The following is a 110,748-nucleotide window of genomic DNA, read 5'->3' as shown; positions in this document are numbered from 1 at the left end:
GCTCACAGAAGGTGCGCCAGGCGGTGCGGGACTGCTCGTCGGTCAACTCGGTACCCACCGGGACGCCCAGCGTGGACAGCTCCACCCCGTTGGCGTGCATGATCCGGTTCACGTAGTGGTCCGGCGTGATCAGCAACTCGGTCGCGTTCTTGAAGGGAATGTCGTCGGCGATCCAGGCCGGAGGCACGTGACCGTGCGGTGAGAGGATCGGGAGGTCCTTGACCTCGGCGTAGAGCCGACGTGCGATGTCGCGGACGCCGGGCTCCGCGGGGAGCAGTCGGTCGGGGTTGAGCGTCATTGCCTGTGCCATGGGTCCATGCAACTGCATGACTCTGACACTTTTCCACGGGTTGCCACCTGTTGCCGGTTGTGCGCGGCCGCACGGAATCGTTCGGCCAATCGGGCTGCCGCCTCGCGCAGTTGGGGCCCGTCGACGATCTCGAAGCCGCATGGCAGCGGTGCCAGGTATTCCGCCAGGTAGGCCTCGGGGTTGTTCGTGGAGCCGACGAGGATGCACCGCCCGGGCTCATCTGCGGCTTCCAGGGCGCCCATGGTGCCCCGCAGCCATGGCCGAGCATCGTCCAGCGACGCATCGAGCACGACGCGCACCGGGTGTCGCCAGCCTGTGGACAGGTGCTCGGTGACGGCGGCCACGGGGTCGAGGTCTGCCGGCGGCTCGAAGCGCGCCTCACACTCGACGACATCCTCCACCCGGTCGAGACGGTAGGTGCGCACGGCCTCGGCCCGGTGGGAATGACAGAGCAGGTACCACGCCCCGCGACGCACCACGACGGCCCATGGGTCCACGCGTTCCCGCCAGGCCCGGTTGCCCGTCACATAACCGATCTCGACGGTGCGCTGCTCGGCGACGGCGGCCACGACCGCGGCCGTCGTCGTGGGATCCGGGGCGATTGTGAGGGTCTTCTTCGTGGCCGCTGCGTGTTCCAGCACGAGGGAGGCCGGCCGGGCCACATTCTCCGGCAGCGCGGCGACGAGCTTGTCCAGTGCGGCGCCCGCCGTCTCCGGATGGCCGCCACTGAGCACGGCCATGACCAGGCCCAGTGCCTCCGTGGCGCTGAAGACCATCGGTGGGAGCCGAAGCCCCCGCCCCAGGCGATAGCCACCGTGAGGACCACGCGTTGACTCGACGGGTATGCCGACGTCGCGCAGCGTGGCGACGCTGCGCCTGGCCGCGCGCTCCGTGACGCCCAGCCTCTCGGCCAACTGCCCGGCGGTGATGCCGGGCCTGGCCTGGAGGGCTTCCAGGGTCAGCAGGGTTCGGGCTGTGGGGCCGGCGTCAGGGAACATGCTTGGAGACTGCCACATGAACCGCCCATTTTTCGTCCGGATTGAGCCCTAGCGTGATGGACATGACACAAGACACAGCAGCGCGAGTCATCGCCCACGAGGCCGAGCGCCTCTCCGACCTCCTGGCCTCGTGCAGCCCAGACACCCCGGTGCTCACCTGCCCGGGCTGGACCGCCAAGGACCTGCTGTGGCATGTGGCAGGTGTGCACCGCTTCTGGGCCGAGGTGCTGCGCCAGGATCCGGAGGCATCGCAGGTGCAGGCGATCGAGTCCGGCGCACCGGACGAACCCACGACGATCGACGCCATGCTCCCCGTGCGTGCGGCGTGGACTGCCGCCCTTTGTGAGCAGCTCGACGTGCTCGGTGACGCCACCCCGCGGTGGTCGTGGTACCCGAAGGAGCAGACGGTGGGGTTCACGCGTCGGATGCAGCTGGCCGAGGCGACCATGCATCGCGTCGATGCCGAACTCACCGCCGGACAAGGGATCATGTCGCTGCAGCCCGAGGTGGGCCAGGCGGTGGCGCACCACGCGATCACGGTCATGCACGACCTCGAGCCCCGGCTCCCCTGGCTTCCCCCCGGCGGCCAGCTCACGGACCACGGCACCGTCGGCATCGAGGCAACGGACTGCGATGCGCAGTGGCTGGCGGGGGTGCGTTCATATGCGTGGCAGGCGGAGGACGGGCAAGTGAACACCGTGTGGGGGTTCGCCCCGCAATCGGAAGGTGCTGCCGCGGCGACGGTACGCGGCACCCTGCCCCAGCTGGCGCTGTGGCTGTGGTCCCGCCCTGCCGAGGTGACCGTGGCCGGCGACGGAGCAGTCCTGGCTGCCATCACCGCTCTGCACGAGGCTGGCGTCCAGTAACCATGACCAGCATCGTCCCACTCGGCCCGGACACCTGGCACCTGTTCAAGGAGCTGGTCAGCCGCAACAACGGCGTGTACGGGGGTTGTTGGTGCATCGGCTACCACCCGGAGTGTGGCCGGATCCCCAGGTCTGCACACCAGCAGGTCAAGCATGACCGGGTGATGGACGACTCGGCGCACGCTGCGCTCGTGGTGGATGCCGACGGCAGGTGTCAAGCATGGGCCCAGTTCGGCTCCCCGGAGGAATTGGCCGGCATCAAGCACCGCCGCGCCTATGAGAAGGAACCACCGATGGCCCCGGACTGGCGTCTCACCTGCGTCTACGTCGACCCGAAGCACCGCGGCCGCGGCCTGGCACGGATCGCCGTGCAAGGGGCACTCGACCTCGTCGCCGAGGCGGGAGGCGGCGTGATCGAGGCCATCAGTGAGACCACCAGCGGCCGCGCAGCACAGGGACGTTTCCTGTTCACCGTCACCGCCGAAGTGCTCGAAGACCTGGGTTTCACACCGATCCGGCAGGTGGGCAAGCACGCATGGATCATGACGCGAACCGTCCACGCAAGTGATGGCAACGGCTTGCCGTCGTGTTGATCGGTCGCTTGACTGGCTCCATGACCAGCATGAGCGAGAACTTCCGTGTCGAGTCCCTCGGCGGGCCCCACCAGCACGTCACGAACCAGGACTTCGAGGCCTTCGTCGAGGCCAACCTCGCCCGGGCGGACGTCGACGGCAAGAAGGTGGTCCTCGTGGTGCCCGATGGCACCCGCTCGATGCCGCTGCCCATGGTGTTGAAGGTGGTGCACCGCTGCCTGTCCCCCCGCGTCGCCGAACTCACCGCCGTGATCGCATTGGGAACCCACTCCTACATGGAGCCCGACGAGATCGACCGCTGGTTCGGCGTCGGGGGCGAGGGCCAGCCCGCCACCCTGGACGAGGCCTACCCCGGCATGCGGGTCGTCAACCACGAGTGGCAGGACCCCGACCAGATCGTGAAGGTGGGCACCCTGAGCGCCGAGACCATCAAGGAGCTCAGCCAGGGCGCCCAGGACATGGCCGTCGACGTGGAGATCAACCGCCATGTGGTGGAGGCCGACGTGAACATCGTCATCGGCCCGGTCTTCCCCCACGAGGTGGTGGGCATCAGTGGCGGCAACAAGTACTTCATCCCCGGCTGCGCCACCCACGACGCCATCGACCTGTCCCACTGGGTCGGCGCGCTGCTGGGCGTCGAGAAGGTGATCGGCACCACCGGGATCACCCCGATGCGCGCCATCATCAATGCCGGCACCGACCTGATCCAGAACGAGAAGCTGGCCCTGTGCCTCGTGGTGGAGTCCGGCAGCGGCGAGCTGGAGGCCGCCGCCTTCGGCACCAGCGAGGACTCCTGGGCCGCGATGGCCGAGGTGGCAGCGCAGAGCCACATCACCTGGGTGGACGAACCCTTCCAGCGGGTCATTGCCTGCATGCCCACCCGCTACGACGACATCTGGACCGCCGCGAAGGGTTGCTACAAGGCGCAGCCGGCGATGGCCGACGGCGGTGAGGTGATCATCCACGCCCCGCACGTCACCGAGGTCTCCGAGGTGCACCATGAGATCTACGAGATCGGCTACCACTGCATCGAGTACTTCACCAAGCAGTGGGACCGCTTCAAGGACGTCCCCAAGGGAGTGCTCGCCCACTCCACCCACGTGCGGGGCGCCGGCAGCTACGACGCCGAGACGGGCGTCGAGACCAACCGGATCAAGGTCACCCTGGCCACGAAGATCCCGCGTGAGGTGTGCGAACAGGTCAACCTGGGCTACCTGGACCCGGACAGCCTGGACCTCGAAGCCGAGGCGAAGGCGCCCGGCACGCTGGTGGTGCCCAATGCCGGGGAGATCCTGTTCAAGCTGAAGTAGGCCTCGGCGGGGCCGTGGACTCCCGCTCGCGGAAGGCGACGGGCACGACGATGGGTTCACTGCCCCGCCACTGCTTGCCCTCGGTCATGGCGACGACATTGACCATGGCCAGCTCCCCCAGCCGGACCAGCGGGGCGGCGACCGTCGTCAACCGAGGAGTGACCAGGTCACTTCCGAAGGAGTCGTCGAAGCCGACGATGCTGATCTCGCCGGGAATGTCGACGCCACGTTCCCGCAGGCGGCGCATCATGCCCAGCGCCATCAGGTCGTTGTAGGCCACCACGGCCGTCGCCCCGCGCTCCAGCAGCACGTCGGCCGCCTTCGCGCCGCCCGCCAGCGTGGGCTGGAAGGGGCCGATCCGGTGCTCGGCGAAGACCAGTTCGTGCGCCGCCTCCCGGAAGGCCCGGTAGCGAGCCCCATCGGCCCAGGAAGCTTCGGGGCCGGCCGCGTACCAGATGGCGCGGTGCCCCAGGCTGGTCAGGTGCTCCACGGCCCGTCGCATCCCCCGGGCACTGTCCGGGATGATCGACGGCAGGCCCTGCACCACCCGGTTGAGCATCATCACCGGGATCTCCTTGGCCATCTGGCGAAGCTTGGTGTCGTCCACCCGGGAACTGGCGATCACCAGGCCGTCGATCAGCGGCAGGGTCCGGTTCAGGATCGAACGCTCCAGACTCTCCGATTCCTGCGTGTCCACCAGCATCACGCTGCGGTCCAAGGCCACCGCGCCCTTCTCGGCGCCGCGGATGATCCCGAAGTAGAAGGGATTGGTGATGTCGGAGACGGCCAGCCCAATGGTGCGGGTGCGCTGGCGACTCACCGCGGGCGTCACGACCATCGGTTCGGCCCGGTAGCCGAGCTCCTCGGCCACTTGCCGGATCCGCTGGGCGGTGGCATTGCTCACCCGTCCCGGGCGCGAGAAGGCGCGCGAGACCGTGGATGCGGAGACGCCGGCCTCTCGTGCCACGTCGTAGATGGTCACCTTCGACATGGAGCGCATCCTACCCACGCAGGGCCCCGGCATGGCAGGGCCCCGCGTGATCCCCCCGGTTCAGTAACCGATCCGCTTCAGGTATTCGCGGGACTCCCTCAGGCAGTCGAAGGGATCACGTCCGTAGGTGTCGTCCTGCTCGATGAAGAACCACTCCGCTCCCGCGTCGATGGCCGCGGGCAGCAGCTTGGGCCAGTTCATGTTGCCCTGGCCCACCTCGGCAAACTGGGCCAGGCCGGTGAAGGCCTGCATGAACTCCGCCATCCTGCCCTCCTCGAGCAGACCCATGGCCGTCTCGGGAAGCGGCACCACGCGGAAGTCCTTGACGTGGATGATGTTGCACACTCCGGCGTACTGCTCCAGCATCTCCAGCGGATTCATGCCGCCGCGCTGCACCCAGTGCAGGTCGACCTCGAAGTTCACGCTCGGGGCGACGCGCCGCACGATGTCGAAGATGCGCTCGCCATCGAACTGCGCCAGGTCCACGTGGTGGTTGTGGTAGCACAGCGTGATGCCCTCCGCGGCCAGCTTCTGGGCCGCCTGCTCGCACTCGGCTGCCCATTGCTCGCAGGCCAGCTTGGAGGCCATCGCGGTGAACGGCATCATGCCGATCCGCACGTAGTTGCACCCGAGCCGACGGCAGTCGGCGACCACCTTGTCGAAGTGCTCCGCCAGGTTGTCACCGGTGGCGACGGGTCCGGGCTTGAGGGCAACCGACAGGGCCCCCACCCGCAGGCCCAGTTCCTTGATGCCGCGTTCCAGGGCTGCGGTATTGGCCTCGTCCATCGGGATCTGGCTCACCTCCAGCCCCACCAGGTCAAGCTCCGCGATCTGCTCCAGGACCGGCCACATGCCCTGTTCGGCCACCTTGTCCTTCAGCATCATCATCTGCACGCCGAGCGTCGCCATGTCAGTTCCTCTCCGCGAAGGTGCCCTCGGCACGGATCCGCTTGTTCAGCTCGGCCAGGTAACGCGGCTCGTCGAAGTCGGTGATGCTGACCTCCTCGCCGGTCCAGGCCGACAGGTGGATCGCATTGGCCAGCCGCACCCCGTGGATGCCGTCGGCGCCGGGGGCCAGCAACTCCTCCCCGTCCAGCACGGCCGCGGCGAAGTTGCGCAGCACCTCCTGGTGCTGGGCTCCCCAGACCGACTCGTAGTCCCGGGTGTGGCTGCTCATCACGTCAGACAGATCCAGCTCGCCCTTGAACAACTTGCCGACCTCCTCCATGGACATGCCCTTGCTGAACTCCTGCTCGGGTTCGGTCAGCTTGGTGACGGTCAGGGTCTTGGAATTGTCGACGACGATCTTGCCCTTGTCGCACAGGATCTCCAGCCGGTCGGTGCCGGCGATGTCATGGGTGGCGGTCATGAAGTGCCCGGTGGCGCCGTTGCCGAAGTCCACCAGCGCGTTCACCTCGTCCTCCACCACGATGTCCCGCCTGAAGCCGAAGGCGCACTTGGCGAAGACGCTCTGCGGCACGCCGCACAGCCACTGCCACAGGTCCAGCTGGTGCGGGGCCTGGTTCACCAGCACGCCGCCACCCTCGCCACCCCAGGTGGCGCGCCAGGCGGACTGCTCGTAGTAACCCTGCGGACGCCACCAGGTGGTGATGATCCACGACGTGTGCCGCAACGCGCCCAGCTCCCCGGAGTCCAGGATCGCCTTGATGTCCTTGTACAGCGGATTGGTGCGCTGGTTGAAGAAGACACCGAAGACCAGCTCCGGCTTGGAGGCGGCGTAGTCGATCAATTCCCGGGCCTGCTTGGTGTAGACGCCGACGGGCTTCTCCACCAGGGCGTGGATGTCACGCTGCAGCGCGGCAATTCCCATCTCGGGGTGCAGGTAGTGCGGGACGGTGGTCACCACCGCGTCCACCTCGCCGGACTCCAGCATCTCCACGTAGTCGGTGTGGAAGGGCACGCCCAGCTCGTCGGCGCGGCCCTTCTTCGTCTCGTCGATGTCGCAGATCGCCCCGACGCTCATGCCGGGCACGCGCCCCTCGTCGATGAAAGTGGCGTACATGCCGCCCTCGGCTCCCAGGCCGATGATGCCCAGTCGCAACTGCTTTTCCGTCATGGTTTCTCCTTGGATCACTGGTGGTCTGTGGTGTGGGGCCAGGTGTCGGCATAGACGCGCTTGAGCATCCGCAGGGAGGCCATCGCCTCCTCGGCACCGATCCAGAAGGGCTCCGGGGAGCCGAGCTGCCGGTGGAAGTCCTCGATCAGCAACTGGTGGCTCATTCCCCAGTAGCTGCGGCCGGTGGTGGGCACCACGCGCTCGGCGACGTCATAGCTGCGGCCGCCGGCCAGGCGCACGTGCAGTCCGTCGGCCATGGTGGCGGTGCCCAAGCTGCCGTAGATCTCCACCTCCACATTGCGGTGCACGGCATTGGTGAGGCTGCCGACGAAGGTGCTGGTGACCTCCGGCTGGTCCCCATGCGCCGGGTGGGTGAACAGGGTCTGCGCGCTGTCCTCAACCTCGATCACGTCGCGGTACTTGATGGTGGCGGCGTTGCCCCGGACCTCGGTGGGATCCCCGAGGAACCACTGCAGCAGGTCCAGGGTGTGCAGCGCCTGGTTGATCAGCAGGCCACCCCCGGCCTGGTCCCACCGGCCCCGCCATGGCTTGGCCTGGTAGTAGTCCGGGGTGCGGGTCCACACCACGGAGGCGTAGGCCCCCAGTACCTCCCCCAGTTCTCCGTCCTCCAGGACCTTCTTCAGGGCCTGGTTTCCTGCGTTGTAGCGGTTCTGGAAGCAGACACCGAGCCTGCCGGAGGCGTTCGCCGCGGCCTCGACGAGCTCCTGGCCAGCAACCAGGGTGTTGGCCAGCGGCTTCTCCTGGATCACGTTGAGCCCGGCGGCCAGCAGGGGCACGGTGACGGGCGCGTGCTGGTGGTGCGGGGTGGTGACGTGCACCACGTCCGGCCGCGCGATGGCGCCCGCGTCGATCGCGGCCAGCAGTTCGTCGACGCTGCCCAGGCCCGGGACAATCACACCCAGCGTCTGCAGCCGTCCGGCGGTGCGCCTGAGCACGACGGGGTCGGTGTCGACGACGGCGAGCAGCGTGATGCCGAGCGCCTGCACGGCCTCGAAATGCACGCTTGCGACATCACCGCAGCCGACGATGACGGCCGTGGTCATCGGTGGTCGACCCCTTCGGCGTCCATCAGGCCGACCAGCGCGGTGTGCGCCTTGGTCCACAACTCCGGGCCACTCATCGCGCCCCAGGCGGTGTAGTCACCCAGGTGCGGCTCGATCGAGAAGAAGCCGTCGAAGCCGGACTCGTGCAGGGCTTGCAGGATCTCGGCCACCTGCCCGTCGCCCTCCCCCACCGGGACCACCTGCGGGGTGCCCATCACGGCGTCCTTCATGTGCATGTAGACGGTGTGCTCGCGCATCAGCGGGTAGGCCTCGTCGAAGGGCCTGACGTCGCACTGCACATAGTTGGCGGGGTCGATGATCGCCTTGAAGTGCGGCGAATCGATGCTGGTCACCAGGTCCAGGCAGCGACGCGGGATGTCGCCGTAGATGTCCTTCTCGTTCTCGTGCAACAGCACCACGTCACCCGCCTCGGCGATCTCGACGAACAGCCGCATCCGGCGCAGCACCTCGTCGCGGTGGCTGTCCGGATCCTCGCCCTCGGGCATGAAGAAGCTGAAGCCGCGGATGTAGCGGGCGCCGAAGTAGTGCGCCAGGTCAACGGCATGCTTCATGCCGGCGACGTGCTCCTCCACCGGATCGGTGATCAGCTGCTTGCCGACGGGTGAACCGATGGAGCTGACCCCGATCCCGGCGTCATCCAACATCTGCTTGGCGGTGGCCAGTTGTTCCTGGTTGAGCAACAGGATGTTCTGCCCCCAGGCCGAGCGGAATTCCAGGTACTTCACCCCCAGCTTGGTCAGCAGGGCCAGCTGCTCGGCGAAGTCATCGCTGATCTCGTCGGCGAAACCGGTGAGGGTCCACATGGTGCGCTCCCATCGTCATCGTTGGGCAGGAGGTCGGTTGCCCTTGCCTCGCTCCCCACCCTAACCAGCGGGCCGGGGCGGACCCGGTCGTTGCAGCCTGTTGCACCGGCCGCCCGGATCGGGGCCGCGCGGCCCGCTGGGCGGCCGGAAGACGAGAGACAACTTCCGGCAACATGCCTGCCCGCGAGTGCCTGCCCGGCAATGATCGAGCCATCACCCGTCCTCGCACCGTCGCGAGCCGAAAGGCAACAACATGACTTCCAGCCACAATCCGGCGGCCACGCCGACCACCGGCGCCATCGCGCCGTCCATCCAGGGCTTCGTGCGGCCGCAAGGCCGCACCGGCGCCGCCGTCGCCCTGGCCACAGCACAGTCCATCGACAACACCGAGGGCGGCGTCTCCAAGGTCTTCTTCCCGCAGATCATGAACGCCTTCTCGCTGGGCAACAGCGAACTGGGCTTCTTGAACTCGTTGTCCATGCTGGCCCGGATGGCCTTCGGCCCGGCCTGGGCGATCGCCGCCGACCGCTTCGGCCGCAAGAAGATCCTGTTCATCGTCACCGGCGTGTGGGGCCTGTGGACCCTGGCCACCGGCTTCGCGCAGACCTGGACCCAGCTGTGGATCCTCTACTTCATCGCCCTGGTGGGCACCGTGGCCAGCGAGCCGATCATGAATGGCCTGCTGGGCTCCCTCTACGCCAAGCACGAGCGAGGCAAGGCCTTCGGCACCGTGCGCGGCATCAGCGCCTTCATCGGGATGGCGCTCACCCCGGCCCTGGGCCAGTTCGGCGACAACCCCAATGGCTGGCGCTGGGCGATGTTCGTGATGGGCGCGCTGTCCATCACCTCCGGCATTCTGATCCTGATCTTCGTGAAGGAACCCGAGCGCACCGAGGCCAGGATCTCCGATGACCCGGATTCCGGCGTCTTCCGCTGGTCCGACGTGCCCAAGCTGTTCAAGATCCCCACCATCGTCGGCATGGCCCTGATGCTGCCCATGGTCACCTCGCTGATCATGTTCGGCTTCCAAGGCAAGTTCTGGGCCAAGGATCTGGGCTGGGGCGTGAAGTACGCCTCCTACCTGTACACGATCATGCAGCTGGGCATGCTGGCCTCCGCCTTCCTGGGTGGCTTCCTGGGCGACCTCTTCCAGAAGAGGTTCGGGGACCGCGGCCGGATCATGCTCTTCCAGATCTACTGTCTGTTGTTCGCCGCCGCCACCTACGCCGCCTTCCAGTTCCGGTTCGACAAGGGCACCTACCTGGTGGTCGCCTTCCTGCTGGGGCTGGTCTTCTCGATCGGCTTCTCCGGCTGCGTGCTGCCGATGGTCTCCTCCGTCGCCCCGGTCCAACTCTCCGCCACCGCCTTCGCGGTGCTGTTCAGCCTGATCCAGGGAGCACTGACCGCCTTCATGAGTCTGATGACGGGTAGGCTGGCCGACCAGTTCGGCCTGCAGGACACCCTGCTCTACTTCGTCACCCTGCCCTACATTGCCAATGCCATCTTCTGGACCATCTTCTACAAGATCTACCCGAAGGACGTCGCGCTGCAGGCGGAGCGCACCGAGCTGGTCGCTTCGGGCGCCTTCTGAGCGCCAACCCCCTGATCCCACGAACCACATCCCCAACCCGAGGAGAGAGATGACCACCACCCAGTTGGCCGACGCCGGAGTGATCGGAATGGCCGTGATGGGCTCGTCCCTGGCCCGCAACATGGCGCACAAGGGCTACACCGTCGCCATCTACAACCGCACCTTCGCCAAGACCCAGGACGTGATGGCCCAGCACGGCAGCGAGGGAAATTTCATCGCGTCGGAGAAGATCGAGGATTTCGTCGCGTCGCTGGAGCGCCCCCGCCGGATCATCATCATGGTGCAGGCCGGCAAGGGCACCGACGCGGTGATCGACCAACTGATCCCGCTGCTGGAGGACGGAGACATCATCGTCGACGGCGGCAATGCCTTCTACGAGGACACCATCCGACGCGAGGTCAAGGTCCGCGAGGCCGGCCTGCACTTCGTCGGCTGCGGCATCTCCGGCGGCGAGGTCGGCGCGCTGGAGGGCCCGTCGATGATGCCCGGTGGCACCAAGGAGTCCTACCAGGCGCTCGGCCCCATCCTGGAGAAGATCGCCGCGCAGTACGAGGGCGAGCCGTGCTGCACCTACATCGGCACCGACGGCGCCGGGCACTTCGTGAAGATGGTGCACAACGGTATCGAGTACGCGGACATGCAGTTCATCGGCGAGGCCTACACGCTGCTGAAGGCCGCCGGGCTGAGCAACGCACAGATGGCCGACGTCTTTGCCGAGTGGAATACCGGTGACCTGGACTCCTACCTGATCGAGATCACCAGCGAGGTGCTGCGCCAGACCGACGCCAAGACCGGCAAGGCGTTGGTGGACGTGATCGTCGACGCCGCCGGCATGAAGGGTACCGGCACCTGGACCGTGCAGTCCGCCCTCAAGCTGGGGGTTCCGGTCAATGCCATCAGCGAAGCGGTCTTTGCCCGCGCCATCTCCTCGTCGCCCGAGCTGCGTGAGCACTCGCAGGCCGCGCTGGAGGGCCCGGACGGTTCGCTGTTCGTCGACGACGTCAAGGCCTTCACCGACGACATCCGCCAGGCGCTGTGGTCCGCCAAGGTGGTGGCCTACGCGCAGGGCCTGGACGAGATCCGCAATGCCGCCAAGGAGTACGGCTGGGAGATCGACGTGGCCGCCGTCGCCAAGATCTGGCGCGACGGCTGCATCATCCGCGCCAAGCTGCTGGACCGGATCAGCAATGAGTACGCCGCCAACAACCTGATCACGCTGCTGGAGGCCCCCAGCATCAAGGCGGAGCTCGCCAAGGGCCAGGATGCCTGGCGACGGGTGATCACCACCGCCATCACCGCCGGGGTGCCGGTGCCCGGCTTCAGCTCCGCGCTGGCCTACTACGACCAGGTGCGTGCGCCGCGGCTGAATGCGGCCCTCACCCAGGGCCTGCGCGACTACTTCGGCGCGCACACCTACCAGCGCGTCGACGCCGAGGGCGCCTTCCACACCCTGTGGTCGGGCGACAAGTCCGAAGTAGCGGGCGACGCCGGCAACCACTGACGGGCCGAACCCAACCCCGACAGCTCAGCCGAACCCAACCCCGACGGCCGAGCCTGTCGAGGCCCCGGCAGATGGAGGCGCCCCCACCCGCACCGGTGGGGGCGCTTCTGTACGACCACCCGCCCCGTATTGAGGCGGTTCGCTGCACATCAACTCGAGACTGTAGACCAAGCCGAAGTCAAGCGTAGGGTTGGGCCGTGGTAGGTCGCTTCGGTACAGCCGTCGCTGGGGAGTCACCATGCGAAATCCACGCTCACTCGGGAGCTCGGGTACCGCCCTGCTGTTGCTCCTGTTCGCCGGCTGCACGTCATCGAACCCGACGCCGGTGACCTCACCAAGCAGCACGTCCGCTCCTACCGCCATTTCCACCACGGACCCGGGGTGGTGCGACGCCTTGCGGGCATTGCCCTCGGATTCTCCGTCGGGGTCGTATGCCGCGGGAGTGCAATGGGGTGGACAGTTCTGGGGCATCGAGGCCTCCCCGCAGACCCCAAGCCCACAGATCGGCCCCCGCGAGTTCACGGTGCAGTGCGACGCCCAAGTCCCCCGCACCGTACCGCTACCAGACAGCGCCTCCGTCGGAGTCCCGGCCGGAACGCCGGTCCATCGAGGAAAGGACTCCCGGTCCTGCCCCCTGTACGCCCAGGTTGACGGCGGTTGGCGCATTTTGACGCCCTTGTTGGCCTCGAGACTTCATGAGTGTGGCCGGGCATAGAGGAGGGAAGATGCTGCTTGACTGGATCGGAATCGTCGCAGTTGAAGGGGCACTTCCCCAAGGACAGCAGGCGCTGGGTCAGCGACCAACCCGGCCCCATGACAAATCGAGGCTAGGCGGGTGTTGACGCAAACTCGGGGTCACCGGAACAACCGGTGACCCCGAGTGACTGGAGCGTCGATCAAGCCTTTGCGACGGCCTTCTTCTTGGTCCAGACGTACAGCGCGCCGACCAGCAGCGCGAAGACCGCGATGCCCACCAACTGCGCGGGGTTGGCCCAGGACTTTGCCGTGATCACGGCCATCGGCTCCTCCTCGCCGGTGGCGGCGACGATGCCGGCATAGATCACGCCGAACAGGCTCTCACCGACGATCAGGCCGGTGGCCAGCAGGGTGCCCAGGCGCTTGGAGCGCTCGGGGTTTGCGGTGCGGTTGGCCCACTTGTCGTAGAACAGCCCCAGCAGGGCGCCGATCGGGATCATCAGGGTGAGGCTGATCGGCAGGTACATGCCCATGCCGACCGCCAGCGGCGGCAGGGCCAGCTTGCCCTTGCTGGTCTTGCCCAGCACCTCGTTGATCGCCACCACGACGCAGCCGATCAGGGCACCGAGGCCCAGCAGCTGCCAGTTCAGGCCACCGCCGAGCACGCCCTTGGCCAGGGTCGAGATCAGCGACGCCTGCGGGGCGGCCAGCGCATTGGGACCGGCACCCGGCGCGCCGGCGAAGCCGAAGGAGGTGTTCATCACACCGAGCACCGGCGGGATGATCGCGGAACCGAAGGCCACGCCGATGATCAGCGCCACCTGCTGCTTCCACGGGGTGGCGCCCACCAGCTGGCCCGTCTTCAGGTCCTGCAGGTTGTCATTGCTGATGGTGGCGACGCCGAAGACCACCGCGGTGGTGAACAGCGTGTAGGCCACCAGCGCCTCGGTCATGTCGCCGCTGCCGGCGCCGTGCACGCCCTTGATCAGCAGCGCCGCGGCGATCGCGACGATGATGCCGACGCCGGAGATCGGCGAATTGGACGCGCCGATCAGGCCGGCCATGTAGCCACAGACCGAGGCGACGAAGAGCCCGACCAGCAGCACGAAGAGCACCGAGGTGATGACCAGGCCGGTGGAATTGCCCTCCAGCGGGGTGCCGCGGGTGAACAGCCACAACAGCGCGCCGATCGGCAGCATGGAGGCCAGGGTGGTGCCGATCACGACGGTCATCGACAGGTCACGCTCCTCGATCGCCAGTTCGCTGCTGGCCTTCTGGTGCGCAGCCAGCGACTCGCTGATCCCCTTGATGATGGGGCCGATGATCTTGACCAGCGTCCACACGGCGGCAACCGCCATGGTTCCGGCGCCGATCAGGCGCACGTCACTGGCGAAGACCGTCTGGACGGCCTTGGCCAGGGGCAGCGACTGGTCTAGCTTGCCCTGCGTCATGATCGGCAGGATCACGCCATAGCTGATCAACAGGCCGATCACCATGGCGATCCCGACGGTGATGCCCACCAGGTGACCGACACCGATCAGGGCCAAGGACAGGCTGGTACCGACGATGGTGCCGCCGCTGCCAATCCGCAGGGCCTGCTGGACGCCCTCGGCGACCAGCTTCATCTTGGCGACCACGGTGAAGGCCGCAGCTGCCAGACCCGCGGTGATGATCACCTTCAGGCCGCGGGCATTCTCCTCGGATCCGCCCGCGGAATCACCGACGCGCAGCACCTCGGCCGCGGCGACGCCCTCCGGGTAGGGCAGGTCGGAGCCGGTGACCAGGGCGCGGCGCAGCGGGATGGAGTACATCACGCCGAGCACGCCGCCGAAGAAGCAGACCGCGGCGGTGGTCCAGTAGGGGAAGCCCTGCCAGTAGCCCAGCATCACCAGACCGGGCAGGACGAAGATGATCGCACTCAGCGTGCCGGCGGCCGACGCGATGGTCTGCACGATGTTGTTCTCCACGATCGTGTGATCCTTGAAGAACCGCAGGATGGCCATCGAGATGACGGCGGCGGGGATGGAGGTGGCGAAGGTCAGGCCCACCTTGAGCCCGAGGTAGACATTGGCGGCGGTGAAGACCAGCGTGATGATGCCGCCGATGATCACGCCTCGCAGGGTGAGCTCACGCAGACCCGTGCGGCCGGGCGATCCGGCGGTGGTGACGGTTGAAGACAAGAGATTCTCCTGAGGAAGGGCACACTGTGCGTGTGCTGGCGCGTAAAGATTAGTTCCTTGGCTGTGGATTCCCGCACCCGGCCCGCCGTTTTCCAGCTCTCCTGGGCGGGTGAAAGGGCTGGGAGAATGGTCTCGTGCAGCCTCTGGACGTACCCCTCGATCCCCTCACCATCAACCACGCCGTCCGCTTCATCGACCTCACCGGGGTGCTCTTCAACGCCATCCTGGGCGGCGTGATGGCTCGCTCGGAGAACATGGATCCGATCGGTTTCGGCACCTTGGCGATCGCGTCGGCGCTGGGTGGCGGCATGATCCGAGACACCCTGATGCAGCGCGGCACCCCCGTCGCATTGGTGGACAGCGCCTATTTCACCACCGCCCTGATCGGGGCCGTGCTGGCCTTCATGATCCCGATCACCCACCAGTTCTGGGACCGGCTCTTCCCGGTGATCGACGCCCTGGCGCTGGGTGCGTGGGCCGCGGCCGGCTCCCAGCGGGCGCTGGCGCACGGCTTCAGCCCGATGTCGGCGATCCTGCTGGGCACCGTCACCGCCGTCGGCGGCGGGATGCTGCGCGACGTGCTGCTGCGCCGGATCCCGACGGTCTTCGGCGGCAACACCCTCTACGCCACCAGCGCGATGGCCGCCAGCCTGGTCACCGTGCTGCTGTGGCCCACCGGCAACCACACGATGGCGACGGTGGCCAGCTTCGCGGTGGGCAGCGGGCTGACCCTGGGCGGGATCTGGCGCGGTTGGACCCTGCCGATGGCCTTCAACCTGCGCCCACGAAGCACTTTCAGCAATATTCCGCGGCCGTCGTGGTGGCGCGGCGAGAGCCCGCCGGGACGGCTCCCCCGGCCCCGGCAGAAGCGTCGTTGGAGCTGACGGCATCCGCCACCAATGCGCGGAACTCACCACACGGTCAGTAGGCTTGGTGAGGTGACTTTCGATGACCCGACCTGGTGGCGCCACGCCGTCACCTACCAGATCTATCCGCGCAGCTTCGCCGACGCGAACAATGACGGCACCGGCGACGTCCGGGGCATGATCGGCAAGCTGCCCCACCTCAAGTCGCTCGGCGTCGACGCCATCTGGGTCTCCCCCTGGTACCCGTCGCCGTTGTGGGACGGTGGCTATGACGTCGCCGACTACTGCGACATCAACCCCGACTTCGGCACCCTGGCCGACGCCGACGAATTCATCGCCACGGCGCACGAGCTGGGCCTGCGGGTGCTGATCGACCTGGTGCCCAACCACTGCTCCATCGATCATCCACTCTTCCAGCAGGCACTGGCCGCGGGGCCCGGTTCGCCGGAGCGGGACATGTTCATCTTCCGCGACGGCATCGGTGAGAACGGCGACCAGCCGCCCACCAACTGGGGCGCGCTGTTCGGCGGCTCGATGTGGGAAAAGGTGAGCGAGGCCACCGACGAGCGCCCGGCGCAGTTCTACCTGCACATGTTCGCCCCCGAGCAGCCCGACTGGAACTGGGAGAACGAGGCGGTGCGCGCCGAGATCGACCGGGTTCTGCGCTTCTGGTTCGACCGCGGTGTCGACGGCTTCCGGGTGGACGTCGCCGACTCTCTGGTGAAGGCGCCCGAATTCAACGACACCCCGATCGACCCGCTGACCGGCGACGGCTCGTGGCAGAAGGTGCCCGGCTCGCCGCTGTGGGACCAGCCCGGTCTGGAGGACATCCAGCGTCGCTGGCGCGCGCTGGCCGACGGCTATGCCGGCACCGAGCTGGGTGCCCGGATCTTCGTCAGCGAGGCCTACCTGCCGCTGGAGCGGCTGGTGGACTATGTCAGCCCCGGCCGGCTGAACACCAGCTTCAACTTCGAATTCCTGCAATCGGAGTGGGCGTCGGACAGCATGCGGATGGTGATCGATTCCTCCATCACCGCGCACGACGGCGTCGGCGCCCCCACCACCTGGGTGCTGGAGAACCACGACGTGCTGCGCGCCACCACCCGCTACGGCAAGAGCCTGTCCGGCCGGCACTTCGGCAGCATGGACGAGGACGAGGACGGCCACTGGCAGGAGCACATGCAGGACCTGCCGACCGACGTCGAGCTGGGCCGTCGCCGGGCCCGCGCCGCGGCCGCGCTGATGCTGGCACTGCCCGGCGGGGCGTATGTCTACCAGGGCCAGGAGCTGGGCCTCGAAGAGGTGGAGGACCTGCCCGACGAGCTGCGTCAGGATCCCACGTGGGCGCGTTCCAACCACACGGTGAAGGGCCGCGACGGCTGCCGGGTGCCGATCCCGTGGTCCGGCACCGAGCAGCCCTTCGGCTTCGGCACCGACGCGGAACCGTGGCTCCCCCAGCCCGCCGGCTGGGCCTCGCTGACCGCCGAGGCGCAGGAGCACGATCCGGCGTCCACGCTGAACCTCTTCCGCACCCTGCTGCGGCTGCGGCACGAGCTGGACGCCCTGGGCGACGGCGAGATGTCTTGGGACGAGTCAGCCGTCGACGTGCTCAGCTTCACCCGCCAGCCCGGTTTCCGGTGCGTGGTGAACTACGGCCCCGAGCCGGTGGCGCTGGACGGCGAGCTGCTGGTGGCCACGGCGGAGCTGGTCGACGGCCGGCTCCCCACCGACGCCGCCGCCTGGTTGAAGGTCTGACCCGAAGGGCCTCGACAGGCTCGGCAGCCGTGGTTGCGATCCCAGCCACGATCCCCGAGCCTGTCGTGGGCCTTGAGCCAATGCCCCCAGAGTCATACTTTGAGATGACCATGACGACGATCAAGGTGCCAGCAGAGTTGCGAGACGAGCTGAAGCGTCAGGCCGCTGCCGAGCGTCGCATGGTGGCACCCATCGGCCACGTCGATCAGGCCACCTTGCAGAGCCGCCGGGAATGGATCCAGGGCTTCCTGGTGGAAGGGCCATGGTTTCAACTGACCAGCAGGGATCCCAGCGCTTCCCGAGTGGATTGCGGCAGCTCCTGCTTGACCCCGGTTGCGTCGGTGCAGACCTGCACGGTGCGAGCCCGGGCCAGCACCCGGCCGTCGTCCAGCGGGTCGACGATCTCGGCGGCCAGCGTGTAGCTGCTGCGGCCCAGCGCGGCGACGGCGGTGTGCACGGCATAGGGCTGGGGCCGGTGGCTGATCTGGGTCAGGTAGTCGACGTCCTGCCGGGCGACCACCCAGCGCACGTCTCCCCCGTCACGACGCATCGTCGGGTCCGCGTCGGTGGTGGCGGAGATCCGCGCCTCCTGCACATAGTCGAAGTGCCGCACATTGTTGACGTGCCCGTAGCGGTCGATGTCGCCCCAACGCACCGTGAAGGGGTGGACGTGGCCGCGGCCCTCCAGCGCCGGCACCCGCAGGTCGCGGACCGGCGGACGCTCGTCGGCCACCTCCAGGAACCAGGCGCGTTCGTCGGCGGTGAGTCGTCGCGGCCGCTGGGTGGCGAAGTCGAACGGGCACAGCGCCGTCGTCGCCCGGGCACACAGCTCGCCGCCCTGCAGCAGCTCGTACATGGCGTGGAAGCGCGAGGCCCCCACCCCGAAGACGCCGACATCGGCCACCAACGGCTGGCCGCTGAACAGGATCGGGCGCAGGTATTCCACCACGTGGCCCACCACCAGCACCCCACCGTTGACCAGGTGCGCATTGCGCCCGGCCTCCAGCAGCCCGGCGCGGGCCTCCTGCAGGTATTCGGCCACCAGGGTGTTGTTCACATGCCCCTGCAGGTCAAGATCGGTCCACCTGACCGGGACGTCGAGCCGTGCGACGGGGTGCTGCACCGCGCTCAGTCCTCCTTGTCGTACAGGGAATCCACGATGTGGGCGTACTTGCGGGCGATGACGTCGCGACGGACCTTCTGGGTGGGGGTGACTCCCCCGTCGTCCACCTTGAACTCGTGGTCCAGGATGGCGAAGCGCTTGATGGTCTCCCAACGTTCCAACTTGTCATTGGCCTTGGCCATGAAGCGTTCGATGGAGGCCTTCACCTCGGGCAGTTGGGTGAGCTCCTCGTAGCTGGCATTGGGATGCCCATGCTTCTTGCCCCAACGCATCAGGGCGTCGTGTTCCATGGTGACCAGCGCCACCATGTACTTGCGGTTCTCCCCCAGCGCCACGGCCTGGCTGACATAGGGAATGTTGGCGGTGATGGCGTTCTCCACCTTCTGCGGCGCGACATACTTGCCGCCGGAGGACTTGATCAGGTCCTTCTTGCGGTCGGTGATGGAGATGTAACCGTCCTCGTCCAGTTGGGCGACGTCGCCGGTGTGGAACCAACCGTCGTCGTCCAGAACCTCCGCGGTCTTCTCCGGCCGGTTGTGGTAGCCACGGAAGACCAGCGGTCCGCGCAGCAGCATCTCGCCATCGTCGGCGAAGCGTACCTCCATGCCGGGCACGACGGGGCCGATGCTGCCGAACTTCGCCGCCTCCGGCGGGTTGAGGATGCTCACGGTGGTCTCGGTGGAGCCGTAGCCCTCGACGATGCTAATGCCCGCGGAGTAGAACCACTCGGTCACCTGGCTGGACAGCTTCGCGGAGCCCGAGATCAGGAAGCGCATCTCGCCTCCCATCGTCTTCTTGAGCTTGTCGAAGACCAGCTTGTCGGCAACGGTGTAGCGCGCCCTCAAGCCCACGGGCATCGGGCGGCCCTCGTAACGGTAGGGACGCGACTCTCGACCGACCGCGAAGGCCCAGCGCGCGATCCGGCCCTTGGCACCCCTCTTGGGGCTGGCGGTGAGCACGGCGGCGCGGATCTTCTCGTAGATCCGCGGGACGCCGCACATGATCGTGGGTTGCGTCTCGGCCAGGCCCCGCACGATCCGGTCTGCGCGGCCGTCGATGGCGGTGGCGAAGCCGTAGGCCCACTGGGCGGACAGCAGGCAGTTGCCGAAGACGTGGGACAGCGGCAACCACAGGTAGTGCCGGTCCTCCTCGGACAGGAAGTCCATCTTCTTGAAGGCCTGGCCGACGTAGACCATGGACAGCTGGTTCAGCTCGACGCCCTTGGGTCGGCCCGTGGTCCCGGAGGTGTAGATCAGGGTGGCGAGGCTCTCGGGGCCGATCTGGTCGATGGCGCGACGCACCACCTGGCCGTCGTCGTCCAGCGCCTGGCGCCCGCGGCGACGCAACTCGTCGAGAGTGATCACGCGCTGGTCGACGCGATCCACCGCCTCGCGGTCGTCATCGATGATGATGATGTGGCGCAGCTGGTCGTACAGCTCGTCGTCGTGGGCCTGGACCTTGGAGACCTGCTGCTGGTTCTCCGCGAAGAGCACCGACGTCTCGGAATCCTTGAGGATGTACAACTCGTCGTGGTCCGTGCAATTGGGGTAGATGGCGGTCAGCGCGGCTCCGGAGCAGGCGATGGCCATGTCCGCCAGCACCCATTCGTACCGGGTGACCGACGCGATCGCGACCCGGTCCTCGGGCTGCACGCCCAGGCCGAGCAGGCCGGCGGCGAGCTCGTGCACCTCGTCACGGAAGGCGGCGTAGCTGACCTCACGCCAGGTTTCGGCCCCCTTGGTGGCGGCGCGGCTGGGAACCAGGAAGGCGAGCCGGTCGCCGGACTGCTCGACGCGAGCGTCCAGCGCGTGGGCCAGGGATGCCGGGCACTGGGCCAGGACCTGATCGCGCAGCTCCAGAGCAGTGGGCGTGGGAGTGTCACCAAACTTTTCGTTCACCATCCGAGCCTACCGGGCCGATGCTGAGAGCCCCCGAAAGCTCTGGCTCGGGTGGGCCGGGCGTATTCAGTCGTCGATCCCACGAGCGGCGAGGGCCTCACCCAGGGCGTCGGCGTCGCGCAGGGAACGGACGACCAGCGGAACGGCGAAGGCGCGCAGGCTGAACTGCCCCAGCCGGGCAATCTGCGCCTCCTTGACCTCGGCGGCGATGGCGGCCACCAGCGGGACGCAGCGGATGCCCAGGTTGAGCATCAGCCCGACGCGTTCGGGGTCGACGCCGAAGCGGCGCAGCGGGCCGCAGGCGCGGACCACGACATCGATCAGGGCGGTGGTGCGGGTGGTGAGGGTGACCAGCGCGGCCGCCAGCACCAGCACCAGGATCATCACGGTGATGGCGACGGCCTGCCGCCAGCCCAGACTCCACGTCTGCAGCACGATGGTGAAGCCGAGCAGGAAGAGCATCGGGCGGGCCTGCTGCCAGGCGATGCGGGGACCGAAACCGGCCAGCGGGTAGAGCGCCAGGACGGCGGCCAGGCAGCCGAGCACCACATACCACCAGCCCTGCAGCCAGACCGACGCGGTGCCCAGCACCAGCAGGGCCAGGAGCTTCACGCCGGGCGGCATCCGGTGCAGTGGGCTGTCCCCCGGCCGGTAGAGCCCCAGCGTGGTGCGCATCAGGCCTCCATCAGGGCGCGGTAGTGGGCCACGGCGGCGGCCGGTGCGTCGTCGGCGACGAGCTTGCCGTGGTCGAAGACCAGCACCCGGTCGAAGTCGTCGAGCAGGTGAAGGTGGTGGGTGGCGAGCACGACGGTGGCCTCGACGGTGTTGATGATCCGGCCGATCTGGTTGGCATTGCGAATGTCCAGCAGCGTGGTGGGTTCGTCCATCACGATCAGCTCCGGTTCGGTGATGAGCACCGCGGCCAGCGCCTGCAACTGCTTCTGACCGCCGGAGAGCAGCTGGGCGGGATGGTCGCGGTGGCCGAGCAACCCGAAGCGTTCCAGCAGGGCGTCGACCCGCCGGGTGACCTCGTCGGCAGCAAGGCCGGACTTGCGCAGCCCGAAGGCGACGTCCTCGGCGACGGTGGGCATGATGATCTGGTTGTCCGGGTCGGTGAACAGGAAGCCGACGAGCTTGCGGATCTCCTTGGCCTGTTTGGCGGTGTCCATCCCGTTGACCAGGAGCTTCCCCTCGCTGGGCAGCACCAGTCCGTTGAGCATCCGCAGGAAGGTGGACTTGCCGGAGCCGTTGTGCCCGATCACCCCGATCCGACGTTCGGTGAGCGTGACGTCGACGCCCTCCAGCACCACTCGTCGGGTGCTGCCCTCGCCATAGGCGTGGCCGACGCCCTGCGCCTCGATGATCATCTGTTCTCCCGTTCTGAGGGCCGGATTCGTTCCACCAGCATGGCGGTGCCCTGCCCGCCGCCGATCGCGATGCCCGCCAGACCGTAGCGCGCCCCGAGCTGCTGCGGCGCCCGCACCAGCTGGGTGAACAGCCGCACCAGCTGGACGGCGCCGCTGGCCGCCCACGGGTGCCCCAGCGCGATAGCGCCGCCCTGGGGGCAGTTGCGGGTCTCGTCGATGCCGAGCTGGTCCAGACAGGCCAACACCTGCCCGGCGAAGGCCTCGTTGAAGTCCACGACGTCGATCTGGTCCAGGCCGATGCCGGTGCGTTCCACCAGCCGTCGGACGGCAGCGACGATCCCCAGCCCGGGTCGATCCGGCCGTCCGGCGGTGGTGACGACGTCGACCACCCGCAAACCCCCTAGCCCCAAACGTGTGGCGGTGTCGCCGTCGCAGAGCAGCACCGCGGCGGCGCCGTCGTTGACCCCGCAGGAGTTGGCGGCGGTGCAGGTGCCATCGGGGCTGAAGGCGGGGCGGAAGCGCGCCAGGCGCTCCGGGGTGAATCCGGCGCGCGGTCGTTCGTCATGCACGAGTCCAGCCAAGGGCAGGATCTCGTCGTCGAAGATGCCCGCCCGCTGGCAGGTGACGGCTCGCTGATGGGAGCGCAGCGCGTAGGCATCCTGCCGTTGCCGGGTGATGCCGCATTCGGCGGCCACCAGGTCGGCGGCGACGCCCATCTCCGGGTCGCCGAAGCTGGCCGGGGTGAAGGGGGCTCGCTCGTAGCGCACGGGGTCCGCTCCCGGACGACTGGGCGGCAAATAGGTCCACGGTTGGGTGCTGGCGGACTGCACTCCCCCGGCGATCCGCAAGCCCTCGGCCAGGCCGCTGAGCATCCCGACGCTGTGCTCGATGGCGGCCATGCCGGAGCCGCACTGCCGGTCCACCGTGATGGCGGGGACGTCAGTGGGCAGCCCGGCGGCCAGGGCGGCGACGCGGGCGGGGTTGCCACCGGGGCCGCGAACATTGCCGATGCACACCTCACCGATCGGTTCGGGGCTGCGGTGGGCGAGTTGGGCCAGCACGGGCGCGAGCAGGCCGACGACGTCGAGCTGGCGCAGGGCGCCGCCGGAGGTGCCGATCGGGGTGCGCAGCGCGTCGACGATCACCGGGCGCCGCTCCAGGGGGATCATCCGAGTCTCTCCGAGGTGTTGCTGCCGTTCCCCGAGCCCGCACGTCCGTTGACGCTCCCCGAGCTTGTCGAGGGGCCCTCCACCAGCAACCACCCGGGCAGCGCGGCGCGATCGACCTTCCCGGCAGGAGTCACCGGCAGCCCGTCGTAGGTCAGCCAGCGTCGCGGCCGGTGGGCCCCGTCCAGGTGGGCGCGCGCCCACGCCCGCACCCGCTCGCGATCGTCCGGGGTGGTGGCGCAGCAGACCAGCTCGCCCATCCGGTCGTCGGGGATGGCGAAGACCACCACCCGTCCGGTGGCCTGCGCCTGCAGCAGCCCCTCGATCGGGGCCAGTTCCACGGTGGCTCCTGCGGTGGTGACGGCTCCCGGGCGGCCCAGGACCCGTAGCCAGCTGCCATCCAACTCCGCCAGGTCTCCGACGCTGGCAAAGCCCCGCTCGTCGGTCTGAACCCGGGAGAGCCAGGGTGAGCGCACCCACAACACGCCGTCACGGATCTCGGCGTCGACGTCGTCGAAGAGTTCCAGGCTCTGGCTGTCCTGCCCCCAGGCGACCATCGACAGTTCCGCAGCGCCGTAGTAGTGACTGACCGTCAGCCCGGCCGCCTCCGCAGTGCGCCGCAGACCGGGGTGCAGTCCGTCGCCGGCCACCAGGACGTGCAGGCCGGCGGGAGGGTCGGCATCCAGCAGGGTCCGCAGCAGGGCCGGGGTGAGCTGGCCGTGGCTGGCGCCTTCACGGGACATGGACCACGAGGCGCCGACGTGGGTGGCCAGGCAGGCGGCAAAGAGGTTCATAGTGGCGTGCAAGGGCCCGGGAATCCAGAATCGGCTGCCGCGACCCAGCCCGAGCCGAGCGGCGCAGGCGTCGAAGCTGCCCACCCAGGAGTCGGTGCTGCGCACGATCACCCGGGGTTGCCCGGCGCTGGTGCCCGACGTCGCCAGCGCGATCAGCCGACGCTCGGCGTGCGATCGCCAGAAGGCCTCCACCGGATCGGGGCAGGCCAGGACGTCAACCGGTTCGACGTCGTGTGTCATCGCTCAGCGCTGGCGCAGCAGGCCGGGGTAGGCGCGGTGCACGCCGGCGGCCACAAGGGCGGTCAGCACGGCCTTGATCGAGTCGCCGATCAGGAAGGGAGCGTTGGCCGTCATGGTCGGCACCAGGCCCATCTTGGTGCGCACCATCATGCCGACGATGCCGAAGGCGTAGAGCACCACGACGCCACCGATGAGGTTGAACATGATCCCCAGCGGCACCGAGTACGGCGCGCCGCGACGCTCGGTGAGCGCCCCGATCACCCAGGCCGCGACGGCCCAGCCCAGCAGGAAGCCCACCGAGGCCCCGGCGAAGACACCCAGTCCGCCCCGGCCACCGGCCAGCAGGGGCAGTCCGACCGCCACGAGCGCCAGGAAGAGGATCTGGGACAGGGCGCCACGACGCCCGCCGATGATGGCCCCGGCCAGCATCACCCCCAGCGACTGGGCGGTGATCGGCACCGGCGACAGGCCGGTGGGAATGGCCGGCAGGAAGCCCAGGACGGCGGTGATCGCGGCAAAGACGCCGATCAGGGCAAGGTCGCGGGACGTGGACCGGTGGGTGGTGGCCATGGGGCATTCTCCTGGAAAGTCAGAGCAGGCGGTGGGAAGCCGGCTGGCCGCCTGACAGCGCCTGTGTTGAACAGTGTTCAAATCATGCACCGTCGTCGGCGCTGAACCAAGTCAGCCCACCATTCGGCGACTATACGGATCCATATAGCCGGGGTGCCATCGGCGGATGGACGCCAGCCCGATAGTCTTCCCCCATGGCCAATTCCGACGACGAAGCCCAGTGGCTCAGCGACGAGCAGCAACGGATCTGGCGAAACTGGCTGCTGGCCGTGGCCCGGGTGGACACCTATCTTGACCAGGACCTGCGCCGCCACGGGCTGGATCTGGCCGAGTACGAGATCCTCGTCGTGCTCTCCGAGGCCGAGAAGCGTCAGCTGCGGATGAGCGAACTGGCCGATCTGGTGCACCAGTCCCGCTCCCGGCTGACGCACGCCGTCGCCCGGATGGAGAAGTCCGGCTGGGTGAAACGTACGTCCGCCCCCGAGGACAGGCGTGGGGTGATCGCCCGGCTGACCAACCGCGGCTACAAGCTGCTGGTGGACGCCGCACCCAACCACGTCGCCGCCGTCCGCCGAATCCTGGTGGACGCCGCCGACCCGGAGGACTTCAAGGCATTGGGACGCGTCATGCAGGCCGTGCTGGCGGTGGAAGACTGAGGGAGTGACCCAGCTCAGTTCTCCGCTCGACGATTTTCTGGCCCAGCCCGGCATTGCTGACTGCACCGATGCCAGCACCCTGACCAGGGCGCTCTACTCCACCGATGCGTCGATCTATCGCGTGGTGCCGCGGGCCGTCGCCCGGCCGCGCACCGTCGAGGAGCTCACCACCGTCGTCCAGGCCGCACTGCGGGTCGGCCTGCCGATCGTGCCCCGCGGTGCCGGCACCTCGTGCGCCGGCAATGCCGTCGGCGAGGGGCTGGTGATCGACGTCGCCCGGCACCTGAATGCGATTGGCGCCATTGATCGCGAGGCGCGCACCGCGGTGGTGCAGCCCGGCGTGGTGCAACAGGCGCTGCAGGTGGCGGCCCGGCCACACGCCCTGCGCTTCGGCCCCGATCCGTCGACGGCCACCCGCTGCACCATCGGCGGAATGATCGGCAACAATGCCTGCGGGCCGCGCGCGCTGGGTTATGGCCGCAGCGCCGACAATGTGGTGGCGCTCGACATCATCACCGGAACCGGTGAGCTCATCCGGCTGGGCGAGGGCGGCAGTGATGCCGCGCCCCTGCCGGCGCTGCGCGACCTGGTGGCCGCCAACCTGGGCACCATCCGCACGGAGTTCGGCCACTTCTCCCGCCAGGTCTCCGGCTATTCGTTGGAACATCTGCTGCCGGAGAAGGGCTTCGACGTCGCCAAGTTCTTCAGCGGCACCGAGGGGACGCTCGGCATCATCACCGGTGCGATGGTGCGGCTGGTGGCCGACGCCCCGGTGAGCATGATGGTGGCGCTGGGCTATGCGTCCATGCCGGAGGCCGCCGACGAGATGCCCACCATCCTCAAGCACTCCCCCGTGGCCTGCGAGGGCATGGACCGCAGGATCTACGACGTCGTCGAGCGCCAGCACGGTGCCGCCGCCCTGCCCGACCTGCCGCGCGGCGACGGCTGGGTCTTCGTCGAGCTGGTCGGCGACGACGAGCCCACCGTCCGGGAACGCTGTCACGCCCTGGTGGCGGACTGCCACGCCCTGGAGGGCTGGGTGGTGGAGGACAAGGCGCTGGCCGCGAAGCTGTGGAAGATCCGCGCCGACGGCGCCGGCCTGGCCGGGGTCAGCCTGGCCAACCCCGCCTACGCCGGCTGGGAGGATGCCGCGGTGCCGCCGGCGAAACTGGGCGACTACCTGCGCGAATTCGACGCGCTGCTTACCGACCACGGTCTGCAGGGCCTGCCCTACGGCCACTTCGGAGACGGCTGCGTGCACTGCCGGATCGACTTCCCGTTGGACAAGGCCGACGGGCCGCGCAAGTACCGCGAGTTCGTCGAACAGGCGGCGGCGTTGGCCGCCCGCCATGGCGGTTCGATGAGCGGTGAGCACGGCGACGGTCGGGCGCGCTCCGCGCTGCTGCCGGCGATGTACTCCCCCGAGGCGCTGAGCCTGTTCGGGCAGGTCAAGCAGCTCTTCGACCCCAACAACCTGCTCAACCCGGGCGTGCTCGTCGATCCGGTGCCCGTCGAGGCGGACATCCGCGTCGCCGCGACCATCAACTCCCCGCTACGCCTGGAGGACCCGGACTTCGTGACCGCCGTGCACCAGTGCACCGGCGTGGGCAAGTGCCTGGCCGACTCCACCGCTGGCGGTGGCGTGATGTGCCCGTCCTTCCAGGCCACCCGCAATGAGAAGGACGCCACCCGTGGCCGGGCGCGCGTGCTGCAGGAGATGGTCAACGGTTCACTGGTCAGCCAGGGTTGGCGGTCCCCGGAGGTGCACGAGGCGCTGGATCTCTGCCTGAGCTGCAAGGGCTGCTCGTCGGACTGCCCGACGGGCATCGACATGCCCTCCTACAAGTCCCGGGTGCTGTACGAGAGCTACAAGGGTCGGCTTCGCCCAATGAGCCACTACGCGCTCGGCTGGTTGCCGCGCTGGGGCCGGCTGGTGACCATGGTTCCCGGGGTGGGTGCCATCGCAAACCTGGGCACCCAGTTGCCCGGCACCAAGCACCTGATCCGTTGGGCCGCCGGGGTGGACCAGCGTCGCCCGATGCCCGAGTTCCGGGTCGATGGCAGTGCCCGCAAGGCGGGCGCCGCGCTTGCGTCGGGATCGGTGGCCGAGCTTCTCTCCACGACGACCGAGCCTGTCGAGGCCTCGTCGTCCGAGCCTGTCGAGGCCACCCAGCACACCGGCGACACGACGCCCAGCCCCTATGAGCCCACTGTGGCCGAGCCAGTCCCGACCGCTGCGGACGAAACCAACCCCACCACGATGGCCGAGCCTGTCGAGGCCCCGCGCCACGGTGAGGTCGTCATCTGGGTGGACTCCTTCACCGATGCCTTCGTCGGCAACCAGCTCGCCGGCCTGGTGCAGACCCTCGTCCACGCCGGTTTCGAGCCGCGGGTGCTGCAGGAGAATGCCTGCTGCGGTCTGACCTGGATCACCACCGGCCAGCTCGATGGCGCGCGCAAACAGCTTCGTGGCGCCCTGGACGTGCTGCACCCGATCGTCGAGGCGGGGATCCCGATCGTCGGGCTGGAGCCCAGCTGCATGGCCGTGTGGCGCAGTGACGCCAAGGAGTTGCTGCACGGCGACGAGCGGGTGCAGCCGGTGGCCGACGGCATCCACACGCTGGCGGAGCTGCTGTCCACCGTTGACGGCCTGGAGCTGCCGGACCTGTCGGGGCACACCATCATCGCGCAGCCGCACTGCCACCATGCGTCGGTGCTGGGCTGGGCCGCCGATGCCGCCATCCTGGAGCGGACCGGCGCCGAGGTGATCACGCTGGGCGGCTGCTGTGGCCTGGCCGGCAACTTCGGGGTCGAGAAGGGTCACTACGAGGTGAGCGTGAAGGTGGCCGAGCACGACCTGCTGCCCGCCCTGCGCCAGCACCCGCAGGCGATCGTCCTTGCCGACGGTTTCAGCTGCCGCAAGCAGGTGAAGGACCTGGAGGCCCGCGACGCGATGACCCTGGGAGAGCTGCTGGCGGCCCATCGCTGACCACCGCGCAGCCGGTAGTGGCAGGGGCAGCTGCTGGAGCACCTGCGCGTGATCACCAACCGCTGCGCGGTCGAACGCGCCCGGTCTCGTTCAGGCGCTTGGCGACAGCGCCCGTCGCATCCAGTGCGCGATCCCGGCGGCGGCGACGCCGGCCAGCAGCGGCACCACCAGCGCGGTGCGCAGCCCGGCATGGTCGGAAACGACGCCGATCACCGGGGAGGTCAGCAGGAAGCCGAGCCGCATCAGCCAACCCATCACGGCGACGCCGGTGCCGTGCGGCAGGCCGGGCACCCGCGCCGCGGCGGCGAAGGCGGCCGGAACCAGCGTCGCGCAGCCAAAACCCATCAGCGCAAAGCCCAGCAGCGCCACCACGGCATTGGGCGCGAGGATGCAGACCAACCCCCCGAGACCGATCACCACGCCACCAATCCGGGCGACCGTCTCGCGGCCGAACCGGTCGGTCATCGGGTCGCCGGTCAGGCGTCCGACGAACTGCGCGCCGAGCATGGTGGTGAAGCCCAGACCGGCCAGGCCTGCTGAGGCGCCGATCTCGGTCTTCATGAACAGCGCCGACCAGCTGTTGGCCACTTCCTCGATCAGGGTGCCGCAGATGGCCAGCACGATCAGCGGCGCCAGCAGCTTCCACGCCCGGGTGGAGGCCCCGGCCGCGCCGGGTTCGTGACCGTCGTCGTCGGTGGCCACCACGCTCGACGGGGTCTGCGAGGTCAGCCCGGCGACGAAGGCCGCAGCGCTCCAGATGATGCCGTTGACCAGCAGCATCCAGAACAGCGGGATGTGCTGGGCCGCACACCAGGCGCCCACCAGGCCACCAAGCGTCGCACCCAGGCTCCACAGCGCGTGCAGCGAGTTGATCACCGACTTGCCCATCCACTGCTCCACCAGCACGCCCTGGACGTTCTGGGCGGCATCGACGATGGAGTCGACGAAGCCCGCCACCAGCAGCGCCCCGGCGAAGCCCCAGACAGTGTGGCTTGTGCCGGCCAGGAAGACCATCACCGCCACCAGCACGGTGCCGACGCTCATCACGGCGCGCGTTCCGAGCCGGCGCATCAGCGGCGCGGACAGCCCCGCGGCCAGGATCGCACCCATCGGCATGGCGATCACGGCCAGGCCGAAGGCGGTATTGCTCAGAGCCAGTGCGGCCTTGAGCTCGGGGTAGCGGGGCAACAGCACCGAGAACAGGACGCCGTTGGTGAAGAACATCAGACTGATGCCCTGCCGGGCGCGCGCAGGAGTGGAAGACACGCGCTCAACTTACGGTCAGACGTTGCCCGGACGCACGTCGTCCCTGCCCCACACGATCGACGTGTAACACAATGGGCTTTCGTGCAGCTGATGGGTATGGGACAACCACCGGGTCGACGCGACCAGCGGGCCGAGCGCTTCGAAGAGATCTTCGACGCCACCGCCGATCGGCTGCGCAACTACTGTCTGCGACACACCAGCCCGCAGCAGGCCGAGGACGTGGTCAGCGAGGTCTTCACCGCCGCCTGGCGCAAGCTGGACCAGCTGCCCGATCCGGCGTTGCCGTGGCTGATCGTCGCCGCCCGGCAGGAGATGGCCGCGCAGTACCGCACCCACAAGCGGCAGGGGCAGATTTCGGAGCGACTGGCGCCGCTGACCGCCTTGGCCAGCGATTCCCCCGAGCTGGGCGTGGAACGCCGCGAGGAGTTGCTGCGCGCCCTGGCGTCCCTGTCTGACGACGACCGCGAAGCGATGCTGCTGATCGCCTGGGACGGCCTGTCCACCCGGGATGCCGCCCGCGTCCTCGGCACGACGCCAGGAGCCCTGCGCGTCCGGATCCACCGCGCCCGCACCGCGCTGCGCCACCAGTTCGACACCACCGGAGCCACTCATGCCTGACACCCTGCACACCCCCGAGATCGACGAGTTCGAGCTGACCGAGCTCGCCGCGATCGCCCCCACCAGTCCCCGACTGGCCGACACCGATTGGGAGCTGACCCGCGACGACATCCGCCAGTCCATCACCGCCACGGCCGACCGACGGGCTTCCCGCTGGCCACGACTGGCCGTTGCTGCGGCCGCCATCGCCACCGTCGGGGCGCTCGGCTACGGGGCCCTGACGCCCGGCGAGCAAGCGCTCAGCCCGGCCGCGCCGGCCAGCAGCAGCGCGAATACCGCGCTCGGCGGCCCGCGCCGGACCATCCCCGAGGGCCAGTTCGCAACCCGAACCTGGCACTCGGTGCAGGTGGGCGACTTCAGCGGCTCCGGAAAGCTCATCACGCTCAAGGTTGACCGGGTGGAATGGCTGGACTCCCGGCAGAACTATGCCGCGCACGAGAAGACGACGAATGGCAGCGGCGACATCACCGCCATGGCAAGCCCCCTGCGAGACCTCCGAGGGCTTCCACGAGAGCCGCAAGCGATGCGGGCATGGTTCCTGCAGCGGGACCGCAACCGCAACGATTCGCGCCCCGACGACGAGATCATCTGGGTAGCCGTGAATGACCTGGTCCGCCATCTCGGCAGCAGCGCCACTCTCCGCCAGGACCTGATGGCAATGCTGCGGGAGAACCCCCAGACCACCTTGGCGATCAAGAACATCGGCGGGCGACGCGCGCTGGTCGCCACCCACACCCGCAGTTACCCCGACGAAAGCAGGGAAGTGTCGACTCTCTCGGTGGACGCCGCAACCATGGCCCAACTGGGCACGAGCACTCGAGTGACAGCCAAGAACGGGACGCTGGTGGGGAGTCACGTCGCGGCAGTGACTGTGCCGGAACACCTGGTGGACAAGCAGCCCTGAGCCGCTTCTACCGCCAGGTTCGGTCCTCGACGGTCTGCGCCGCGATGATCTGGCAGGCTGGGGGCATGATCACCATCACCGTGAAGTGGGATGTCAAGCCCGAATACGCCGAGAACTTCCTGGAACTCACCCGGGAGTTCACCGAGGCCTGCCGCGCCGAGCCCGGCTGCCTGTGGTTCGACTGGTCACGCAGTGCGGACAACCCCTGCGAGTACATCCTGATCGAGGCCTACAAGGACGGCGAGGCGGGCGCCGCGCACGTCAACAGCGAGCACTTCAAGAAGGCGATGGCCACCCACGGCCAGTACGCCGCCACCCGCCCGAAGGTGATCTCCTACGAGATCCCGCAGGACGACTGGAGCGATCTGGGCGAGATCGAGATGCCCGACGAGCAGTAGTCTCCGCGCCCGCCGGGTGGCCGCCCGGGGTACACACCTGGACGGCCGCCCGGGCAATTGCGCTTGCTGCCCGGCGGGGCAGCGTCGTACCATGAGGATGCGGACCCGTCCTGCGCATGCAGGGAAACGGGTCCAGCTTCTTTTCCCGGCACGTGTTCCCGGCCGGGATCACACCTGCCAGGGGCCGCCGAGCACGTCGCTGGGCCGCAGCCGGGGATACCAGCCGTGGGCATAGGTCTTGGACGGCAGCGCCAGCACCTCCTGATAGGCCGAATAGGCCACCATGTCCGCCATCTGCAGCCAGTGGCTCCGGTCCGAGTGTTGGAAGAGCGGGTCCTCCAGCACGTGACGGGTGCTGCGCCGAAGAGCGCGGTGCGCGCTCAGGTAGCCAGTGTCGGTGCCGTCGCCGTCCATCACCACCAGCGCACGCTCCCCCGTGCTGCGCAGCCGCTCGTCGAGCAGCCGGACCATCGCCTGGTAGACCCGCATCCGCTCCTCCCGGAAGGCGCTGGCCCTCCCCGCCGTCCGGCCGAAGACGGTGCCCACCTGCACGGCCGGGTCCGACGCCAGCACGTCGATCCCCTGGGCGAAGACCGTGCGCCTCCGAGCCTTGGAGGCGTTGAACTCGTCATTGGTGGAGGGCCGTCCCCGGCCATTGGTGAAGCTGGTCGAATGGATCTCGACGGCCTTGCCGACTCCGTGGTGGCGCCACAGCAGATCGCGGTAGTCGAGCCAGCAGCCCAGCACGCGCGCCCAGTGCTCCTCCGGCACCTCCACCCAGCTGAAGCTGGCGATGCCGGAACGCTCGGCACCCGAGTCGTCCACATAGACCAACCTCATCGCGCTTCCCCACTCATGGCACCCATTTCATCAGCTGCCACTGACACTTCCGCCACTCACCGGTGGGCTCGAGCACACTCGCAGGAATCGGCTGACGCCGGTGACGGTACGGCCACATGCGAGTGCACGAGCACGGCGGATCAGGGCCAGCAAGATCAACACTGCGAGCGTTGCGTCTGTCCGCTCGTCTTGGGCCCGCTGGCCAGCCCGGCAAGCTCAGCGCCGCCAGCCGGGATGGTTGATGCGCAACTCCCGCAGGGTTGAGTACCCGAGACCAAGCAGCACAGGCGCTTGGGTCCATGTGCAGAAGAGAAGACCTGACGTCCAGTGCGCTGGTGGACTCGTCGGCCACCAACAGGTCCGGCCCCACCACCAGGGTTCAGGCCAGGGACACTCTCTGCCGTTGGCACCCGACACCTCGTGCGGATAGCGACGGGCGTAGTCACCGGGCAGTTGGACGGCCTCCAGCATGGATTCACTGCGCAGGCGTACGCAGTCAGGAGATCGTGGCCACAGATCGGCTTGCAACAATTTCGCAAGCTCAAGCGGTGGCGTCGTAGTGGTGGAAGACCGGAACCAGCCGGATCAGCACGCTGACCAGCGCGACGATCGCGAGCCCACCCACCAGTGGCGGGGCCCAGACCGCGCCGAGGGCCACCAGACCGACGAAGAGGTCACCCAGACGCGGCCCGCCCGTGACCACCATGATGTAGATCCCCTGCATCCGGCCGCGGATCCGGTCGGGCACCGCCTGCTGCAGGATGGTGTTGCGGAAGATCGCGGAGACATTGTCGCTGGCGCCCATCCCGAACAGCATCAGCATCGCGGCCGCCATCGCTGAGGCATTCAGTCGCTCCGGGGGCCCGGCCCCGCCGGGCCAGTGCCCCGTGCGGACCAGCAGCGCCACCACACCCAGCCCGACGGTGCACAGCCCGTAGGCGATCACCGAGAGGTTCACCGCCCGCCCGTGCCGCTTCCAGCCGACGATCCGGCCGCTGAACAGGCTGCACAGCACCGCCCCGATGGCCGACGAGGCCGCCAGCAGCCCCGCCGTCACGGCTCCCCCTCCGATCGCCACCGCCCCCAGCGCCGGGAAGAGCGAACGCGGGTTGCCGAAGGTCATCGCGACGATGTCCACGATGAAGCTCATCGCCACCACGGGCGTTGAGCGGATGTAGCGGAAGGACTCCCGGATCGCGGCCCAGGTCTTGTGCTCCGCACCAGGTTGGGGCGGCATCGGCGGAAGGGCGCCCAGCCCCGCGAAGGCGCCGCAGAAGAGCAGCAGGTCCAGACCGTAGGTGACGTGGAATCCGAAACGCGCCACCAGCAGCCCGGCCAGGCTGGGGCCCAGGGTGACCACCAGCCCCATGCTCATCCCGTTCAGCGCCCCGGCGGCAGGCAGCAGTTCCGCGTCGAGCAGGTTGGGGATGATGGCCTGCCGCGACGCGGAGACCAGCGTGGCACCCATGGTGTTCACCGCTGACAAGGCATAGAGCGTCCAGATGGTCTCCCGGCCCAGCAACGCGAGGGTGAAGATCCCCGCCGTCGCCAGCCACGCGACGACGGCCGAGGCCAAAGCGACGCGTCGGCGGTCGAAGCGGTCCACGATGGTGCCACCGTAGAGCCCGGCGAACAGCGTGGGCACCAGAGAGATCACGCCCACCATGGAGACCGCAAAGGTGGAGTGGGTGAGTTCGTAGACGTGCAGGCCGACGGCCACGGCAGTCAGGGCATTGCCGACGCCCGCCACCAATGCACCGAGCCACATCCAGGTGAAGTGCCGCGACACAGTGAACGGCCGGGTGTCGAGCAGGAAGCCGCGTCTGTCACTCACGCGGAAGATGCTGCCACACTGGCCTCATGACTGGCCGACTGCTCTACGACCCGGATTGTGGCTTCTGCACGCGATGCGCCGGTTGGCTCGACGGGCGGGGCCTGCGCGCCAGCGTCGAGCCCATGACGCCGGAGTTGCTGCAGGCGTTGGGAATCGACGAAGAACGCGCCCTCCGGGAGATCCCCTTCGTGGCCGACGACGGCACCGTCGCCCACGGTGCCGCGGCCATCGGGCGTGCCTTGGCCACCGGTCCACAGCCGCTGCGCGCCGTCGGGCTGCTGCTCCGTCACGCCCCGCTGCGCTGGCTTGCCCATCCCGTCTACCGCTGGGTGGCCACGCACCGCCACGACTTGCCGGGCGGCACGGCGGCCTGTCGGATGCCCGAGCCCAGGCCGTGATCCACGGCGCACTCCCAGCATGAAGGACATCGACCCCGACCGGATGTTGGCACGTGGAGAGACGGTCAGGAAGTCCTTGTGGGACACGATTCGAGTGTGGACGATTCGCCTCGGGGTGATCTTCGTGCCGATCTACGCGGTGTGCTTCGGAGCGCGCAATCCGGATCCCGATCGGTGGCCGCTCGACGGTCTTGGCACGGCAGTGCTGTTCCTTGGTGCTTCATGGTGGGGTTTGGCAGCCTTCTACCTCCTGCTGCCGCTGGCGCTCCGGGGCACCGTGGAGCTGGGTCAGGGCCACGTGACCGCCCTGACCGCGAGAGGACGGCGCGAGTTGCTGCTCGGCCGGGAAGCGGTCATCCGTCGATGGCTGGTTCCCAACCTCAGGGGCCCCATGGAGGTCTGGTGGTCGGTGCGTTCGGGACACTCCTGGTTGCTCTTCCCCGACCAGCGGAGCCATTCCGTGGCGTGGTGGTCGGGGCCTGATGCGGCGGTGCTGGACAGTCCGACGTCGACAGCATTCCTGCGCGGGCTGGGCGCCTTCCTTCTCGCCCTGGTGTGCTGTCTGACGGGTCTTGCTGCCGCCCTGGTCCTGGTCTCCTGGTCCTGGTGATCGCGCCGCCTGAGATGCTGGGGGGCAGGACAGGCACCATCGCCTCACCCACTGACTGACACGGCAGGAGTCCTGGGCCTAGGGTTTCAGCATGCGCGCGTCGATCCAGGAAGTGGTCTTCGATTGTTGTCAGGATCCGTCGGACCTGGCCCGCTTCTGGGCAGGGATCTTCGGCGCTCGTTGGGCTGCCTTGGGCGTTGACTGGGCGCTGGTCGAGTCGGTCCCCCTTCGGGTGGCCTTCCAACGAGTGCCCGAAGCGAAGGCGGCGAAGAACCGGCTGCATCTGGACATCGTGGTCACCGATGCCGCCGTGGCAGCCGACGAGGCGGTAGCCAAGGGCGCCACAATCATCACTCCACTGCAGGGAAGCCCGAGCGAAGGCTGCGTGGTTCTTGCGGACCCCTGGGGAAACGAGTTCTGCCTCGTGGCCGATGAGCAGGGCACTTGGGAAGCAGGCCAACGGGCCGCCTTGGACAGCGCCGCCGGGCAGGGTGCCTGATCCACTCGCGGCCGGTGAGTGCGTCAGCTGTAGTGGAAACGCGCTTGCAGGGTGATCAGGTCGTCGCCATCGACCAGGTAGACGAGGCGGTGCTCCTCGGTGATGCGCCGTGACCAGGCGCCGGCGAGCATGTGTCGCAAGGGCTCGGGCTTGCCGATCCCCGAGGTGGGGTCGCGCAGGGCGTCGTCGATGAGGCGGTTGATGCGCTTGAGGGTCTGCCTGTCGGCCCCTAGCCAATAGGTGTAGTCGCCCCAGCCGTTGGGGGTGAAGACAAGCCTCATCGTTCGAGGTCGTGCTGTTCGCGCTGGCCGCCACGGGCCTGCTGCAGGCTCTCGAGCAGGTGACGGGCGTTGGCGGGCACGCGGAGCAGGTGGGCTGTCTCTTCCAAGGCGTCGTAGTCGGCTCGCGACATGAGGACGGCGTCGCCGTTGCGGGAGGTGATCTCGACAGGTGCACGGTCCTCGTTGACCTGCTGGATCAGCGGGAAGAGATTCTTGCGCGCCTCGGTGGCGGTGACAGCCACGACGCCTCCTTCAAGTTGTACTGGATCTGGTACCAGTATGCGCGATGTGCGAGGCGATCCCAAACGTCCGTTTCTCGGCGAAGTAGTGCTGTCACGCACGCCATCGGAGGCATGGAGGATGTCGGGACCTGGCCTGACCTGAGGCGTCCCCGTCCGCTTTCGCAGATTTCGTGTCATTTCGGCCGTCGTCGGACGCGATCTCTGGTCGTCGGGACATGAGATACCTCCTGGTGCTGATCCAACGGCTTGTTGATCTCCATTGCTGGGATCGCCAAGCCGCAGCGGGGCCTTCACGAACTTCGCGGCATAGGCGCACCTTCGTGAGGGTCTCGCCGCCGGGGAGCGAGGGTCCGTAGGGTGAGACCATGCTCAGCATCGGCGCCATCGTCCTGCACACAGATCCGGAGACAGCCGGAAGGTTCTGGAGGCACGCCCTATGCCGCATTGGTACCTCAATGGCTACAGGCCGGTGCCCGGCTGCTGGGTGGCTGCTGCCGCGCCAGCCCGCGACCATCCGGGAGCTGACGCGCCTCGCCGCCTGATCCCTCGACAGGTTCGGGACCGTGGTCACGTAGCTGCCTCGCGAACCGTCGTCACCCAGCTGCCTCGGACAGCCCCTGCACCACGCCGGTCTGGCTCCCTGAACCACGACGGCCGAGCTTGTCGAGGCCCGAAGACCCCGGCAAACCCGGCCGTGTGGTGAGCTGCGATCAGTCGCGCGTGAGGCGACGGTGCTTCGAGGCGTGCGGACGCGCCGCCTCTTCACCCAGGCGCTCGATCTTGTTCTTCTCGTAGTCGGCGAAGTTGCCCTCGAACCAGAACCACTTGCTCTCGTCCTCATCCGTGCCCTCCCAGGCCAGGATGTGGGTGGCGATGCGGTCCAGGAACCAGCGGTCGTGGGAGATCACCACGGCGCAGCCGGGGAAGTCGAGCAGCGCGTCCTCGAGGCTGGACAGGGTCTCCACGTCCAGGTCGTTGGTGGGCTCGTCGAGCAGCAGCACATTGCCGCCCTGTTTCAGAGTCAGCGCCAGGTTCAGCCGGTTGCGCTCACCGCCGGAGAGCACACCGGCCAGCTTCTGCTGGTCCGGGCCCTTGAAGCCAAAGCTGGCGACGTAGGCGCGCGAGTTCATCTCGAAGTTGGCCACCTTGATGTGGTCCAGGCCGTCGGAGACGACCTCCCAGACATTCTTGTTCGGGTCGATGCCGGAACGGTTCTGGTCGACGTAGCTGAACTTGACCGTCTCGCCCACCTTCACGGTGCCGGCGTCGGCCTTCTCCAGGCCGGTGATGGTCTTGAACAGGGTGGTCTTGCCGACGCCATTGGGGCCGATGATGCCGACGATGCCGGCGCGCGGCAGGCTGAAGGACAGGTCATTGATCAACACCCGTTCGCCGAAGCCCTTCTTGAGCTTGTTGGTCTCGATCACGGTGCTGCCCAGGCGGGGACCGGCCGGGATGTTGATCTCCGAGGTGTCGATCTTGCGGTTGCGCTCGGCCTCGGCGGCCATCTCCTCATAGCGGGCCAGACGGGCCTTGCTCTTGGCCTGGCGGGCCTTGGGGCTGGAGCGCACCCATTCGAGCTCCTTCTCCAGGATCTTGGCGCGCTTGGCGTCCTTCTGACCCTCGATCTGCAGGCGCTGCCGCTTGGTCTCCAGATAGGTGGAGTAGTTGCCCTCGTAGGGGTGCAGGCGGCCGCGGTCGATCTCGCAGATCCACTGTGCGACGTTGTCCAGGAAGTACCGGTCGTGGGTGACGGCCAGGACGGCGCCCGGGTAGTTCTTGAGGTGGCCCTCCAGCCAGTTCACCGATTCGGCGTCCAGGTGGTTGGTGGGCTCGTCGAGCAGCAGCAGGTCGGGCTGCTGCAGCAGCAGCTTGCACAGCGCGACGCGGCGCCGCTCACCACCGGAGAGCACGTTGACCGGGGTGTCGCCGGGCGGGCACTCCAGGGCCTCCATGGCCTGGGCCAGCTGCGCGTCGATGTCCCACGCATTGGCATTGTCCAGATCGGTCTGCAGCTCACCCATCTCCGCCATCAGGGCGTCGAAGTCGGCGTCGGGCTCGGCCATCTCCATGCCGATCGCGTTGAACCGGTCGAGCTTGGCCTTGATCTCGCCGACGCCCTCCTCCACGTTCTCCAGAACGGTCTTGTCCTCGGTCAGCGGGGGCTCCTGCAGCAGGATTCCGACGGTGGCGCCCTTCATCAGCTGGGCGTCGCCATTGTTGGCCTTGTCCATGCCGGCCATCAGCTTCAGCATGGTGGACTTGCCGGCGCCGTTGGGGCCGACGACGCCGATCTTGGCGCCGGGGAAGAAGGAGAGGGTGACGTTGTCAAGGATCAGCTTGTCGCCGATGGTCTTGCGCACATTGTGCATGGTGTAGATGAACTCGGCCATAGCAGGCGTGATGTCCTTCGAGTCGATGATGGTGGTGGCCGCCCCGAGCTGAGGCCGCAAACGCCTCCCAGTATGCCAGTCTTCGGCGGATCTCCCGCGTCGCTGCCGGTGACGCTCCTGGGGACGGACGAAGGCGGCTAGCCTGCCCGGGGAGTCTCCTCCCAACAGGGGGCTGGCTGCCGCCTTCTTGCCTCTATTCTAGGTGAGGCACCCGTAGAAGGCCATCGTTCCCATCTTGTCGAGTACCAACAGCCGATTGATCCGTCGCTGACCATAGAAGCGGTAGGCGCACTGCCTGACTGCCAGTTGTTCCGACAGTCCACAACGCGCCAGATCGATCACGATCCTCCGCGACTGTGCCCTCGCTCTGCGGAACTGTGAATCGATCGTGCTCCGTTCGGACGCCCCTTGCGGGGCTTTGAACTCCCACACCTCACCATCCATCGCAGCATCCGGATTCTTGATGCCTTCGCCATGGAGGAGCGAGAGAAGGACGACATTGGCCCCGTGCGCCGCCAACGCTCGGGCCGTGGTCATCTCATGCGGAGCCACCGTCACCCCAGCCGGAACCATCACTCGTCCTGGCCCTTGGAGCGGCGCTCCGTCCAGGAGCAATTGCCAACGATCGAGTGCACCAATGTCGGCTGCCCACCCCGCCCGGGGCCGGGGGTCATGACTCCCGACCACGGGCCCGGGTCACGAATGGACCAGGTGTTCCTCACGAGCCGGTTCAGCGGGAATCGTGCCATCCTCATCCTCGTCGTCCGGCGGCGCCTCGTCGAAGGCGGTCGGCGGCTCCGGGATGGCGGGATCGGCCAGGCCGACGATCTCCCCGGTTCGGGTGTCGATCTGCTGGCCCTCGTCGTTCACCACGATCCGCTTCTGGTTGCGGGTGAACTCGGTCCGACCGCGGGAGAGGTCGTGGCCCAGCGCGGTGGCCTGCACCACCAGCCGCTCGTGCCGCAGCCCGTCGCCGTCATTCCAGGCGGTGGTGCGCAGCTTGCCGGTGACCACCACCGGATCGCCCTTGCTCAGCGACGTCTTCATGTTCTCCGCCGTACGGCCCCACGCGTTCACCGTGATCCAGGTGGTTTCCTGGTCAACCCAGGTGCCCTCCCTGATCCGCCGCGGAGTACAGGCCAGCCGGAACCGGGCCAGCTGCCAGCCCTCCCCCTGGCTGAACTCCACGTCGGTGCCCACATTGCCCGTCAACGAAATCAGTGCGTCCTGCATGGTGCTGCCCCTTCCAGACATCGAGGCGCCGCTGCGCGCTCGTCCCCCAGAGTGTTTGCAAGGCAGGCGATTCTGCGTCACGCCCCGAGCCGCCTGTGGACAAGTCCTCGGAAGCTCGCGGCTGTGGAAAACTCCGGGCCGAATCTCACGAGTCGATACGATTCCGGGGTGAACCAAGCCCTGCCTCCCGTACCCGCCGGTGGGATCGCCGCCTGCCCCCTCTGCCATGCCCCGCTGTGCGTCGCCGACCGGGAACTGTGGTGCGGCAACGGGCACCGCTTCGACAAGGCCCGCGAAGGCTTCGTGAACCTCCTGCGGCCCGGCAAGGCCCGAAAGGCGGTGATCGGCGACGATGCGGACATGGTGGCCGATCGCCGACGCTTCCTGGAGCGCGGCCACTACCGGGTGTTGTCCGAGGGAATCGCTGGCCTGATCCGGGACCTTGGCGCGCAGCGCCCCGTCGAGAGCCTGCTGGACGTCGGCTGTGGTGAGGGCACCTTCACCACCGCCATGCTCGACGCGCTACCGGCCGAGTACTCCCCCGCGCCCACCCGGATGGCCTTCGACATCTCCCGCCCGGCCATGAAGGTGACCGCCCGCCGGGTTCCGCAGGCCCTGAGCTGTGTGGCGTCGGTGATCGAGATGCCGGTGCTGGACCACAGCGTCGACGTGCTGACCAGCATCATGGCGCCACTGCACGAGGCCGAGTTCACCCGCGTCATCCGCCCGGGCGGCCGGATCGTGGTGGTCTCCCCCGGCGACTCCCACTTGGCCGAACTGCGTCAGGTGCTCTACCCGCACTACCGCCCGCACGACGAGCAGGTGGCCCTGACCGAATCCCTTGCCGTGCTGGAACAGCGGCGCTTCACCGACACCGTTCATCTGGCCAGCGCGCAGGAGCTGCACGAGGTCTGGGGCATGACCCCCTACCGCTGGAACACCCCGCTGGACGGCCAGGAACGCTTCGCCAAGCTGGAAGAGCTGACCGTCAGCGTGCACTTCGTCGCGACGGTCTTCGCAGTGCCCGCCTGAACCCCTCCACGAGCTCGGGCCCGTGGATGGGCCCTGCTCGACTACAAGGCGCGAGCCACCGAATCCCGGGCCTGCTCGTAGCGGCGCAGTTCCGCATTGATCGGGTTGATGATCCGTTCGCGGGAGACCTGGCCGATCGACTTCTCCAGCACGTGCGTCGCGCGAGCAGCCTTGCGTTGCGCGGCGAACTCGACCAGGACCCGGCTGACCGCCGCCAGTACCAACCCCGCGACCACACCGCCGGCCACCAACCAGGTGGGGATCGGCAGCCCGTACCACGTAGGGCCCAGGGAGAGATCCATCACGCCGAAGTAGATCAGCGCCATCCGGGCGCCCAGCCAGCCCAGACCCACCACGACGCAGGCGATCAACAGCCACTGCAGCACCTGGAAGATCTTCCACCAGCCGATGCCGCGGTCCATCGCCAGATCCGTGGTGGCGATCGCCCGGTCCAGTTCGTCGGCCAGCACCTGGTCGTCGCGCATGGAGGCGGTACGCACCGCGTCCTGCCAGCCGCGCGGCAGGCCCACCGACGCCTCATCGGCAACCCCGCGCACCGCGGAATCCACCCGCGCCTGCTGGACGCCGTTGAAGCTGAACCCCTTCTTGTTGACGCCGGTGCGCTGGATCCGGGCCGGTTCCAGCTCCGCCTTCCGGCCGATCTTCACCGCATCCAGGTGCAGCCGCTTCAGCGGGTCGGGCTTGAAGCGCTTGATCCAGGTGATCGCGGGCCAACCGGTGGCCAGCGTGCCGCGGCGCCGGGTGGCCTTGAGCACCGCCTCGGTCACCACGCCCACGCCCGCGGCCTCGCCCAGGGCCTTGTTCAGTTGGGCCTCGCGGGCCTTGCTGACCTCATTGGGGTCGGCATGGCCGATCTCCGTCGACAGCTTGCGGGCCACCTGGGTGACGTCGGCCTCCAGCCGCTTGGCGGCCATCTGCTTGTTCTGGATGGCGGTGGCCAGCTGGCCGCGCAGTTGCTCGACGCCCATCCCGGTCAGCGCGCTGATCGCGCACACCTGCGCCTTGCCCAGACCCTCGGAATCCAGCAGGGCGCGCAGGTCACGCATCGTCGGCTCCAGCTGGCCCTCGGGCAGCCGGTCAGCCTGGTTGAGCACCACCATCATCACCTCGGCGTGCTGCGCCAGCGGCTTGAGGTAACGGTCGTGCAGGGCGGCGTCGGCGTACTTCTGCGGATCCACCACCCAGATGAACATGTCCACCAGCTGCACCAGCCGGTCCACCTCGTCACGGTGGGCACGTTCGGTGGAGTCGTGGTCGGGCAGGTCCAACAGCACCAGACCCTGAAGTGCCTTGTCACCGCCGGAGACGACGTGCCGGGTGGGCACCTGCAGCCAGTCCAGCAGGTCATTGGGCACCTCGTCGCCCCAGTAGGCGGCCATCGCCTTGCTGGTGGTGGGACGGGTCACCCCGGGCACGGCCAGCTGCGTGCCGGACAGGGCATTGAAGGTGGAGGACTTGCCGGACCCGGTGGCGCCGGCCAGCGCGACGACGGTGATGTCGCCGCTGAAGGCCAGCCGCTTGTCGGTGTGCCCGACGACATTGCGCGCCTCGGCGATCAATTCGTCCTCGGTGCGGCCCTCGGCCAACTGGATGGTCTCGGTGAGGGCCTTGACCTTCTCCGGCACTCCGCGACGGTCGGGGTTGGTGTGGTTGCGGGCCATCAGCGCTTCTCCTCGGTCTGCTCGTCCACCAGTTCGGCGTCAACCACCTCGGCGTCGCGGTGATCGGCGACGGTGTTCAGCTGCACCGTCTCCCGACCGGGTTGCGGCGCCTCGATCGCGGCCTGTTGCTGGGTCTCGATCGCGGGTTGCTGCGGTGCGGCGGCCACCTGCGGCTGAGGCTGGCCCGACGGCAGCGCCGGGCCGCTGGTGCGGCCGGCGGGCAGGGCGTCGTCGTAGCCCTCGTGCCGGGCAAACTGCACCTCCTCGGTGGCGCGGCGGATCCGCTCGGCCTGGTCCCGATCGGCGCCCAGCGAGGCCAGCGCCTCGTCGTAGCGCTGCAGTTCCTTGGCCATCACGGCCTCCACCCGGGCGTCCAGGTCGGACTTGGCCTTGGCGGCCAGCCGTCGGACGGCATCCTCACCGAAGACCGCCTCCAGCAGCCGCTGGGCCAGCACGACGGAACCGCCGGCAATGCCCACCTCGGCGCCGGTCAGGCCGCCAGTGTGGGCGAAGACCACCACCATCAGCGCCGCGGAGACGCCGTTCACGCCCAGCGCCAGGTAGCGCGCCTGGGTGCGCTTGCCCATCCCCTCGCCGGAGACGATCTCCATCACGTCGCCCTGCCAGTCGCGGATGGCGCGGGCCACCTCGTCGTCGAAGCTGGCCGAGGCGCGGGACAGGTCCTCCCCGGCCCAGTTGCGCAGCACGTCACGGCCGAAGGGGGTGGATCGCCAGGCGGCCTCGGCGCGCTCGGCGGCGGCCTCGCCCTGCTCCCGCACCAGGGCCTCCAGCCCGGATTCGACGGCCACCTTGACACCGTCGGCCTCCGGCGGCGTGCCCTTGATGGAGGCAAAGACCCGGTCCCGCAACCAGCCGATCTTCTGCTCCACCACCTTCATGAACTCGCCGGTCCCGACGAACTCCTGCCAGCGCGCCAGGACCTCGCCGCGCATCAGGGTGCCGTCGGCGGACTGCACGGAGACCTGGCGGACGGCCTCCTGGTAGCTCTTGGCGGCATCGCTGCGCAGGCTCTCCAGCGCCTCGGCCTGGGCCTCGACGGCGGTGGCCACCGGCGGCGCCTTGGTGACCAGCGCACCGATCGCGCCGTCCAGGGTCTGCAGCACGACGCGCTGCCGGCTGGCGGCATCGGCGGCCAGGGTGGCCAGCCAGCTGCGGATCGGGGAGACGGCGGCATCGGGCAGCAGGCCCTCCGGGCTGGTCTCGGTCTCCGGGACGGCGAAGAGCGGGGAATCGGCCAGGCCGCGCTCGGTCATCAGCTGGCCCAGGTGCGGCGGTACCTGGTTCATCGCGGCCGGCGGCACCCGGTCAAGCACCACGGCGACCGCGGCGGAGCGGTCGACGGCGGACTTCAGGAAGTCCCACGGCACGGCGTCGGCATAGCGGGCGGCGGAGGTGACGAAGACCCACAGGTCGGCGGCCTGCAGCAGCTGTGCGGCCAGCTTGCGGTTCTGTTCCACGACGGAGTCGACGTCGGGCGCGTCCAGGATCGCCAGCCCCTTGGGCAGGGTGGGTTCCTCGACGATCTGCAGGGTGTTGGAGTCGTTCGAGCTGGCGCGGGAGCGAACCAGGCCGGGCAGGATCCGGTCATTGCTGAACCACTTGACGTCGTCGGGGTGGCAGATCAGCACCGGCGACTTGGTGGTGGGCCGGATCACGCCGGGGGTACTCACCACGCGCCCCACCAGGGAGTTCACCAGGGTGGACTTGCCGGCGCCGGTGGAGCCACCGACGACGGCCAGCAGCGGCGCGTCGATGGTGGCCAGCCGCGGCAGGATGTAGTCGTCGAGCTGGTGCTGCATGTCCCGCGCGCTGCGGGTCTGCTCCATCGCTTGCGGCAGCGGCAACGGAAGCCGGACGGGCGCGAGCGATTCGCGCAATTCGGTCAGTGCCTGCGTCAAGCGTGTGCTGCTCACGCGTTTCCTTTCGACGGCGCGGGCCAGTGCCCGCGAAATTCCCCCACCACTGTGGCACGTCCCGCCGATTTCTGCCCGCGGATGGTTGAGGGTTTGGCCAAACCCTCGACTGTGCTCAGCTGTGCGGCGCGGGCCAGTTGCTGGCCGGCTGGTAGGCGGGGGTCGACGAGCGGCGACGTCCGCGCAGCCTGCGCCAGAAGGCAAAGCGGGCCCAGTCGATCCGCAGCCCATCGGTCTCGCACAGGGCGGTGTGGCGCAGCGCCTTGATCTCGGCCAGCAATTCCTTCTCCCGCTCGCTGCCGGCCGAGTCGATGATGCCGCGCACCATCGCGTCGCGCAGGTAGGCCAGTTCGGTGACACTGCGCATCATGGCGACGGTGTCCCGCAGCGTGCGCCAGCCGCGGGTGGCCGCCACCAGCACCAGCCTGGTGCGCCGCCGGGCCGAGCCGTAGTTGACCACGTCGCGGCCGGGCAGCCAGCCCATCTGGACGTAGTCGACCAACCGGGTGCGAATCCGCTTGAGCTCCTTGAACTCGTGCCTGATGAGGAAACTCAGCATGAAGAAGATGATCAGGGCGAACTGGATCAGCAACATCAGCTCGGAGCGCTGCCCCACCGTCGCCATCCCGTTGAAGGCCATGTGGCCCAGCGCGGCGCAGCAGAAACCGGTCAGCGGCGCCAGGATCCGCACCAGCTTGCTGCGGGTCCGCAGGCCCAGCACCAGACCGATGCCGGTGAACATGGTGAACATGGGGTGGCCGTAGCTGGTGATCACGCCACGCAGGAAGACCAACTGCTTGACGGCCTCCTCCACGTCACCGGTGCCGATGGTGATGGAGCCGTAGACCATGGCGCGGGCGTAGTAGACGATGTTCTCGGTGAAGGCGAAGCCGATGGCGGACAGCCCGGCCAGCCCGACGCTCTGCAGCACCGAGACGATCCGGTAGCGGATCAGGATGGCCAGCAGGAAGAGGAAGGTGGCCTTGGCGGCCTCCTCGACGAAGGGCGCCACGAAGACCGCGGGCCGGGCCTGGGCGGCGGGATCGCCGGCGCTGGCGGTGACGTTCAGCATCTCCGAGGCCCAGCTGTTGATGTTCAGGCTGAGCCAGATGGCCATGCAGGAACCCCAGCCGAAGGCCAACAGCCACAGCAAAGGCTTCATCGGCCGCAGCCGATCGAGCAAGATGAAGGCCAGCGACCAGACGATCGCGGTGGGCGCGGCATAGCCGGCGCAGGTCTTGACCGTCTGCCAGTCCAGACCGGGGATGGTGCCCTCCGGCAGCACCCTGTCGGCCGACATCTGGCGCCAGACCAACCAGATCACCAGGGCGTAGAGCTGGAAGAGCACGGCGCTGATCCAGGTCCACGGGTCGGTGATGATCCGCATGGCCCAGTGCTGTCCGGGGCGACGCTGAGGTGGCAGGCCGGACAGGGATCGGGCGCGCCGTTCCGGCTTGACCGAGCTGGACGCATCGAGGGTTCCCCCGAGCGTCCATGCCGTGCCGGGCCGGGTCTGCGTCGTCATGCGCTCGTCCTGTCGTCGGGGAAACGGACTGGCGCCCCAGGCAGGAATCGAACCTGCGACCGACAGATTAGAAGGCTGCTGCTCTATCCGCTGAGCTACTGGGGCTGGTCGACGTCCATCGTAGCGGTGCCCATGGGTGACTAGTCCGTCCCGGGATCGGCCTCAGTCAGCGGCACCACGTCGAAGACCATCCGCACCAGGTCTGCCCGGAGCCAGGATCGGCTGTGCACCAGGGCTTCCTGGCTGTCGTCGTCGACGCTGGTGCTGGCCACCATCCAGGCCTGGGCGCGCAACGGAATGCCCAGCTGGGCACAGATCGCCTCGGGCGCAGCCGCCATGGTGCCGCGGGTGAGTATCCGCCGCGGCCGAAAGCCCGCGGACCGCAACACCTCCCCCACCGAGCCGAAGCTGCGCACCGCCAGCCCCAGATCCACCTCCACCCGTGGGGAGAACCACTCCTCGTGCAGGCACGCCGGTTCTTGGTCGATGTGCCCCAGACGACGCAGTTGCTGCACCGGCTGACCGGGTTGCACCGGCAGTGTGCCGGCAAGCTTCTGGGGGGCGCCCACCACGGCGTGCTCCAGCAGTACGGTGCGGGGCTTTGCGCCCGCCGCGCGCACCACCTCACTGAAGGTTGGGGCGTGGCGAGGCGTGATCGGATACGCGATCCGGTGCTGGACGAAGGTGCCGACCCCCGCGACCCGCCGAATCAGGTGCTGGGCCTCCAGTTCCTGCAACGCGGCCCGGATCGTGGCGCGGCTCACCTCAAAGCGCCCCACCAGTTGCTGTTCGCCGGGCACCCGGTGCCCGCGCGGCAGGGCACGCAACTCCTGTTCCAGCTCAGTGACGATCTCCGCCCGACGATCCCTGGTCCCCATGGCCCCAAGCCTTGCATCCGACCAGTCGAGACGAGCGTCCAAGAATTCGGCGTCGGAGGGGCCTGGCTGGCTTCGGCGGCCGGTTCCACCCGGCATCGTGCCGGGGCCCGGGATGTCGAGGCCCCCGGGCAGGGAGCGTAAGGTGGACGGGTGAATGACATGCTGGTGTGGATCGACTGTGAGATGACCGGGCTCGACCTGGCCAATGACGCCCTGATCGAGGTGGCGGCCCTGGTCACCGACTCCGATCTCAACGTGCAGGGTGAGGGCGTCGACGTGCTGATCAAGCCGTCCGACGAGGCCCTGGCCCAGATGGGCGACTTCGTCCGGGAGATGCACACCAAATCCGGCCTGCTCGACGAGCTGGCCACCGGCACCACGATGGAAGAGGCCCAGAAGCTGGTCCTCGACTACGTCCAGACCTTCGTGCCCAATGCCCGCAAGGCCCCGCTGGCCGGCAACACCATCGGCACCGACCGGATGTTCCTGGCCCGCGACATGCCCGAGCTGGAGGGCTGGGTGCACTACCGCAATGTGGATGTCTCCAGCATCAAGGAGCTGTCCCGACGTTGGTTCCCCCGCGCCTACTACCAGTCCCCCGCCAAGTGCGGCAATCACCGCGCCCTGGCCGACATCCAGGAGTCCATCGAGGAGTTGCGCTACTACCGCGAGGCCGTCTTCGTCGCCCCGCCCGGCCCCAGCACCAGCGAGGCCAAGCTGATCGCACAGAAGCATCAGGGGGCCCTGACCGGCGCCCGTCCGGCGGAGCTGGGCGCCAAGAAGGCCTGATCCGACGCCTGGAGTTCGCCCCGATTTCACACCGCGGCGATTCCCCGCTAAGCTGATCCAGCGCTCAGGGAGTTCTCCCGGAGACATGGTGGGTATAGCTCAGTTGGTAGAGCACCTGGTTGTGGTCCAGGTGGTCGCGGGTTCAAGTCCCGTTACTCACCCCACATGATGAAGGCCCCGGTCAACAGACCGGGGCCTTCATCGTTCCCACCGGTCTCCCGTCCACGCCGGCAGCATGGTCCAATGAGGACATGGACCCAGCACAGGCGCCCCTGATCCGCCCCGCCACCGTCGCTGATCGGGAGCGCTGGGCCGCGACCTTCCCTCTGCTGGTGGAGGACGCCTGGGCGCCGGGCAACAACCGTCGCGCCTACGTCGCCGTTGACGATTCCGGCACGGTACTGGGCCACTGCCGCGCCGTTGACAATGTCTTTCACCCCGACAGTCGGGTCTTTGTGCACCACGTCGCGGACGGGCTGCGCGGCACGCCCATCGAGTTCGCACTGGTTGAGGCGCAGCTCGCGGCTTCCACACTCCCGCTGCGGATGAAGATCGACGCCACCCAGCACGAGGACCGTGCCCTGGCTCGTCGGTTTGGCGCGGTCGCGGTGCAGCTGATGCCGCCGTGGCGACGGGTGGTGGGCCAGGACCTGCGGGCCTGGGCCGCCGCGCACCGCGGGAACACTGCCCCGATCCCCGACGCGGACCGGGAGCTGGTGCGCTGGCTGGAGGCCAGCCACTACGTGGCGCAGCACGCTTCCTGGTCGCCGTCGGCACCTCGCGAACAGATCTACCAGCTGTTCGCCGACGACCACGACCCGGAGGCCGACGGCTACGACCCACAGCGTTCCTTCCTGATCCGGCGCGACGGGCGGATCGCCGCCGCCGCGTTGTGCTGGCCCGACGAGGTGGTCCTGCTCAGCGACCCCTACGAGGGCCCGGAGACCGTCGCCGACAAGCGCGCCTGCCTGGCCGCGATCATCGACGCCACCCCCGACGGCCAGCAGTTGTGCGTCGACTCACACGTCACCGAACGGTTGGAGCGGGAGGCGCTGCGCGACCTGCCGGGCCTGGTGGACGACCCAACCAATGAGTGGACGGCGATCATCGCCCTGCCCGCCCCCGGCGGCCCCGCACCCCGCCCGCTGGACGCCAGTCTGGTGCCCGACGACGCGGCCTGGGTGCGAGACTTCTGCTGAGCCTCACTCCCCCGTCTCGGTGGGTTCGGCGCTCGCCACCTCCACCAGCGCCTGGACCAGCGTGTGCGACGACGCCTGGGCCATCAGGCGACTGAACAGCCGGGCCGGTGCGGCGAGCGGGCCCCGACCGTTGACCCCCTGCAGCTTGCGCAGGTCAGTGCCACCGTCGGCGGCCGTCGCGGTCAGCTGGAGGTAGTAGCCACGGGGATCGGTCTGTTCCGGCTCGATCCAGAACTGCTGCCAGACCACCGTCGCCCGGTCCGCGGTCCGCTCCAGGCGTGAGCGGCGCATCTCGAAGACCGCGGTCTTCGGGCCGCGGCTGATGTCCACCCTAATCACGTCGTCAGCCACGGCAACGGCGGTTGGGCCCGCGATCCACTGCGCCACCAGCGCGGGATCGGTGATCACGTCGGCCACCCGCTCGAAGGGAACCGGCACGAAACGCAGCAGCTGGCTGGTGGACTCCCGGGTGCCGTCCAGCAACCCGGGCACCGGCTTCGCCTTTCCCAGCGTCGGTTCGCTGGGCCAGGGCTCGTGGGCCAGCACGGCATCCACGTCGACGCATGCTCGGCACAGCGCCTCCGCCGGCCCACCAGTCGGGTGCTGCAGGACGGCGGTGAGCAGTTCCCGCTCCGACGGCGCGTCCTTGAGCAGTTCCTGCACCACCGGATCGAGCTCGACGGTGCGCTTGGAGGTCCAGGCGTCCCGCAGACTGCGGCGGGACGGCTGCGTCACCCTGGACGAGTCGACGCCGATGCTGGCCAGGTCATCCGCGTCCCGTTCCCGCGTCGCCGATCGCAGGCTCGGCAGGGTGGCCCCATGGGCGGCCAGCACCCGGGCGGCGGGCCCACCGGTCACCAGCAACGCGACCAGCAGGTCATCCAGGCTGGCGATGCCGCGACCGGCCAGTTCGGCCTCCCGACCGGCGGCCATCATGGTCGCGAAGTCGTTCGGGGCATGCGCACGGGCTCGGGCAAAGAGTTTCATCGTGGCTCCTGTCGGTGATTCCTGAGCAGGGCCGGGTCGACCCGCTTGGCGAACTTCTTGTGGACGGCCTGCCGGGTGACCCCCAGCGCGGCGGCAATCTCCGGCCATCCCATGCCGGCAGCCAACGCGGACTCCACCTGACGCAGTTCCAACTCGTCGGTGAGGCGACGCAGCGTCGCGACCGCCCTGAGCCCTCGGCGGGGGTCAGAGGTGTCGCTGGCGCTGCGCGCGACGTCCATCTCATCCATGCGGTCAACCTTAGTTGACAGCATCGAGACCTGTCAACCTTGGTTGCTCAGATCCTGACCGAATCAGTCGTCGCGGCCACGACGCCAGGCGGCGCGCACCATCTCCTTGTTCACCGCCGCGACGGCGGACAGTGGGATCCCGGCCGGGCAGACCTCGACGCACTCGCCGTAGGTGGAGCACGGGCCAAAGTTCTGCTCCACCGCCGCCACCACGCCCCGGGCGCGCTTGCCCCGTTCCGGCTTGCCCTGCGGCAATGTCGCGAAGTGGGTCAGCAGGGCCCCGCTGAACAGGTGCGCAGCACCGTTCGGGCAGGCCGCGACGCACGCCCCGCAGCCGATGCAGGCGGCGAAGTCCAGCGCCTGCTCCGCCTCCCGGAAGCCGATCGGGCGGCTCTCCGCGTCGGGCGCCGTGCCGGTGTCGACGCTGACGAAGCCGCCGCCACGCACCACCACGTCCAGCGCCGACCGGTCCACCACAAGGTCCTTCACCACCGGGAAGGCGGCCGAGCGGAAGGGTTCCAGGGTGATCTCATCACCGTCGGAGAAGTTGCGCAGGTGCTGCTGGCAAGTGGGGGTGTTGGGCACCGGGCCGTGTGGCCGGTCGTCGACGGTGATGCCGCAGCACCCGCAGATCCCCTCCCGGCAGTCGCTCTCGAAGGCGACGGGCTCCTCGCCTGCCTCCACCAGTTGGTCGTTGAGCCGGTCCAGCAGTTCCGGCATGGACATCTCCGGCGTCCCATCGTCCACGGTGTAGCTGACGAAGTTGCCCGGCGCGTCGGCGGCGGCCTGCCGCCAGACCTTCAGCGTGATTCTCATTGGTAATTCCTCGTCTGCAGTTTGACGGCGGTGAAGGCCAGCGGTTCGCTGTGGCGCACCGGCAGGCCGGGGTGGACGTCGTCGCCGGGGACGTGTTGCCAGGCGGAGACGAAGCACCAGTTGTCGTCGTCGCGCACCGCCTCGCCCTCGCGTTCATGTTCGATGCGGAAGTGCGCGCCGCAGGACTCGTCGCGATCCAGCGCGTCGATGCACATCAGTTCGGCCAGCTCCAGGTAGTCGGCCACCCGACCGGCTCGTTCCAGTTCCTGGTTGAGCTGGCTTCCAGTGCCGGGAATGCGCAGGTCGCGCCAGAACTCGTCGCGCAGCTCACGGATCTCCCGGATCGCCGTGGTCAGGCCCTCGGCGCTGCGCGCCACGCCGCAGCCGCGATAGAGGATCTCCCCCAGTTCACGGTGGAAGCGGTCCGCACCGCGCGTCCCACCAATGCCCAGCAGCCGCTCGAGCCGTCCGGTGGCGTCGGTGACGGTGGCGGTCACGGCCGGGTCGTCGTCGGCCAGCAGCGGCTCGTTGAGGTGCTCGGCCAGGAAGTCCGGGATGGTGTACGGCAGGGTGAACATCCCGTCGACGCAGGCACTGAGCAGCGAGTTGGCGCCCAGCCGGTTGGCGCCGTGGTAGCCCCAACCGGCCTCGCCGCCGACGAAGAGCCCCTCGACCGAGGTCTGCATCCGGTAGTCGCTCCACAGCCCACCCATCGCGAAGTGCGCGCCGGGTGCGATCCGCATCGGCTGGGTGTAGGGATCCTCACCGGTGGCGTCGTGGTACATCCGGAAGAGGTTGCCGTAGCGCTCCGCGATGGTCTGCTTGCCCAGCCGGGCGATCGCGTCGCGGAAATCCAGGTAGACGCTGTTGCTGAGCGGCCCGACGCCGTGTCCGGCCTCGATCTGCTCCCGCGCGGCCCGCGACGAGATGTCGCGCGGCGCCAGGTTGCCGTAGGCCGGGTACTTGCGCTCCAGGTAGTAGTCGCGCTGGCCTTCGGGAATCTCATGGGCCGGCCGGTCGTCACCCGGCCTGGCCGGCACCCAGATCCGGCCGTCGTTGCGCAGGCTCTCGCTCATCAGCGTCGTCTTGGACTGCCACTGCGAGCTGACCGGCAGCGCGGTCGGGTGGAACTGGATGAACGACGGCGACGCGAACAGCGCCCCCCGACGGTGGGCCCGCCAAGCGGCGCTGACATTGGAATTGTGCGCCAGGGTGGAGTGGAAGAAGGCCTTGCCGTAGCCGCCGGTGGCCAGCACGACGGCGTGTGCGGCCTGGGTCTCGATGGCGCCGGTGCGCAGATCCCGGGCCACCACGCCCCGCACCCGGCCGTCGGTGACCACCAGATCCAGCACCTCGCGATGGGTCCGTAGATCCACCGTGCCGGCCGCCACCTGTCGCTGCAGCGCGCGAGCGGCGGCCACCTGCAGCTGCTGCCCGGTCTGCCCGCGGGTGTAGTAGGTGCGGCTGACCTGCACACCACCGAAGGAGCGGGTGCGCAGCTGGCCGCCGTACTCGCGGGCGAAGGGCGCCCCGATGGCATCCATGTGGTCGATCACCCGCACGGACTCCTCGGCCAGCCGGAAGACATCGGCCTCCCGGGCGCGGAAGTCGCCACCCTTGACGGTGTCCTTGACGAAGCGGTCCAGCGAGTCGCCGTCCACCTTGCGACCGCGAGCGGCATTGATCCCACCCTGGGCGGCGACGGAGTGCGCCCGTCGGGCGGCGTCGTGGAAGGTGTAGGAGACCACCTTGTAGCCCAGCTCACCGAGCGCCGCGGCACAGGAGGCACCGGCCAGCCCGGTGCCCACCACGACGACGGTGAACTTGCGCCGGTTCAGTGGACTGACCTGCTTGAAACCCAGCTTGGCGCGATGCCACGCGGTTGCCGGATCGCCCTCGGGCACCCGGCCATCCAACGGGGTGGGTGCGTGCGGAATCTGCAGACTCATTTCACTACTCCACTCAGGACGGCGACGGGAATGGTCAGGTTGCCCAGCGCCACGATCAGGCCGACGGCCAGTGCGACGGCGCTGATGCTCTTCACGGCCTTGGGCCCGGGCGTCACACCAAGATCCAGCACGACGCTGAGCAGGCCGTGCGCCAGGTGCGCGCACAGCGCCAGCATGGTCAGGCCATAGACCAACGCCACCGGCCAGCGGCTGAAGGAGGCGATCACATTGGCGTAGGCGAAGCTGGCCGCCGCGGTGGGGCCCTGGAAGCTGTCGGTGGCGACGGGTGCCGTGCCGGTGGTCAGGTCAAGGATGTGGAAGACCAGGAAGCCGAGCAGGATCACGCCGGTCCACGGCATCGACTGGGCGGCCCAACGGTTCAGCCCCATCCCCTTGCGACGAATCCCGCCCCGGGCCCGTCGGGCGCGGCTGCGCACCAGCCAGCCACACCATAGGTGCGCCAGCAGGCAGGCGAGCAGGGCGAGGCGCAGGATCCACAGCAACCCCTCGTGCGGCAGCACCGGCCCGAAGGCGGTGCGCAGCCAGTGGGCGTAACCGTTGAAGTGTTCCGGCCCGGTGTAGATCTTGAGGTTGCCGATCATGTGCACCAGCACGAACAGGCTGAAGACCACCCCGGTGAGCGCCATCACCACCTTGGCGGTGGCATTGGAGATGCCTTCGTTGTGCCCGGCGCCGCGGGCGACGGAGGCTGTTGGTGCTTGTTGGATGGCCATTCGGGCTCCCTGCTCGTCATTGAGCCGGGGGCCAACCGAGGATCCCCGGCCAAGCTTGGCTCCACCATAACGCCGGGTGATCTGGCGTCGGCCAGCGGGGTGGTCAGTCCACTCTCAACGGGTACTGGATCCACCCCGCGGCAGCGCCCTTCCACCGGCCCGGGGACCGAGCCGGTGGAGGTTGGATGAGGGCTCAGACCTTCTGGTCGGCCTTCCCGCCGGGCTGCACGCTCCAGGCTGGCGGCTCGTCATTGCCCGCCTCTTCCTCGCGATCCGAGTCCTCGAAGGTCGGGTGCACGACGCCGGCGGCGTGGTGCACCGGGGCGTAGATGGCGTAGACCTGCATCGGTTCGTCGCCGGTATTGGTGATGTTGTGCCAGACCCCCGCGGGAACCTGCACGCTCCACCCGTCGGTGACCTCCTGCTCGAAGTCCAGCTGGTCCTCGGCCGGGCCCATCTGCACCAGGCCCTTGCCTGCATCCAGCCGCAGGAACTGGTCGGTCTCCGGGTGTACCTCCAGGCCGATGTCGGAACCGACGGGGATGCTCATCAGTGTCACCTGCAGGTACTTCCCGCTCCAGGCCACCGTGCGGTAGTTCTGGTTGGCCTTGGTCTCGGTCTCGATGTCGAAGACGTTCGGGTTGGGTCCATTGTCAGTGATAGCCATGACCATGAGCGTACTCACCGTCGCCGATGTTGCACGTCGGCATCCCAGGCGCTCGGAGTCCCTCAGGAGAGATGATCTGCGACGTACTGTCGAACCACCTCATCGAAGTCCTCGTCGCGCACGAACCCCATCCCGAGCATGCGTTCCACGTCGAAGTCACCGGGCCAGGAGCAGACGATGTCGATCACCCGCTGGTCGGGCACATCGCGCACCAGCGCGCGGGCCTCGGCGCCGCCGACGCGCTCCAAGGAATCGAGCATCTGCTGGACCGTGACGCAGATCCCCGGGATGTTCATCCCCCGCCACGACGACATTTCCTCGGCGGGCAGGTCCATCGCCTTCAGCAGGTTGGCCACGGCGGTGCGTGGCGAGGAGAGCCACATCCGCGTCTGGCGGGGCACGGGGCATTCGGTGGGGATGCCGTTGAGCGGTTCGCGCAGGATCCCGCTGGCAAAGGATGAGGCCGCGGAATTCGGCTTGCCCGGGCGCACCGAGATGGTGGGCAGCCGGCAGATCCGTCCGTCGAGGAAGCCCTTGCGGGAGTATTCGTTCACCAGCAGTTCGCCCACGGCCTTGAGGGCACCGTAGGTGGAGTCGGGCTGTTCGGCCCACTGCTCCGGCACGACCTCGGGCATGGCTCCCCCGAAGACCGCCAGTGAACTCGTGAAGACCAGCCGAACCGGACGCCCGGTGCTGGCCCGTAGCGCCCGCAGCCGTTCCAGCAGGGCCCGGGTGGCGTCGACATTGACCGCCATCGCCAGGTCGAAGTCCTGCTCGGAACCGCCGGAGAGCACCGCGGCCAGGTGGAAGACTCCCACCGTGTCCTCGCCCAGGGATTCGGCCAGACTGGCCGGGTCGGCGAGATTGCCGACAACGGAATGGACCCGGGAGTCTGCGACGGGCGACGGTGCCAGATCCACCGAGACGAGTTCGCGCGCACCCAAGGGCGCGGTCCCGGCATCCATGGCCTCCAGCAGGGCCCGCGTGACCATGCTGCCCAGGAAGCCTGCTCCACCCGTGATGACGATCCTCATTGATTCCTCCATCGGTTTGGTCGGTACTCGGTTGAGCACCGGGGAAGGATCAGACAAGGCTGATCCGCTGGGCGGCGGCCACCGTCTGGTCCAGATGAGCCGCCATGGCCCGGGCAGCCGCCTCCTCGTCATGGGTCCGCAGGGCGGCCAGGATCTGCTGGTGCCAGCCGAGCGCATCGAGCCGCACCTGCCGGGTCCTCGAGGTCTCCAGCCGAACCCGCAGCAGCATCTGCGCCAGGGTGCGGAAGGCCTCGATCAGGAAGCGGTTGTGGGCGGCCTCCAGGATGATCTCGTGAAAGCGGATGTCAGCCAGTGCCGAGGCCTTGACGGCGTCCGCGGAGTCGAGATTGTCGCGCATCAGCTGAATCTGCTCGTCCAATGCGGACAGTTCCTCGTCGGTGATCCGGAGCGCGGCCAGCCGAGTCATTCCCACCTCGAGCACCCGTCGGGACTCCATCAGGTCCTGGACCAGGATGCTGGTGTCGCCCTCCAGCCGGGCGTGAACCGCGACGATCTCGGGGTCCAGCACCGACCACCGGCTCACCGGGGCGATCCGGTTTCGCCGCCCCTGCTGCACCTCCAGCACCCCGCTGGCGGCCAGGGAACCAATCGTCTCGCGGATCGTCAGCCGAGACACGCCGAAGCGCTCCGCCAGCCTGGCCTCCGCCGGGAGTTCTTCCCCCACCGGGAATTCGCCTGTCGCGAGCGCCTCCAGCACCGCGTGCTTGGCGCGTTCTGCCGCTTTCATGCCGCCTCCTGACCCCTCGGGCCACCCTCGCCCCAGGTCCCGTCGCGTGACACTCGACCCGTTGACATTGTGGTCATTCAACCCTAGCTTGTCAGATATCAGACAAGTCCGCCGCTGATGTGCGCGGCTTGCGCCCCAGAGAACAACGTCGTCCAAAGGGTTTCCATGTCTCCAACAATGCTGGTCCTGCTTGGTCTGGCCGCGGTCTGCGCCATCCTGGCGCTGATCATCAAGGCCAAGGCCCATCCCTTCATCGCCATGATCGTCGTCTCGATCGGGCTGGCCCTCGTGGCCGGCATGCCCATGTCCGCCGTCATCCCGACCTTGCAGGAGGGCATGGGCAAGACCTTGGGCTCCGTCGCCCTGATCGTCACGCTGGGCGCCATGCTGGGCAAGATCATCGAGATCTCCGGCGGTGCCGAGGTGCTCGCCAAGGCCCTGCTGCGCTCCTTCGGAGAGAAGCGTGCCCCCTGGGCACTGGGCGCGTCGGCCTTCATCTTCGGCATCCCGGTCTTCGTCGACGTCGCCACGATCGTGCTCGTGCCGATCGTGCTCGCCGTGGCCCGCAAGCTGCCCGGCCGGGTCAACATGCTCACCTACGCCCTGCCCACCGTGATGGCGCTGCTCACCGTCCACGTCGTCCTGCCACCGCACCCGGGCATCGTCGGCGGCTCCGAGCTGATGAATGCCGACGTCGGCCTGGTCCTCCTGCTGGGAATGATCCCCGCCGTGGTGATGTGGCTGTTCAGCCAGGTGCTCAGCGGCTATCTGGTCCGCAAGGTCTTCTCCCCCGTTCCCGACGAGGGCAGTGCGCTGGCCGGTGTGGGCGGGCAGGACCAGATCGACTCCAGTGAGAACGAACCGAGCTTCGCCCTGGTGCTGGCCATGATCGTGATCCCGCTGTTGTTGATCATGTCGCAGACAGTCACGGCACTGATACTGCCGGCGGGCAATCCCGTCAGGTCCTTCTTCGCCCTGGTGGGCGCCAGCCCCGCCGCCCTGCTGATCGGCGTGCTGCTCGCCATCTTCTTCCTCGGCGTGCGCCGCGGCTGGGGCGCCGCCCGGATCGAGGACGTCTGCAGCGCCGCGCTGCCCGCCACGGCTGCCGTCATCCTGATCACCGGTGCCGGCGGCACCTTCGGTCACGTGCTGACCAAGACCGGCGTCGCCAAGGCCGTCGCCGACGTGCTCTCCGGATCCGGTCTGCCGATCATCCTGCTGGCCTGGCTGATGGCTGCCCTGATCCGCGCAGCCCAGGGTTCCGCGACGGTGGCGACGATCACCACCGCTCCCCTGATCGCCCCACTCGCCGCCAGCATGGGGCTGTCCGCCATGCAGATCGCCGTGGTGACGATCGCCATTGGCGTCGGGTCCATGGCCCTGTCCCACGTCAACGACTCCCTCTTCTGGGTCTGGAGCCGCTATTACCAGGTGGAAACCGCCGCCGCCCTGAAGTCCTACACCGTCGCCACCACCCTCACCTCGATCGTCGGACTGGCCGTCGTCGGCCTGATGTGGCCGTTGGTCGGGGCTCTGTCATGAACGATCAGGAAGGCATGAAATGACTGCATCATCCATGGGCACCACGCGTCGGCTGCTGGTGCTGGACGACGATCCCACCGGGTCGCAGTGCGTAGCGGGGGTGGATGTCGCCTTCCAGGAGGACCCGGCCATCCCGGCTGAAGTCCTGCGCAATCCCGGCGCCACCTGCTTCGTGCTGATGAACACCCGAGCCCTGCCGGAGGCCGAGGCGGTGGCCAAGAACCGACGCATCCTGTCCGGCGTGCTGGGAGCGGGGTTGGCCACCGAGGGGCTGCATGTGGTGTCCCGCTCGGACTCGACGTTGCGCGGGCATGTGCTGGCCGAGCCGAGTGCCCTGGCCGACGTCCTCGCCGAACACGGCGTGGAGGTGGACGGCTTCCTGTTCTGCCCGGCCATGATCGAGGCCGGTCGCTTCACCAAGGATGACGTGCACTATGCGATGGTGCAGGGGCAGCCGCTGCAAGCGGCCGAGACCGACTTCGCCAAGGACGCCACCTTCGGTTACACGGAATCCAACCTGCGCAACTTCCTGGAGGAACGCTCGGAGGGCCGGGTTCGGGCCGACGAGGTGGCCAGCATCGGGCTCGAGGACATCCGCCAGGGCGGGGTCGAGCGGGTGGAGCAGATCCTCGCCGGGGTGAGCGGGCGACAGTGGGTGGTGGTCAATGCCACCGACTATGCCGACATGGAAGTGGTCACCGCGGCACTGGCCCGACGCGAGGCCCAGGGCAGGAGCTTCATCACCCGCTGTGGCCCTTCCTTCGTCCGTCCCCTGTCAGGCCAGCGCGGGGCAACCGTCCTGACTGCGAGCGACATCACCATCGACAGCCACCGCGCCAGCCACGGACTGGTGGTCGTCGGATCGCACGTCGGGCTGACCACCCGCCAGCTCACCGCGGTCCAGCGACGCGGTAACCTGGCGGAGTTCGAGCTGGAGGTTCCCCGCCTGCTGGATCCGGCCACCCGCCAGCAGCACCTGGAGGAGGTCGGTGCTGCCCTGCGCACGCAGCTGTCCGAGTCTGATTGCGTCGTGTACACCAGCCGTGACCTGGTACGCACGGACAGCAAGGACGAGTCCCTGCAGATCGCCCGTCAGGTCTCCGATGCCGTGGTGCAACTGGTGGCATCGGTGGCCAGCGTCCACCCGGCCTGGGTGGTGGCCAAGGGCGGGATCACCTCGCACGAGGTGGCGGCGCAGGGGTTGGGCATCAGTCACGCCGAAGTCAAGGGGCAGTTCTTTCCCGGGCAGGTCTCACTGTTCACGGCGCTGCAGGCCCCGGCGGAGACGATCGGGATGCCCTATGTGGTCTTCCCCGGGAATGTGGGAGGTGACGAGGCCCTCGCCGACGCCGTCGAGCGTCTCGTCGAGGCAACACGACAGAGCAGGAGCGAGAAATGAGCATCCGGACGATTGGGTGGATTGGGCTCGGCGCCATGGGCGCGCCGATGGCGCTCGTGGCGGCGAAGACGGGCTTCGAGGTGACCGCCTTCGACCTCGGGCCGGACGCTATGGGCCGGGTGGCACCCAGCGTCGCCGGCGCGAGCAGTGCCCGCGAAGCGGCCCAGGGCAAGGACATGGTGGCGATCATGGTGGCTACAGGACCCCAGCTGGAGTCGGTCCTGTTCGGTGACGGGGGCATCGCCAAGGTGTTGGGGCAGGACACGGTGGTGATGGTGATGGCCACCGTCGGCCCATCGGCCATCGAGCAGGTGCGCGACCAACTCGCCCCGATCACCACGCATCTGGTGGATGCACCGGTCTCCGGCGGGGTGGTTCGAGCCGGCAAGGGAGACCTGCTGATGATGGTCTCCGGAGCCCCGGCCGACGTGGAGCGGGCCCGTCCCGTGCTGGATGCCCTGGCCTCCAGTGCGCCCAGCGTCGGGGACATTCCCGGCGATGGTCAGCGTTTCAAGGTGGTCAACCAGCTGCTGTGCGGAGTGCACATCGCGGTGGCCGGCGAGGCCCTGGCCCTGGCCGACTCGATGGGTCTGGACGTCAAGCAGGTGCATGAGGTGCTGGGCGCCGGGGCGGCGGCATCATTCATGTTCGGCGATCGTGGCCAGCGGATGGTGGACGGTGATCATGACGAGGTCCGTTCCGCCCTGGACATCTTCGTCAAGGACATGGGCATTGTCTCCCAGGCTGCCCGTGAGGTGGCGCAGGAGGTTCCGCTGGCCGTCACCGCCGAGCAGCTCTACCTGCGCGGACGCCGACAGGGGCTGGGCCGCAAGGACGACTCCGTCGTCGTGCAGTTGTTGCGGGGCAATCAGGACTGACCGTCTGGTCGACGCAGCCGATCGGGGCCAGGGCCCGGGGCCGCACCCGCCGTGCAAGGAGAAATCCTCGCGGTGGGTGCGGCCCCGGCCCGTCTCAGAGCGGCACCCCGCCGAAGACGTACATGCTGATCAGGAAGATCAGGAAGGTGCCGCAGGCCCACTTGCCCGCCTGCCGCTGCCAGGCCCCCATGTCCACTCCCGTCAGGTTGAGCAGCAGGTAGATGAAGCCCACCAACGGGCTGAGCAGGTGGAAGGCCTGTCCCACCGTCGACGCGACGCCGATGTCCATGGCGCTGAAGCCGTACTGCTCGCCGGTCTGGGCCAGGATCGGCAACACGCCCAGATAGAAGGCGTCGTTGCTGAGCAGGAAGGTGCCGGGCGCGGAGACGATCGCGGTGACCAACGGCCACTGCCCGCCCAGCGACGACGGAACCCAGCGCGCCAGGGATTCACCGATCGCCTGGCTCATTCCGGACTCGTTGAGGATGCCCATGAAGATGCCCGCCGCCAGCACCATCGTGATCACCTGCAGGGCATTGGCGCCGTGGATGTTGATGATGGCCTGCTGGTCCTTCACGCTGCGGTAGTTCAGCACGAGCGCGACGGCGAAGCCGATCTCGAAGAGCACGGCCGCGGGGATCTTCGGCAGCCCATACATGCCGCCGAAGACCAGCATCAGCATCAACACCATGGTGAGGAGGAAGTTGGGCCAGAGCATCCGTGGCCGCTGCAGGGCGTCATCCTCGTCGGTCATGGTGGCATCCATCGCGGCGATGTCCTCGTCGTCCAGCTCCCGGATGCCCAGCCGCTTGCGTTCCTGCACACCCCGGATCCAGGCGACGCAGATCACCCACGCGATCGCCAGGAACATGCCCGGCAGGATGCGCCGCAGCAGCGCTCCCTCCTCCAGGTGCAGGGCGGCGATGATCCGCGCGGTCGGGCCTCCCCAGGGCAGCAGGTTCATCACGGAATTGGCCAGGATCACGATCACCGCAAGGTCCATCATCTTCATTCCCAGTCGCTTGTAGACCGGGATCATGGCGGAGCAGACGATCATCGTCGTGGTGGAGCCGTCACCGTCGACGCTGACCACCGCGGCCAGGATCGCCGTGCCCACCAGCACCTTCAGCGGGTCGCCCTTGACGATCCGCAGGATGAAGCGCACCAGCGGGTCGAAGAGCCCGGCGGTGATCATCAGCCCGAAGTAGAGGATGGCGAACAGCAGCATCACGACGGTGGGCGCGACGCCCTTGATGCCGGCCAGGCCGAAGGGGCCCACCTTGCTACCCAGCCCCGCCAGCAGGCCGATCACCAGGGGGACGAGGATCAGGGCGGCGAAGGGGGTGGTCTTCTTGGTCATGATCAGCGCCATGAAGAGCGCGACGATCAGATAGCCCCAGATTGCGAGCATGCTGTCTCCTTTGACGTGGGTGGATGTCAGGGGTGATTCCACGACCGAGGCATACCCAACCACACGGTAGGTAGCCGTGGGAAGCCATCCCAGCAACGACTTGCGGGCCACGACCCTGCGAGGGTTGCGCAACAGTGCCGGCGAAGCATCCGCGGCCACCGGCGGTCCGCCTCAACAGGCGTGATCCGGGTGCCCGCTGTGCAACCCTCGCAGGGTTGGGCCACCGGAGCCTCCAGCCGTGGTCAGGGGCGACACGACCACCACTGCCAGAGGCGCCTGCGCCACTAGTGCCACAATGGTGGCCATGCCACGTTCGCCCTTTGCCTTGTCGGACGCGCGTCTTCGGGCAGCTCTTGTTGCCGGACGCGCCGCGGCCCTCGCCTCCCGCCTCACCGGAAAGGGCTCGGGTGCCTCGATCCGGGGCCAGGTGCTCACCCGGATCGATCCCGACGCCCTGGGCAAGTTGTTGGCCAACCGGCGCATTGCCGTGGTCACCGGCACCAACGGCAAGACCACCTCCACCCACCTGCTGACCGCCGCCATCCGCGCGTCGCTGCCCGACAGTGATCGCACGGTGGTGACCAATGCCGACGGTGCCAACCTGCACGCCGGCATCGCGTCGGCGCTGGGTGAGGCTCCCCAGTCCACCATCGCCTGCCTGGAGACCGACGAGCGGGTGGTGCCCGACGTGATCCGGCTGGGCCGCCCCGAGGTGCTGGTGATGCTGAACTTCAGCCGGGACCAGATGGACCGCAATTTCGAGATCAAGTCGCTGGGCCGGGCTTGGCGGGTCGCGCTGGAGGCGGCCGGCGAGCAGGGCCCCGTGGTGGTGGCCAATGCCAATGACCCGCTGGTGGTCTGGTCCGCCCAGCCCGCCCACCGGGCCATCTGGATCGACACCGGCGCCGGCTGGACGCAGGATGCCGCGCTGTGCCCCGCCTGCGGATCGGTGCTGGCCCGCAAGGACGGCCAGATCGTCGGCGGCGGCTCGTGGGCCTGCACCGACTGTGAGCTGGCCCAGCCCGAGCCCGACTACCGGGTTGACGGTGAGCAGGTGATCGAGCGCGACGGCACCGTCTGGCAGCTGGAGCTGAATGTGCCCGGCCGCTTCAACCGCGCCAACGCCGCCTGCGCCCTGGCCGCGGCCCGGGTGATGGGCGTCGAGCCCGAGATCGCGTTGAGGGGCATGACCACGGTCACCTCCCCCGCCGGCCGATTCGCCGTCGGCACCTTCGGCGACGTCCAGGCCCGCCTCCTGCTGGCCAAGAACCCGGCCGGCTGGGCGGAGAGCCTGGCGCTGGTCTCCACCGATCCGGTGGTGTTGGCCATCGACGCGATCGCCGCCGACGGTCGTGACGTCAGCTGGCTGTGGGATGTCGACTTCGAGCAGCTGCAGGGCCGCCGGGTGGTCTGCACCGGCCCCCGCGCCCATGACCTGGCCGTTCGCCTGACCTATGGCGACGTGGAGCACACCATCGAGCACGACCTGATGACCGCGATCAGCAGCCAACGGATCGACGGCGTGCTGGACGTGGTCAGCACCTACACCCCGTTCCAGAAGCTGCGCAAGCTCGGAGGCCTCGCATGAACCCCGTCAAGATCGTCGTCGTCTACCAGAGCCTGCTGGGCATCTATGGCGACCAGGGCAATGCCAAGGTGGCTGCCAAGCGGCTGCAGCTGCGCGGCATCGACGCCGAGGTGGTCACCGTCGAGCCCGGCGAACCGATGCCCGACGACGCCGACCTGTACTTCCTGGGCGGCGGGGAGGACATGGCGCAGATCAGCGCGCTGCGCGCCCTGCAGGCCGACGACGGGCTGCGCCGCGGCGTGGAGAATGGCGGCGTGCTGCTGGCCGTCTGCGCCGGCTTCCAGATCTGCGGCAACACCCTCACCGTCGGTGACCGCGACGAGGTGGTGGACGGCCTGGGCATGCTCGACGTCGACACCCGTCGGGCCGAGGTGCGCGCAGTCGGCGAGGTGCTGCACCGCTGGACCAGGCCCGACGGCACCGAGAGCCTGATCACCGGCTTCGAGAACCACGGCGGGCACACCACCCTGGGCCCGAAGGCCACGCCGCTGGCCACCGTTGAGGTGGGCGTGGGCAATGACGGCACCGGCATCGAGGGCGCCGTGCAGCAACTTGGCAAGGGGTGGATCTACGCCACCTACCCGCACGGCCCGCTGCTGCCCCGCAATCCGGAGCTGGCCGACCACCTGCTGGAACTCGCGCTCGGCCGGGAGCTGGATCCGCTGCCGATGCCGGAGCTGGACGAGCTGCGCCGCCAGCGGATCGAGCACGTCCGTCAGATGTAGCGCACCGCCGGGCACTCGTACAGCCACACGCCGGCGAAGGGACCGTCGGTCACGTGGATCATCTGGCGCCCCTGGATGCAGGCCCGGCGGTCGGAGGTGAACCTCGCGCCGCGGAGCAGCCGCTTGCTGCGCTGCGCGGTCACCCGACCGTTGGCGTCGAAGGCGGTGGCCACCAAGGCAACCCGCGCCTTGACCTGGACGCTGCGGGGCTTTCGCCAGACGTGCGCATCGACGCCCAGCCCTCGCAGATAGGAGGCGTCGGGCACCTCCCGGATGTACCAGCCGGCCAGCGCACCATTGGTGAGCTGGAACCAGTTTCCGCTGGCCCCGAAGCCGCGCATGAACTTCACCCGGTGGGAAGCGGTGGCACCCGTGGCCCGGCCGGTGACGAAGGTCCGAGTCGCGGTGACCAGCCCCTCGCTCTTGAACTTGTAGAGCTGGTGGGTGCCGGCTTCGATCATCACCGGCCCGCCGCTCTGGGTGTCGGTGAAGTCGTTGACCATCCCGTCCAGGGTGAGGGCGAAGCCGCCCCGTCCAGTCAGGTGGTAGAGGGTGTCCATCAGCTCGACGTGAATCGGATGGTAGTTGCGGTGGGGCTGGCGGGCGTTGACCACATAACTGGATGCCGTTCCCGGCAGCCGACAGTTGTTGCGGTAGGCGAAGGCGGTGCTGAGTGCGCCCTCCACCACCGCCTTGACCAGCGGGGTGAGATCCGGACGGGATGTCCCGAGCACCCGCAGGTACCCGACCAGGCCGGTGGCCGCATAGCAGTGCCCGTTGTAGACCTTCGACGGCTGGTGGTGGGGCAAGGGGTATTCATCCAGCCACAGGAAACCGCGCTCATCCACCACGCTCACCCAGGGCGTCCGGTCATTGACGTACTTCACCAGGTAGGAACGGAACAGGGATTCCGCATGCCGTAGGTATTCCTCGCAGCCGGGAACGCTGCCCAGCATGGACATCGCGCTCACCGCCACCCCCTGCGTCATGCCGGAGTACCACCGCGGAGGAAAGGTGCGGCCAATCACGTACCAGGTGTGTTTGTAGGGCAGGAAGGCCGCATCCCCCACCCAGACGAAGCTGTTCACCAGCGCGTCGGCATGCCGTCGGGCGATCCGCAGACGTTCGGGATCCCCCGTCTCCCGGAAACGGCGCACCTGGCTGATGATGTACTTCGCGATCATCAGCGGGTGGTGGTAGTACTTGCCGTCGGGCGCCTTGTACTGCAGCACGCCGTCCGGCCCGACGGTGGAGCCCGCGGGGGCGTCCGGGAGTGGCAGGGGCACCTGGGCGGCGGCCGCGGAGATCTGTGGCTGCAGCAGCTTGACCGAGCGATCAAAGCTGGTGACGTCGATCAGGCCATCGTCGGTGGGTTTGGGGGCGGCCAGCGCGGGGACGGGAGCCAGCGCGAGGCCCGCCGGCAGACCCGCCATCAGCCCCAGTGTCGCGCGGCGTGAAAAGGACATGGCCAAAGTCTAGGTCATTCGCCCATCACGACGTTTCCCGATCGAGGACGTCGCAAACACGGCGTTGCGATCACTCCGGGCGACGTGAGCTAGCGTCAACGCATGAAGACTCGACAGCTTGGACCCTTCACCGTCAGCGCCATCGGGATGGGCTGCATGCCGCTCTCCATGGCGCGCAGCCCCCAGCCCAGCCAGGAGCAGGCCAACGCCACCGTGCACGCCGCTCTGGACGCCGGCATCACCTTCTTCGACACCGCCGACATCTACGCCCCCAGTTGGGACCAGATGGGTCACAACGAACGCGTGTTGGCCACCGCGCTGCGCGGCGTCGCCAATCGCGACGAGCTGGTGGTGGCCACCAAGGGTGGCATCACCCGCGGCGAGGGTGAGACCTGGGGCCGCGACGGTTCCAAGGACTATCTCCGCAAGGCCCTGGAGGCCTCCCTGCGCGCGCTGGAGGTGGAGTGCATCGATCTGTACCAGTGGCACCGCCCGGACCGTTGGCAGGTCTACGGCGAGGTGGTGGAGACCTTCGCGGAGTTCAAGCGGCAGGGCCTGATCAAGGCCGTCGGCATCAGCAATGCGAATGTCGAGGAGATCGAGATCGCGCGCGATGTGCTGGGCTCCGACGGCCTGGTCAGCGTCCAGAACGAGTTCTCCCCCAGCTTCCGCTGCTCCACCGACACGCTGACCGTGTGCCAGGAGAACCAGATCGCCTTCCTGCCGTGGAGCCCCTTGGGTGGTTGCGCCGGCGGCGCGACGAATGTGGGCAACCGCTTCCATGCCTTCGGCGAGGTGGCGCGTGCGCACGGGGTCAGCCCGCAGCAGGTGGTGCTGGCCTGGGGGCTGGCAAAGTACGACCGGCTGATCCCGATCCCCGGCGCCAGCCGCCCGGAGTCCATCACCGACTCCGCGAAGGCCGTTGAGCTGGTGCTCAGCGACGAGGAAGTGGCCCTGCTGGATGCCTCCCCCTGCGTCCACGACGAGCAGCCGCACCGCTGAGGCCGGCCTCGACAGGCTCGGCCACCGTCCTTGCGTCCGCACACAAAGTGACCACGATCCCCGAGCTTGTGGAGGGGCCGCCGAACACAGCGAAAGGCCCCGATCATGACTGATCGGGGCCTTTCTGGTTGGTACACCGCCAGGGACTCGAACCCTGAACCCGCTGATTAAGAGTCAGCTGCTCTGCCAGTTGAGCTAGCGGTGCGCGCGAGAAGGAACATTACGCCTGCGGGAACCACGGCGCAAATCGAGGCCTCGACAGGCTCGGCCATCGCGCTTGCCTCAGCACGACGTGACCAGGATCCCCGAGCTTTGTGGAGGGGCCGCCGAACACAGCGAAAGGCCCCGATCATGACTGATCGGGGCCTTTCTGGTGGTACACCGCCAGGGACTCGAACCCTGAACCCGCTGATTAAGAGTCAGCTGCTCTGCCAGTTGAGCTAGCGGTGCGCGCGTTGGCCAACTATACGCGCGATGGCGTTGATCGTACAAATCGGGGGCGCCGGGCCACAGCCCAGCGCCCCCGACAGGTCGGGTCGGCGACTACTTCACGCCACCTGCGGTCAGGCCGGCCACGATCCGGCGCTGGAAGACCAGCACCATGGCGAGCAGCGGCACGGTCACCACAACGCCCGCAGCCATGATCGCGCCGTAGGGGATGTTGTAGGCGGCGTCGCCCTGGAAGCCCGCCAGAGCCACCGGGGCGGTCATCTTGTCCTTGTCAGCCAGGAAGGTCATGGCGAACATGTACTCATTCCAGACCGCGATGAAGGTCAGGATGACGGTGGTGAAGATACCGGGCGCGGCCAGCGGCAGGATGATCTTGCGGAAGGCCGTGGTGGGCGTGCAACCGTCCACCATGGCCGCCTGCTCCAGCTCGACGGGCAGCTGCCGGAAGAAGGCCGTCAGGTTCCACACGCACAGCGGCAGACCGAAGGACAGCGACGGGATGATCGCCGCCTGGTACTGGTTCATCCAGTTCAACGGCAACCACGAGTAGTTGTTGGTGAACATCTTCAGCAGCGGCACCAGGATGGTGATCGCCGGGAACATCGAGCAGCCGATGATGATGGCCAGCACCAGCGCCTTGCCCGTGAAGCGCAGCCGCGCCAGGGCGTAGGCCGCGACGATGCCGAAGAAGAGCGTCAGCGCCGTGGTGACGGTGGCGATCAGCACCGAGTTGCCCAGCGAGGTGAGGAAGTTGTTCTTCTCGTTGAAGGCGATCCGGTAGTTCTCCACCGAGACCGGGTTGGGGATGAAGTCCGTGCTCAGACCCATCGTCGGCAGCCGCAGGGAGGTGATCACCATCCAGAGGAAGGGCAGGATGCAGTAGATGATGATGAAGGCGATGCCCAACAGCGACGCAATGCCGCCGGCCAGTTGGGCACCGGACTTCTTGGGCTTGTTCAGCGTCTCCAGCTCACGCTTGGTGAGCAGTTCCTGGCCCTCGGGGACCGTGAGATTCATGGTGCTCATACCGCACTCTCCCCACTGGTGATGGTCTGGTTGGCCTTGGTGCGCGCCACCTGCTGCTTGTGCAGCTTGCGCAGCCGCTTGCGCTGATCGCTCCTGGCCCGGGACTCGTCGTCACCGACGACATCAGCACCAAGGAACTTGATGAACAGGAAGGCGACCAGACAGATCAGCAGGAAGAGCAGGATCGAGTAGGCGGCAGCCGGGCCGTAGCGCTGGCTCACGGCCTCCTGGTAGGCGAACATGCTCAGGGTCTCGACGGAGTACTTGTTGGGCCCGATCAAGCCATAGGGCAGGTCGAACATGCGCATGGTGTCCAGGGTACGGAAGAGCACGGCGACCACCAGCGCGGGCTTGACCATCGGCAGGGTGATCCGGGTGAACTGCTGCCAGGCGGTGGCGCCGTCCACCTTGGCGGCCTCGTAGACCTCGGCCGGGATGGTCTGCAGGCCGGCCAGGGTGAGCAGGCCGATGAAGGGGGCGGTCTTCCACACGTCGGCCATGATCACGGCCCACTGCGAGGCCGCGGAGTCACCCAGCCAGAGGATCTGCTTGCCGAAGATCTTGTTCATCACGCCGCTGGTGTCGAAGATCACGGACCACAGCTTGGCGGAGACGATCGTGGGGATGGCCCAGGGGATCAGGATGGCGGCGCGCACCAGGCCGGTTCCCTTGAAGGCCCGGGCCATGATCAGCGCCATCGCCACGCCGAGCACCGTCTCGATCGCCACGCAGATCACGGTGAAGTACATGTTGTTGACGAAGGCATTCATCAACCGGCCCATCGAGCCGAAGACGCCGTCGACCGCGCCGGAATTGCTGGTCAGGGCGCTGATGTAGTTGTCCAGCCCGACGAACTTGGTGCCCGACTGGGCCATGCCGGTGGTCGGGTCGATGCCATCGCTGGTGCGGTAGAAGGACTCGATCACGCTGAGCACGATCGGGATGCCGACCACGAACAGGATCACGGCCAGGGTGGGAGCGACGAGGATCCAGGCAAGGGTGCCCTGACCGTCGCTGAGGGCGTTCTTCTTCACCTTCTTGGTGGAGGCCCTGGTGGTTTCGACAGCGGTTGCCATCTTTTCCCTCCTTTGGGAATCAAGCGGTTGGCATGCTGCCCGGCACGAACCACCAGGTGCGGTCCGTGCCGAGCAGCAATGCTGTCAGGGCGTTACTTCTTGGTCAGCTCGGTGAGCTTGGTCTGCAGGCCGTCGAAATTGTCCTTGGCCGGCTTGCCCGCGATCACATTGGCGGTGGCGTCCTGGATGGCCTTGGTGGCGTCGTTGTACGCGACCACCTGAGGACGGGGCTTCGCGGTGGAGATCGACTCCTTCAGCACCGGCAGGTAGGGCAGCTGCTTGACCAACTCGGCGTCGGAGTACAGCGACTCACGTGTGGGGGCCAGGGTGGCCTTCTGCGCCGCGGTCTTCTGCTGGGCCTCCTCGCCGTACCACTTGATGAAGTCCCGGGCGGTCCCCAGGTTCTTGGCGGTCTTGGAGATGGCCAGGTTGTGACCACCCAGGGTGGACACGCCGGGGCCGTCCATGCCGGGCAGCGGGGCGACGCCGAACTTGTCGTTCACCTTCGAGCTCTTGTCACTCTTCTGCATCAGCGAGTAGATGTAGGGCCACTGACGCAGGAAGACGAGCTTGCCCTGCTGGAAGGCTTCACGCGACGGCTCCTCCATCCACGTGGTGGCGGCCTTGGGAATGGTGCCGTCCTTGAAGGAGTCCTGCAACCACTGCACACCCTTCAGCGAGGCCTCGGTGTTCACCTGCGGCTTGCCGTCCTTGTCCAGGAACTCCCCGCCGGCGGAGTTGACGATCTCGGTGACATTGCAGGTCATGCCCTCGTACTTCTGGAACTGGCCGCCATAGCAGTCCAATCCCTTGCCCTCGGGCAGGGCCTTGACCTTGGTGCAGGCGGCCTTCATGTCGGCCCAGGTCTTGGGGGCCTCCTTGATGCCGGCCTTGTCCAGCAGATCCTTGCGGTAGTAGAGCAAGGCGCCGTCCGAGCTGGTCGGGTAGGCGTAGAGCTTGTTGAAGTAGGTGGCGCCGTCGACGGCGGGCTTCAACATGCCGTCCGTGGGGAACATGTCGGCGGGCAGCTCGTGCACCCACTGCTTGGCAGCGAACTCGGCGGTCCACACGATGTCCAGGTAGAGCACGTCGTAGTTGGACGCGCCCTTGGTGTTGGCATTGTCCACCATCTTCTGGCGCTGCTCATCGGCGGAGGCCGAGAGCTGCACAAAGGTGACCTTTTCGTTCGGGTGTTCCTTGTTCCACTGGTCCAGAAGCGGCTGGACCAGGTTGTTGTTGTCCTTGCCCTGGACGAAGGTGATCGGACCCTTCTGGTCCCAGTTGAGAGCGGCGCCGGTCTCGGCGGGCTTCGAATCTCCTCCGCCACCACAGGCGGCGGTGGCCAGAACGGCGGCGAGGGAGAGACCGGCAACGGCGATGCGCTGCGCCTTCTTGGTGGTTGACATAGGTGTGAGTCCTCACTTCTTTGTGAACCCCCGGGAGTACGGGGACTGCGGCAGAAGAGTATCCGCTCGCCCCACATCTCCCCTAGCCAATCACGCGATTGCCACGAATTTGTTATACAGCAGAGGAGATTCCCCTTGACATCGAGAGGGTTCACCAGCAGCGAACTCCACATAACACCTAGTCAAGTTGTATTGGCAGGTTCAAATCGACAGACCTTCGCTGCCTATGCTGACCATGCGGTAATCATGCTCGGCACCGATCGTCGCTGGCCGGAACTCCCCCCGGACATGCCGCAGGGGCACCCACCGTTGACGGCCGGTGCCCCTGCAGGGAGCGAGTTCAGCTCACTTCAGCTTGTTCTTGCCCTTGCCCTTGCCGGTGACCTTGCGGACGATGGCGCGCATGGTCAGCAGGGCCACCAGCGCGGCCGCGGCGGCACCGCTGCCCATGGTGATCCGGTCGGTGCGCCAGCCGTCCTCGTCCTTGACGACGCCCTTTGCGGTGCTCTTGGCGTAGTCAACCTCGTTCATCACGAAGGCCTTGGCATCGTCGACGGTGCGCTGCTTGACGGCCTTGGGGTGCACCTCGGTGACCAGGCCCTCCACATTGGCGCTCATCCGGGCACGAGCCGCGGCGATGTCGGCCTTGATCTGCTGGGCAGAGCGGGGATCGGTCTTCTTGTCAGCCATGGGCTTCTCCTGTCTGGCACTTCGGGCGACGGGCCCAATGGCGGCGGACCCGAGGTTCGCCCCCAGACTATGCCCACCCGACGTGCGGTGCGCAGTGCCACCCGTCGGTTGCTGTGCGCTGTGGGCGAACCCTGGCTAGGGTGGCTCCATGAACGAGCGCCTCACGCCGGGCTCCCCCGCGCCCGCCTTCACCCTGCCCGACGCCGATGACAAGCCCGTCAGCCTGACCGACTTTGCTGGCAGCAAGGTGATCCTGTACTTCTACCCCGCCGCGATGACCCCCGGCTGCACCATCCAGGCCGTCGACTTCACCAAGTCACTGGACGAACTGTGCCAGGCCGGCTACAAGGTGATCGGGATCAGCCCCGATTCGGTCGCCAAGCTGGCGACCTTCCGGGAGAAGGAGGAACTCTCGGTCACCCTGCTGGCCGATCCGGAGCGCGAGGTGCTGCTGGCCTATGCCGCCTTTGGCACCAAGATGCTCTACGGCAAGGAGATCGAGGGCGTGATCCGCTCCACCTTCGTGATCGACGTCGATGCCGAGGGCAAGGGCACCATCGAGGTGGCCCAGTACAACGTCAGGGCCACCGGGCACGTCGCCAAGCTGCGTCGCGAACTGGGCGTCTGAACCGCTCTGGCTACCCCGGTTCTGGTCTGATGGTGCCGGAGAAGGGACTTGAACCCTCACACCTTGCGGTACAGGAACCTAAATCCTGCGTGTCTGCCAATTCCACCACTCCGGCTCGGGGATGAAGTCTAGGGGACGCGGGGTGGCTGACCGGAAATTCGGTGGCGGACGGACGCGGTTGTGCCCAAGGATGTGGCCGTGAGCGACTTCACCATCTGCCAGATCGCCGTCCCCCGCACCGACCGGTTCGAGGCGTCGTGGGTGATGGACCAGAGCGACCAGATCAGGCTTACCGACGCGCAGGAGGTGCTGGGCGAGCCGGACTTCTTCCTGCCGCTGGAATACCGGGTGCACAGCCTGCGCCGTCAGGTGGACGAATGGCAGGTGCCGCTGGTGGCCGTCGCCGGGGTGGACACCACTGCCCTGGAGGCCGGGCCGCACGGGCTCCCCCTGCTGAGCTGGGAGCGCGAGCTGGTACCGGCCGGGGGTAGCGTGGTCGGCCTGACCGACCTGAGCGGCGGGATCACCGACAATGTGCACGTCGCGGAACTCACGGTGATCGTGCCCCAGGAGCATCGTCGCCGCGGGGTGGGCACGGCGTTGTTGCAGACCGCAGAGCGGATCGCCGCCCAGCGGGGCGCCCACACCACCCAGGCCTGGAGCGAACACCACCGCCCCGGGCCCGGCGAACCGTCGCTGACCCCACCGACGAACTTCGGTGCCATCCCGTTGGACGCCACGGCCCACTTCGCCCAGGCGCACGGCTACCTGCTGGAACAGTGCGAGCGGCACTCGGTCTGTGAGTTGCCCGGCTACGAGGATTCCCTGGACCGCCTCTGGGCCGAGGCCCTGCCACTGGCTGCTGACTACGAGCTACGCACCATCGTCGGCCGGATCCCGGATGATCTGGTGGATCGGTTCGGAGCCTTGCTGGAGCACTTCACCGCCGAGATGCCCAGTGCCGGGCTGGACCTGGAGCCCGAACGCTGGGACGCCGAGCGGATCCGACGAGGTGAGGCACGACGGGCAGCGGCGGGCCGGGAGACGGTGACCACCCTCGCGCTGAACCGGACCACCGGCGAACTGGTGGCCGCCACCGACATCACCACCGATGCCACCCACCGCGAGGTCTGCTTCCAGCAGATCACCGTCGTGGACAGCCGGCACCGCGGGCACCGGCTGGGGCTGTTGGTCAAGATCGCCAACCACCGGGCCGTGCACCAGCACTTCCCCGAGCGACGGCGGGTGCACACCTGGAATGCCGGCGAGAACTCCTGGATGCTCGCGATCAATGACCGGATGGGTTTCCGGGAGCGGATCGCCGAGGCCGCCTGGCAGAAGCGGCTGTGACCTGATCGTGATCCGCGGATTCCTCTCCTTGCCACCGGGCGGTGTCACGATGGGTGAAGAGTAGGGAGACCGTCGTGAATCGTCGTCATCTGCTGGGCATTGCCGCCCTCGCCGTCGCCGCGCCCGTGGCCGGCTGCCGCCGCGGGGCTGAGGTCCGAGACCCCGAGCCGGCGCCGAAGACTCCCCTGCCCGCCGGGATGGTGATGCTGCAGGGCGGCGACAATGTGGCTCAGCTGCCCCGAGAAACGGGCGCGAAACCAGCCACCGACAAGGCCGGATGCGCCTTCGCGGGCGCCCTGGCGCGAGCGCTGGCCGGCAAGAAGGATCTGCTGGTCTCCCCCATCTCGTTGTCCCTGCCGCTGGCGATGTTGGCCAATGGTGCCCGTGGAGCGACGCTCAAGGATCTGCTGGGGGCCCTCGGGTATGCGTCGATCGACGAGCTGAACACCGCCTGCAACAACCTGCAACAGACACTCACCGGCCGCAACCGAAAGGTAGAGGCCGGCCGACGCAAGGGCGAAGTGGGCCTGCAGATCGCCGACGCCCTGTGGGCACAGCAGGCCACCCCGATCAAGCAGGATTTCCTGGATCGGGCGGCGCGCTGGTACGGCGCCGGAATGCACGGCGTCGACTTCGGCGACGCCCAGAACACCGCCAACACCATCAACGGCTGGGCCGCCAGTAACACCCATGACCGGATCAAGAACCTGCTCTCCCCCGACGCGATCAACGAGATGACCAGGCTGGTGCTGACCAATGCCATCTGGTTCAAGGCGCCCTGGGCCGACGAGTTCTTCCGGGACGGCCAGAGGCCCTTCACCCGCGACGACGGCAGCACCACCCACCCCGAGACCATCACCCCCTTCACCAACTCCTGGGCACAGGGGCCCGGTTGGCGCGCCGCCGCCCTCAACTACCTGGGCAATGAGCTGGCGATGGCCTTCGTGCTGCCCGACGCCGGCAAGGAATCGGCCATGCTGGACGGTTGGGCGAAGGGCGGGCTGCATGGTTTGCTCACCGGCTGGCAGGACGCCGAGGTCCGGCTGACCGTCCCGTTGTGGAAGCACGAGCAGGACCTGAAGCTGATCGAGGCACTGGGCAAATTGGGGATCACGCACCTGTTCGAGGGTCAGCAGGTGGATCTGGGGGGCATCCGGGACCCGAAGGTGGAGCAGCTCTTTGTCAGCGAGGTGGTGCAGAAGACCTGGATCGCCGTCGACGAGCAGGGCACCGAAGCCGCCGCAGCCACCGCCGTCGTGGTGGAAGCCACCTCGGGCCCGGCCCCGCGCAGGATGCAGGAGCTGACGCTGGACCGGCCCTTCTGGTACGTGATCTTCGACCGGGTCACCGCGACGCCGCTCTTCGTCGGCCGGGTCGCCGATCCGGTCTACTGACGGCGGGCGGAAGAGCCCTTCGACAGGCTCGGGGACCGGGGTTGCGTGCCTGCCAACCCAACCACGATGGCCGAGCCCGTCGAGGCCCGGTTCAGGGCTCCGAGCGCTCCACGTCCCAGACCATCGGCAGCGGGGCGTCGGGGCGGGTGAGCTGTTCGTCGTCGGTGCGGAAGGTCCGTACCGGGCCGACGCCGGTCAGCCGGGTCTCGAAGCGCACCGTCACCCGGCCCAGGCCAGAACCCCATACCCAGCCGCGGCCGAAGTCGGGATGCTGCACCTCGCTGCCCGGGCTCCACTCACCCCGTCCGCGACGACGTTCCGGCGGGGGCTCGGTGCTGGTGTGTTCCTCGGTGACCACCTCGTCGCCGGCCAGCACGAAGAGTTCCTCCTGCGCCGCCAGGGTGAAGTTGGCGACGCCGACGCCCAACAGCCGCACGCCCTCCCGCACGTCCAGCGCCGCCAGGAGTTCGCGCGCCACCTGGGAGATCCGCTCGGTGGAATCCGTGGCACCGTTCAGCGTGCGGGAGCGGGTCCAGGTGGTGAAGTCACCCAGCCGCACCTTGAGCGTGATGGTCCGGGCAAATTGCCCCGAGGCACGTAGCCGGCCCGCGACGATGGCGGCGTCGCGGGTGGCGATCGTCTCCAGCTCGGCCCGGTCGGTCAAGTCGGTCTCGAAGGTGTCCTCGACCGAGATGCTCTTGGCCTCGCGGTGTGGGCTGACCGGACGGTCGTCGCGGGCGAAGGCGAGTTCGTGCAGTGCCTCGCCCCAGCTGCGCCCCACCTCCCGGGAGAGTTCGGCAACCTCGGCGTGCTGCAGGTCGGCGACGGTCTTGATCCCCAGCCGGTCCAGCTTCTCCATCGTCACCGGCCCGACGCCCGGTACCGCCCGGGCCGGTAGCGGAGAAATGGCGTCCAGCTCACCGCCGGGTGGTATCACCACCAGACCATTGGGCTTGGCCATCTCGCTGCCCACCTTGGCGATGAACTTGCTGGTGCCGATCCCCACGCTGGCGGTCAGCCCCTCGGTGCGCTCGAACAGGTCCGCTCTCAGCTGCTGGCCCAGCGCGCGCAGGGTGTCGACGTTGGTGCAGTCGTGCCCGCCCGCCGCCAGATCCACGAAGGCCTCGTCGATGCTCAACGGCTCCACCAGCGGGGAGAGTTCGTGCAGCAGCGCCATCACGATCCGGCTGGACTGGCGGTAGGCATCGAAGCGCCCGCCCAGGAAGGCGGCATTGGGTGCCCGACGGCGGGCCTCGTGCGCCGGCATGGCAGAGCGGACGCCGAAGACCCGCGCCTCATAGCTGGCGGTGGAGACCACCCCGCGCTGCCCCACCCCGCCGACGATCACCGGCTTGCCCCGCAACGAGGGCTTGTCGCGCTGCTCGACGGCGGCGAAGAAGGCATCCAGGTCAAGGTGCAGGATGCTGGCGGTGGGTCTCACGAGTACCTGATGGATGCCGCGAAAGGCCCCTCGACAAGCACGGGGACCGTGGTAGTGACACTGCCCACCCAACCACGATGGCCGAGTCTGTCGAGGCCGCGACCTTCGGCGGCCACAATCACAGCTCGGAGACCTTGGCCGACCAGACCTGCAGCGGCCCACGCTCGTCGGAGCGCTCCTCGGTGACCCGCAGCCCCACCTTCTGCGCCACATTGGTGGCGGCCTCGTTCTCGGGACGCAGCATCGCACGCAGTTCGGCGTCGGGCTGCACCACCTTGAGCGCCCGAATGCCCGCCTCGGCCACCTCCACGGCATATCCCTGCTGCCGCGAGGCCTCCTGGAAGCGGTAGTAGAGGCTCCAAGTACCGTCGGGCAGTTCCTTGCTGCGACGCACGCCGCCAACGCCGACCGGGGCGTCGTGCAGGCTGTCACGCACCAACCAGTAGCCCAGTCCGTCGTTCAGCCAGTGCTCCACATTGGCCTGGATCCCGGCCATGTGGCGCTCGATCGGCACCTCCGGCAGGTCCGGCGCGGAGTAGAGCCGGGCCCAGTCGTCCAGGTCCTTCGGGCCGACGGGCACCAGGGTGAGCCGCTCGGTGCGGGTGATCGGGAAGCGACGGGTGAAGTCGAACTCGCCGCGCGGTTCCCGGCACAGCTCGCGCCAGTCTTCGGGATCGACGTCGGGGAAGGTGACCGATCCGGGGGCCTCGTCGTGCACCTCGGTGATGTCCAACTCGGTGAGGTATTCCCAGGTGTTGCGGTAGACCTGACCGCCGCCGCAGACGAAACACACGTCGTCCAGTGCCTCGGCCAGCTCCAGCGCCAGCTCCACCGAACCAACGGCGAAACTGGGCGCCGTCTCCCGGTCACTGAGCTCGATCTGCTCCGGATCCCGACTGACGACGATGGTGGTGCGCCCGGGCAGGTAGCTGCCGATCGCGTCCAGCGTGTGCCGGCCCATGATGATCGGATGCCCCATGGTGACCGCCTTGAATCGCTCGAAGTCCTCCCGGAACTTGAACGGCTGGTCGTGACCGTCGCCGATCACACCATTGCGGCCGACGACGGCGATGGCGATGACGCGCATGGGCTTACCTCCTTGTGATGACACCATCCTGCCACCCGGCTCCGGCAGCGCCGGGTCAGTACGCACCGGGCCGGCCTACGCACTGGTCAGACCGCGATCGGCGCCTTGATCCCGGGGTGCGGGTCGTAGTCGATGATCTCGATGTCCGACAGCTCGAACTTGTCGATCTCGGTGACGTCGGGGTTGAGCTGCAGGTAGGGCAGCGGCCGAGGTTCGCGGCTGAGCTGCAGGGCCACCTGGTCAAAGTGGTTGGAGTAGATGTGCGCGTCGCCAAAGGTGTGCACGAACTCCCCCACGTTCAGGTCACAGACCTGCGCCACCAGGTGGGTGAGCAGCGCATAGGAGGCGATGTTGAAGGGCACGCCCAGGAAGATGTCGGCGCTGCGCTGGTAGAGCTGGCAGGAGAGCTTGGCCTTGCCACCGTCGGTTGCGGGGGTGACGTAGAACTGGAACATGGTGTGACACGGCGGCAGGGCCATGTTCTCCACGTCGGCCACATTCCAGGCGCTGACGATGTGGCGTCGGGAATCCGGCTTGTGCTTGATCTGGTCGATCACGGCCGCGATCTGGTCAATGTGCTCACCCGACGGGGTGGGCCAGCTGCGCCACTGGTAGCCGTAGATCGGGCCCAGATTGCCGTTCTCGTCGGCCCACTCGTCCCAGATGGTGACGCCGTTCTCGTGCAGCCAACCGACATTGGTGTCGCCGCGCAGGAACCACAGCAGCTCGCCGAAGATGCTGCGGGTGTGCAGTTTCTTGGTGGTCAGGAGCGGGAAGCCGTCGGTCAGGTTGAAGCGCATCTGGTGGCCGAAGATGCTGCGGGTTCCGGTGCCGGTGCGGTCGGACTTGTCCACGCCGGTCTCCATCACGGTGCGGAGCAGGTCAAGATACTGCTTCATCGGCATCCCCCTGGGTCTCGTCGGCCTCCGGCGCCTCGTCCGGGCGGGCGGCGCGTTCGCTGGCCAGCTTGAGGTTCAACAGGCCGGCGACGGTGGGCAGCATGGCCTCGACGGCCTGGGCCCGGTGGCTGATCCGGTTCTTCACGTCCGGAGCCAGCTCGGCGCTGGTGAGCCGACGGCCGTCCACCTCCGGCGCGTCGTCGGGGCAGAAGATCGGGTCATAGCCGAATCCGTTCTCGCCATGCCGCTCGAAGGCGATGTCACCGCTCCATTCGCGACGCACCGACTCGGCATGCCGCATCCCCTCCATCCCGTTGGGGATCACGAAGGCCATCGCGCAGACGAAGCGCGCGGTGCGCTGCCCCAGCGGGACGTCGCTGATCTGGCGCAAGAGCAGGTCGTTGTTGGCCTCGTCGTCGCATTCCGGGCCGGCCCAGCGGGCGGACCGCACTCCGGGGCAGTTGTTGAGTACGTCCACCTCGATCCCGGAATCATCTGCCAGGGCAGGGATTCCGGTGCGCAGCGCACAGGTGCGGGCCTTGATCAGGGCATTGCCCTCAAAGGTGCGCTCGGTCTCGGCGGGCTCGGGATAGGCGTCGATGTCGGACAGCCCCAGGATGTCGATCGGCAGTTCCGCGGCCTCGACGACGGCCCGCAGCTCGCGCAGCTTCTTGGGATTGTTGGTGGCCAGGATCACCTGGGCCCGGGGATGCTCTCGGTCTTCCATGGCGCCAGACGCCCACTCATCCGTCGAGTTCATCACTTGGCCTCATTCGGCTCGGAGGCGGCAGTCAGGGCCGCCTGCTGCAGCTGCTTGAGCTCCGAGCAGCCCTTCAGCCCCAGGTCCAGCAGGGTGTTCAGGGTGTCACGGTCAAAGGGGACGCCCTCCGCGGTGCCCTGCACCTCGATGAAGTCACCATTGCCGGCCACCACGATGTTCATGTCCGTGTCCGCGGTGGAGTCCTCGGTGTAGGCCAGGTCCAGCATCGGGATGCCATCGACGACGCCCACGCTGATCGCGGCAACGGTGTCCTTCAGCGGTTCGCCCTTCAGGGCCCCCTTGCCACGCAGGTATTCGACGGCGTCGGCCAGCGCCACGTAGGCACCGGTGATCGACGCGGTCCGGGTGCCGCCGTCGGCCTGCAGCACGTCGCAGTCGATGATGATGGTGTTCTCACCCAGCGCCTCGTAGTCGATCACCGCGCGCAGCGCGCGGCCGATCAGCCGTGAGATCTCATGGGTGCGGCCGCCGATCTTGCCCTTGCGGGATTCGCGGCCGTTGCGGGTATTGGTGGCGCGGGGCAGCATCTCGTACTCGCTGGTCACCCAGCCCTTGCCCTGTCCCTTCATCCAGCGCGGCACGCCCTCCTCGACGCTGGCGGCCACCAGCACCCGGGTCTTGCCGAACTCGATCAGGCATGAGCCCTCCGCATGGTCCAGCCAGTTGCGGGTGATCCTCACCTCGCGCAGTTGGTCGGCCGCCCGGCCGTCGATTCGGTTTGTGGAGGTCTGCTCGTTTGCCATGTCCCCAAAGCTATCGCGTGCCACCGACAGTTTTCCGCCCCACCGGTCCCCGACCGCCGACAGGACCGCTGTGGCCGGCATGAACTAATGTCGGGAACATGCCCGAACCGGATTACGTCACCCGAAATGCACTGGGTCTGGCTGCCCTGTGCAGCACGATGGGCGTCCTGCACTTCATCAGGCCCGAACCCTTCGATCAGCTCATCCCCGAACCGCTGCCGGGCACACCCCGCGCCTGGACCCTGGGCTCCGGCGTGGCCGAGCTGGCCGTGGCCGGCCTGCTGGCCGTGCCTGCCACGCGGCGTCTGGGCGGTGGGGCCGCGGCTGCCCTGTTCGTCGGGGTCTTCCCGGGCAATCTCAAGATGGCGATGGACTGGCGGGATCGACCGGCCTGGCAGCAGGCGATAGCGCTGGCTCGGCTGCCACTCCAGGCGGACTTGGTCCGTCGTGCGCGCATCGTCGCCAGGGGCGCCTGACCCGCGGCGCCGCGATCCCTCAGCGCCCCAGGGCGTCGGCCTCCGCCCCGATCGTCGTGGACTCGCCGTGCCCGGTGTGCACCACCGTGTCGTTCGGCAGGGTGAACAGCCGGGTGCGGATGCTGTCCTCCAGCATCTCGCGGCTCGAGAAGGAGCGGCCGGTCGCGCCGGGGCCACCCTGGAAGAGCGTGTCACCGCTGAACAACACCCCCCGCGACGGCACGTACAGGCAGACTCCGCCCGGCGCGTGGCCGGGGGTGTGGATCACCCGCACGTCATGCCCGGCCACCTGCAGCGTCTGGCCGTCGGCCAGCGGCAGGTTCGGCAGGGTCTCCGGGTGGGTGAGGTGCCAGACGGGCAGGTCGTCGGGGTGCAGCAGCACCGGCGCGTCCACCCGCTGGGCCAGCTCGGGGGCAACCCGGACGTGGTCGTCGTGGCCGTGGGTGCAGACCACCGCGACGACCTTGCGGCCGGCCACCACCTCCAGGAGCGCGTCCACGTCGTGCGGGGCGTCGATCACCAGGCACTCGGCGTCGTCGCCCAGCACCCAGATGTTGTTCTCGACGTCAAAGGTCTCGCCATCCAGGCTGAAGGTGCCGCTGACGACGCCGTGGTCAATACGCAGGGTCATGGGGTTCTCCTCCGGTTTGAGGGGCCTCGACAGGCTCGGCCGTCGGGGCGCGGGGTGTCGCGGGGCTGTCAGTCGATGACGACCACACTACGCAGCACATCACCGGACTTCATCCGGGCGAATGCGGATTCCACGTCGCCCAGGCCGATCTTCTCGGTGACGAAGGCGTCCAGCGGCAGCCGGCCCTGCAGGTAGAGGTTGACCAGCATCGGGAAGTCCCGGCTGGGCAGGCAGTCGCCGTACCACGACGACTTGATCGCGCCGCCGCGGCTGAAGATCTCGATCAACGGGATCTCCCAGCTCATGTCCGGCGTGGGGACGCCGACGAGCACCACCCGGCCGGCCAGATCCCGCGCCTCGAAGGCCTGCTGGAAGGTCTCGGGCCGCCCGACCGCGTCCACCACGACGTCGGCGCCGAAGCCGTCACAAATATCCTTGATCTGCTGGACGACGGTGTCATCGGTGGAGTGGACGGTGTGGGTCGCGCCCAGGCTCTTGGCGATCTCCAGCTTGCGGTCATCGGTGTCCACCGCCACCACCGTCGCCGCACCGGCCAGCACGGCACCGGCGACCGCGGCCATCCCCACACCGCCCAGACCAATCACGGCCACGCTCTCTCCGCGCTTGACCTGGCCCGTGTTCAGCGAGGCACCCAGGCCGGCCATCACGCCACAGCCCAGCAGGCCGGCCACGGCGGGTTCGGCGGCCTCGTCGACGATGGTGCACTGCCCCGCGGCCACCAGCGTCTTCTCCGCGAAGGCGCCGATCCCCAGCGCCGGGCTGAGCTCGGTGCCGTCGGTCAGGGTCATCCTCTGGGTTGCATTGGCGGTATTGAAGCAGTACCACGGCTCACCCTTGAGGCAGGCGCGGCACTGGCCGCAGACCGCGCGCCAGTTGAGCACCACGTAGTCACCGGGCTTCACATTGCTGACGCCCTCGCCGACGGCCTCGACCACACCGGCGGCCTCGTGGCCCAACAGGAAGGGGAAGTCGTCGTTGATCCCGCCCTGCTTGTAGTGCAGATCGGTGTGGCAGACGCCGCAGGCCTGCACCTTCACCAGCGCCTCGCCCGGCCCGGGATCGGGGACGACGATGTCCACCAGTTCGACGTCGGCATCCTTGCTGCGGGAAATGACGGCCTTCACGGTCTGGCTCATGGGGGTTCTCCTTCGACGGTTCGGGTGGCGACGTGGCGCAGCCGCCGTCGGGTGCATCAGGAAGCACCACGGCAGCGGCTGCCGGGTCGGTCGGAATGACTACTCGGTCGGGATGACTACTTGGGGCAGGTGCAGCGGTCTTCGGGCTTGACGTCCTTGAGCGCTTCCTCGATGTGCTCGCCGCAGCCGGCCCAGGTGGGCTTGCCGCACTTCTCGCAGGTGACCTTCATGCACATGGCGTCTCCTCACGTCCGGTGGTGTGCCTGACACCAATCCTGCCACCCTTCGAACAGGGTCAGCGCTTGCCCAACGCGATCTGTTGCACGTCGTTCACGAAACCGTCCATCAGGCGCCCGCCGATGCCCTGGAAGTCGTGATTGCTGCCGGTGGTCAGGAAGAGCCGCTGCGCCTCCCGGGGGGTGTGGTGCAGCAGTTCGCGGCGCTGCAGCGTGGTGTAGGTGGCCTTGGCGCACTCCTCCGATGAGCTGACCAGGGTCACCTCGTCGCCCAGGACGTAGCTGATCACGCCCTGCAGCAGCGGGTAGTGGGTGCACCCGAGGATCAGGGTGTCGCAGCCGGCACGCTGGATCGGCTCCAGGTATTCGCGGGCAACCGAGAGCAGGTCGTCGCCGCCGGTGATTCCGGCCTCGACGAATTCGACGAAGCGTGGGCAGGCCTGGGTGGTCAGCTGCACCTGCGGCGCCACCACGACGGCGTCGTTGTAGGAGCGGGAATTGGCGGTGGCCTCGGTACAGATCACGCCCACCTTGTTGTTCCGAGTGGCGGCGACGGCGCGACGGGCGGCGGGCAGGATCACCTCGATGATCGGCACGTCGTAGCGTTCGCGGGCATCGCGCAGCGCCGCCGACGACGCGGAATTGCAGGCGATGACCAGGGCCTTCACGCCGTGGGTCACCAGCCGATCCATGCACTCGATCGCAAAGGAGCGCACCTCGGCGATCGGTCGGGGGCCGTACGGGGTGCGTGCGGTGTCGCCCAGGTAGATGACGTCCTCATTGGGCAACTGGTCGACGATGGCCCGGGCGACGGTCAGGCCGCCGAAGCCGGAGTCGAAGATGCCGATCGGGGCGTCGCTGCCGATCTCTGACTCGAAGGGGATCACTCGCACTTCCTTTCAACCCGAGCAATGATAGTTCTCGTGGGCGACATGCCCCACCATCACCCAACATCGCTCGCAGGGAGAACCGCATGACCGGCCGTAGCCCGAAGTCCCCGCGCTCGAAGTCCCCACTCTCAATGTCCCCGCGTCGCAGCAGAGCCCTGTACCGGTTGGCCACCGACCGACCGATCGCCCGGCGCACCGCCGTGATCGCCGCGGCGGCGCTGAGCGGCACGACCTTTTCCGGCTGCCTGCGGATGCGTGACACCAAGCCCGGGACGGTCTCGCGGGTGGTGCCGGGCACCGACGAGGCCGAGCGCGAGTTCACCGGGTACTACGTGGTGGGCAAGGACTTCGACTCGGCCGACGTGACGATCGACGAGCACGGCGACCGGATCGTGCTGGCGGTGGACATCACCACCGCCGGGAAGGGCACCAGCGACGCCTCGGGCCGGGAACGCAGTTTCCCCATCCAGCTGGCCTCGCCCCGCCGCAAGCGCCCCTTCGTGGATCGCGGCGGACAACAGATCCAGGTTTCCGACAAGTAGGCCCTCCCGACAGGCTCGGGGACCGTGGTCGGGCGACTTGGGGAGCCTCCGCAACCACGATGGCCGAGCCTGTCGAGGCCCCTTGTCAGGGCCGAGGCATCAGGAGTGAGTCATCAGGGGCGACGCAGGCTGAGCTGCACCAGCACCGGGCCGGTGCGCTGGGCCGACGGACCATCCGAGCCACAGCCCGCACCCCCGTCGGCGGTGCCCGAGGCGCAGGAGCCGCAGCCGCCGCTGGGGCAGCCCATCGCCAGCTCCTTGGCCTCGATCCGGCCCATCCGGCGCAGGTGGTCCACCGCGCTCTGCACCACGCCCCGGTCCAGGCCGGTGCGCTCGCTGATCTCGTCCAGACTGGTGGCGCCGTCCTCGAAGGCGGCGAGCACCGCGCTCAGCGGGCGGACCGGGCCCCGGGTGCTGGTGACCTGGATCACCAGAACAGCCTTCCGATCTGGAAGATCGCCACGGCGCTGACCCAGGCGACGGCCAGCTGCATCGCCACGCCGAAGATGGTCCACTTCAGCCCGATCTCGCGCTTCTGCGCGGCCAGCGTCGCTACGCAGGGTGTGTAGGCCAGCAGGAAGACCAGGAAGGCGATCACGGCCGGCAGCGGGTGTCCGCCCGATGACTTCTCGAAGTCGGCGGTGATCCGCTGCCCCAGGGTGCCGGGGTCGCCGCCCTCCTCGGGCTCGTCGACGGCGTAGGTCTGTGCCCAGGAGGAGATCACGGCCTCCTTGGCGACGAAGCCCACCACCATCGCCGAGGTGGTCTGCCACTGGTCGAAACCGGCGGGGCCGAAGACCGGGCTGACGGCCTGCGCGGCGACGCCATAGGCGGAATCCTCCACCGGCACCTCACCGAAGCGCTCACCGCCACCCGTCGGGATGGACTGCAGCAACCACACCACGCAGACCGTCGCGACGATGATTCCCGACGCGGTCTGCAGGAAGCCCTTGAGTCGGGTCCAGGTGACGGCGGCGGTCAGGCGGACGGTCGGCCGCTGGTAGGGCGGCAGATCCAGCACCAGCGGCTCGGCGCCCATGGTGCGCCACAGGGTCTTGCGCAGTGCCAGGCCGCAAAGCACCACCATCAGGATGCTGACCAGGTACATCGCGAAGACCACGGTGCCGGCCCACCTGCCAAAGAAGGTGGTGGCCACCAGCACGTAGACGGTCAGTCGGGCGGTGCAGCTGGTGAAGGGCACCAGCAGCGCGGTGAGGATCCGCTGTCGCTCCTGCGGCAGGATCCGCGTCGCGGAGATGGCCGGCACATTGCAACCGAAGCCCACCACCAGCGGCAGGAAGGCCCGGCCCGGCAGCCCCAGCGAGCGCATCATCCGGTCGGTGACCACGGCGGCGCGTGCCATGTAGCCCGAATCCTCCAGCAGCGCCAGCAGCAGGAACATCAGCGCCATCAGCGGGGCGAAGGTGAGCAGCATGCCGACGCCGGCCACCAGGCCGTCCACCAGCAGGCCCTGGACCCAGCTCTCCCCCAGCCCAACCTGGCTCAGCGCCCAGGTGACACCGTCGCTGATCGGGCCGGTGAAGAGCCCGTCCAGGAAGTCCTGCATCGGGGCGGCCACGACGGTGGTGATCTGGAAGACGCACCACATCACGGCCATGAAGATCAGCGGGCCGATCACTGGCGCGGTCACCCAGCGATCCACCTTGTCGCTCAGCGACGCGCGAGCCTCCCCCGAATCGCGGGTGCCGGCGGCGACGGCGGACTCGATGAAGCCGAAGCGTTCGTCCTCGCGCACCAGGTCGGCATCCAATGGCGCCAGCTCCGATGAGGGAACCTCGGACAGGGTGCGGGGCTGGGCGGCGGGGGCGCCCAGCGCCTCATGCACGGTCTTGGTCAGGTTGTCGTCGCCACGGCGGTGCCGGGGGTCGATGCCCACCACGGGGCAACCCAGTTCGGTGGCCAGCGCGAAGGTGTCGATGTCGATCCCGCGGTGGCGGGCGACGTCCAGCATGGTGAGCGCCACGACCACCTTCATCGAGCGTTCCCGCAGCTGCGCCACCATGTACAGGCTGCGCGCCAAGTGGGCGGCATCAGCCACGACGATGGTGACGTCGGGTCGTTCGTCGACGGGACCGTCCACCAACAGTTCGCGGGTGAGCGCCTCGTCGGGGCTGACCGGATCCAGCGAGTAGGCGCCGGGCAGGTCGATCAGCGTCATCTCCAGCCTCTTCGGCGCGGTGCCGGTGGTTTCGCAGTGACAGTCGACGCAGTCGCAGGTGCGGCCCTCCACCGTGGTGCGCCAGACGCCGCGCGAGACCTCGACGGTGGTTCCGGGCCAGTTGCCCATGGTGACCCGTGCGCCGGTGAGAGTGTTGAACAGGGTGGACTTGCCGGAATTGGGGGCGCCCACCAGGGCGATCACGGGGGCATCGGGGCCGGCACCGCTGCCGGCCGTGTCCTGACAGCAGGCCTTGGCGCTCAGCACGTCTCGGCGCTTGCCCACCTGGAGCAGTTCGGGCGATTCGGTGGTGATGCTCATGCTGCAGCCTCCGGCAGGTCGGCCTCGGTCAGGATCGGCTCGACGAACAGTCGTCGCAGCATCGACTTGTCCAGCGCAATCCGGGATCCGGCGACGTGCAGCACCCGGCCGCCACCGGCGGTGCGGTGCACCAGCCGGACCTGGGCGCCGCGGCGCAACCCCAGGGCCGCGAGCCGACGACACAAGTCTGGCGTCCCCTCTGCACGCAGCAGGGTGAGGGGGCGCCCCATCGGGGCCGTGGCCAGGCTCATCGGGTTGTCCATGAAGTCACCATAAGCCCTTAGGTAAGCCTAAGCACACCCAGGGTGGGGATTATCACACAAAGGCCTTGCGAAAACCCCAGCGAGTGAGTTTCCTGGCGCTCGCGAAGCACTCAGAGAGCCTCGATCAAGGATTCCTGCAGCCAGCCCGTCCAGGCGTAGACCTCGTACAACCACGAGCGCGGATCGGACTCCGGCAGTTGCGCCGCCTCATCCGCACTGATCTCGTCGGTGATGTCCAACCGCACCGCCAGCGCCAGCCGGACATTGGTCAGGGTCTTCAGCCACGGGGTGACGTGCGCCTGCGGCAGCCGGCAACGGCCCCGCCGGTCGGTGTGCTGCAGGTCATTGACGACGGTGTGTGCGTCGGCCACCTTGAGACTTCGCTGCTGGGCCTGGGTGAAGCGCCGGAAGTCGTGCGAGGCGGCCGGATCATCCGGATAGGCATCGGGGAAGAGCCGCCGGATCACCGGATCGACCTCGTCGCCGTCCTCGTCGTCCGGCAGCCCCATGGTCTCCACCGTCGGGGCCTGATCCTGGCTGAATTCCGCTTCCCACCGGGCAAAGGGATCCGCGTCGGGCTCGGGCTCCGCGTCGTGCTCCATCGGGGCGGCCATCAGGTCCTGATCGGTCAGCAGTTCGGCCAGCTGGTCCACCATGCCGGCCAACAGCCCGGGCTCCTCGGCGTCGAAGTGGATCACCAGGAAGCCATCCTCGGGCTCCACTCCCCTCATTCGGCACGCTCCATCGTGGCCCACAGGCCATAGCCGTGCATGGCGTTGACGTCGCGTTCCATCTGTTCGCGCCCGCCCATGCTGACGGCACTCTTGCCCTCGTTGTGCACTTCCAGCATCAGCTGCTCGGCCTTCTCCTTCGGGTAGCCGAAGTAGCTGGTGAAGACATGGGTGACGTAGCTCATCAGGTTGACCGGGTCATCCCAGACCAGCGTCACCCAGGGTTGCTGCGTCGCGGCGCTCTCGTCGGTACGCTCGACGACGGCCGTACCACCCGACGGCGTGATGGTGGGCTCGCTACTCATGCTCCCCATTGTTGCGCACTCACGAAGCGTCGTCGCGCCTCCTGCGCCACGCGTCGAGCGCCATCTCGAACAGCAACAGGAACACGCCGAGCACCAGCCCGAAGACCACGCTCCAGACCAGCGGCTCCTTCGTCAGCCCGAGCCAAACGGCCGCTTGGCGCACGATGACAGCGGCCACGACAGTGGCCATGAAGAGCCCCAGATATGAGGCGGGCCCGCGGCTTTGCTGCCTGGATTGGGTCTGCATGACACCAACCTAGCTGCCGCACAGTCGGAAGCGACCTACTAGGCAGACACGCTAGACAGTTTCACTAAGTAGTGGCACTATTGAGCCATGGCAACCCAACCCTGGCCCAGCGAGTGGCTCCGCGGCACCCTCACCCTCGCGGTGCTGCGCGTCCTGGCCGAGGGGCCGACCTATGGCTACGCGATCGCCAATGCCCTGGCCGACGCCGGATTTGGCGACATCAAGGGCGGCACGCTCTATCCCCTGCTCAGCCGACTGGAGACCCAGGGCCTGGTGGAGACCGAGTGGCGCGAGGGCGACGGTGGCCCCGGCCGCAAGTACTTCCTGCTCACCGACCTGGGCCAGCGCCGCTACCACCAACAGGCCCCCCTGTGGCGCGCCTTCTGCCAGCACACCAGCGACTTCATCAACCCTGACCAGCCCCACCAGAACCCGGAGGCATGACATGAACGCCAAGCAGCCCACCGACAAGCAGTGGCTCGACGAGATGATCATCGAACTTCGCCTGCGCAATGTCCGGGGACCCGCCATCGGTGACGCGGTCGCCGCCGTCGAGACGCACTGCGCCGAAGCCGGCGAGAGCGCCGCGGAGGCCTTCGGCGCCCCGCGGGAATTTGCCCGTGCCCTCGACTTCCCGGGCGACCAGCTGAACCACACCACCCCCACGAAGTGGGCACGCTTGATGTCCCCGATCGCCATTGGACTCGTCGGCCTCTACCTGGTGCCGGGCATCGTGCTGGCCCTGTTCACCGATGCCCCCGTGGCGGTGCGGTGGGGAGAGATCGTCACACTGGGGCTGTTGGCGTTGTTCGTCCTGTTGGCTGCCCGGGTCCCCGGCGTGCTGCGCGCCATCACTCAGCGATGGATCAATGCTGCCCTGATCCTCGGCGGCGGCATCACCGTGCTGACGATGAGCCAGGTGTTGCTCGACGTCACCGCCTTCCACGTGCCGCTCTGGCTCGCCGTCGTGGCCTGTCTGGCGACGCTGGCCTACTCGGTGATCGGCATGCGTCACACGATTGAGACCGAGCAGGACCTGATCATCGACCCCCGCACCCGTCGCCCGATGAACCCCGCCATCGCGGCCGCGGCCAGCTGGATCTTCGTGATCAGCGCCGTCGGCCTGGCCCTGATCACCGCGATCCCGCTCTGGTTCGCCAGCTGAGGCGTCACGCCGACGTGCGTCGTTGACTGCGCACGTCGGGCTACCCCGGGCACGCGCTGCTGACAATCTGCGTGCAGCGGCTGCCCGGGGCACCAGGACGTGCAGCGTGGAAGGCAGTACACCGGTGCGGTCACCGCAATTGCCAGACTCGACAACCTTCGAGGGCAATAGCCCCCTGTCGTCGGCCCCATTCGTCCAATAGTGTGAAAACCATGACCACCGCACTACTGACCGACCACTACGAGCTCACCATGGTCCGCGCGGCCATGGGATCGGGCACCGCCTTTCGGCGCAGCGTCTTCGAGCTCTTCCCGCGACGGCTGCCCGAGGGGCGCCGCTACGGCGTCGTGGCCGGGGTGGGCCGGATGCTCGACGCGCTGGAGGACTTCCGCTTCGACTCCGAGACCGTCGACTGGCTGCTGGACAAGGACGTCGTCAACGACGAGTGCGCCGCCTGGCTGCGGGACTTCCGGTTCAGCGGCAACATGTGGGGCTACCCGGAGGGTGAGATCTACTTCCCTGGCTCGCCCCTGCTTCGGGTGGAGGGAAGCTTCGCCGAAGCCTGCGTGCTGGAGACCTTGCTGCTGAGCATCTACAACCACGATGCGGCGATCGCCTCGGCCGCCAGCCGGATGACGGCGATGGCCGAGGGGCGGCCGTGCATCGAGATGGGCTCGCGCCGCACCCAGGAGCTCTCCGCGGTGGCCGCCGCCCGGGCCGCCTACATCGCCGGCTTCAACAACTCGTCGAATCTGGAGGCCGGCCGGCGGTGGGGCGTTCCCACCGCCGGCACCGCCGCCCACTCCTTCACCCTGCTGCACGACAGCGAGGAGGAGGCCTTCAAGGCGCAGATCGCCGCGCTGGGTGAGAACACCGCGCTGCTGGTGGACACCTATGACATCGACGAGGCGATCCGCACCGGCGTCCGGCTGACCGAGGGCCGGTTGGGCGCAATCCGGCTGGACTCCGGAGACCTGGCCATCATGGCTCGTCAGGCGCGTGACCTGCTGGACGACCTGGGCGCCACCAAGACCCGGATCATCGTCACCAGCGACCTGGACGAGTGGCAGATCGCCGCGCTGCGTGGTGCCCCCGTCGATGGCTACGGCGTCGGCACCTCGGTGGTCACCGGCTCCGGGCACCCCACTTGCGGCTTCGTCTACAAGCTGGTGGCCCGCGCCAATTCCGACGATCCGAATGCGGAGCTGTACCCCGTCGCCAAGAAGTCCACCAACAAGAACACGGTCGGTGGCCGCAAGTTCGCGATGCGCCGCTTCAACGAGCGCGGCGTGGCTGAGGCCGAGATCGTCGGCATCGGCACCCCGCCCAGCGGCGACGCCAATGACCGGCAGCTGATGGTGCCGCTGGTGGAGAATGGCACCGTCGTTGGCCGGGAGGACCTGCAGGCCGCCCGCACCCGGCACGAGAATTCCCGCAAGGAACTGCCGTTGGCGGCGCTGCGGGTCAGCAAGGGTGAACCCGCGATTCCGACGATCATCCTGGATTCCGAGGGTGACGAGGCCTACAACCCGTACCTGCACTCTGCCGTCCCCACCAATATCTGAAGGACGCGGCCCCACCACTTCAAAGGAGACATCATGGCCAGCACCAGCGCGCTGCTCGTCGTCGACGTGCAGAACGACTTCTGCGAGGGAGGTGCGCTGGCGGTGGCCGGCGGCAATGACGTGGCCCGACGGCTGGCCGAGCTGCTGGCCGACGGGCGGGCGGGTTATGCCAAGGTGATCGCCAGCCGGGACCACCACATCGATCCCGGCTCGCACTTCAGCGACCACCCGGACTTCAAGGATTCCTGGCCGCCGCACTGCGTGGTCGGGACGCCCGGCCAGGAGATCCACCCCGCCCTGGCCGGTCACGACTTCGACGCGGTCTTCGACAAGGGCTCCTACAGCGCCGCCTATTCCGCCTTCGAGGGCAGCATCGGCGGCGACGAGGACGGGGAGCCGCTGGTGGACTGGCTGCTGCGGCACAAGATCAGCCACGTCGACGTGGTGGGGATCGCCACCGACCACTGCGTCCGGGCCACCGCGCTGGATGCCGCGCAGGAGGGCTTCACCACCACGGTGCTGCTGGACCTGACCGCCGCGGTGGACCCGGCCAACCTGCAGCGGGTGCGCGACGAGTTCACCGAGAACGGGATCCACCTCCGCTGAGCTCGGCGGGGGCACCCCCTCGACAAGCGCGGGGACCGTGGTGACACGACCACCATGGGCGTGGTGACGCGACCACGATGGGCGTGGTGACGCGACCACGATGGCCGAGCCTGTCGAGGCCCCCCTCGACAGGCTCGGATCCCAGATCAGCGGTTCTCGGGGAGCTGGCTGTAGCCGTTCATCACGGCGGCGAGCCGGGTGGCGCGCTCGCTGGCGAAGACGTCCTCCAGGTCCATCGGCGCGCCGTCGGGGCCGGAGAGCGGCACCCGCCAGTTGGGGTACTCGTCGATGGTGCCCGGCTGGTTCTGGGTGCGGCGATCCCCCACCGCATCCACCAGCGCGGCGTTGAGCACCTTCGACGGCGTCCAGGTGAGCATCCGGTGCATCGCCAGCACGATCTGCTCCACGTCGCGTCCCTCGTAGTCGTACTGGGACAGGGCGCCGCGATTGCGCAGGGCCTCGATCATCGCCTGCTGCTCGGCGCGGCCGTGTTCGAGCTCACTCTCCAGGCTCTCGGTGAGCATCCCCAGCTTGTCGCGCAGCCGGATGTGGTCACCCGCCAGGTAGCCCGAAGTGGGCGGCAGGTCATGCGTCGTCACCGAACTCATGGCGTATTCACGCCAGTGCTCCGGGGGCAGCGGGTGACCGTCGTCGCCCTGCTCGAACCACATCACCGACGTGCCCAGGATGCCGCGACGGCTCAGGTATTCCCGCACCCATGGCTGGACGGTGCCCAGGTCCTCACCGATCACCAGCGCCTGCGCGCGGTGCGCCTCCAGCGCCAGGATGCCGATCAGGGCGTCGTGGTCATAGCGGACGTAGGTGCCCTCCTTGGCGGTCTTGCCCTGCGGCACCCACCACAGCCGGAAGAGGCCGATGATGTGGTCCACCCGCAGGCCGCCGGCATGCCGCAGCACGTTCTGCACCATCTGGCGAAAGGGGGCGTAGGCAAGGTCGGCCAGCCGGTCGGGGCGCCACGGCGGCTGGCCCCAGTCCTGGCCCAGCTGGCTGTAGGCATCCGGCGGCGCCCCGACGGTGCAGCCCTGGGCGAAGACATCGGAGAGCATCCAGGTCTCGGCACCGGCGGCGTTCACGCCCACCGCCAGGTCGCTGACGATGCCGATCGGCATGCCGGCGTCGCGGGCGTCGCGCTGGGTGCTGGAGAGCTGGTTCTCCGCGATCCACTGCAGCCACTTGTAGAAGCGGATCCGGGGCTCGTTGGCGCGGTAGAACTCGGCCACCTGCGGCGAGGTGGGGCGCTGCAACTCGGCCGGCCAGGTACGCCAGTCGGGTCCGTGCACCTCGTACAGGGCGCACCAGGTGGCGAAGTCGCGCAGCTGGCGGCCCTCGCGGCGGATGAAGTCGTTGAAGGCCATCTCCCGCGCGGGGCGGCGGCCGGTGGCGAAGATCAACCGCAGCGCCTCGGCCTTGTTCTGCCAGGACTGGTTGCGCCGGATCTCGTCGACGCCCTGCAGCTCCTGCAACAGCTCGTCGCGCAGTACGGCAATCTGGCGCCGGTCGGCATCCGACAGCGTCGCGTACTCCTCGATCGCCTCCGGGCGGATGTAGAGCGGGTTGACGTACATCCGGCTGGTCGGCAGGTAGGGCGACGGCTCCAGCGGCGGCATCGGCTGGGCCGCGTGCAGCGGGTTGACCAGCACATAGCCGGCGAACTGCTGGGTGGCCGACCAGACGCACAGGTCGGAGAGGTCCATCAGGTCGCCCACGCCCCAGGACTCCTTGGAGCGCACGCTGTACAGCTGGGTCGCGTAGCCCCAGATCCGCCGGTTGTTCATGCTGACGGGCAGGCCCAGGAAGCTGGGGGTGATGATCAGGCTGGATTCCACCTCGACGTCCTGGCTGCGCAGCACCAGCCGGTGGTAGCCCAGTGGCAGGTCGGCGGGCAGCTGGAAGGTGGCCTCACCGATCCAGTTGCCGTCCACCTCACGATCGGGCGCGTCATTGGTGGACTGCCAGGTGTCGCGGGTCTCGCCATTCTCCAGCCGGATGTAGAGGGTGGCGTCGGCCCCGGAGTTGACGTGCACATTGACCCAGCCGGGCTGGCCCTGCTCCAGCACCACGCACGGGGGGAGCTTGCGCCGCCACGGCCGCATTCGCAACTCGTCGATGGCGGCCTGCGCCTTCTCCGGGGTGGACGCGTCGATCTCCAAGCTCTTGAGCACGGCGATCACCGTCTCGTCGCTGATCTGGGTCTGGCGGCCCTTCCAGTCCCAGAATTCGGAAGCGATGCCGAAGTGGTCAGCAAGTTCCGCGAGGAGCGGGTCGTTCAGTGCCATCGTTGGTCCAGTTCGTCGAGCTGCCGAGGTCTGTGCCAGCCTAGCGGCCCGGGTGGGTGATTCAGCCCCGTGTTTGCCGTGCGACACCCGGTTCGCCCAGAGGAAAAAGTGGGCGTTCGTCATCCCGGGCGACGACGAGGGTTCCCGCGACCAGATCCGCCAGGCTGCGACGCTGGGAATCGGCCAGCGGCCACAGCACGCAGACCAGCCAACCCAGGCAGGTGGGTGCCAGGATGCGCAGCACCAGGCTGCGGCGCAGCGCCCGGTGCCAGACCAGGCCGTGGCCGGTGGCGGTCTGCGGATCCTCCGCTGCGGCCACCACGCGCAGACCGACGCGCCGGTGACCGATCGTCGCGCCCTGCCAGACCAGACAGAGCAGGTCATAGCCGACCCGCAGGATGATCCCCGGGATGGCCGTGAGCAGCCAGAGCTGGACCAGGCCGTAGTCCCACCACAGGACGGGGCCGGGCAGCCGACCGCCGTCGGTGAGGATCGAGACCCGCAGGATGCCGACCACTTCGTTGATGAAGGGGGTGTGCCAGCGTTCCAGCAGGAAGAGCGAGGCCAGCCAGAGCAGGCCGGCGTCCATCAGGTAGCCCCGGGCGCGTTCCCACCAGCCGGCCAGCCGCCACGACGCGGCCCGATCGGCCCAGCCGGTGACGTATCCGCTCCAGGTGGCGCCGTCCCACCAGCGCAACGGTGCCTGGCCGGTGGGATCGGCATACCAGCCGGCGACGGGGGTGGTCACCGGCCGCGGACCACCTGGGTGCGGGCCATCAGGTCATGCAGCGCCTGACGACGCTGCGTCCACAGCGGCATCAGGAAGCTGATCAGCGCAAAGATCCAGATCTGGTTGAGCAGGGTGAAGGACAACGACCGCACCACCGCCGGGCCCCAGCCGAGCTGGCGCGGCGCCCGGCCCTGGTCCACCGGCACCACCCGGATGCCGAGCAGCAGCTGACCAAGGGTGGCACCGAGGAATTTCCACATCAGCAGCAGGTAGCAGACCAGCACCGCCGCGCTGATCGCCTGGAGCTCGGACGTGCCGGCGGTCAGGTTGTAGCGGGAAATCAGGTCGTCGGGATTGCTCTGGGTGCCAGCCCGCGCCTGGGCCAGCACCTCATTCCACATGCCGCCCCAGTTCTCCCGGATCTGGCTGAAGAAGTTCCAGCCCAGCATCACGGTGACGGCCGAGATCAGCAGGCTGTCCAGGATCCAGGCCAACGCGCGACTCCACCAGCCGGCCAGGCGCACCCCGTCGGCTGTGCTGTCCCGCTTGCCCATCGTCGACGTGTAGGGCCCGGCCGGCTGTCCCGGAGCGGGAACACCGCCCTGGTAGGGGCCGTAACCAGCATTCTGCGGACCCCACGGGCCCTGACCGGGCTGCCCGGGCTGACCGAACTGGCCGGGATGGGTGGGCTGACCGGGATGGGTGGGCGCGGCCCCCGGGGCCGCGGCGGCCCAGGGATCCTGCGTCGGGGCCTGCGGGGTGGGCAGATTGCTCAGCGGACGGGTGTTGTGGGTCCAGCGCTCACCGTCCCAGTAGCGCTCGCGTGCGGGATCGGCCGGATCCGGGTACCAGTCCATGGGTGGGTTGTTCGTGGTCACCACCCCAATATCTCATGCAGGCCAAGCGGCGTACCGTTTCACTGCCGCAGCGGACGCGACAGCTCTCGCGCCCCGGCCCACGCCGACCTTCCGTCGTGGTCAGGAGGCCGACGCGTTGCGCACCGGGCCGATCCGACGAGCCGCCAGGATGCCGAACAGACTGCAAAGGCCGGTGGCGACGAAGACCCAGCCGAAGGTGTGGTTGCCGGGCGCGCTGGCGTGCAGGCTGTGGAAGATGGTGCCGGCCACCGCCCCGATCAGGGAGTTGCCCAGCCCCTCCGCGGTCTGCAGCGACGAGGTGTTGCGACCCAGCTGGGCCGGTTCGGAGAGCGCCATCACGGCCAGCGATCCGCTGGCGATGGCCAGGCCCATCCCGAAGCCGCCGACCGTCCAGCCGACCGCAGCCAACGGCAGGGTGCCGCGGGGATGCCAGGCGGAGATGGCCAGGGCCACGATCCCGAAGGCGCTGCAGGCCAGACCCAGCTGGATGATCTGGTCGCGTCGCAGCCGAAACCAGGGGCGGGACTGGATCCAGGAGCCCAGCGTCCAGCCCAGTGAACCGATGGTCAGCGCCAGACCGGCCTTGAACAGCGACATGCCGCGCTGCTCCACCAGGCTGAGCGGCAGGAAGGCCTCGGTGGCAAAGAAGGCACCCGCCTGGCACGCCCGGGCCCAGACGACGGCGCTCAGCCCGTGGCCCATCCGCAGGAAGTGCGGCGGCATCAGCGGCGGAACGGCAACGAACAGCGTCACCAGCGCGAGTGCTCCCAGCGCCGCCCCGCGCCAGTCCAGCAGTTGGCCGGCCGCCTGCAGCCCGGCCACAGCCAGCGCCGCCAGCCCGGCCGCCCACAGCGGCACCGGCCGGGCATCCTCGGGCGGATGCGGCCGGTGCGCAGCCTGTAGTTGCAGCAGGGGCCTGGCCGCCAGCACGGTCGCGGCCAGAATCAGCGGGATCAGGCACCAGAAGACCCAGTGCCAACCCCAGCGATGGGTGATGGCGGCCGAGATCGGCGGCCCGAGGAAGGCGGGCATTACCCAGCAGACGCTGAAGGCAGTCATCATCGACGCGCGTTCCCGCTCATCGAAGGTATGCGCCACCACCACCATCAGGCACAGGTTCATCGCGCCGCCGCCCACACCCTGCAGGAAACGCGCGGCCACCAGCACCAGCATGGATTCGGCGGCACCGGCCGCCAACAGCCCGGCCACGAACAGCGCAGTGCCGATGGCCAGGGGTTTCACCGGGCCCACCCGGTCCGCCAGTCGCCCGGCCAGCGCGGTGGAGAAGACCATGCCCAGCACGAACAGGGTGAAGGCCCACGCGTAGAGCCCTAGGTTGCCCAGTTCCTTGGCGGCCTGCGGCATCGCCGTCGCCACCGCCACTGTCTCGAAGGCGACGCCAACCACGCCGGCCAGCAGACCGACGGTGAGGGCACGTCGGCCCTGCACCGGGGTGGCGGATTCGACGTCTGGCTGGGTCACCCGGCCATCCCACCAGAGTTCTGGCCCCACGGACAACCGAGATTGGGGCGACGGCTTCCCGCCCGGCCCAGCGGCACACTCCACCATCGAGGTCACGGTGCGCCGAGGGGTCGCCGTGCGGAGGTCACGGGTGGTGCAAGGGTGGGCTCCGACGGCAACCCGTCGCGACGTCGGGAACGGGTGAGCGGTGGGAGCCTGCCACGGTTCCCTACACTGGAACGCATGAGTCAACAGCTGGCACCCGGTTCCCAGACGGTCATCGACGAGCGCACCCAGGACATGGAGGCGGGCGACCAGGAGCGCTTCAGCCACTACGTCCCGAAGGCGAAGCTGACCGAGGCGATGGTGATGGGCACGCCCGTCGTCGCGCTGTGCGGCAAGGTGTGGGTGCCCAGCCGCAATCCGGAGAAGTTCCCGGTCTGCCCGGAGTGCAAGGAGATCTGGGAAAGCCTCAATGACAAGGGCGGACCCAAGGATCCCGACGCCTGATCCACGGCGGGGCCGCTCAGCTCGTGGCCGGCACCAGCTGGGCCCAGCCGTCGACCGACTTCGCGTCGCCGCGGACACTGAGCCGGACGCTCTGCCCCGCCGCCTGGGGGTGGGCGGCCTGTTCCACACTGCTCGGACAGCGCAGCACGACGCCCTCCACTCGGTCACCGGTGGCCTGCTCGACGGTCATGGTCCCCTTGCCGGTGCAGTTGGCACGCAGCACATGACGCCCGTCCTGGCGCGGTGTCCAGCTGCCGGTGGCATGACCATAGGTGTGCACCGTCAGCACGGCGTCGCGGTGCTCCACCAACGGCTCAGGAGCATGCAAGCAGCCGGTGCACAGGATCAGGGCTGGGGCCAGGGCCAGCAACGGCAGCAGCACACGTCGTGTCGTCATGACCCGAGCGTAGAACTCCGCGATGCCCAGAGGATCGGCCCGTGGTCTCTTTCAGGCGGCCCGCGGCAGCAGCCTCACCAGACCGGCAGACCCCTGGGCCGCGACGGCAGCGCCATCCCCTTCGGATGGATCACGTAGGTGAGGCCGCCGGTGCGCCCCCAGGCCGATTCGAACTGGGCCCGGTTGTAGGTGCGGGGCACCAGCCGATTGCTGGCCTTCATTCCCGACGCCGGGTCGTTGACCAGCACATTGCCGGACTCGTCGAAGCCCCGGATCACCATCAGGTGGCCATTGGTGCCGAACCCGGCGCCGGTCAGCTGGCTGCGGCTGAAGCTGGTGGAGACCACCAGCGGGATGCCGGCCCGGATGAAGCGCTCGGCCTCGTTCAGGCTGCGCAGCCGGGTAACGAAGCCCTGCAGCCCGCGGGCCGAGGCATAGGCGACGTTGAAGGGCCAGTTGCCGGTGCCGCGGTAGCCGGCATCCCACACGCCGCGCACCACCTGCTCCACCTGCGGATCGGTGTGCGGCCGGGGACGCACCCAGGCCGTTTCGGCCGGGCTGGCGCCCGCCTTCCAGTAGTCCAGGATCATCGCCAGGCAGGTGGCGGAGCACCACGCCTCTCCCCCGCCATTCCAGGCCGGGTAGTGCCCCATGTGCAGCATCTGGCTGTAGGCGGGCACCGTCAGGGCGCGCCCACGCGCGACGCCGACCGGGCTGACCGGGGTGCTGGTCTGCTTGCCCGTCGAGCACAGCACGCAGAACTGGGAGACGATCGGCATGGCGGTGGTGCCCGTGGTGCGCAGCAACTCCAGCCGGGCCTGGTAGTGGCTGAAGGTGACGCCGCTCTGGGCCACCAGGGTGTCGGTGGCGACGCGCGCGACGGAATCGGACTGGCCATTGACGCTGGTGCGGGTGGGGGCGATGGCGCTGGCGCTGGCAGAACCCCACAGCCCCAGGGTGAACCAGCCTGACCACCGTCCGGAGCTGCTGCGGGCCCGCAGCTGGATCCGCACCGCGCTGCCCTCCTGGGTGCTGGCATTCCACGACGGGATGATCTCCTTGGCCGCCAGCTGGGTGGCCACCACCGGGCTGGTCCAGGTGGCGACGCCCTGGCTGAGGGTGCGGCCGGTGTGCGGATCCCGGTAGCTGCGGCTGCCTCGGGCAGAACTCAGGTAGAGGCCCTTGCTGGAGACCTTGGTGCCCCAGTGGGTGCCCGCCTTGTAGCCGCTGCCGCTCCACCGGGTGATCCGGGCATTGCGGGTGGCGGCGGCCTGAGCCTCGGGGGCCAGCAGCCCGGTGCCCAGCAGGGCAACAGGCGCCACGCTGATCAGGCTGCGACGGGTGAACGAGGGCAGGACGGGTGCGGTCTGGTCGGCCATGCCCAGAGTCAACCATGACGCTCTGCATAGATCCAAGTGTCCAGATGAACACTTGGCGCATGTCGGTGGACCTCCCGGCGTCGGCTCAGGCCGTGGCGGCCAGGTGCCGCAGCGCCAGCTCGTAGCCGCACAGCCCCAGGCCGGCGATCACACCCTCCGCATACGGCGTCACGACGGAGTGCCGCCGGAAGTCCTCCCGGGCGTGCACATTGGTGATGTGCAGCTCGATCACCCGCGGCACCTGCACCACGGCGTCGGCCAGCGCGATGGAATAGTGCGTCCAGGCGGCCGGGTTCAGCACGACGGGGGTCTTGGCCTCGGCCGCGTCGTGCAGCCAGCCGATCATCTCCGCCTCCGCATCGGTCTGGCGGACCTCCACCTCCAGGCCCAGCTCCTGGCCGACCAGCACCAGCCGCTGGGCCAGCTGCTCGTGGGTGGTGGAGCCGTAGACCTCCGGCTGGCGCTTGCCCAGCCGGCCCAGGTTGACCCCGTTCAGCACCAGAACCTTCATCGCTCATCCCCTTTCGTCGTCGGCCAGGCCGAGCGCCAGGTAGCTGGCGGCATAGCGGCCCCGTTGCAGCAGTTCCACATAGCGATCCAGGCCGGACAAGGCATCATCGGTGTCCGACGCGATCTCGCAGACCCGCACGCCCCGCCGTTCGGCGAGGCTTGTCAGCTCGCCGCGTTGGCGGCGGATCCGCTCGTCCTGGTTGCCGTCGTCGATGACCACCAGCACGCAGGGCAGCGCCGCCGCGTCCTCGTCGAAGGGGTCCAGGAAGGGATCACGCGGGGTGCAGGCCTCCAGCACCGGTAACAGGGCGGTGGCGTCGGCGGACAGGGCGGGGCGGCCGCTGGCCCGGCGCAGCGCCTCCGCGATCCGCCGGGCGGCCCGGGCGGCCAGCACCGACCCGCCCCAGACCAGCGGCTGTGCCTCGGCCAGTGCGACGGCCAGGTCCTTGGCCGGGTTCTGTGCCAGATCCCGGTGCGGCGAGCACTCCTGGGCAACCAGATCAGCCTGCCGAGCGACCCGCTCATGGCTGACCGCCGGCCCCAGGCCCAGCTCGTGCAGCACCTCCAGGGTGACCACGACGGTGGCCAGCGGATCGCTGTGGCCGGTGGGCAGCACCAGGGTGCTTCGGGAGGCGGCCTGCTCAGCGATCGGGGAATCCGGGTTGGCGGCCACCAGCAGCGAGGCCCCGCGACGCACCGCCTCGGCGACGGCGCTCATCAGGTCGGGTTCGCTTCCCTCGCTGGCCAGCACCACCACCAGGTCCAGCGGGCCCACCCAACCGGGCAGTCCACCCGTCGGCCAGGCGACGAAGGGCACCGGGCAGACCGGCTCCAGCATGGCGCGCACCAGCCGGGCCTCGGCGCCCAACGCGATCACGCCCCGCGGCCGCTCCTGCAACAGGCTGCCCGCGGCGGGGTGGACGGCGTCGCCCAGCACCCGGACCCGGGCCCCGGCGGAGGCCAGCTGGCGCAATTGGTCATCGATGGCCTGCAGGGCCACCGGATCGTCCAGGCTGCTGTCGTCAAAAGCGGGGAGCGCCACGGGTCACTTCGCCTCGGGTCGCCGGGCCTCGTCGATCAGCAGCACCGGGATCCCGTCGCGCACCGGGAAGGCCAGCGCACAGGCATTGTTGGTGCACTCCAGCTCGTGCCGGTCGTAGTCGACGGCGAACTTGCTGTGGCAGGCCGGGCAGGCGGCGATCTCCAGGAAGGTCGGCGACAGTTCCATCTGGTCGGGCATCGGTTCTCCCACGGTGAGGTGTGCCCGCGTGTCGGGCCAGCGGAGCCAGTCTAGTCAAACAGCCCCAACGTCCGGCCGGTCACCGACGTTCGGCGTCACCGATCACCCGCAGGTGCCGTTTCTCCGCCAGCACCACGATCCGGGCATCCTCGGCGCCAGCGACCGACGGCTGCACGACGGGGATCTCCTCCGGCAGCGTGCCCACCTCGCGGACCGCATTGGCCAGGGCCAGCAGGTCGTCGTCGGGCACGGGCGGCGGGGTCTGGGCCATCCCGGGCAGCCGGATCACCTCCCAGCCACGCGGGGCGGAGAGGTTGTCGCAGTGCTGCGCGCACAGATCATAGGAGCCGGGCACACGCTCGGGCGACAGCGGGCCCAGCACGGCGGTGGAATCGGCGTACACATAGGTGAGGGTGGCAACAGCCGCACTACCGCAACCGGTCTTCGTACAGCGTCTCAGGGCCACCGGGCGAGGGTACTACAGTGGCGCCATGCCTCGCCGACGTGACCGCCATGACCGGGGCCTTCGCGGGCCGATCGCACTGCCCAATGCCCTGACCGGCAAGCAGGTTCCGTTGCGACGTGGGCTGAGCCGGCAGGAGTTCTTCCACGGCTGCGTCACCGAGGGACTGGCCCGGATCGCCAGCACCTATCCCGGTGGGCTGGACGGGGTGGACGTCGGCGTAGAGGAGGTGCCCTACCTGGCGACGATGTGGAGCGGTGACCGGGTGCCGCTGGCGGTCTGCGTCGAGGCCACCAGCCTGCGCCCCGCCCAGATCGTGATCTACCGACGCCCATTGGAGCACCGGGCCCAGTCCCGCGCCGAACTGCGCGAGCTGGTGCACCGCACCCTGGTGGAGCAGCTGGCCGCCCTCACCGCCCAGCATGTGCGCGACATCGACCCGTCCCTGGACGAGGACTGACTCAGCGCAGTCCCGGATCCTGTTCCAGCCTGGGCACGGCCTGCACCCGACCGTCATCCTGGCTGGCGATGATGGACAGCCCTGGGCTGCTCACCACCGCACCGGCCGCCACCCCGCTGGTGAAACTCACCAACCCGGCCTGGGCGACGTCGATGCTGACCACGCCCCCCGCGGGCACCGTCCAGTCACGGCTCCCTCCGCCGGGCTGGGTGACGCTGACCTGCCGGTCGGTGGCCTCCGGATTGGTGAACAACACGCTGCCCGCGGCGGGCAGCAGGAGGGTGCTCCGGCCCGAACTCGGGGCTTGGGCTGGGGTGAAGGCAAGATCCTTGCCGGAGCTGGCCCACAGCGTGGCGGCCACGGGCTGGTCGGAGCTCAGGCTGAGCGAACCGGCCTCCCCGGCGAAGGAGCGGCTGACGTCGACCAGGGTGGTGGTTCCCGGCTCCAGCACGGTCTCGGCGGCTCCCGACGGATCGAAGGCGCCCCGCCTGCTGTGCGCCACCATCCGCACCGTGGTCCGCTGGTCCGAGGGGTTGGTGAGCAGGACGGAGCTGGTGCTGCCCATCGGAACGGTCGGGATCACCGCGCTGTTCTCGGGAGCTGTGGCCGGCACATAGTCGGCGCCGACACCGTCGTCGACCAATGCCCAGGCCGCCACCCGTCCCTGGGAGGCGACGATCCGCGCCCCGACGGGTTTGCCCGCGGGGGCCTGGACGGAGACCGGCACCAGGGCCTGGCGGCCGGCGGGGACGGTGATCCCGGAGGTGCCGATCGCCTGCAGCGGCCCCTCGGTGCCGTACAGGGTGATGTCCACCTCGGCGTCGACGGTGCCGGGGTTGACCAGCAGCAGTTTGGTCTTGGCCGGATTGGCCAGCTGCACCATCTGGTCGGCGGTGCCGGGCTGGCAGGCGCCCCACCAGCTGACGCTGGGACGCGGCAGGCCGCTCAGCCACACCCCGCCGGTGGCCTGGTGCGCCCCGGCTGGCAGAACCCGGGCCGGGGACGCCGGGTCGCTACCGGCCAAGCGGGAGGCGACTTCGTCACGGCCGGACGAATTGTCCAGCAGCCGCGCGGTGGACTCCCCCAGCGGGGCGCTCGGGCAGGCCAGGGCGCGGGTCACCTCCATCGCGACGGCGCCGGTGGTGTCCGGGCCGGCCAGCAACGACGGTGCGACCAGGCCGGCCACGCTGAGGACGGCAGCTGACAGCAGGACCCCGCCTGCGGGCAGCACGTCGCGTGCGGTGATCATCGTCGGCCTCCTGAGCGGTGCTGGGGGCGGTACGCGCCGCCTCCGCGGCCGGCCGCGGCCCGACGAGGGCCCTGGTCCCCGGCCGAGGACGGAGCGGCCAGCACCAGCAGCAGGCCGGCGGTCAGCGCCAACGCCGCCGCGGGCCACCAACGGCGTGGCCCGAGCCATTCGCTGTCGGGGGTGCGGCTGACCAGCCCGGTCACGGTCCAACTGGTCGCATCGCCCCGGTTCTCGGCCGGGCCAAGACCCGGGCTGTCGGAGATCGCCGCCACGACGTCTGGCCGCGCTTTGCGCAGCCACAGATGGCCGATCCCCAACTGCCGGGCCCGCTCGGCCAAGGTGTCCGAGCTCTCCCCTGCCGCCATGGTGGCGACCATTTCCCGCACCAGCGTGCGCTGCGCGGCGTCGGGCACGACGGCATGTTCGGCCGTGCCCCAGCGCGGCTGGTCCGCGGCCGTGACCGACCAGCGAACCGGTTGGGGCCCGACGTCCACCAGCAGCGCCCGGGTGGCGCGATTGGTGTGCTGCACTGCGGTGATGTTGGCGGGCAGCGCGCTGCGGCTGCGGTGGGTCGGCGCCCCGGCACCAACCAGCCACCAGCCGGCCTGCGCCGCCAGCAACACCAGCAGGATGATCGCCACCGGATGCCGCAGGCTCGAAACGCCGGCCAGGGCAAACTGCACCAGGCAGAGCAGTAGCAGGGTGGCCAGCAGCAGCCAGACCTTTGCGTCGAGCAGCACGGTGGCGGCATCGAGCGGCACCTCCACCTGGCCGAGGGCCAGCCCGAGGAACCAGCACAGCCCGGCAGCGGCGGCCAGCCAGAGCCGCTCACCCACGCGTCGGCCCACCACGCCCCAGCTGGCCAGGGCCCACAGCAGCACGGCGACGGGAATGAAGACCCACCACGGGGTATTGCCCCAGGGTGGCTCACCGGGCCAGGGCAGCGGGCCGGTCAGCAGCGGATCGGTGGAGGTCAGCCACCGGCCGGGCTGCTGCATCAGCCGGTGTCCCCAGGGGGCGAGCAGCGCCAGGGGCCCCAGCAGCGCGATCGAGACCCCGCGCAAATCGACCCTGCGGCGTCCGGTGGCCGCCGCCAGGGCCGCAATGCTGGCGGCGAACCACAGCGCCGGCACCGCCAGGGCGGCGATCCCGGCCCACAGGGCGAAGCGGGCGGGTGCCCGGAGCGCGTCCGGACCGGTTTCGGTCTGCCGACGCCAGTCCACCCAGGCACAGGCGGCCAGCGGTGCGACGATCGCCACCAGCAGGGTGCCGGCCGATCCGCTGCCGGTGATCCCCAGCAACGGTTGCGCCAGGCCCCACGCCAGAGCCAGCAGCAGTCGCCGCCACGGCGGCCCGGGCGGCGACAGCCGACGCCACAGCGGCAGGCTGGCCGCCGTGGCCAGCGGCACGGCCAGCAGGTGGCCGAGCACCGCGAACCAGTCGGGCCGGCCCAGCGTCAGGGTCGAGCCCAGGGCCCCGATCGCCAGCCACGGGGCATTGGCCCACTGTCCGTGCGGGGCACGCAGCCACGCGTCCCACGCCCCGCTCAGGGTCTCCGGGGCGGGTGCCAGGGCGGGCCCGGCCAGTTGTCCCAGGCCGAACAGGCGTCGTCCGGCCACCAGGCAGAGCAGCACCAGGGCCGCCATCGCAACCGGGATCAGCACCGGCCGCCGGCGGGTGTGGATGTCGACGCTGTCACTGGTCAGCTCGTCGATAGATGTGTCGTCTCCCCAGGTGGGAAGCAGCCGGTCGGAGGCCCAGCCGGCGAACTGGTCTGCCCGCAGCCGCAGCATTCGGCTGCGGTGCGGGCGCAGCGCGGTGACGTCCCGACTGCCCGGGGCGGAACGCAGCTGGTCGCGCAGGGCGCGGGTGGCGCTGCCGGAGGCCAGCAGGTCACGACCGCTGCCCAGCGCGTCGGCGGCCTCCCGTGGGGCCTTGCCGAAGAGGTGGCCGATGGCCACCAGCAGGCTCAGCAGCGCCAGCCGGAGGCTCGCGAGGGCGGGACTCTTGGCGTGCGCGGCCACCAGGCGCATACCCAGCAGTCGATCGGTTCGGGCCGGGTTGGCCGTGAGGGCCGCGTCGCGCTGCCAGTTGCGGCCCGCCCGTCGATGATGGATGGCGGCGCTGGGGCAGGTGACCACCCGCAACCCGGCGCGTTGTGCCCGCCACCCAAGATCCACCCCGTCGCGGAAGAGTGGCAGCTCGGGGCTCATCCCGCCCAGCCGCCGCCAGGCGTCGCGGCTGACCAGCAGGCCGGCGCTGGAGGCCCCCAAGACCTCGGTACTGGCCAGCTGGTCCTGGTCGATGTCCCCGGGCTCGACGCTGAGCACCCGATCCCCGGTGCGGGAGATGGTCTGCCCCAGTTCGCTGAGCCGGTTCGGGTGGTTGCGGCGTCGCGGTTCCAGCAGCTTGGGGACGACGATGGCGACGGGTTCGCCCTGCTCTGCCCGCTCGTTGGCCAGCCGGAGCAGCTGGGTCAGGGCATCCGCCCTCGGTTCGACGTCGTCGTGCAGGAGCCACAGCCACAGGGTCTGGTCATCGGCCCGGGACTCCACCCGGGCGACGGCGGCGCCCAGACCATCGTTCGCGGAACCGGTCAGCACCTCGTCCAGCTGCCCGGCCGCCAGCGCGTCTGCCAGCAGACCACCGGAGGCGTCGGTGGATCCATTGTCGACGGCGACCAACCGGGGGCGGGCATCCAGCCGGTCGAGCGAGGTGAGGCTGCGCTCCAGCCACGGTTCGGCATTGTGCACCACCAGGATCGCCGTCACGCTGGTCGGGTCAACCGCTCGGGGGGCGGTTGCGTCCGACTCGTGCGCCCAGGCCCAATCCTGCGCCGGATCAGGGGTCATGGGCTCAGGCGCGTCGCTTGAGCTTGCGTCGTTCTCGCTCGCTGAGCCCGCCCCAGATGCCGAAGCGCTCGTCATTGCCCAGGGCGTACTCAAGGCATTCGGCCTTCACCTCGCAGGTCTGGCAGACCTTCTTGGCCTCCCGGGTGGAGCCGCCCTTCTCCGGGAAGAAGGCCTCCGGATCGGTCTGGGCGCACAGGGCGCGCTCCTGCCAACCGAGAAGTCCGTCCTCGACGTCGGCGATCAGTGTCAGCAGCTCAGCCATTGCCTCAAGTCCTCTCGGCCGCACCATGCTCATCGGGCAGCCGACGGCGGCCCAACAGTCGTCGAGGGGTCGCTCTGCTGCGTCCCCCCGCGGTTAATTACATGCGTGTAGTTGCCATGCGTCAAGCCGATACCGGAATTTGACAAACACCTTCAGCGCGTCGAGTTGACAGCCTCCAGCCGGGGCTCAGTCGGGCCGCCGGACCGGCTCCCAGCTCACCTCGCCGGCGCGCGGCGGCTCCGAGCCGTTGCCAGCGGCGGTTTGGCCGTCGGGCAGGGCCTCGCCCGCCGCCAGGTCACCGGCCGTCGCCCACGGCCCTCGGGGCGCTTGCGGCTCCTCTGCGGCCGCCGGGGAATCTCCAGCAACCTTCCAGCCAGCCGACCCGGATCCCGGATGCCCCCAGGTGGTCGCTGCCGCCCCGCTGGCGGCATCCCCGGCCCTGGTCCAGACCGCACCCGCGGCCTGGTCCGCACGCCAGCTGGCCTGCTGACGCTCGGGCTCCGCCACCACCGCCACCTCAGTGCTGGCCTGCTGCTCGACGGCCGGCACCGGCTCGGGCGCCCGGGCGCCGGCGCGCCACAGCAGATGCGCGGCAACCGTCTTGATGGCAACCTCCAGCACCCCGCCGAGCACCTCCAGAGCGGTGACGAAGATGCTGACGTGGGTGTTGAAGACCCCCATCACCAGGAAGGCGGCCTCCAACAGCGCGGCAATCCCGATCACCACGGCGCCGGTACGCACCAGCTTTCGGCCCTTGGGCGTCACCGGGCGGACCAGGACGCAGGCCAGGGTGGCGGCCACCACCAACAACACCATCACGATGCTCAGTGAACTGCCGCCCAGCTGCCGGGCGGTCTCCGCCAGCGGCGTGTGGCGGTACACCAGGTAACCGCCGCGCACCAACGACAACAAGATGTAGAGGACGCTGATGCCCAGCACCACCTGGGCCACGGTCTCCCGGAAGCGCTTCACTGTTTCTGCCATGGTGCAAAGACTAGAGCCCGGCTGTGACAAAAGATCCGCCGCCGCTCCGCGACCGGCCGGCCCGAACACGGAACTGACCGCACCCGGCACCGACTACGGGTGCCAGATGCGGTCAGTACCTCTGTCCAACGTGCTCCGGTGGCTCAGGCGAGCTCGGGGCCCACCTGATCTGCCACCAGCGCCACCAACTCCTTGACCCGCTGCGCATCACTGATCGGCACCACCAGCGTCGCCTGTTCCGTGACGCAGACCACCATGCCGCTCAGCCCTGCCACCGCCACCACCGTGCCGGGGCGTCCGCGATTGATCAGCAGGTTGTTGCTGCAGTCCAGCGTGACGGTGACACCCTCGCGGGCATTGCCCTGCTCGTCGTGGCCCAACTGCTCGGCGAGCGCGGCGAAACCTCCCAGATCCACCCATTCGATGTTCAGCGGCACCGCGACCACATGCGCGCTGCCCTTGCCCTGGCTCACCGGCTCCATCACGGCGTAGTCCACCGAGGTCTTCTTCAGCTCGGGATAGATCTCACCCAGCTTCTCGGGGTGCTCCGCCAGCTCCAGCACGCTGGCATGGGTTTCGGGCTCCAGCAGCCGCAGTTGCTCCAGCACGGTGGCCGCCTGCCAGACGAACATCCCGGAATTCCACCAGTACTGCCCGCTGGCCAGGTACTCCTGCGCCACCTCCAGCGTGGGCTTCTCCTTGAACTCGACGATCTGGCTGGCCTGCGGAAAGTCGGCCAGCGGCTCCCCGCGCTTCAGATAGCCATAACCCGTGTGCGGGCTGTCCGGCACGACGCCGAAGGTGACCAGTGCGGTCTCGTCGGCCTCCGCGATCCGAAAGGCCTGGTCGAGCGCCTGACTGAATTCGCTCACCGGGGTGATGATCTGGTCGGCGGTCAGCACCGCCACCACGGCCTCGGCATCGCGTCGCTGCAGCACGGCCGCCGGCCAGGCCACGGCATTGAGCGAGTCCCGCCCGATCGGCTCGCCCAACAGGTTCTCTTCAGGTAGCTCCGGCAGCTGCCGGGCCACGACGTCGGTGTAGGCCGCCCCGCAGCACACCAGGATGTTGGCGTCCGGCACACTGCCCGCGACGCGTTCGTAGGCCAGCCGCAGCAGGCTCTTGCCATCAATGAGTTCCAGGAGTTGCTTCGGCTCGCCCTTGCGGGAGAGCGGCCACAACCGGGTCCCCGAACCTCCGGCCATGATCACCACATGTCTCATGCGGCGAGCCTAGCGGGCAGCGGGTTGAGCCGCCCCGTTTGCCGCGCCCGGCGCCCTTCGCCCTACGATGGCCCAATGAGCAGCCCACTCGATCCGGTCGCCGCCCTGGAAGCCCGGGTGCTGGCCGATGGCGCCCAGCCCCTGTTGACCTGCTACGACACCGCCGACGGATCGCGAGTGGAGTTCTCCGCCCGCACCTTCGCCAACTGGGTGGACAAGACGGCCAACCTGATCGGTTCGCTGGGCCTGGACGAGGGTGGGGACATCGGCCTGCCGCTGCTGCGCACCCATCCCGGCCACTGGGTCTCGCTGGTCTGGGCGATGGCCACCTGGCAGGTGGGCGGCCGGGTGCTGGCCCTGCCCCGGGACGATCTGGACCGGGTGGAGCTGGCCGTCGTCGGCCCCCAGCAGGCCCATCCCGTCCCTGGCGTCGAAACCGTGGCGTGCTCACTGCACCCGCTGGGTGCCGGCCTGGCCGCCCCGGCGCCGGGAGTCACCGACTTTGCCGAGGTGCTCAGCCAGCCGGACGTGCACTGGCGCAATGACCCCCCGGAGCTCTGGCTGGATGACGGCGAGCACCGACGCGATGGGCTGGCACTGGCCGGTGTCACCCCCAGCGCCCAGCGACGGCTGCACACCCCCAGTGGTGACGTCTGGCAGGATCTCTCGTCCCTGCTGATCGCTCCCCTGCTGGGCGGTGGATCGACGGTGGTGGTCCGGGGCGACGCCGACGCCGCAAGGCTGGCCGAGATCGCCACCGCTGAGCGAGCACTGAGCACCGAGGTGCTGGCCTCCTGAGCCAGCCTCAGCCGCGCTGGTCGGGGTCGGTTGCCCGCTCCCGCTCTTCCCGGGGCAGTCCCTTCAGGGCTCCGGCGCCCCAGGCCAGGTGCATGATGCTCAGGACCAGGGGCAACCGCGCACGCACTCCGGGCTCCAGCTCGCGGCGGATACCGCAGGAGGCGGCGCAGATCGCCAGCAGGTAGCTCGCCGGGGCGGCAAATCCCCAGCGCAGCGCCCGTGGGCCACCCACCAGCCCCAGCACGCCGGCCACACTTCCGGCGGCCATCACCAGCACCGCCGTCGGCGGAGCCAGGTAACGCGGGCTCATGGTGTCCGGGTTGCGCCGCATCACCTCGCGTCGCCACTGCCCGGTCTTGAAGAACTGCTTGGCCAGCGCCTGCACCGTGGAGCGCGGCCGGTAGGTGACCTCAAGCTCCGGCGAGAACCAGACCGTCTCGCCCCGCTTGCGCAGCCGATAGTTCAGGTCCCAGTCCTGCGCGCGCAGCAGCGACGGGTCATAACCTCCCACTGCCTGCAGGGCGTCGCGCCGGAAGACGCCCAGGAAGACCGTGTCGGCCGGCCCCTCCTTGGAGTTGGCCAGGTGGAAGCTGCCGCCACCCAGCCCGATCTTGGAGGTGTAACCCACCGCGACGGCCTTCTCGAAGGGCGTGACACCCTTGGCCGCCATCAGCCCGCCCACATTGGCCGCGCCGGTGCGCTCCAGGAGCTCCACCGCCCGATCGATGTAGCCCGGGGCCAGTTCACCATGGGCATCCACCCGGACGATCACGTCGTACTGGCTCGCGGCGATCCCCAGGTTGAGCGCATCGGGAGTGGTGCCGGACGGATTCGGCACCACGATGATCCGGGAATCCGCCGCGGCAAGCTGCTCGGCGATCTGCTCGGTGCGGTCCTGGCTGGGGCCGACGGCCAGGATGATCTCCATCGGATGATCCTGCGCCAACACCCCGGCGACCGAACTGGCCAGGTGCTTCTCCTCATTCAGCACCGGCATCACGACGCTGACCGGCCGGTGGCTCCGGCCCACCCGGCTGGGATCAGCAGGGCCGGCATCCGAGGGCAAACTGGTCATGCTCGCCATTCTTCCAGCCTCCCACGGCCAGTCGGTAGCTGGCACGCCGCGTTGCCTCAGCTGGCGCTTGGGAAGCTCTGGGTACGGTGGTTGTCATGGATCCTCGTCACGACTCCAACCGTCAGGCTGATCTGGACTGGTTGTACGGATCCGAGCGACCCAGCGTCGACCGGACCGAGATCATGGACGCCAGCGAGCTGGCGGAACTGGAGCGTCGACGCGCCATCGCGGCGAAGGCCGCGGCCGCGGCCGGAGCCCAGGCAGCGCAGAAGGCCAACCCACCGCAGGAGCCGCAGAACCCGGCCCGCGTGGTCCACCGCGAATCCGACTTCAGCCAGCCCAAGCCCAGCACCAAGCGGCCCGTCGGCCCGCAGCCCGCACCCCGGATCCCGGCGCAGCCCGCCGCGCGCCCGGCCTCGGCCCAGCCCCAGATCCCACCCCCGAAGCGGCCGGACAGGCGCCGCCCTGCGGCACGCCCACCGGCTGGCCGCAAGCCGTGGTGGAAGTGGCTGCTGCTGGCACTGGTCGCCTGGCTGGTCTGGCTGGTGGTGGTACCGCTGATCGCGCTGGGCACCGGTGGCAAGGCCCAGGAGCAGCCCGACGGCGAACGCCCCGCCGAGCAGCCCGGAACCACGACCCTCCTGGTCGGTTCCGACGCCCGGGAGAAGCTCACCCCCGAACAGCAGGCCGAGCTGGGCACCGGCACCGAGACCGGCCAGCGCACCGATACCATGATGCTGCTGTACTCCCCCCCGAAGGGTCGCCCGGTGCTGGTCAGCCTGCCCCGTGACTCCTATGTGCAGGTTCCCGGACACGGTCGCAACAAGCTCAATGCCGCCTATTCGCTGGGCGGGCCGGAACTGCTGGTGCGCACCGTGGAGCAGGACACCGGCCTGCGGGTGGACAACTACCTGGAGATCGGCTTCGACGGTTTCGCCGACGTGGTGGATTCCCTGGGCGGGATCAAGATGTGCCTGGACGCGCCGATGGTGGACAAGGACTCCCACACCAACCTGCCCGCCGGCTGCCAGAAGCTGAACGGCACCAATGCCCTGGGCTATGTGCGGATGCGCAAGGCCGACCCCACCGGCGACATCGGCCGGATGAAGCGCCAGCGGCAGATGATCGGTGCCATCGTGAAGAAATCCACCAGCCCGTGGACCTTCATCAACCCGGTGCGCTACTGGCGGCTGAACATGGCCGTCGGCGACGCGATCCGGCGCGGCGAGAAGACCGGCATGACCGATCTGGTGGGCGCGGCCAATGCGATGCGCACGGTCTCCAGCGGCAAGGGCCTCACCCTGGCGGTTCCCCTGAGCAGCACCGACGCCACCACCGCCGCTGGTTCCTCGGTGCTCTGGGACGAGGAACGGGCCGGGGCGATGTTCGCCAAGATGGCCCAGGGAGACACGTCGGATCTGGACAAGTACGCCGAGTGAGGTGACCGGGTACTACCACGGTCTTGGAGTGGGGGGGGGGGGGGGGGAGGGGAGAGAAGCACTCCATCGGCTTTCCCCGAGG

108 protein-coding genes, 5 tRNA genes and 1 pseudogene (1 of these 114 only partly in view) are annotated in these 110,748 nt (G+C 68.7%); 38 read left to right on the top strand and 76 right to left on the bottom strand.

Features of this window, described 5'->3' with window-relative positions:
* Together uxaC and AAEX57_RS10405 are read right to left on the bottom strand one after the other, a co-directional pair.
* Positions 1–310, bottom strand: partial view of a glucuronate isomerase gene (gene uxaC, locus AAEX57_RS10410; RefSeq protein WP_342092505.1) — the start only. 1,106 nt of this gene lie to the left of the window's left edge; only the first 310 of its 1,416 coding nucleotides appear in the window; its start codon is at positions 308–310; the stop codon falls past the left edge of the window.
* Entirely contained in the window at positions 295–1,308 is a 1,014-nt protein-coding gene (locus AAEX57_RS10405; RefSeq protein WP_342092504.1) for a helix-turn-helix transcriptional regulator, read from the bottom strand. Before AAEX57_RS10405 ends, uxaC begins: the two co-directional genes overlap by 16 nt.
* A gap of 62 nt (positions 1,309–1,370) precedes the next feature.
* Here AAEX57_RS10405 and AAEX57_RS10400 point away from each other — a divergent pair, with 62 nt between their 5' ends.
* Genes AAEX57_RS10400 through AAEX57_RS10390 form a run of 3 tightly spaced genes read left to right on the top strand, consistent with a single transcriptional unit; the run spans position 1,371 to position 4,077 of the window.
* On the top strand, positions 1,371–2,174 hold the full coding sequence (locus tag AAEX57_RS10400; RefSeq protein WP_342092503.1) for a maleylpyruvate isomerase family mycothiol-dependent enzyme: 804 nt from the start codon (positions 1,371–1,373) through the stop codon (positions 2,172–2,174).
* A gap of 2 nt (positions 2,175–2,176) precedes the next feature.
* A complete protein-coding gene (locus tag AAEX57_RS10395) occupies positions 2,177–2,767 on the top strand; it encodes a GNAT family N-acetyltransferase (protein WP_342092502.1) in 591 nt (196 codons plus the stop codon).
* A gap of 20 nt (positions 2,768–2,787) precedes the next feature.
* Positions 2,788–4,077, top strand: a complete 1,290-nt coding sequence (locus tag AAEX57_RS10390) for a lactate racemase domain-containing protein (RefSeq protein ID WP_342092501.1) — start codon at positions 2,788–2,790, stop codon at positions 4,075–4,077.
* On the opposite strand, the gene AAEX57_RS10385 is transcribed toward AAEX57_RS10390, so the two are convergent.
* The 5 genes from AAEX57_RS10385 to AAEX57_RS10365 are packed head-to-tail and all read right to left on the bottom strand — an operon-like array spanning position 4,064 to position 9,033.
* Positions 4,064–5,068: a LacI family DNA-binding transcriptional regulator gene (locus tag AAEX57_RS10385; RefSeq protein WP_342092500.1), complete on the bottom strand. Its 1,005-nt coding sequence runs from the start codon at positions 5,066–5,068 to the stop codon at positions 4,064–4,066. The genes AAEX57_RS10390 and AAEX57_RS10385 overlap by 14 nt on opposite strands.
* Positions 5,069–5,128: 60 nt before the next feature.
* Positions 5,129–5,977 carry a sugar phosphate isomerase/epimerase family protein gene (locus tag AAEX57_RS10380; protein WP_342092499.1) on the bottom strand — a complete coding sequence of 283 codons (849 nt, stop codon included), beginning with the start codon at positions 5,975–5,977 and terminating at the stop codon, positions 5,129–5,131.
* Position 5,978: 1 nt separating this feature from the next.
* Complete coding sequence (locus AAEX57_RS10375) at positions 5,979–7,145, bottom strand: Gfo/Idh/MocA family protein (protein WP_342092498.1); 1,167 nt, start codon at positions 7,143–7,145, stop codon at positions 5,979–5,981.
* A gap of 14 nt (positions 7,146–7,159) precedes the next feature.
* Positions 7,160–8,209 carry a Gfo/Idh/MocA family protein gene (locus tag AAEX57_RS10370; protein ID WP_342092497.1) on the bottom strand — a complete coding sequence of 350 codons (1,050 nt, stop codon included), beginning with the start codon at positions 8,207–8,209 and terminating at the stop codon, positions 7,160–7,162.
* On the bottom strand, positions 8,206–9,033 hold the full coding sequence (locus AAEX57_RS10365) for a sugar phosphate isomerase/epimerase family protein (RefSeq protein WP_342092496.1): 828 nt from the start codon (positions 9,031–9,033) through the stop codon (positions 8,206–8,208). Before AAEX57_RS10365 ends, AAEX57_RS10370 begins: the two co-directional genes overlap by 4 nt.
* 253 nt (positions 9,034–9,286) lie before the next feature.
* Between AAEX57_RS10365 and AAEX57_RS10360 the strand changes: the two genes are divergently transcribed.
* Positions 9,287–10,624, top strand: coding sequence for an MFS transporter (locus AAEX57_RS10360; protein ID WP_342092495.1), 1,338 nt, complete (start codon positions 9,287–9,289; stop codon positions 10,622–10,624).
* A 49-nt stretch (positions 10,625–10,673) separates the two neighbouring features.
* Complete coding sequence (gene gndA / locus AAEX57_RS10355; protein WP_342092494.1) at positions 10,674–12,125, top strand: NADP-dependent phosphogluconate dehydrogenase; 1,452 nt, start codon at positions 10,674–10,676, stop codon at positions 12,123–12,125.
* Between the two features lie 896 nt (positions 12,126–13,021).
* On the opposite strand, the gene AAEX57_RS10350 is transcribed toward gndA, so the two are convergent.
* Positions 13,022–15,001, bottom strand: coding sequence for an OPT family oligopeptide transporter (locus AAEX57_RS10350; RefSeq protein ID WP_342092493.1), 1,980 nt, complete (start codon positions 14,999–15,001; stop codon positions 13,022–13,024).
* A 134-nt stretch (positions 15,002–15,135) separates the two neighbouring features.
* On the opposite strand from AAEX57_RS10350, the gene AAEX57_RS10345 reads away from it, so the two are divergent.
* Entirely contained in the window at positions 15,136–15,885 is a 750-nt protein-coding gene (locus AAEX57_RS10345; protein WP_342092492.1) for a trimeric intracellular cation channel family protein, read from the top strand.
* Positions 15,886–15,900: 15 nt separating this feature from the next.
* The gene (locus AAEX57_RS10340) at positions 15,901–17,622 is read left to right on the top strand and encodes a glycoside hydrolase family 13 protein (RefSeq protein ID WP_342092491.1); all 1,722 of its coding nucleotides are present in this window, start codon (positions 15,901–15,903) and stop codon (positions 17,620–17,622) included.
* Positions 17,623–17,890: 268 nt separating this feature from the next.
* Here AAEX57_RS10340 and AAEX57_RS10335 read toward each other — a convergent pair whose 3' ends face one another.
* From AAEX57_RS10335 to AAEX57_RS10305, 7 genes are all read right to left on the bottom strand, one after another.
* A complete protein-coding gene (locus AAEX57_RS10335; protein ID WP_342092490.1) occupies positions 17,891–18,745 on the bottom strand; it encodes an acyl-CoA thioesterase in 855 nt (284 codons plus the stop codon).
* A gap of 5 nt (positions 18,746–18,750) precedes the next feature.
* A complete protein-coding gene (locus tag AAEX57_RS10330) occupies positions 18,751–20,643 on the bottom strand; it encodes an AMP-dependent synthetase/ligase (protein WP_342092489.1) in 1,893 nt (630 codons plus the stop codon).
* 66 nt (positions 20,644–20,709) lie between these two features.
* Positions 20,710–21,318 carry an energy-coupling factor transporter transmembrane component T family protein gene (locus AAEX57_RS10325; RefSeq protein ID WP_342092488.1) on the bottom strand — a complete coding sequence of 203 codons (609 nt, stop codon included), beginning with the start codon at positions 21,316–21,318 and terminating at the stop codon, positions 20,710–20,712.
* A complete protein-coding gene (locus AAEX57_RS10320; RefSeq protein ID WP_342092487.1) occupies positions 21,318–22,010 on the bottom strand; it encodes an energy-coupling factor ABC transporter ATP-binding protein in 693 nt (230 codons plus the stop codon). The genes AAEX57_RS10325 and AAEX57_RS10320 overlap by 1 nt, the downstream gene beginning before the upstream one ends.
* Positions 22,007–23,179, bottom strand: a complete 1,173-nt coding sequence (locus AAEX57_RS10315) for a thiolase family protein (protein WP_342092486.1) — start codon at positions 23,177–23,179, stop codon at positions 22,007–22,009. The genes AAEX57_RS10320 and AAEX57_RS10315 overlap by 4 nt, the downstream gene beginning before the upstream one ends.
* Positions 23,176–24,210 carry an AMP-binding enzyme gene (locus AAEX57_RS10310; protein WP_342092485.1) on the bottom strand — a complete coding sequence of 345 codons (1,035 nt, stop codon included), beginning with the start codon at positions 24,208–24,210 and terminating at the stop codon, positions 23,176–23,178. The genes AAEX57_RS10315 and AAEX57_RS10310 overlap by 4 nt, the downstream gene beginning before the upstream one ends.
* Before the next feature lie 3 nt (positions 24,211–24,213).
* A complete protein-coding gene (locus tag AAEX57_RS10305) occupies positions 24,214–24,780 on the bottom strand; it encodes a biotin transporter BioY (RefSeq protein ID WP_342092484.1) in 567 nt (188 codons plus the stop codon).
* 194 nt (positions 24,781–24,974) lie between these two features.
* Here AAEX57_RS10305 and AAEX57_RS10300 point away from each other — a divergent pair, with 194 nt between their 5' ends.
* Together AAEX57_RS10300 and AAEX57_RS10295 are read left to right on the top strand one after the other, a co-directional pair.
* The gene (locus AAEX57_RS10300) at positions 24,975–25,436 is read left to right on the top strand and encodes a MarR family winged helix-turn-helix transcriptional regulator (protein WP_342092483.1); all 462 of its coding nucleotides are present in this window, start codon (positions 24,975–24,977) and stop codon (positions 25,434–25,436) included.
* 37 nt (positions 25,437–25,473) lie between these two features.
* Positions 25,474–28,425 carry an FAD-binding and (Fe-S)-binding domain-containing protein gene (locus AAEX57_RS10295; protein ID WP_342092526.1) on the top strand — a complete coding sequence of 984 codons (2,952 nt, stop codon included), beginning with the start codon at positions 25,474–25,476 and terminating at the stop codon, positions 28,423–28,425.
* 90 nt (positions 28,426–28,515) lie between these two features.
* Here the strand turns inward: AAEX57_RS10295 and AAEX57_RS10290 are convergent, their stop codons facing one another.
* Positions 28,516–29,691: an MFS transporter gene (locus tag AAEX57_RS10290; protein WP_342092482.1), complete on the bottom strand. Its 1,176-nt coding sequence runs from the start codon at positions 29,689–29,691 to the stop codon at positions 28,516–28,518.
* A 96-nt stretch (positions 29,692–29,787) separates the two neighbouring features.
* Between AAEX57_RS10290 and AAEX57_RS10285 the strand changes: the two genes are divergently transcribed.
* From AAEX57_RS10285 to AAEX57_RS10275, 3 genes are all read left to right on the top strand, one after another.
* Positions 29,788–30,309 (top strand): RNA polymerase sigma factor, encoded by a 522-nt coding sequence (locus AAEX57_RS10285; protein ID WP_342092481.1) that lies wholly within the window; start codon positions 29,788–29,790, stop codon positions 30,307–30,309.
* Entirely contained in the window at positions 30,302–31,213 is a 912-nt protein-coding gene (locus tag AAEX57_RS10280; RefSeq protein ID WP_342092480.1) for a hypothetical protein, read from the top strand. Before AAEX57_RS10285 ends, AAEX57_RS10280 begins: the two co-directional genes overlap by 8 nt.
* 65 nt (positions 31,214–31,278) lie before the next feature.
* Positions 31,279–31,611: a putative quinol monooxygenase gene (locus AAEX57_RS10275; RefSeq protein ID WP_342092479.1), complete on the top strand. Its 333-nt coding sequence runs from the start codon at positions 31,279–31,281 to the stop codon at positions 31,609–31,611.
* Positions 31,612–31,779: 168 nt separating this feature from the next.
* On the opposite strand, the gene AAEX57_RS10270 is transcribed toward AAEX57_RS10275, so the two are convergent.
* Positions 31,780–32,451 (bottom strand): DUF3800 domain-containing protein, encoded by a 672-nt coding sequence (locus tag AAEX57_RS10270; RefSeq protein WP_342092478.1) that lies wholly within the window; start codon positions 32,449–32,451, stop codon positions 31,780–31,782.
* A 541-nt stretch (positions 32,452–32,992) separates the two neighbouring features.
* Complete coding sequence (locus AAEX57_RS10265; RefSeq protein WP_342092477.1) at positions 32,993–34,285, bottom strand: MFS transporter; 1,293 nt, start codon at positions 34,283–34,285, stop codon at positions 32,993–32,995.
* A 26-nt stretch (positions 34,286–34,311) separates the two neighbouring features.
* Between AAEX57_RS10265 and AAEX57_RS10260 the strand changes: the two genes are divergently transcribed.
* The 3 genes from AAEX57_RS10260 (at position 34,312) to AAEX57_RS10250 (ending at position 35,792) form a co-directional block, all read left to right on the top strand.
* A complete protein-coding gene (locus AAEX57_RS10260; RefSeq protein WP_342092476.1) occupies positions 34,312–34,683 on the top strand; it encodes a thiol-disulfide oxidoreductase DCC family protein in 372 nt (123 codons plus the stop codon).
* Between the two features lie 19 nt (positions 34,684–34,702).
* Complete coding sequence (locus AAEX57_RS10255) at positions 34,703–35,293, top strand: hypothetical protein (protein ID WP_342092475.1); 591 nt, start codon at positions 34,703–34,705, stop codon at positions 35,291–35,293.
* Between the two features lie 91 nt (positions 35,294–35,384).
* A complete protein-coding gene (locus AAEX57_RS10250) occupies positions 35,385–35,792 on the top strand; it encodes a VOC family protein (protein ID WP_342092474.1) in 408 nt (135 codons plus the stop codon).
* Positions 35,793–35,815: 23 nt separating this feature from the next.
* On the opposite strand, the gene AAEX57_RS10245 is transcribed toward AAEX57_RS10250, so the two are convergent.
* From AAEX57_RS10245 to AAEX57_RS10225, 5 genes are all read right to left on the bottom strand, one after another.
* On the bottom strand, positions 35,816–36,073 hold the full coding sequence (locus AAEX57_RS10245; RefSeq protein WP_342092473.1) for a Txe/YoeB family addiction module toxin: 258 nt from the start codon (positions 36,071–36,073) through the stop codon (positions 35,816–35,818).
* On the bottom strand, positions 36,070–36,315 hold the full coding sequence (locus AAEX57_RS10240) for a type II toxin-antitoxin system Phd/YefM family antitoxin (RefSeq protein WP_342092472.1): 246 nt from the start codon (positions 36,313–36,315) through the stop codon (positions 36,070–36,072). The genes AAEX57_RS10245 and AAEX57_RS10240 overlap by 4 nt, the downstream gene beginning before the upstream one ends.
* Positions 36,316–37,025: 710 nt before the next feature.
* The gene (gene ettA, locus AAEX57_RS10235) at positions 37,026–38,708 is read right to left on the bottom strand and encodes an energy-dependent translational throttle protein EttA (RefSeq protein WP_342092471.1); all 1,683 of its coding nucleotides are present in this window, start codon (positions 38,706–38,708) and stop codon (positions 37,026–37,028) included.
* Positions 38,709–38,906: 198 nt separating this feature from the next.
* A complete protein-coding gene (locus tag AAEX57_RS10230; protein ID WP_342092470.1) occupies positions 38,907–39,281 on the bottom strand; it encodes a CdiA C-terminal domain-containing protein in 375 nt (124 codons plus the stop codon).
* Positions 39,282–39,404: 123 nt separating this feature from the next.
* A complete protein-coding gene (locus AAEX57_RS10225) occupies positions 39,405–39,941 on the bottom strand; it encodes a single-stranded DNA-binding protein (RefSeq protein WP_342092469.1) in 537 nt (178 codons plus the stop codon).
* A gap of 168 nt (positions 39,942–40,109) precedes the next feature.
* Here AAEX57_RS10225 and AAEX57_RS10220 point away from each other — a divergent pair, with 168 nt between their 5' ends.
* The gene (locus AAEX57_RS10220) at positions 40,110–40,973 is read left to right on the top strand and encodes a putative RNA methyltransferase (RefSeq protein ID WP_342092468.1); all 864 of its coding nucleotides are present in this window, start codon (positions 40,110–40,112) and stop codon (positions 40,971–40,973) included.
* Positions 40,974–41,014: 41 nt separating this feature from the next.
* On the opposite strand, the gene AAEX57_RS10215 is transcribed toward AAEX57_RS10220, so the two are convergent.
* The 5 genes from AAEX57_RS10215 to AAEX57_RS10195 all read right to left on the bottom strand — a co-directional run bounded on the left by AAEX57_RS10215 (position 41,015) and on the right by AAEX57_RS10195 (position 46,992).
* On the bottom strand, positions 41,015–42,655 hold the full coding sequence (locus AAEX57_RS10215) for a YfjP family GTPase (RefSeq protein ID WP_342092467.1): 1,641 nt from the start codon (positions 42,653–42,655) through the stop codon (positions 41,015–41,017).
* Positions 42,655–44,589: an ABC transporter gene (locus tag AAEX57_RS10210; protein WP_342092466.1), complete on the bottom strand. Its 1,935-nt coding sequence runs from the start codon at positions 44,587–44,589 to the stop codon at positions 42,655–42,657. The genes AAEX57_RS10215 and AAEX57_RS10210 overlap by 1 nt, the downstream gene beginning before the upstream one ends.
* Before the next feature lie 115 nt (positions 44,590–44,704).
* On the bottom strand, positions 44,705–46,114 hold the full coding sequence (locus AAEX57_RS10205; RefSeq protein ID WP_342092465.1) for a PrsW family intramembrane metalloprotease: 1,410 nt from the start codon (positions 46,112–46,114) through the stop codon (positions 44,705–44,707).
* Positions 46,115–46,143: 29 nt separating this feature from the next.
* A tRNA-Arg gene (locus AAEX57_RS10200) sits at positions 46,144–46,219 on the bottom strand.
* Between the two features lie 35 nt (positions 46,220–46,254).
* A complete protein-coding gene (locus AAEX57_RS10195; protein WP_342092464.1) occupies positions 46,255–46,992 on the bottom strand; it encodes a GntR family transcriptional regulator in 738 nt (245 codons plus the stop codon).
* A gap of 159 nt (positions 46,993–47,151) precedes the next feature.
* Here AAEX57_RS10195 and orn point away from each other — a divergent pair, with 159 nt between their 5' ends.
* The 3 genes from orn (at position 47,152) to AAEX57_RS10180 (ending at position 48,980) form a co-directional block, all read left to right on the top strand.
* Positions 47,152–47,781 carry an oligoribonuclease gene (orn, locus tag AAEX57_RS10190; RefSeq protein ID WP_342092525.1) on the top strand — a complete coding sequence of 210 codons (630 nt, stop codon included), beginning with the start codon at positions 47,152–47,154 and terminating at the stop codon, positions 47,779–47,781.
* Positions 47,782–47,869: 88 nt separating this feature from the next.
* Positions 47,870–47,945 (top strand) — tRNA-His (locus AAEX57_RS10185).
* 87 nt (positions 47,946–48,032) lie between these two features.
* Positions 48,033–48,980 carry a hypothetical protein gene (locus AAEX57_RS10180; RefSeq protein WP_342092463.1) on the top strand — a complete coding sequence of 316 codons (948 nt, stop codon included), beginning with the start codon at positions 48,033–48,035 and terminating at the stop codon, positions 48,978–48,980.
* 3 nt (positions 48,981–48,983) lie between these two features.
* On the opposite strand, the gene AAEX57_RS10175 is transcribed toward AAEX57_RS10180, so the two are convergent.
* The 8 genes from AAEX57_RS10175 to AAEX57_RS10140 form a co-directional block, all read right to left on the bottom strand.
* Entirely contained in the window at positions 48,984–49,967 is a 984-nt protein-coding gene (locus tag AAEX57_RS10175) for a Clp protease N-terminal domain-containing protein (RefSeq protein ID WP_342092462.1), read from the bottom strand.
* Positions 49,964–50,215, bottom strand: coding sequence for a hypothetical protein (locus AAEX57_RS10170; RefSeq protein ID WP_342092461.1), 252 nt, complete (start codon positions 50,213–50,215; stop codon positions 49,964–49,966). Before AAEX57_RS10170 ends, AAEX57_RS10175 begins: the two co-directional genes overlap by 4 nt.
* A gap of 63 nt (positions 50,216–50,278) precedes the next feature.
* The gene (locus AAEX57_RS10165) at positions 50,279–51,031 is read right to left on the bottom strand and encodes a succinate dehydrogenase/fumarate reductase iron-sulfur subunit (RefSeq protein WP_342092460.1); all 753 of its coding nucleotides are present in this window, start codon (positions 51,029–51,031) and stop codon (positions 50,279–50,281) included.
* A complete protein-coding gene (locus tag AAEX57_RS10160; protein WP_342092459.1) occupies positions 51,028–52,980 on the bottom strand; it encodes a fumarate reductase/succinate dehydrogenase flavoprotein subunit in 1,953 nt (650 codons plus the stop codon). Before AAEX57_RS10160 ends, AAEX57_RS10165 begins: the two co-directional genes overlap by 4 nt.
* Positions 52,977–53,714 carry a succinate dehydrogenase cytochrome b subunit gene (locus tag AAEX57_RS10155; RefSeq protein WP_342092458.1) on the bottom strand — a complete coding sequence of 246 codons (738 nt, stop codon included), beginning with the start codon at positions 53,712–53,714 and terminating at the stop codon, positions 52,977–52,979. The genes AAEX57_RS10160 and AAEX57_RS10155 overlap by 4 nt, the downstream gene beginning before the upstream one ends.
* 193 nt (positions 53,715–53,907) lie before the next feature.
* A complete protein-coding gene (locus AAEX57_RS10150; RefSeq protein ID WP_342092457.1) occupies positions 53,908–54,381 on the bottom strand; it encodes a cupin domain-containing protein in 474 nt (157 codons plus the stop codon).
* 62 nt (positions 54,382–54,443) lie between these two features.
* A complete protein-coding gene (gene denD / locus AAEX57_RS10145) occupies positions 54,444–55,415 on the bottom strand; it encodes a D-erythronate dehydrogenase (RefSeq protein ID WP_342092456.1) in 972 nt (323 codons plus the stop codon).
* Positions 55,416–55,464: 49 nt separating this feature from the next.
* Positions 55,465–56,163 carry a FadR/GntR family transcriptional regulator gene (locus AAEX57_RS10140; protein ID WP_342092455.1) on the bottom strand — a complete coding sequence of 233 codons (699 nt, stop codon included), beginning with the start codon at positions 56,161–56,163 and terminating at the stop codon, positions 55,465–55,467.
* A gap of 165 nt (positions 56,164–56,328) precedes the next feature.
* Between AAEX57_RS10140 and AAEX57_RS10135 the strand changes: the two genes are divergently transcribed.
* The 3 genes from AAEX57_RS10135 to AAEX57_RS10125 are packed head-to-tail and all read left to right on the top strand — an operon-like array spanning position 56,329 to position 59,982.
* Positions 56,329–57,705 carry a GntT/GntP/DsdX family permease gene (locus tag AAEX57_RS10135; protein ID WP_342092454.1) on the top strand — a complete coding sequence of 459 codons (1,377 nt, stop codon included), beginning with the start codon at positions 56,329–56,331 and terminating at the stop codon, positions 57,703–57,705.
* A gap of 19 nt (positions 57,706–57,724) precedes the next feature.
* The gene (locus AAEX57_RS10130) at positions 57,725–59,104 is read left to right on the top strand and encodes a four-carbon acid sugar kinase family protein (protein ID WP_342092453.1); all 1,380 of its coding nucleotides are present in this window, start codon (positions 57,725–57,727) and stop codon (positions 59,102–59,104) included.
* A complete protein-coding gene (locus AAEX57_RS10125) occupies positions 59,101–59,982 on the top strand; it encodes an NAD(P)-dependent oxidoreductase (RefSeq protein ID WP_342092452.1) in 882 nt (293 codons plus the stop codon). Before AAEX57_RS10130 ends, AAEX57_RS10125 begins: the two co-directional genes overlap by 4 nt.
* A 94-nt stretch (positions 59,983–60,076) precedes the next feature.
* On the opposite strand, the gene AAEX57_RS10120 is transcribed toward AAEX57_RS10125, so the two are convergent.
* Entirely contained in the window at positions 60,077–61,393 is a 1,317-nt protein-coding gene (locus AAEX57_RS10120) for a CitMHS family transporter (RefSeq protein WP_342092448.1), read from the bottom strand.
* A gap of 304 nt (positions 61,394–61,697) precedes the next feature.
* Here AAEX57_RS10120 and AAEX57_RS10115 point away from each other — a divergent pair, with 304 nt between their 5' ends.
* Entirely contained in the window at positions 61,698–62,981 is a 1,284-nt protein-coding gene (locus tag AAEX57_RS10115; protein WP_342092447.1) for a MurT ligase domain-containing protein, read from the top strand.
* The gene (locus AAEX57_RS10110) at positions 62,978–63,706 is read left to right on the top strand and encodes a type 1 glutamine amidotransferase (protein ID WP_342092446.1); all 729 of its coding nucleotides are present in this window, start codon (positions 62,978–62,980) and stop codon (positions 63,704–63,706) included. The genes AAEX57_RS10115 and AAEX57_RS10110 overlap by 4 nt, the downstream gene beginning before the upstream one ends.
* Here the strand turns inward: AAEX57_RS10110 and AAEX57_RS10105 are convergent.
* A complete protein-coding gene (locus AAEX57_RS10105) occupies positions 63,697–65,172 on the bottom strand; it encodes a D-glucuronyl C5-epimerase family protein (RefSeq protein ID WP_342092445.1) in 1,476 nt (491 codons plus the stop codon). The genes AAEX57_RS10110 and AAEX57_RS10105 overlap by 10 nt on opposite strands.
* Positions 65,173–65,274: 102 nt before the next feature.
* On the opposite strand from AAEX57_RS10105, the gene AAEX57_RS10100 reads away from it, so the two are divergent.
* Positions 65,275–66,174, top strand: a complete 900-nt coding sequence (locus AAEX57_RS10100; protein WP_342092444.1) for an aldo/keto reductase — start codon at positions 65,275–65,277, stop codon at positions 66,172–66,174.
* Between the two features lie 129 nt (positions 66,175–66,303).
* On the opposite strand, the gene AAEX57_RS10095 is transcribed toward AAEX57_RS10100, so the two are convergent.
* From AAEX57_RS10095 to AAEX57_RS10070, 6 genes are all read right to left on the bottom strand, one after another.
* Positions 66,304–66,379, bottom strand: a tRNA-Lys gene (locus AAEX57_RS10095).
* A gap of 169 nt (positions 66,380–66,548) precedes the next feature.
* Positions 66,549–66,624 (bottom strand) — tRNA-Lys (locus tag AAEX57_RS10090).
* Between the two features lie 93 nt (positions 66,625–66,717).
* Positions 66,718–67,650 carry a carbohydrate ABC transporter permease gene (locus AAEX57_RS10085; protein ID WP_342092443.1) on the bottom strand — a complete coding sequence of 311 codons (933 nt, stop codon included), beginning with the start codon at positions 67,648–67,650 and terminating at the stop codon, positions 66,718–66,720.
* Positions 67,647–68,726: a carbohydrate ABC transporter permease gene (locus AAEX57_RS10080; protein WP_342092442.1), complete on the bottom strand. Its 1,080-nt coding sequence runs from the start codon at positions 68,724–68,726 to the stop codon at positions 67,647–67,649. The genes AAEX57_RS10085 and AAEX57_RS10080 overlap by 4 nt, the downstream gene beginning before the upstream one ends.
* A 92-nt stretch (positions 68,727–68,818) precedes the next feature.
* The gene (locus tag AAEX57_RS10075) at positions 68,819–70,132 is read right to left on the bottom strand and encodes an ABC transporter substrate-binding protein (protein ID WP_342092441.1); all 1,314 of its coding nucleotides are present in this window, start codon (positions 70,130–70,132) and stop codon (positions 68,819–68,821) included.
* A gap of 345 nt (positions 70,133–70,477) precedes the next feature.
* Positions 70,478–70,822, bottom strand: a complete 345-nt coding sequence (locus tag AAEX57_RS10070) for a DUF3618 domain-containing protein (protein ID WP_342092440.1) — start codon at positions 70,820–70,822, stop codon at positions 70,478–70,480.
* A 148-nt stretch (positions 70,823–70,970) separates the two neighbouring features.
* On the opposite strand from AAEX57_RS10070, the gene AAEX57_RS10065 reads away from it, so the two are divergent.
* Positions 70,971–71,450 carry a peroxiredoxin gene (locus AAEX57_RS10065; RefSeq protein WP_342092439.1) on the top strand — a complete coding sequence of 160 codons (480 nt, stop codon included), beginning with the start codon at positions 70,971–70,973 and terminating at the stop codon, positions 71,448–71,450.
* Positions 71,451–71,480: 30 nt separating this feature from the next.
* Here AAEX57_RS10065 and AAEX57_RS10060 read toward each other — a convergent pair.
* A tRNA-Leu gene (locus tag AAEX57_RS10060) sits at positions 71,481–71,565 on the bottom strand.
* A gap of 83 nt (positions 71,566–71,648) precedes the next feature.
* On the opposite strand from AAEX57_RS10060, the gene AAEX57_RS10055 reads away from it, so the two are divergent.
* Together AAEX57_RS10055 and AAEX57_RS10050 are read left to right on the top strand one after the other, a co-directional pair.
* Positions 71,649–72,800: a GNAT family N-acetyltransferase gene (locus AAEX57_RS10055; RefSeq protein ID WP_342092438.1), complete on the top strand. Its 1,152-nt coding sequence runs from the start codon at positions 71,649–71,651 to the stop codon at positions 72,798–72,800.
* A gap of 74 nt (positions 72,801–72,874) precedes the next feature.
* Positions 72,875–74,194 (top strand): serpin family protein, encoded by a 1,320-nt coding sequence (locus tag AAEX57_RS10050; RefSeq protein WP_342092437.1) that lies wholly within the window; start codon positions 72,875–72,877, stop codon positions 74,192–74,194.
* 91 nt (positions 74,195–74,285) lie between these two features.
* Here AAEX57_RS10050 and AAEX57_RS10045 read toward each other — a convergent pair whose 3' ends face one another.
* The 6 genes and pseudogenes from AAEX57_RS10045 to rph form a co-directional block, all read right to left on the bottom strand.
* Positions 74,286–75,635 (bottom strand): DNA polymerase IV, encoded by a 1,350-nt coding sequence (locus tag AAEX57_RS10045; RefSeq protein WP_342092436.1) that lies wholly within the window; start codon positions 75,633–75,635, stop codon positions 74,286–74,288.
* A gap of 118 nt (positions 75,636–75,753) precedes the next feature.
* On the bottom strand, positions 75,754–76,215 hold the full coding sequence (locus AAEX57_RS10040) for a GNAT family N-acetyltransferase (protein ID WP_342092451.1): 462 nt from the start codon (positions 76,213–76,215) through the stop codon (positions 75,754–75,756).
* 42 nt (positions 76,216–76,257) lie between these two features.
* Positions 76,258–76,722, bottom strand: a pseudogene (locus tag AAEX57_RS10035) (dihydrofolate reductase); the annotation flags it as partial.
* 86 nt (positions 76,723–76,808) lie between these two features.
* Positions 76,809–77,621 (bottom strand): thymidylate synthase, encoded by an 813-nt coding sequence (locus AAEX57_RS10030; protein ID WP_342092435.1) that lies wholly within the window; start codon positions 77,619–77,621, stop codon positions 76,809–76,811.
* Complete coding sequence (locus AAEX57_RS10025; protein ID WP_342092434.1) at positions 77,605–78,348, bottom strand: non-canonical purine NTP pyrophosphatase; 744 nt, start codon at positions 78,346–78,348, stop codon at positions 77,605–77,607. Before AAEX57_RS10025 ends, AAEX57_RS10030 begins: the two co-directional genes overlap by 17 nt.
* A gap of 32 nt (positions 78,349–78,380) precedes the next feature.
* The gene (gene rph / locus AAEX57_RS10020; protein ID WP_342092433.1) at positions 78,381–79,145 is read right to left on the bottom strand and encodes a ribonuclease PH; all 765 of its coding nucleotides are present in this window, start codon (positions 79,143–79,145) and stop codon (positions 78,381–78,383) included.
* 98 nt (positions 79,146–79,243) lie between these two features.
* On the opposite strand from rph, the gene AAEX57_RS10015 reads away from it, so the two are divergent.
* Positions 79,244–79,621 (top strand): DoxX family protein, encoded by a 378-nt coding sequence (locus AAEX57_RS10015; protein WP_342092432.1) that lies wholly within the window; start codon positions 79,244–79,246, stop codon positions 79,619–79,621.
* A gap of 19 nt (positions 79,622–79,640) precedes the next feature.
* Here the strand turns inward: AAEX57_RS10015 and AAEX57_RS10010 are convergent, their stop codons facing one another.
* The 3 genes from AAEX57_RS10010 to murI all read right to left on the bottom strand — a co-directional run bounded on the left by AAEX57_RS10010 (position 79,641) and on the right by murI (position 82,529).
* The gene (locus AAEX57_RS10010; RefSeq protein ID WP_342092431.1) at positions 79,641–80,252 is read right to left on the bottom strand and encodes an MBL fold metallo-hydrolase; all 612 of its coding nucleotides are present in this window, start codon (positions 80,250–80,252) and stop codon (positions 79,641–79,643) included.
* Between the two features lie 68 nt (positions 80,253–80,320).
* Complete coding sequence (locus AAEX57_RS10005; protein ID WP_342092430.1) at positions 80,321–81,409, bottom strand: S-(hydroxymethyl)mycothiol dehydrogenase; 1,089 nt, start codon at positions 81,407–81,409, stop codon at positions 80,321–80,323.
* A gap of 295 nt (positions 81,410–81,704) precedes the next feature.
* Positions 81,705–82,529: a glutamate racemase gene (gene murI, locus AAEX57_RS10000; RefSeq protein WP_342092450.1), complete on the bottom strand. Its 825-nt coding sequence runs from the start codon at positions 82,527–82,529 to the stop codon at positions 81,705–81,707.
* Positions 82,530–82,618: 89 nt separating this feature from the next.
* Between murI and AAEX57_RS09995 the strand changes: the two genes are divergently transcribed.
* Complete coding sequence (locus AAEX57_RS09995) at positions 82,619–83,077, top strand: hypothetical protein (RefSeq protein WP_342092429.1); 459 nt, start codon at positions 82,619–82,621, stop codon at positions 83,075–83,077.
* Between the two features lie 113 nt (positions 83,078–83,190).
* On the opposite strand, the gene AAEX57_RS09990 is transcribed toward AAEX57_RS09995, so the two are convergent.
* The 6 genes from AAEX57_RS09990 to AAEX57_RS09965 form a co-directional block, all read right to left on the bottom strand.
* The gene (locus AAEX57_RS09990; RefSeq protein ID WP_342092428.1) at positions 83,191–83,508 is read right to left on the bottom strand and encodes a FeoC-like transcriptional regulator; all 318 of its coding nucleotides are present in this window, start codon (positions 83,506–83,508) and stop codon (positions 83,191–83,193) included.
* Complete coding sequence (gene feoB / locus AAEX57_RS09985; RefSeq protein ID WP_342092427.1) at positions 83,505–85,577, bottom strand: ferrous iron transport protein B; 2,073 nt, start codon at positions 85,575–85,577, stop codon at positions 83,505–83,507. Before feoB ends, AAEX57_RS09990 begins: the two co-directional genes overlap by 4 nt.
* Positions 85,574–85,840, bottom strand: coding sequence for a FeoA family protein (locus tag AAEX57_RS09980; RefSeq protein ID WP_342092426.1), 267 nt, complete (start codon positions 85,838–85,840; stop codon positions 85,574–85,576). Before AAEX57_RS09980 ends, feoB begins: the two co-directional genes overlap by 4 nt.
* A gap of 110 nt (positions 85,841–85,950) precedes the next feature.
* On the bottom strand, positions 85,951–86,571 hold the full coding sequence (locus AAEX57_RS09975; protein ID WP_342092425.1) for a DUF2017 domain-containing protein: 621 nt from the start codon (positions 86,569–86,571) through the stop codon (positions 85,951–85,953).
* Positions 86,568–86,876 (bottom strand): ATP-dependent Clp protease adapter ClpS, encoded by a 309-nt coding sequence (gene clpS, locus AAEX57_RS09970; RefSeq protein WP_342092424.1) that lies wholly within the window; start codon positions 86,874–86,876, stop codon positions 86,568–86,570. The genes AAEX57_RS09975 and clpS overlap by 4 nt, the downstream gene beginning before the upstream one ends.
* 19 nt (positions 86,877–86,895) lie before the next feature.
* Positions 86,896–87,123: a hypothetical protein gene (locus AAEX57_RS09965; protein WP_342092423.1), complete on the bottom strand. Its 228-nt coding sequence runs from the start codon at positions 87,121–87,123 to the stop codon at positions 86,896–86,898.
* Positions 87,124–87,210: 87 nt separating this feature from the next.
* Here AAEX57_RS09965 and AAEX57_RS09960 point away from each other — a divergent pair, with 87 nt between their 5' ends.
* From AAEX57_RS09960 to AAEX57_RS09945, 4 genes are all read left to right on the top strand, one after another.
* Positions 87,211–87,567 carry a PadR family transcriptional regulator gene (locus AAEX57_RS09960; RefSeq protein ID WP_342092422.1) on the top strand — a complete coding sequence of 119 codons (357 nt, stop codon included), beginning with the start codon at positions 87,211–87,213 and terminating at the stop codon, positions 87,565–87,567.
* A 1-nt stretch (position 87,568) separates the two neighbouring features.
* The gene (locus tag AAEX57_RS09955; RefSeq protein WP_342092421.1) at positions 87,569–88,288 is read left to right on the top strand and encodes a hypothetical protein; all 720 of its coding nucleotides are present in this window, start codon (positions 87,569–87,571) and stop codon (positions 88,286–88,288) included.
* A gap of 203 nt (positions 88,289–88,491) precedes the next feature.
* The gene (locus AAEX57_RS09950; RefSeq protein ID WP_342092420.1) at positions 88,492–89,853 is read left to right on the top strand and encodes a nicotinate phosphoribosyltransferase; all 1,362 of its coding nucleotides are present in this window, start codon (positions 88,492–88,494) and stop codon (positions 89,851–89,853) included.
* 33 nt (positions 89,854–89,886) lie between these two features.
* Positions 89,887–90,459: an isochorismatase family protein gene (locus AAEX57_RS09945; RefSeq protein WP_342092419.1), complete on the top strand. Its 573-nt coding sequence runs from the start codon at positions 89,887–89,889 to the stop codon at positions 90,457–90,459.
* Between the two features lie 146 nt (positions 90,460–90,605).
* Here the strand turns inward: AAEX57_RS09945 and malQ are convergent, their stop codons facing one another.
* From malQ to AAEX57_RS09925, 4 genes are all read right to left on the bottom strand, one after another.
* Positions 90,606–92,756, bottom strand: a complete 2,151-nt coding sequence (malQ, locus tag AAEX57_RS09940) for a 4-alpha-glucanotransferase (protein ID WP_342092418.1) — start codon at positions 92,754–92,756, stop codon at positions 90,606–90,608.
* Positions 92,757–92,817: 61 nt separating this feature from the next.
* Entirely contained in the window at positions 92,818–93,504 is a 687-nt protein-coding gene (locus AAEX57_RS09935) for an RDD family protein (protein WP_342092417.1), read from the bottom strand.
* The gene (locus AAEX57_RS09930; protein WP_342092416.1) at positions 93,501–94,364 is read right to left on the bottom strand and encodes an RDD family protein; all 864 of its coding nucleotides are present in this window, start codon (positions 94,362–94,364) and stop codon (positions 93,501–93,503) included. The genes AAEX57_RS09935 and AAEX57_RS09930 overlap by 4 nt, the downstream gene beginning before the upstream one ends.
* Before the next feature lie 99 nt (positions 94,365–94,463).
* Positions 94,464–95,846 (bottom strand): MFS transporter, encoded by a 1,383-nt coding sequence (locus tag AAEX57_RS09925; RefSeq protein ID WP_342092415.1) that lies wholly within the window; start codon positions 95,844–95,846, stop codon positions 94,464–94,466.
* Positions 95,847–96,068: 222 nt separating this feature from the next.
* Between AAEX57_RS09925 and AAEX57_RS09920 the strand changes: the two genes are divergently transcribed.
* The gene (locus AAEX57_RS09920; protein ID WP_342092414.1) at positions 96,069–96,335 is read left to right on the top strand and encodes a DUF3039 domain-containing protein; all 267 of its coding nucleotides are present in this window, start codon (positions 96,069–96,071) and stop codon (positions 96,333–96,335) included.
* A 16-nt stretch (positions 96,336–96,351) separates the two neighbouring features.
* Here the strand turns inward: AAEX57_RS09920 and AAEX57_RS09915 are convergent, their stop codons facing one another.
* The 6 genes from AAEX57_RS09915 to AAEX57_RS09890 all read right to left on the bottom strand — a co-directional run bounded on the left by AAEX57_RS09915 (position 96,352) and on the right by AAEX57_RS09890 (position 100,327).
* Complete coding sequence (locus tag AAEX57_RS09915) at positions 96,352–96,732, bottom strand: hypothetical protein (RefSeq protein WP_342092413.1); 381 nt, start codon at positions 96,730–96,732, stop codon at positions 96,352–96,354.
* 74 nt (positions 96,733–96,806) lie between these two features.
* Complete coding sequence (locus AAEX57_RS09910; protein WP_342092412.1) at positions 96,807–98,111, bottom strand: peptidase C39 family protein; 1,305 nt, start codon at positions 98,109–98,111, stop codon at positions 96,807–96,809.
* Positions 98,112–98,196: 85 nt separating this feature from the next.
* Positions 98,197–98,622: a type II 3-dehydroquinate dehydratase gene (locus tag AAEX57_RS09905; RefSeq protein WP_342092411.1), complete on the bottom strand. Its 426-nt coding sequence runs from the start codon at positions 98,620–98,622 to the stop codon at positions 98,197–98,199.
* A 3-nt stretch (positions 98,623–98,625) separates the two neighbouring features.
* Complete coding sequence (locus tag AAEX57_RS09900) at positions 98,626–99,663, bottom strand: SIS domain-containing protein (RefSeq protein ID WP_342092410.1); 1,038 nt, start codon at positions 99,661–99,663, stop codon at positions 98,626–98,628.
* Positions 99,664–99,666: 3 nt separating this feature from the next.
* A complete protein-coding gene (locus AAEX57_RS09895) occupies positions 99,667–99,861 on the bottom strand; it encodes a Trm112 family protein (protein ID WP_342092409.1) in 195 nt (64 codons plus the stop codon).
* Positions 99,862–99,940: 79 nt separating this feature from the next.
* Positions 99,941–100,327 (bottom strand): DUF3499 domain-containing protein, encoded by a 387-nt coding sequence (locus AAEX57_RS09890; protein WP_342092408.1) that lies wholly within the window; start codon positions 100,325–100,327, stop codon positions 99,941–99,943.
* A 25-nt stretch (positions 100,328–100,352) separates the two neighbouring features.
* Here AAEX57_RS09890 and AAEX57_RS09885 point away from each other — a divergent pair, with 25 nt between their 5' ends.
* Positions 100,353–100,784, top strand: a complete 432-nt coding sequence (locus tag AAEX57_RS09885) for a metallopeptidase family protein (RefSeq protein ID WP_342092407.1) — start codon at positions 100,353–100,355, stop codon at positions 100,782–100,784.
* Position 100,785: 1 nt separating this feature from the next.
* On the opposite strand, the gene AAEX57_RS09880 is transcribed toward AAEX57_RS09885, so the two are convergent.
* From AAEX57_RS09880 to AAEX57_RS09860, 5 genes are all read right to left on the bottom strand, one after another.
* Entirely contained in the window at positions 100,786–102,033 is a 1,248-nt protein-coding gene (locus AAEX57_RS09880) for a DUF5719 family protein (RefSeq protein WP_342092406.1), read from the bottom strand.
* Positions 102,030–104,885, bottom strand: coding sequence for a glycosyltransferase family 2 protein (locus AAEX57_RS09875; protein WP_342092405.1), 2,856 nt, complete (start codon positions 104,883–104,885; stop codon positions 102,030–102,032). Before AAEX57_RS09875 ends, AAEX57_RS09880 begins: the two co-directional genes overlap by 4 nt.
* Before the next feature lie 4 nt (positions 104,886–104,889).
* Positions 104,890–105,147, bottom strand: coding sequence for a WhiB family transcriptional regulator (locus tag AAEX57_RS09870; protein WP_342092404.1), 258 nt, complete (start codon positions 105,145–105,147; stop codon positions 104,890–104,892).
* Between the two features lie 186 nt (positions 105,148–105,333).
* Positions 105,334–106,131 carry a hypothetical protein gene (locus AAEX57_RS09865; RefSeq protein WP_342092403.1) on the bottom strand — a complete coding sequence of 266 codons (798 nt, stop codon included), beginning with the start codon at positions 106,129–106,131 and terminating at the stop codon, positions 105,334–105,336.
* Between the two features lie 143 nt (positions 106,132–106,274).
* Positions 106,275–107,354, bottom strand: a complete 1,080-nt coding sequence (locus AAEX57_RS09860) for a mannose-1-phosphate guanylyltransferase (RefSeq protein WP_342092402.1) — start codon at positions 107,352–107,354, stop codon at positions 106,275–106,277.
* A 75-nt stretch (positions 107,355–107,429) separates the two neighbouring features.
* On the opposite strand from AAEX57_RS09860, the gene AAEX57_RS09855 reads away from it, so the two are divergent.
* Positions 107,430–108,152 carry a TIGR03089 family protein gene (locus AAEX57_RS09855; protein WP_342092401.1) on the top strand — a complete coding sequence of 241 codons (723 nt, stop codon included), beginning with the start codon at positions 107,430–107,432 and terminating at the stop codon, positions 108,150–108,152.
* Between the two features lie 7 nt (positions 108,153–108,159).
* Here AAEX57_RS09855 and AAEX57_RS09850 read toward each other — a convergent pair whose 3' ends face one another.
* Entirely contained in the window at positions 108,160–109,227 is a 1,068-nt protein-coding gene (locus tag AAEX57_RS09850; protein ID WP_446721144.1) for a glycosyltransferase family 2 protein, read from the bottom strand.
* Between the two features lie 95 nt (positions 109,228–109,322).
* On the opposite strand from AAEX57_RS09850, the gene AAEX57_RS09845 reads away from it, so the two are divergent.
* A complete protein-coding gene (locus AAEX57_RS09845) occupies positions 109,323–110,666 on the top strand; it encodes an LCP family protein (protein ID WP_342092400.1) in 1,344 nt (447 codons plus the stop codon).
* Positions 110,667–110,748: the final 82 nt, after the last annotated feature.

Source organism: Luteococcus sp. H91, assembly GCF_038433135.1.
In the GTDB taxonomy this organism is placed as follows: Bacteria; Actinomycetota; Actinomycetes; order Propionibacteriales; family Propionibacteriaceae; genus Luteococcus.
The sequence above is the reverse complement of the archived record's forward strand: the minus strand, read 5'-3'. Positions and strand labels throughout refer to the sequence as shown.

What these genes read in the sequence shown, in the direction of transcription:
- AAEX57_RS10405 (WP_342092504.1), bottom strand. Translation starts at nt 1,308, where the DNA reads ATGTTCCCTGACGCCGGCCCCACAGCCCGAACCCTGCTGACCCTGGAA.
- AAEX57_RS10400 (WP_342092503.1), top strand. Translation starts at nt 1,371, where the DNA reads ATGACACAAGACACAGCAGCGCGAGTCATCGCCCACGAGGCCGAGCGC.
- AAEX57_RS10395 (WP_342092502.1), top strand. Translation starts at nt 2,177, where the DNA reads ATGACCAGCATCGTCCCACTCGGCCCGGACACCTGGCACCTGTTCAAG.
- AAEX57_RS10390 (WP_342092501.1), top strand. Translation starts at nt 2,788, where the DNA reads ATGACCAGCATGAGCGAGAACTTCCGTGTCGAGTCCCTCGGCGGGCCC.
- AAEX57_RS10385 (WP_342092500.1), bottom strand. Translation starts at nt 5,068, where the DNA reads ATGTCGAAGGTGACCATCTACGACGTGGCACGAGAGGCCGGCGTCTCC.
- AAEX57_RS10380 (WP_342092499.1), bottom strand. Translation starts at nt 5,977, where the DNA reads ATGGCGACGCTCGGCGTGCAGATGATGATGCTGAAGGACAAGGTGGCC.
- AAEX57_RS10375 (WP_342092498.1), bottom strand. Translation starts at nt 7,145, where the DNA reads ATGACGGAAAAGCAGTTGCGACTGGGCATCATCGGCCTGGGAGCCGAG.
- AAEX57_RS10370 (WP_342092497.1), bottom strand. Translation starts at nt 8,209, where the DNA reads ATGACCACGGCCGTCATCGTCGGCTGCGGTGATGTCGCAAGCGTGCAT.
- AAEX57_RS10365 (WP_342092496.1), bottom strand. Translation starts at nt 9,033, where the DNA reads ATGTGGACCCTCACCGGTTTCGCCGACGAGATCAGCGATGACTTCGCC.
- AAEX57_RS10360 (WP_342092495.1), top strand. Translation starts at nt 9,287, where the DNA reads ATGACTTCCAGCCACAATCCGGCGGCCACGCCGACCACCGGCGCCATC.
- gndA (WP_342092494.1), top strand. Translation starts at nt 10,674, where the DNA reads ATGACCACCACCCAGTTGGCCGACGCCGGAGTGATCGGAATGGCCGTG.
- AAEX57_RS10340 (WP_342092491.1), top strand. Translation starts at nt 15,901, where the DNA reads ATGCGCGGAACTCACCACACGGTCAGTAGGCTTGGTGAGGTGACTTTC.
- AAEX57_RS10325 (WP_342092488.1), bottom strand. Translation starts at nt 21,318, where the DNA reads ATGCGCACCACGCTGGGGCTCTACCGGCCGGGGGACAGCCCACTGCAC.
- AAEX57_RS10320 (WP_342092487.1), bottom strand. Translation starts at nt 22,010, where the DNA reads ATGATCATCGAGGCGCAGGGCGTCGGCCACGCCTATGGCGAGGGCAGC.
- AAEX57_RS10315 (WP_342092486.1), bottom strand. Translation starts at nt 23,179, where the DNA reads ATGATCCCCCTGGAGCGGCGCCCGGTGATCGTCGACGCGCTGCGCACC.
- AAEX57_RS10310 (WP_342092485.1), bottom strand. Translation starts at nt 24,210, where the DNA reads ATGACACACGACGTCGAACCGGTTGACGTCCTGGCCTGCCCCGATCCG.
- AAEX57_RS10305 (WP_342092484.1), bottom strand. Translation starts at nt 24,780, where the DNA reads ATGGCCACCACCCACCGGTCCACGTCCCGCGACCTTGCCCTGATCGGC.
- AAEX57_RS10300 (WP_342092483.1), top strand. Translation starts at nt 24,975, where the DNA reads ATGGCCAATTCCGACGACGAAGCCCAGTGGCTCAGCGACGAGCAGCAA.
- AAEX57_RS10285 (WP_342092481.1), top strand. Translation starts at nt 29,788, where the DNA reads ATGGGACAACCACCGGGTCGACGCGACCAGCGGGCCGAGCGCTTCGAA.
- AAEX57_RS10280 (WP_342092480.1), top strand. Translation starts at nt 30,302, where the DNA reads ATGCCTGACACCCTGCACACCCCCGAGATCGACGAGTTCGAGCTGACC.
- AAEX57_RS10275 (WP_342092479.1), top strand. Translation starts at nt 31,279, where the DNA reads ATGATCACCATCACCGTGAAGTGGGATGTCAAGCCCGAATACGCCGAG.
- AAEX57_RS10270 (WP_342092478.1), bottom strand. Translation starts at nt 32,451, where the DNA reads ATGAGGTTGGTCTATGTGGACGACTCGGGTGCCGAGCGTTCCGGCATC.
- AAEX57_RS10260 (WP_342092476.1), top strand. Translation starts at nt 34,312, where the DNA reads ATGACTGGCCGACTGCTCTACGACCCGGATTGTGGCTTCTGCACGCGA.
- AAEX57_RS10255 (WP_342092475.1), top strand. Translation starts at nt 34,703, where the DNA reads ATGAAGGACATCGACCCCGACCGGATGTTGGCACGTGGAGAGACGGTC.
- AAEX57_RS10250 (WP_342092474.1), top strand. Translation starts at nt 35,385, where the DNA reads ATGCGCGCGTCGATCCAGGAAGTGGTCTTCGATTGTTGTCAGGATCCG.
- AAEX57_RS10245 (WP_342092473.1), bottom strand. Translation starts at nt 36,073, where the DNA reads ATGAGGCTTGTCTTCACCCCCAACGGCTGGGGCGACTACACCTATTGG.
- ettA (WP_342092471.1), bottom strand. Translation starts at nt 38,708, where the DNA reads ATGGCCGAGTTCATCTACACCATGCACAATGTGCGCAAGACCATCGGC.
- AAEX57_RS10230 (WP_342092470.1), bottom strand. Translation starts at nt 39,281, where the DNA reads ATGGTTCCGGCTGGGGTGACGGTGGCTCCGCATGAGATGACCACGGCC.
- AAEX57_RS10225 (WP_342092469.1), bottom strand. Translation starts at nt 39,941, where the DNA reads ATGCAGGACGCACTGATTTCGTTGACGGGCAATGTGGGCACCGACGTG.
- AAEX57_RS10215 (WP_342092467.1), bottom strand. Translation starts at nt 42,655, where the DNA reads ATGGCCCGCAACCACACCAACCCCGACCGTCGCGGAGTGCCGGAGAAG.
- AAEX57_RS10205 (WP_342092465.1), bottom strand. Translation starts at nt 46,114, where the DNA reads ATGACGACGCAGACCCGGCCCGGCACGGCATGGACGCTCGGGGGAACC.
- AAEX57_RS10195 (WP_342092464.1), bottom strand. Translation starts at nt 46,992, where the DNA reads ATGGGGACCAGGGATCGTCGGGCGGAGATCGTCACTGAGCTGGAACAG.
- orn (WP_342092525.1), top strand. Translation starts at nt 47,152, where the DNA reads ATGCTGGTGTGGATCGACTGTGAGATGACCGGGCTCGACCTGGCCAAT.
- AAEX57_RS10180 (WP_342092463.1), top strand. Translation starts at nt 48,033, where the DNA reads ATGGACCCAGCACAGGCGCCCCTGATCCGCCCCGCCACCGTCGCTGAT.
- AAEX57_RS10175 (WP_342092462.1), bottom strand. Translation starts at nt 49,967, where the DNA reads ATGAAACTCTTTGCCCGAGCCCGTGCGCATGCCCCGAACGACTTCGCG.
- AAEX57_RS10170 (WP_342092461.1), bottom strand. Translation starts at nt 50,215, where the DNA reads ATGGATGAGATGGACGTCGCGCGCAGCGCCAGCGACACCTCTGACCCC.
- AAEX57_RS10165 (WP_342092460.1), bottom strand. Translation starts at nt 51,031, where the DNA reads ATGAGAATCACGCTGAAGGTCTGGCGGCAGGCCGCCGCCGACGCGCCG.
- AAEX57_RS10160 (WP_342092459.1), bottom strand. Translation starts at nt 52,980, where the DNA reads ATGAGTCTGCAGATTCCGCACGCACCCACCCCGTTGGATGGCCGGGTG.
- AAEX57_RS10155 (WP_342092458.1), bottom strand. Translation starts at nt 53,714, where the DNA reads ATGGCCATCCAACAAGCACCAACAGCCTCCGTCGCCCGCGGCGCCGGG.
- AAEX57_RS10150 (WP_342092457.1), bottom strand. Translation starts at nt 54,381, where the DNA reads ATGGCTATCACTGACAATGGACCCAACCCGAACGTCTTCGACATCGAG.
- denD (WP_342092456.1), bottom strand. Translation starts at nt 55,415, where the DNA reads ATGAGGATCGTCATCACGGGTGGAGCAGGCTTCCTGGGCAGCATGGTC.
- AAEX57_RS10140 (WP_342092455.1), bottom strand. Translation starts at nt 56,163, where the DNA reads ATGAAAGCGGCAGAACGCGCCAAGCACGCGGTGCTGGAGGCGCTCGCG.
- AAEX57_RS10135 (WP_342092454.1), top strand. Translation starts at nt 56,329, where the DNA reads ATGTCTCCAACAATGCTGGTCCTGCTTGGTCTGGCCGCGGTCTGCGCC.
- AAEX57_RS10130 (WP_342092453.1), top strand. Translation starts at nt 57,725, where the DNA reads ATGACTGCATCATCCATGGGCACCACGCGTCGGCTGCTGGTGCTGGAC.
- AAEX57_RS10125 (WP_342092452.1), top strand. Translation starts at nt 59,101, where the DNA reads ATGAGCATCCGGACGATTGGGTGGATTGGGCTCGGCGCCATGGGCGCG.
- AAEX57_RS10120 (WP_342092448.1), bottom strand. Translation starts at nt 61,393, where the DNA reads ATGCTCGCAATCTGGGGCTATCTGATCGTCGCGCTCTTCATGGCGCTG.
- AAEX57_RS10115 (WP_342092447.1), top strand. Translation starts at nt 61,698, where the DNA reads ATGCCACGTTCGCCCTTTGCCTTGTCGGACGCGCGTCTTCGGGCAGCT.
- AAEX57_RS10110 (WP_342092446.1), top strand. Translation starts at nt 62,978, where the DNA reads ATGAACCCCGTCAAGATCGTCGTCGTCTACCAGAGCCTGCTGGGCATC.
- AAEX57_RS10105 (WP_342092445.1), bottom strand. Translation starts at nt 65,172, where the DNA reads ATGTCCTTTTCACGCCGCGCGACACTGGGGCTGATGGCGGGTCTGCCG.
- AAEX57_RS10100 (WP_342092444.1), top strand. Translation starts at nt 65,275, where the DNA reads ATGAAGACTCGACAGCTTGGACCCTTCACCGTCAGCGCCATCGGGATG.
- AAEX57_RS10085 (WP_342092443.1), bottom strand. Translation starts at nt 67,650, where the DNA reads ATGAGCACCATGAATCTCACGGTCCCCGAGGGCCAGGAACTGCTCACC.
- AAEX57_RS10080 (WP_342092442.1), bottom strand. Translation starts at nt 68,726, where the DNA reads ATGGCAACCGCTGTCGAAACCACCAGGGCCTCCACCAAGAAGGTGAAG.
- AAEX57_RS10075 (WP_342092441.1), bottom strand. Translation starts at nt 70,132, where the DNA reads ATGTCAACCACCAAGAAGGCGCAGCGCATCGCCGTTGCCGGTCTCTCC.
- AAEX57_RS10070 (WP_342092440.1), bottom strand. Translation starts at nt 70,822, where the DNA reads ATGGCTGACAAGAAGACCGATCCCCGCTCTGCCCAGCAGATCAAGGCC.
- AAEX57_RS10065 (WP_342092439.1), top strand. Translation starts at nt 70,971, where the DNA reads ATGAACGAGCGCCTCACGCCGGGCTCCCCCGCGCCCGCCTTCACCCTG.
- AAEX57_RS10030 (WP_342092435.1), bottom strand. Translation starts at nt 77,621, where the DNA reads ATGAAGCAGTATCTTGACCTGCTCCGCACCGTGATGGAGACCGGCGTG.
- AAEX57_RS10025 (WP_342092434.1), bottom strand. Translation starts at nt 78,348, where the DNA reads ATGGAAGACCGAGAGCATCCCCGGGCCCAGGTGATCCTGGCCACCAAC.
- rph (WP_342092433.1), bottom strand. Translation starts at nt 79,145, where the DNA reads ATGGCAAACGAGCAGACCTCCACAAACCGAATCGACGGCCGGGCGGCC.
- AAEX57_RS10015 (WP_342092432.1), top strand. Translation starts at nt 79,244, where the DNA reads ATGCCCGAACCGGATTACGTCACCCGAAATGCACTGGGTCTGGCTGCC.
- AAEX57_RS10010 (WP_342092431.1), bottom strand. Translation starts at nt 80,252, where the DNA reads ATGACCCTGCGTATTGACCACGGCGTCGTCAGCGGCACCTTCAGCCTG.
- AAEX57_RS10005 (WP_342092430.1), bottom strand. Translation starts at nt 81,409, where the DNA reads ATGAGCCAGACCGTGAAGGCCGTCATTTCCCGCAGCAAGGATGCCGAC.
- AAEX57_RS09995 (WP_342092429.1), top strand. Translation starts at nt 82,619, where the DNA reads ATGACCGGCCGTAGCCCGAAGTCCCCGCGCTCGAAGTCCCCACTCTCA.
- feoB (WP_342092427.1), bottom strand. Translation starts at nt 85,577, where the DNA reads ATGAGCATCACCACCGAATCGCCCGAACTGCTCCAGGTGGGCAAGCGC.
- AAEX57_RS09980 (WP_342092426.1), bottom strand. Translation starts at nt 85,840, where the DNA reads ATGGACAACCCGATGAGCCTGGCCACGGCCCCGATGGGGCGCCCCCTC.
- AAEX57_RS09975 (WP_342092425.1), bottom strand. Translation starts at nt 86,571, where the DNA reads ATGAGGGGAGTGGAGCCCGAGGATGGCTTCCTGGTGATCCACTTCGAC.
- clpS (WP_342092424.1), bottom strand. Translation starts at nt 86,876, where the DNA reads ATGAGTAGCGAGCCCACCATCACGCCGTCGGGTGGTACGGCCGTCGTC.
- AAEX57_RS09965 (WP_342092423.1), bottom strand. Translation starts at nt 87,123, where the DNA reads ATGCAGACCCAATCCAGGCAGCAAAGCCGCGGGCCCGCCTCATATCTG.
- AAEX57_RS09960 (WP_342092422.1), top strand. Translation starts at nt 87,211, where the DNA reads ATGGCAACCCAACCCTGGCCCAGCGAGTGGCTCCGCGGCACCCTCACC.
- AAEX57_RS09955 (WP_342092421.1), top strand. Translation starts at nt 87,569, where the DNA reads ATGAACGCCAAGCAGCCCACCGACAAGCAGTGGCTCGACGAGATGATC.
- AAEX57_RS09945 (WP_342092419.1), top strand. Translation starts at nt 89,887, where the DNA reads ATGGCCAGCACCAGCGCGCTGCTCGTCGTCGACGTGCAGAACGACTTC.
- malQ (WP_342092418.1), bottom strand. Translation starts at nt 92,756, where the DNA reads ATGGCACTGAACGACCCGCTCCTCGCGGAACTTGCTGACCACTTCGGC.
- AAEX57_RS09920 (WP_342092414.1), top strand. Translation starts at nt 96,069, where the DNA reads ATGAGTCAACAGCTGGCACCCGGTTCCCAGACGGTCATCGACGAGCGC.
- AAEX57_RS09915 (WP_342092413.1), bottom strand. Translation starts at nt 96,732, where the DNA reads ATGACGACACGACGTGTGCTGCTGCCGTTGCTGGCCCTGGCCCCAGCC.
- AAEX57_RS09910 (WP_342092412.1), bottom strand. Translation starts at nt 98,111, where the DNA reads ATGGCCGACCAGACCGCACCCGTCCTGCCCTCGTTCACCCGTCGCAGC.
- AAEX57_RS09905 (WP_342092411.1), bottom strand. Translation starts at nt 98,622, where the DNA reads ATGAAGGTTCTGGTGCTGAACGGGGTCAACCTGGGCCGGCTGGGCAAG.
- AAEX57_RS09895 (WP_342092409.1), bottom strand. Translation starts at nt 99,861, where the DNA reads ATGCCCGACCAGATGGAACTGTCGCCGACCTTCCTGGAGATCGCCGCC.
- AAEX57_RS09885 (WP_342092407.1), top strand. Translation starts at nt 100,353, where the DNA reads ATGCCTCGCCGACGTGACCGCCATGACCGGGGCCTTCGCGGGCCGATC.
- AAEX57_RS09880 (WP_342092406.1), bottom strand. Translation starts at nt 102,033, where the DNA reads ATGATCACCGCACGCGACGTGCTGCCCGCAGGCGGGGTCCTGCTGTCA.
- AAEX57_RS09875 (WP_342092405.1), bottom strand. Translation starts at nt 104,885, where the DNA reads ATGACCCCTGATCCGGCGCAGGATTGGGCCTGGGCGCACGAGTCGGAC.
- AAEX57_RS09870 (WP_342092404.1), bottom strand. Translation starts at nt 105,147, where the DNA reads ATGGCTGAGCTGCTGACACTGATCGCCGACGTCGAGGACGGACTTCTC.
- AAEX57_RS09865 (WP_342092403.1), bottom strand. Translation starts at nt 106,131, where the DNA reads ATGGCAGAAACAGTGAAGCGCTTCCGGGAGACCGTGGCCCAGGTGGTG.
- AAEX57_RS09860 (WP_342092402.1), bottom strand. Translation starts at nt 107,354, where the DNA reads ATGAGACATGTGGTGATCATGGCCGGAGGTTCGGGGACCCGGTTGTGG.
- AAEX57_RS09855 (WP_342092401.1), top strand. Translation starts at nt 107,430, where the DNA reads ATGAGCAGCCCACTCGATCCGGTCGCCGCCCTGGAAGCCCGGGTGCTG.
- AAEX57_RS09850 (WP_446721144.1), bottom strand. Translation starts at nt 109,227, where the DNA reads ATGACCAGTTTGCCCTCGGATGCCGGCCCTGCTGATCCCAGCCGGGTG.
- AAEX57_RS09845 (WP_342092400.1), top strand. Translation starts at nt 109,323, where the DNA reads ATGGATCCTCGTCACGACTCCAACCGTCAGGCTGATCTGGACTGGTTG.